This is a genomic window from Pseudomonas sp. Ps21-P2, assembly GCF_039672565.1.
Taxonomy (GTDB): domain Bacteria; phylum Pseudomonadota; class Gammaproteobacteria; order Pseudomonadales; family Pseudomonadaceae; genus Aquipseudomonas.
The window spans coordinates 172,247-286,485 of the sequence record NZ_JBDFPL010000009.1 but is presented as its reverse complement, the minus strand read 5'-3'; the positions used below and the strand labels follow the sequence as shown (position 1 = coordinate 286,485).

The following is a 114,239-nucleotide window of genomic DNA, read 5'->3' as shown; positions in this document are numbered from 1 at the left end:
CCGGGCGATCTGGTATGCGCCGGATCAGGACTACGGCGCCAAGCAGAGCATCTTCGTGCCGCTGTTCGGCATTCAGGCCGCCACCGTGCCGGCCACCAGCAAATTCGCCAAGCTCGGCCACGCGCTGGTCGTGCCGTTCACTCAGGAGCGTCTGGCCGATGGCAGTGGCTACAAGCTGGTGATCCATCCGCCTCTGAGCGATTTTCCGGGGGAGAGCGACGAGGCCGACTGCATTCGCATCAATCAATGGGTCGAGCGCGCCGTCACCGCATGCCCCGAGCAGTATCTGTGGGCGCACCGGCGTTTCAAGAGTCGGCCGCCGGGCGAGCCGAAGCTGTACAAGAAGCGTGGCTGAAACCAAGAGCTGAGACCCCATGACGACAAGCGCCACAGAACAACACGCGGTGCGCAACGCCTCAGCCTTGGCTCCCGGCGTCGAGCCAGTGACCGGGCTGATCCTGTCCGGCGGCGGCGCTCGTGCGGCGTATCAAGTGGGCGTGCTGGCGGGCATCGCCGACCTGCTGCCGGTCGGCGCCAAAAATCCTTTTCCGGTGATCGTCGGCACCTCCGCCGGGGCGATCAACGCGGTGAAGCTGGCCAGCGGCGCCGCGCAATTTCGTACGGCAATTCACGAACTCACTGAGTTTTGGCAGGGCTTTCGCAGCCATCAAGTGTTGCGCAGTGACTGGGCCGGCGTCGTTCGGCAGGCGGCGCGGTTCTTCGGTCGCAGCCTGCTGGGCATCGGTCGCCAACAGGTGCCGGTGGCGCTGCTCAACAGCTCACCGCTGAAGGATCTGCTGACCGCACGTCTCAACCTCGACGGCATTGACGAAGCCATCGAAGCAAAGCATCTGCGCGCAGTGGCGATCACCGCATTCGGTTACGAGTCGGGGCAGGCGGTTACGTTTTATCAGGGCAAGGGCACGATCGAATCCTGGCTGCGGCATCGCCGGATCGGCCTGCCGACGCGCTTGACCATTGACCATCTGCTGGCCAGCTCCGCAATTCCGTTGCTGTTCGCGCCGGTGAAACTGGGGCAGGAATATTTTGGTGACGGCGCGGTGCGGCAGTCGGCGCCGATCAGTCCGGCGCTGCACCTGGGGGCCAACCGCGTGCTGGTGGTGGGCGTCAGCGGCAACCCCCGTGGCCCCGGCGCGAACCCGCCCGTGCCGCGAGCGGTCCGTGGCGTGCAACCGAGTCTTGCGCAGATCGGCGGGCACATGCTCAACAGCACGTTCATTGACAGCCTCGAAAGCGACATTGAATTGCTGGAACGGCTGAATCTGGTCAGCCGCATGCTGCCCGGGCCCGACGTGCCCAGGCCGCAGTCGTCAGACTCGACGCCCATTCAGTCCCTGGCGCCGGTCGAAGTGCTGGTGATTTCGCCCAGCCAGCCCATCGATGAAATCGCCGCCCGTCATCGCCGCGAATTGCCCCCGGCGCTGCGCACGTTTCTGCGCGGCCCGGGTGCGACCAAGACCAGCGGGGCAGGGGTGCTCAGCTATCTGTTGTTCGAATCGGGTTATTGCAGTGAGCTCATCGAACTGGGCCGCCGCGACGCGATGGCCCAGAAGGATGAGTTGATGCGCTTCCTGCGTCCGGAGTAGTTGCCCTGCTGAATGCCGGGTCCAGGGCGGTCAAGCCGTGAGCTTGTCATCCCGAAAATCCCGCAGCGCCTGTTCGATTTCTTCCCGGCTGTTCATCACGAATGGCCCGTATTGCACGATCGGTTCGCCCAGTGGCTTGCCAGCGATCAGCAGCACGCGGGCACCCGTCTGAGTGCTCAGCTGAATCTCACCGCTTTCCGACAATCGCGCGAGACGGCTCGTACCCAGTTTCTGTGGTTGCCCTGCCATCTCGACTTCACCTTCGTACACGTACAGCAGCACCCGATGGCCCTCGGCGACGCGCGGGCTGGTGTGGCTGCCGGCGGGCATGTGGAAATCGAAATACTGTGGCTCGGTGTCCGGACGCTGCACGGCGCCTGCCTGGGACGCCTGGCCGTCGTCGAACTGACCTGCGATCACCACAACGTCGACGCCGCTTTGCGTGGTGATGCGCGGAATGCGCTCGGGTTGAATGTCGTCGTAACCGGCGTCGCCCATCTTCGATTTGGCCGGCAGGTTGAGCCACAGCTGGAAGCCGCGCATGGCGCCTTCTTCCTGCTCGGGCATCTCGCTGTGGATGACCCCGCGCGCAGCGGTCATCCATTGCACACCGCCGCCTTGCAGCAGGCCGACGTTGCCCATGTGGTCTTCATGGCGCATGCGGCCTTCGAGCATGTAGGTCACGGTCTCGAATCCGCGATGGGGGTGGGGCGGAAAGCCGGCGATGTACTCGTCGGGGTTCTCGGAGCCGAACTCGTCGAGCATCAGGAACGGGTCGAAGGCTTCGATGCCTGGCCCGCCGAACACACGGGTCAGCTTGACGCCAGCACCGTCGGACGTCGGTTGGCCGGCCTGGATCGACAGCACTTTACGAAATTGAGGCATGGGGCTCACTCCGGCAGAAGGGGAATGGCGCCTATGGTAGGCCTGTTGGGGCGATGGATGGGTGACGTTTTTGCGGGGGAATGATCAGGTTTGGCGATGGGTCTGGGCGAAGTGTGGGAGCGAGCTTGCTCGCGAATAGGTTTATAGCCGCCAGATCTCCAGCGGCCGTAATAACGTCTTCGCGAGCAAGCTCACTCCTACAATGAGGCGATTACTCGGACACCTGCAGCTTGCGGGCCTCGGTGTACACGTAACGCACTTTCTCGTACTCGAACGGCGAGTCCATCTGACCGTAGCGGAAGCTGGTCGTGTAGCGACGGTCGATGGCGCGCAGCAGGTACAGCTCAGGATGGTCTTCGCTGACCTGAGCGACGTTGAGGAAGTTGATCTGCGACTCTGCGGTGAAGTCGAAGACCAGACCGCCGGTGTCACGCAGGTTCGACGGGCCAAGGATCGGCAGCACCAGGTACGGGCCGGCCGGTACGCCATAGAAACCCAGGGTCTGACCGAAGTCTTCGCTCTGTTTCTTCAGGCCCATCAGGGTCGCCGGATCCCACAGCCCGGCAATGCCCAGGGTGGTGTTGACGATCAGGCGGCCGGTGGTTTCCATCGAACGCTTGCCCTTGAACTGCAGCAGGCTGTTCAGCAGGTTCGGCACATCGCCCAGGTTGCTGAAGAAGTTGCTGACGCCCGTGCGCACGAAGCTCGGTGTCACGTATTTGTAGCCGTTGACCACCGGCAGGAACACCCACTCATCGAAGCGATAGTTGAAGTGGTAAACCCGGCGGTTCCAGGATTCCAGAGGATCGTAGACATTCAGCGCGTTGAGGGACGAACGCTCGAACTCCTGAGCATCCAGACCCGGGTTGAATTTCAGCGACTTCAACGGCTCGGTGAACCCGTCCGGGTTGTCGATCCGCTGGACCGGGGCTGCCTGGGAAACGATCGGCGCGTCGGCCGCGTGGACGGCGCCAGCGCAGAGGAGGGCGGCGATAAGCAATAGACGTTTAGCCACGGAAAAACTCCAGCATGGCGTCGCTGTTGACGCGATAGTTCATGTTGCCGCAGTGACCGCCGTAAGGGTAAACGGTCAAGCGATCGCCAAAAGTCTTGCGCAGGAAACCGAGGTCGCCCGGGCCGAGGATCACGTCATCGGCGTTGTGCATCACGGCGATCTTCTTGCTGCTCGCCAGATAATCCTTCAGCGCGTACAGGCTGACCTGATCAACCAGTTGCAGCAGGCTGCCGCCGTCGGTACGAGCACGCCACATCGGAATGACCTGCTCGGTCACATAGCAATCGAAATCACACTGCAGCGCGCGCTTGAGGAACGGCGTCAGGCTGGTGCCTTCGCTGATCGGGGTCTTCGGCGGGGTAATCAGGCCGCGACGGTTGATCAGGTCGGAGGTGAAGGCGATGTCGGCAGCCGAGAAACGGAACGAGGTGCCGATCAGCATGGCCATCTGTTCATTGGACAGGTGCTGCTTGGACTGCTGGAAGTCATACAGCAGCGCATCGTTCAGGTCGATGTAGCCTTTTTCGCGGAAGTAGCGGGTCAGCTTCTGCAGCACCAGCTCATAGAAGGTGGTGCTGTTGGTGATGCCTTTAACGTCGGTCTGCACCATCTTGTCGAGGTTGGTGATCGACGTGTACAGGTTCACCGGCGGGTTGATCAGCAGCACTTTCTTGAAGTTGAAGCTGCGACGGGTTTCGTCGAGTTTGCTGACGAACGCCGCATCCAGTGCGCCTAGGCTGTAACCGGTCAGGTAATACTCGGTGACCTGCAGCTTGGACTGCTGGGCGCGAACGGCCTGCATGACGCGGTACAAGTCTTCGGCGTCTTCCTTGGTCACGCCCGGGGTGGCGAAACGTGAAGCGGCGCTCATGAAGTCGTAGCTGGTCGGCGACGAAAGCTGCACGACGTTGTAACCGGCGCCGTAGTACAGCTTCTTCAGGTATTCATTAAGGGTGCTGTTATAAGGCGCGCCGGTGCCGGCGATCAGGAAGATCAACGGCGCAGGGTGGTCTTGTTTGGCGAGGCGGTAACGCAGTTTTTTCACGGCCCAGAAGTTGTCCGGCAGTGTGAACTCACGCTCCGGACGCATCGTGAGGCTGTAATCGTCCTGATCGATGTCGGCGTCTTCAGGCACCTTGGCACGCAAATCCGGTGGGGTCGTGGCGATGGTCGCTTCGAACGGATTGGTCAAGGGGAAGCCATAGCTGGACGGATCGATATCGACCGCCATCACGGACGCACTCAAAAACAGGCCGCCTGATAAGGCGGCGAGGCGCAGAAAACGAAGCATGACTGAATCCCTTGGGAATGATGTGCTGTTGAAATACGCAGGCTATGACACGGGTGTAGTGCCAAAGTGCCGTGACGGCAAGTGACTCTCGCATGACCCTCCGCGACGATACAGGTTATGGCACTTCTGGCCTGTCTGCTCGTGCTTTTTATCGGCCGTATGGTTTTGCCCGGGCGGCTGCGGCTATGCTGCGCGCCGTTGGTTCTTTTCTGGAGTGTGTCGTGTCCCGTCGTCTGCCGTTGGTGGTGCTGTTTTTCGTTCTGGCGCTGTGGCTCGCCGTCAGTTACGGCTTGCGTTACGGCCTGATGGAAGACGTGCGATGGGTAGGAGTCTGCGCGGACGAGGCGTCGAAATGGCAGTGCCAGTTGCGCTCGAACCTGGGCCTGTGGATTCATTTCGGCGTGTTCGGGTGGGGCGCTTTGATCACATCGCTGATCGCGTTCTTTATTCCGCGTCAGGTTGGTCGAGCGCTTGCAGTGGCCGGCTTGCTGCTGGGGATATTGGCGCTGGTGCTGTACACGGCCAGTCTGGCGGTGTTCGCGGTGGTGATCGCCGGGTTGCGCCTGGTGCGTCATCAACGGGCCTGACTTCACAACGGGCTTGGCTTCAAACGCCAAACGCCAGACAGCATAAAGGGGAGCCGAGGCTCCCCTTTAAATCGTTGCACGTGCTCTTTCTTATTGTTGTAGGGCGGTCTGTTGTTGTTATTGGCAACCGGTCCCTCTACAGCGTCTTTCGGTGATCCCCATACGGGATACAAGAGCAAACGTATTTTTTTGAGCGCTGACCTGCTTTGATTCCTCTTCTGCGAGAGGTGATCCAACCCGTTCTGGCCGCTACCTGAGGGTAGTTTTATTATTCTCGGTCGGGCTGCGAGGCCTAAGCCTCGGTAAAGCGTTTCTACTCCAAAAAAATCTGTTGGCTGCGTCTCTGTGCCGTTGTTCTTGTTATGTCAGAGCCGATTCATCTTATTTTTATTGGGTTTTCACATTTTGTTCTTGTTATGCAGGAGATATAGCAGGGTGCGTGCCAACTTTTGTAAACCCTTGTGAATCAATGGTTTGCGAAATCCGATCGTTTGGCATCCCTGCCGTGTAACGGAATTCTGTTTCCGTGTTACCCGCCTGCGGGCTTTTCAGTCCTTCGGCGGTAACACAATGTATCCGTCGCCCTGCACACTCGGTTACACAGCGTCGGCCATCGCCTGCGCATTGCTCGTTGCCTTCACCCGAGCGCTGATCTGCACGCTGCGCCACAGTGCCAGCGCCATCAACACACTCACCACCGCCCACGCCCACGCCTGGGGATTGCTCAAGCCCTCGCGAAACAGTTGCGGCACGATGCCCGCGCCGACGATGAACATCAGCAGGCCGATCTCCCGACGTGGTGCCGCCACCGGGCGGATCAGGTAGACCAGAGCGGGCACCCACAGCGTCGCGGTCGCGAAACTGCGGTAGCGCGGATCAAACACCATCGCCAGCATCATCACCGCCGCCGCGAACCCGCTGGCGTACAACCACCATCCGCCACGAGCGTCCAGCCAGGCAAACGCACGCTCGCGCCACCCTGCGCGGGCCGACAACGCCAGCGCCGCATGGGCGAGCACCAGCAGATTCAGCGCCACCAGCGCCGTCGCCCACAGGTATTCGCCGGCAAAGCGGCTGGTCACCCGGGCCAGTTCACCCCAGGTGCCGATGCAGCACCCGGCGAACGCCGCCAGCAACGGAAGCATCAGCGCGCTGCGTGCATGACTGACCCGGCCAGCCCACGCCAGGGCCAGCAAGGCAATCGCGCCACTGACCGTCAGCCAGAATGGCCACAACGGCAGGTTCGACACCGGTCCGGCCAGCACGCCTTTGTCCTGGCGATCTGCATCGAACAGGCCCCAGTAACCGCCCACTGCGCCTTCGGACTGGCGCTTCCACGGCTGGTCGAACGCCTCGATCAGGTTGTAGTGCCAGCCGTGTTGCTCGGCCATCGCGACGAAACTGCGAATGAATTTGGCCTCGTTGACCCGGCTTGGCAGCGCGGTTTCACGCTGGCGGCCTTCGCTGGGCCAGCCGGTTTCGCCGATGAGAATGTCCTTGGGCGCGAATTTCCTGCCGAAGTCTTCACGGATCTGCGCGACGTGGGCCAGGGCCTCGTCGATGCCGGTGGGATCATCCTCCCAGTACGGCAGCAGATGGATCGTCAGGAAATCTACGGCAGGCGCGACTTCCGGGTATTGCAGCCAGTATTCCCAGACATCTGCATAGGTGACCGGCTGCTTGACCTGCGCTTTCACCTGACGAATCAGCGTGGCCAGTTGAGCGCCGGTGACTTCCTTGCGCAACAGGCTCTCGTTACCGACGATCACCGCGGTCACCACATCCGGGTGGGTGTTTGCCGCCGTCACCAGCGCCTTGATTTCCTTGGCCGTGTCGACCGGATTGCCGTTGACCCAGGCGCCGAGCATCAGCTTGAGGCCGTACTTGCGGGCGATGTCGGGCAGCGCCTCCATGCCGGTCATTGAATAGGTGCGCACACAGTCGAAGCGCGTCGCGAGGAGCGCCAGGTCAGCGTCCATCCGCGCGGGGCGCAGGGTGAAGGGCTGGTCGAACGGGGACTGGTCCTTGTCGAACGGCGTGTAGGACGCGCATTGCAGTTTGTGGGTCGGCGTGGCGGCGTCCGGCAGAATCACCGGCTTGCCCAGCCAGTACCAGTAGCCGCACAGGCCAAGCAGCGCAATCAAACAGGAGAACAGATAAAGGAGGACGACAGGCGAGCGGGACGGTGCGGACATGATGGGGCCGAAGTGAGGCGAAGGGCGGCATATTAGCAAGATGACGCGGCTACACACCTCATCCTGTCAGCGCTTTTGTAAACCATGCAATTTCCGGACGACCCGCTAGCCTCTTTACGACCTGTCTGTCGTTGATGGCGCGGTGACGTCGTTTACCGGGTGGCTGGGTGTCGCTGGCAGGAAAGGCACAAGGTGTGTGGGGGTCGATGATCAATCGTCCACGCAGCGATTGCGTCTGCGCAGGCACGTGGTGGAAGCGTGAAACGCGTGGCTTGCCCCGAACCAGGGCGCGAGTGCGACGTTATAAGAACGTTAACGATACCCGACCGCTGTCGGGTTCTGGACTACCGGGGAAGTGAAAATGACGATGCGAAAAATCCTGGGTGTCGGTGCCGCGCTGGCACTGGCCATCAGTTCCACGCTGGCCCATGCCGACGCCAAACCCGAGCTGAGCATCGGTTACGTCGATGGCTGGTCCGACAGTGTTGCAACCACCAACGTGGCTGCCGAGGTGATCAAGCAGAAACTGGGTTATCCGGTGAAGCTGCAGGCCGTTGCGGCCGGGATCATGTGGCAGGGCGTCGCGACCGGCAAACTGGACATGATGTTGTCTGCCTGGCTGCCCGTGACCCACGGCGAGTACTGGACCAAGAACAAGGACAAGGTCACCGACTACGGGCCTAACTTCAAGGACGCGAAAATCGGCCTGATCGTGCCTGAGTACGTGAAAGCCAACTCGGTGGCGGACCTCAAGACCGACGAATCCTTCAAGAAGAAAATCGTCGGCATCGACGCCGGTTCAGGCGTGATGATCAAGACTGATCAAGCGATCAAGGATTATGGCCTCGACGGTTACAAGCTGCAGGCCAGTTCCGGCGCCGGCATGATTGCCGAGCTGACCCGTGCCGAAAACAAGAAAGAATCGATCGCGGTGACCGGCTGGGTGCCGCACTGGATGTTCGCGAAGTGGAAACTGAAGTTCCTGGAAGACCCAAAGGGTGTTTACGGTGCGGCTGAAACCGTCGACAACATCGGCAGCCTGGATCTGGCGAAGAAGGCCCCGGACGTGGCGGATTTCCTGAAGAAATTCCAGTGGACCAGCAAGGATGAAATCGGCGAAGTCATGCTCGCCATCCAGGACGGCGCCAAGCCCGAAGCGGCGGCCAAGGACTGGGTCGCCAAGCACCCGGATCGCGTCAAGGAGTGGACCGGTAAGTAATCGGTCACAAAGATTTAACGTCTTACCGAACCGCCTGGCGAGCCATCGCCAGGCGGTTTTTTATGGCCGCAACCTTAAGTTGCGAACGGCCTCGGGCGAAAGAGGCAATTCTTCGAACATCAACTAATGTCGTTCTAATACTAAGGTCGTCTGGAGTGCATCGCAGAGCGGACTAAAGTGCAAACCGTGACATCCATCTGTGCTGCGAGGACAAAAACAATGAACGACAGCATTTACCTCTCGATTCAGAACAGCCCGCGCTTCAAGGAGCTGGTCTCGAAAAGGGAACGATTCGCCTGGATTCTCTCGGCAATCATGCTTGGGCTCTATGCCGCATTCATCCTTCTGATTGCGTATGGGCCTCAGATTCTCGGCGCTAAACTCAGCGCCACATCAACCATCACTTGGGGTATGCCAATCGGCGTCGGGCTGATTGTGTCCGCGTTCGTTCTGACCGCCATCTATGTTCGCCGCGCAAACGGTGAATTCGATGACCTGAACAACGCCATTCTGAAGGAGGCGCAGCAATGATCCGGCGCCTGCTTGCGGCCTTCGGCCTTGCCGCTTTCGCGCCGACACTCTGGGCAGCCGAAGCGCTGACCGGTGCGGTGCAGAAGCAACCGTTGAACGTGTCGGCGATCATCATGTTTGTGGTCTTCGTCGGGTTCACCCTCTACATCACTTACTGGGCGTCGAAAAAGAACAAGACAGCGTCGGACTATTACTCGGCAGGCGGCAAGATCACCGGTTTCCAGAACGGTCTGGCCATTGCCGGTGACTACATGTCGGCGGCGTCATTCCTGGGGATTTCCGCGCTGGTCTACACCTCCGGCTACGACGGTCTCATCTACTCCATCGGCTTCCTCGTCGGCTGGCCGATCATCCTGTTCCTGATCGCCGAACGCCTGCGCAACCTGGGCAAGTACACCTTCGCTGACGTGGCGTCCTACCGCCTGAAGCAGAAGGAAATCCGTACCTTGTCCGCCTGCGGTTCGCTGGTGGTTGTGGCGTTCTACCTGATCGCGCAGATGGTCGGCGCCGGCAAGCTGATCCAGCTGCTGTTCGGTCTGGACTACGCGGTGGCGGTGGTGCTCGTCGGCATCCTGATGTGCCTGTACGTGCTGTTCGGCGGCATGCTGGCGACCACGTGGGTTCAGATCATCAAGGCGGTGATGCTGCTCTCCGGTGCGTCGTTCATGGCGTTGATGGTGATGAAGCACGTCAACTTCGACTTCAACGTGCTGTTCTCCGAAGCCGTGAAGGTTCACCCGAAAGGCGAAGCGATCATGAGCCCGGGCGGTCTGGTTAAAGATCCGATCTCGGCGTTCTCGCTGGGTCTGGCGCTGATGTTCGGCACCGCGGGCCTGCCACACATTCTGATGCGCTTCTTCACTGTGAGTGATGCGAAGGAAGCCCGTAAGTCGGTGCTCTACGCGACCGGTTTCATCGGCTACTTCTACATCCTGACCTTCATCATCGGCTTTGGCGCGATCCTCTTGGTCAGCACCAATCCGGCGTTCAAGGACGCAGCGGGCGCCTTGCTCGGCGGTAATAACATGGCAGCGGTTCACCTGGCCGATGCGGTCGGTGGCAGTCTGTTCCTGGGCTTTATCTCGGCGGTGGCGTTCGCGACCATCCTGGCGGTGGTGGCGGGTCTGACATTGGCCGGTGCTTCTGCGGTGTCCCACGACTTGTATGCCAGTGTGATCAAGGCGGGCAAGGCCAACGAGAAAGACGAGATCCGTGTGTCGAAGTACACCACGGTGGCGTTGGCGGTCGTGGCGATTCTGTTGGGTATCGCGTTCGAGAGTCAGAACATCGCGTTCATGGTGGGCCTGGCGTTCTCGATTGCGGCGAGCTGTAATTTCCCGGTGTTGTTGCTTTCGATGTACTGGAAAAATCTGACGACGCGTGGCGCGATGATTGGTGGCTGGATGGGGCTGGTCAGTGCGGTGGTGTTGATGATTCTGGGCCCAACGATTTGGGTGCAGATTCTGCATCATGAGAAGGCGATTTTCCCGTACGAGTATCCGGCGTTGTTTTCGATTGCGATTGCGTTTGTCGGGATCTGGTTTTTCTCGATTACGGATAAGTCGAAGGCGGCGGAGGGTGAGCGTGCGTTGTTCTTCCCGCAGTTTGTGCGTTCGCAGACGGGCCTGGGGGCCAGTGGTGCGGTGTCGCATTGATTTGATGTAGTGTTGTTGTGGAAACGCCCCGATCTTCGGGGCGTTTTTGTTTTATAAGCGCTTAAGATCAAGATCAAGATCAAGGGCGTCTGCCTGGGGGCAGACGTTTCGCCTTCGGCGAGTTACTTGGAAAAGCACCCCAAGTAACCAAGGGTGCTTGCTCCTGGTTGGGCCCCTCCTGCGTCGGGGTTCCTTCACTCCGGTCTCGCTCCGTGGGCCCGCGCCGAACGGACATCCATGTCCTGACGGCGCTCTCGCCGCATCCATGCGGCTCGGCCCACTCCGCGAGACCTCCGTTCAGCCTGCACCCAAGTCGCGATTGGTGTCGTCTGAACTCTCTGCGTATGAAGATCAAGGTCACAAGCGCGTCCGGTGTAGGACCGGCTTTAGCCGGGAAGGGGCCAGTTCAGGCGCGGGTAAATCTGCGGCAGATGTCATTTTTGCGTTCGGTGGTTAAAAAGATTGAACCGCTTTCAAGCCGCTTCGCCTAATGATCAGCGTGTGGAGATTCCCACAGGCCTTGTGCTAATACCGGCACTCTTTGAGAGGTGGTTAACGTGGCTAAAGACGACAAGAAAACCAAAGGTGAAGCTTCGAAGGCCAGCAAGGATTTGAAGGACAAAAAGTCCTCTCCGGAAAAGAAATCAGCGGCAGCCTCGGCGCTTTCGAAGTCTTCCGACAAGAAAGGCGCGAAGAAAGACACCAAGAAAGCGGCTGAGCCAAAGAAAGCTGCAAAGAAAGCGGATAGCAAGCCAGAGAAGGCCAAGAAATCCGACAAGGCAGAAAAAGCCGACAAGCCTGCAAAAAAGAAAAAGTGATAACTGCACTCCGCTAGGGCTTTACGCCCTAGCTTCCTCAGAACGTCCTGTTCGATTGTTGTAAATCCTCTTTCCCTCTGTCCCCTAACATCCACTGGCAGTCGCCGACGGGTGAACGCACGTTTAAATTTTACGGTGTTCAAACCGGCCCCTTCCCGGCTAAAGCCGGTCCTACCAAAGCGCCGCGTACACCTCTCATCCCGCGTATCCCGCGTATACCCCGTAGGACCGGCTTCAGCCGGGAAGCTCTTGATCTGCTTTAAAGCGCCTTTGATCTTTGTACACAAAAGGCTCAAACACCGCCAATCGCGACCTGGGTGCAGGCTGAACGCAGGTCTCGTGGAGTGGGCCAGGCCGCATGGATGCGGCGAGAGCGCCGTCAGGACATGGATGCCCGTTCGGCGCGGGCCCACGGAGCGAGACCGGAGTGAGGGTACTCCGACGAAGGAGGAGCCCAGCCGAGAGCAGGCACTTTTGGTTAGTTTTAGTGCTTTTTAAAAGTAACTCGCCGAAGGCGAAACAGTTCTGCTCCAGCAGAACCGCTTCCATAAAAAAACCGCGCCTAAGCGCGGTTCTTTTTGATGCCAGCCTTAGCAGTTAAATCCTGCCCAGCAATACCAATATCAGCAGGATCACCAGGATCGTACCGATGATGCCCGACGGACCGTAGCCCCAGCTCCGGGAGTGTGGAAATACCGGAAGTCCACCGACCAACAGCAGGATAAGGATGATGATCAGAATTGTGCCGATGCCCATGACGAGTTCCTTCTAGTGTTCTTGGAAGATGGCTGTGCAGTTCAAGAGGTTGCCACGACGGCTAATCATTGTGCTGCTTGATTGATCCGACTGTCGGACCAATCAAAAGGTTCTCAGCTGCCGAAATAAAAAATAACATCTTCAGGAAAGGCCAGGAAAATCATAGGTCTGCGTCTTTAACAAAAGTATTTTCCGTATTCAAATGCTGATTGGAAAAGCGCAAAAAGTATCTCGCCTAGTGTGGAACCAAGCGGTAACTAACCGGTCACCAAGTTCGATGTAACGCGCTTCCCGTTAATCATCTCCCTGCCTAAATACATCCAAAAGAGTGCCCACCCATTCAAACCATCGGTTTGCCTCCCATATTCAGCGATCTGATGAAGGGTTTGTCGGACAATCTGTCTGTTTACACTCTAGTGACTTCTTAATAACCGACAAGGCGTCTGCTATGCACAATCGCATCATGATCACCGGCGCAGGGTCCGGGCTGGGACGCGAGATCGCGCTGCGCTGGGCGCGCGAGGGCTGGCAGCTGGCGCTGTCGGACGTCAGTGACAGCGGCCTTCAGGAAACCCTGCGCCTGGTGCGCGAAGTGGGAGGGAACGGTTTTGTTCAGCGCTGTGACGTCCGGGACTACAGCCAGCTCACCGCATTCGCCCAGGCGTGCGAACAGAAATTCGGCGGCATCGATGTGATCGTCAACAATGCCGGCGTCGCTTCAGGTGGGTTCTTCGGCGAACTGTCCCTCGAGGATTGGGACTGGCAGATCGCGATCAACCTGATGGGCGTCGTTAAAGGCTGCAAGGCGTTTTTGCCGCTGCTGGAACAGAGCAAGGGCAAGATCATCAACATCGCCTCGATGGCCGCGCTGATGCAGGGCCCGGCGATGAGCAACTACAACGTCGCCAAGGCGGGCGTCGTTGCGCTGTCGGAGAGCCTGCTGATCGAGCTGCGCCAGCAGGAAATCGGCGTGCATGTGGTGTGTCCGTCGTTCTTCCAGACCAACTTGCTGGATTCCTTTCGTGGCCCCACGCCGGCGATGAAAGCCCAGGTCGGCAAGCTGCTGGAAAGCTCGCCCATCAGCGCAAAGGACATCGCCGATTACATCTACCAGCAGGTCGCCAGCGGCGAATTCATGATCCTGCCCCATGAACAAGGGCGAATGGCGTGGCAGCTCAAGCAGAAAAATCCCCAGTTGCTGTACGACGAGATGGCCAACATGGCGGAGAAGATGCGCGCCAAGGCGAAGTCCGGGAGCTGAGTCAATCGTTCGCCACGGGTCTTTTCTGATAGGGTTGCGGCACTTTCCGGCTGACCTGGACGAGGCTCATCGTGCTCAATTACCTGTGGTTCTTCCTCGCTGCGCTGTTCGAGATCGCCGGGTGTTATGCCTTCTGGATGTGGCTGCGCCAAGGCAAGAGCGCACTGTGGGTGATTCCCGCGTTGATCAGCCTGACCCTGTTCGCCGTGCTGTTGACCCGGGTCGAAGCCACTTACGCCGGACGCGCCTACGCGGCGTACGGCGGCATCTACATCATCGCTTCCATTGCCTGGCTGGGCGTTATCGAACGTGTTCGCCCGTTGACGTCGGACTGGATCGGCGTCGGCCTCTGCGTCATCGGCGCCACCATCGTTCTGTTCGGCCCGCGCTGGTCTGCCGCGTGATCGTCGGTACGCGAGAAAGAACGGACGTCTGCAGGACCTTTCTCTGACGTGCAGGCCGGAAATGCCCGGGCACGTAGGAAGCGTCTGTCAGCCATGGTCTTGAAGGGTTGAAGGGCGTTACTGATTTTGCTCTGGCGCATTGAAGCGCCGGGACCTGAGCGTCAACCTGCTGCCTCGGTTACAGCCAAGGAGCAGGACGTATGCTGGTATTGACGCGAGAAATCGGCGACACCTTCAACATTGGCGATGACATCACCCTGAGGGTGCTGGGCATCTCCGGCAATGAGGTGCGCCTGGGAATTGATGCACCGCAAAGCGTCAGAATTCATCGGGCAGAAGTTATTCGACGAATCGCCTCACGACTGCAGAACCTGGCCAACCGGGGGCCGGGCAGGTAAGTCCACCTTAGTCGCCATCCAGACCCGGTTGTGGGCGCAGGGGCCTATTCCTCGAAAAATTCCTTGGGCACTTCGTGCTTGAGCATCAGCTGACATTGCTGGCTGTCCATGTCGAAGAAAATCACCGCCTGACCCTTGCTCAACGCATGGCGTACCCGCAACACGCGGGTTTCAAGGGGGGTGTCATCGCCATTGTCAGTGCCATCGCGGGTCACGAAGTCCTCGATCAGGCGCGTCAGGGTGTCGGCTTCGAGTTGGTCGTAAGGGATCAGCATAGATTTCTCGGCAATCACAAAAAGTACACGGGGCGGCGATGCTATCGCGCCCCGTGCGGGCAGGCTATCGCTGCCCCACCAATGTATCCACCGATGGCACGCGCGTGTCGCTTTCCATCTGCGCGTCGTGCTCCAGCTGATGGCTGAAATTCTCCAGCGATGCGTTGGACGGATGCGCGTCGCTGGCAAACACTGGCGGGCTCATGATGTAGGCGGTGAGCAGACGGCTCAGCGTGCTCAAGCTGTCGATGTGGGTGCGTTCGTAACCATGGGTCGCGTCGCAGCCGAACGCCAGCAGGGCGGTGCGCGTGTCGTAACCGGCAGTGATCGCCGAGTGCGCGTCGCTGTAGTAATAGCGGAACAGGTCGCGGCGTACGGACAGCTCGTTTTGCTCGCCCAGGCGCAGCAAATGGCGTGACAGGTGATAGTCGTAGGGGCCACCGGAATCCTGCATCGCCACGCTGACCGCGTGTTCGCTGGAGTGCTGGCCGGGGGCAACGGGGGCGATGTCGATACCGACGAACTCGCTGACGTCCCACGGCAGGCTGCCCGCAGCGCCGCTGCCGGTTTCTTCGGTAATGGTGAACAGCGGGTGGCAATCGATCAGGGGCTCGACGCCGCTGTCGACGATAGCTTTGAGCGCCGCGAGCAGAGCGGCGACGCCGGCCTTGTCGTCCAGATGGCGCGCGCTGATATGCCCGCTGTCGGTGAACTCGGGCAACGGGTCAAATGCCACGAAGTCGCCGATGTTGATGCCCACCGATTCACAATCCGCGCGGGTCGCGCTGTAGGCGTCCAGGCGCACTTCGACGTGGTCCCAACTGATGGGCATCGTGTCGACGGCCGTGTTGAACGCGTGCCCGGAGGCCATCAACGGCAGCACGCTGCCGCGAATCACGCCATTGTCGGTGAACACGCTGACGCGGCTGCCTTCGGCAAAGCGGCTGGACCAGCAACCGACCGGGGCCAGACCCAGCCGGCCGTTGTCTTTGACTTCGCGAACACTGGCACCGATGGTGTCCAGGTGCGCGGAAACGGCGCGGTCGGGACTGTTCTGTTTACCTTTCAACGTGGCGCGGATGGTGCCGCGGCGGGTCAGCTCGAACGGGATGCCCAGTTCTTCAAGGCGCTCCGCGACGTAGCGCACGATAGTGTCGGTAAAGCCGGTGGGGCTCGGGATCGCGAGCATTTCCAGCAGGACTTTCTGCAGGTAGTTCAGATCCGGTTCAAGGATGTTTGCAGTCGTCATAGGGACCTCAATGTGTGGCGCAGATTAAGCTGAGAGCGGACTCGCTCGCGGGACGGGTCTGGTGTCGACGAATTCGTCGCCCGACCAGACCTGTCGCCGGCAGGCTCAGGGCTACAGCGGTGGCGCCTTAGCCATGTGCAGGCTGGCTGTGGGGAAACAACAGATCGACGAAACGCTCGGCCGTCGGTTGTGGCTCGTGATTGGCCAGGCCGCAGCGCTCGTTCGCTTCGATAAACACATACTCCGGCTGATCGGCGGCGGGCACCATCAGGTCCAGACCCACCACCGGGATGTCGAGGGCGCGGGCGGCACGCACGGCGGCGTCTTTCAGCACCGGGTGAAGAATCGCGGTGACGTCTTCCAGGCAGCCGCCGGTGTGCAGGTTCGCGGTGCGGCGTACGGCCAGACGCTGATCAGCCGGTAACACGCTGTCGAAGCTGAAACCCGCGTCCTCTACGGTGCGGTGAGTTTCGTCGTCCACCGGAATCTTGCTCTCGCCGCCCGTGGCTGCAGAGCGACGGCGACTTTGCGCCTCGATCAGCTGACCCACGGTGTCACGGCCATCGCCGATGATCTCGGCAGGACGGCGGATGGCCGCAGCCACTACCTCAAAACCAATCACGACGATGCGCAAGTCGAGCCCTTCGTGGAAGCTTTCGAGCAGCACACGGCTGTCGAACTGGCGAGCACGCTCGACCGCCGCCTGGACATCTTCGATCGTACGAAGGTCCACGGCCACGCCCTGACCCTGTTCGCCATCGACCGGCTTGACCACGACGCGCTGGTGTTCCTCGAGAAACGCCAGGTTGTCGTCGCCGTTACCCGCCAGTTGCTGCACCGGCACTTCCAGCCCCGCCGCCTTCAGCGTCTTCTGGGTCATGCGCTTGTCCTGGCACAGCGTCATGCTGACGGCGGTGGTCAGGTCGCTCAACGACTCACGGCAGCGCACCCGGCGGCTGCCATGAATCAGCGTGAACAGTCCGGCCTCGGCGTCGTCCACCTGCACCTCAATACCGCGACGATGGGCTTCTTCGACGATGATCCGCGCGTACGGGTTGAAGTCCGCCTGTGGGCCGGGGCCGAGAAATAGCTTCTCGTTGATGCCGTTTTTACGCTTGATGGCGAAGGTCGGCAGATTGCGGAAGCCCAGCTTGGCGTACAGGCCTTTTGCTTGTTCGTTGTCGTGCAGCACCGACAGATCCAGGTACGCCAGACCCCGGCTCTGGAAGTGCTCGACCAGATGACGCACCAGCACTTCGCCGACGCCAGGCCGTGTGCATTGCGGATCAACCGCCAGGCACCACAGGCTGCTGCCGTTTTCGGGATCGTTGAACGCCTTTTGGTGATTCAGGCCCATGACGCTGCCGATCACGGCGTTGGTGGTCTCGTCTTCAGCAATCCAGTAGACCGGACCGCCCTGGTGCCGAGGCGTCAGCAGGGCAGGGTCAATGGGCAACATGCCGCGAGCGATGTACAGATTGTTGATCGAGTTCCAGTCGCCCTCGCTTTGTGCCCGACGAATCCGGAAACCACGAAATACGCGCTGGGCCGGGCGGTAATCGCTGAACCACAGGCGCAGCGTGTCTGACGGATCGAGAAACAACTGTTGCGGCGATTGCGCCAGCACCTGTTGCGGTGCGGCGACATACAGGGCGATGTCGCGCTCGCCCTGCTTTTCGTTGAGCAACTCTTGCGCGAGGGACGCCGGGTCGGGGTAAGTGTGGCCAATCAGCAGCCGTCCCCAGCCGCAATGCAGAGCCAGCGGTTCTGTCTCAGGCGTGCTGCCGTCTTCGGCAAGGCGAGCCTGCAAGCGCTCGTACGACGGCGCCTGGCCGCGCAACAAACGCTGGTTATGAATCGAAGCGTTGGCTTTCATCGGTCAGAGTCCTTGTTCGCTGAGCCACAGGTTCAGCGCTGCGAGCTGCCACAGCTTGGAGCCGCGCAGGGGCGTCAGTTGACCCTGTGGATCGGTGAGCAGTTTGTCGAGCATGACCGGGTTGAACAGGCCACGGTCCTGGCTTGGATCGAGCAGCAGATCACGGACCCAGTTCAGCGTGTCGCCCTCCAGATGCTTGAGGCCCGGCACCGGGAAATAACCTTTCTTGCGATCAATGACTTCGGACGGAATCACCAGTCGCGCCGCTTCCTTGAGTACTTGCTTGCCGCCGTCCGGCAACTTGAAGCGGCCAGGCACCCGTGCCGACAGCTCGACCAGTCGATAGTCGAGGAACGGGGTGCGTGCTTCGAGGCCCCAGGCCATGGTCATGTTGTCGACGCGTTTGACCGGGTCGTCCACCAGCATGACCGTGCTGTCCAGTCGCAGGGCTTTGTCCACGGCCGCATCAGCGCCCGGCATCGCGAAATGCTCGCGCACGAAATCACCTGCCGCGTCGTTCGCCGTCAGCCACTTTGGCGTAACGGTCTCGGCGTATTCGGCGTAACTGCGGTCGAAAAACGCATCGCGATAGGCGGCGTAGGGGTCGCTGGCGCCGTCCACTTGCGGGTACCAGTGATAACCGGCGAACAACTCGTCCGCGCCCTGACCGCTCTGAACCACCTTGCAGTGCTTGGCCACTTCGCGGGACAGCAGATAAAAGGCGATGCAGTCGTGGCTGACCATCGGCTCGCTCATCGCACGGAAGGCGGCGGGCAGTTGCTCGATGATTTCGCTTTCCTTGATGCGCAGTTGATGGTGGTTGGTGCCGTAGTGTTTGGCGATCAGGTCCGAATACTGGAACTCATCGCCGCGTTCGCCGCCGGCATCCTGAAAGCCGATGGAGAAAGTCGACAGATCTTTCACGCCCACTTCACGCAGCAGACCGACCAGCATGCTCGAGTCAACGCCGCCGGACAGCAGCACGCCAACGTCCACCGCAGCGCGTTGACGAATGGCAACGGCTTCACGCGTGCTGTCGAGCACACGGTCGCGCCAGTCTTCGAGGGTCAGATTCGCTTCGTCGGCACGCGGGCCATAGGGCAGGGTCCACCAGACTTTCTGCTCGACCTTGCCTTCGGCGCTCACGCGCATCCACGACGCTGGCGGCAGTTTTTCCACACCGGCCAGCAACGTGCGCGGCGCAGGCACCACGGCGTGGAAGTTCAGGTAATGATTGAGCGCGACCGGGTCGAGCATCGGGCTGATGTCGCCGCCTTTGAGCAACGCGGGCAGCGCGGACGCAAAACGCAGGCGCTTATCGGTGCGCGACAGGTACAGCGGCTTGACGCCGAGACGGTCGCGGGCGATGAACAGGCTTCTGTTGTCGCGCTCCCAGATGGCGAACGCGAACATGCCGTTGAGCTTGGGCAGCATGTCAGCGCCCCAGGCATGGTAGCCCTTGAGCAGCACTTCGGTGTCGCCGCCGGAGTGGAACTGGTAGCCAAGGCTTTCGAGCTCGGCACGCAGTTCCGGGAAGTTGTAAATCGCGCCGTTGAAGGCCAGGGACAGGCCCAGGTGGCTGTCGATCATCGGCTGCGCCGAGCCGTCCGACAGGTCCATGATTTTCAATCGACGGTGGCCGAGGGCAATCGGCCCCTGGCTGTGAAACCCCCACGCATCCGGGCCGCGAGCCGCGAGATGATGGGTAATACGTTCTACTGCGGCGAGATCCGCAGGTTGATTGTCAAAGCGTAGTTCGCCAGCTAATCCGCACATCTGTCCTAAACCCTTTATGTTTTCGGCGTGTTTGGCGTTACTGGGATTGCGCGGCGATAGATGCCGGGTTCATTCCGGGCATCAGGCGCATGATTGCGTACATATGGCGCGTGTCGTACATCCTGCGCTGTCTAATCCCGAGCCTGCGCAATGCACTCAGCCAGTAACGATTCGGCCCTGTCCCGGCGCGGATATACAGCCCTGACACGAGCCCGCTTCCTATCGGCGCGAACACGTCATCAGGGCGCGCTGCCGTCAGCGGCCTAGCTTTATCGAGTACCAGCAGGCGTGGATCGTTCAATAAAAAAACATTGCAAGGGAGGGGGGCGTGGCCGGGTTTTTAATCACCGACGACGTTTTTCGTGGGATGTCGACTCGCTCATAGGTGCAAGAGGCGCTGCCCACGTGATGCCTGGGAAGCGCATATCTCGCCCGAGTCAACGCGAGCGGTTGGCGATCCGTAAAGCCGCGGTTTTGATGTACCTCACCGAGTTGGCGAGGTTACCGGCATGACTTTCGAGGAGCATGAGGTCCTCTTGTCGACACACAACTTTTTGAGCCTTGAGGTAAATGGCATGGCCTTCGAGAAATTGCGACAGAGAGTCAAAGTAGGCAGCAGAATCTTCGAGGTCCAGCTGCATATCTTTCAAGCTTAGTGTAGACATCGAGGCTCCAGACGCTATTGAAGCAGGCGTCCTGGCCTGACGGGGTTGGGGTATTGGGTTCACTGTCCGATGCTTTGTTTATCGGCAGCCGTCAGGAAACTTTAGATGATTATTAGGGTCTGGCTCGGCGGCGTGTCAGTAGCCCGTCATCTCCAGATACCCCACACCCTCATGGCTACCGCTCAGGGTGACCGGCCCCTCCCAATAGGGAATCTGCAAATTCATCCAGGCTTGGGGGTTCAGCGCTTCGACAGCGATATCCACAGCCTTGGACGGTATTTTCACCGACCAGCGCGTGGGCATGTCGCGGCCGTCGACGTCAGTGGTGTCTTCCGGCGCCAGTTCTATGTCCTTCGCCGCCAGTTGTTCGGTGCTGCCATCGGCGTTGATCCATGTCCCAGTCAAGTACGGCTCGTCGTCCTTTTGCCGCATGCGATAGAGCATGACTTCGGTGCCATCACCCAAATGCAGCGAAAACCAGTCCCAGCCCGTCTGATTATCCGTGAGCGGCTGGCTGCTCCACTCCCGGTCCAGCCACGCGGGCCCGGACACCTGATAGGTTTTGCCGTCGATTTCGAGGCTGCCGTCCGCTTGAAAAAACGGCTGGCTGTAGTAGTACGACGCCTGACCCTGCTCGGACTTCTGGCTGAAGCCCTGTTTGCCTTGCAGCACCAACGGCTTCGTGGCTTTAAGGTGCAGGCGATAGTTGAACTGCGGACTGCTGGCCTGCAATTGCATGTCCGCCAGCGGGTCATCGGTGGCAGATTGGCTGGTGAAGGACCAGTCATCTATCCAGGCTGCGAACGGTGCCAGCGTCACCCCGGCCTGCTGCACGCCGCCTCGGGCGTAGCGTTCCGCTGCGAAATGATCGTCCTGGGACGTCACGGCGGCGTGGCCCATCCACAGATTGCGGTTATTCCAGCCAGACCCATCGCCTTGCAGCCCTTTCGCTCGGGGGAGGGCATTGCGAAACAGGGTCCACTGCACGCCAAACGACTGGCCGTCGGCATCCTTGAGATTGGCGGTGACGTACCACCACTCGATGCGGAAATCATCGTGGGGGCCATGATCGTCGGGAAACACGAAGCGCTTTTCCGGCGTCACCTGCGCGTAATTCGAGGCGTCGTCGGCAAGGCCTGCGAAGCCTTTTTCTTCCTCGGGTTTGTCGTCGCAGCCGCTCAGCAGGGTGACGAGCAACAGACCAACGAGCGGGATCAGGGCCTTAACCTTCATTGGCGAAAGTCCTCAACAAATCGGCGGGGCGGGTGCGGTACAAACGGTAGAGCGGCCATGCCGAGGCCAGCAGTGTGGCGAGCATCGCCAGCAGCGTGAGCCGCAACAGCTGCATCGGGAACACCTGCAGCGGCAGGCGCCAACCGAAGGCTTGCACGTTGATCACTGCGTCCAGACACCACGCCAGCAACAGCCCCAGCGGAATTGCCAGCACCAGCGTCAGCACCGCCAGGAGCCAGGTCTGCGCCAGATTGAGCAGCATCAATTGCCGCCGCGTTACGCCCAGCGCCCACAGCGGCGCCAGTTGCGCGAGGCGGCTCTGGCTCTGGGTGAGGAGACTGATGAACAGCGCGACGCCGGCCACCATCAAGGTCAGGCTGTTCAACGCGGCCGTGGCGGCGAAGGTGCGTTCGAAGACCTGCTGCGACCAGGCCTTGAGCTGAATCTGATCGACGATGCGGTTGTCGTCGATGGTGAATTTGTTGTGCAGCACCCTCAGCAGTTGCGGGATGGCGTGGGGATCGATGCGCAGATTGAAACGGTTGGGCGTCAGCTGCGGCCAGTGCTTGAGCAGGTGGTCGGCATTCACCAGCATGTGGCCCTTGGGATTGCCGTAATCGGCATAAATGCCAACGACCCGCAGCGGCCACGGCCCGTCCGGCGCCGGCAGTTTCACTTCATCGCCAACGCTGACATCTAGACGGCGGGCCAGTTGTTCGCTGAGCATCAGCGTGTCTTCCTGCGCCAGTTGCTTCCAGGCATCGCCGCTCGCCGATTCCAATAGTGGCCAGTGCTGGCGATAGTGCGGATGGTCGATGACGCCATACAGCTCGGCCGGCCAGCCATGCAGCTGCAGCGACACCTGCCAGTTGGGCAGCACCGCCGAGGTCAGCGGCTGCTGACTCAACCACTGCTGCAACGGCGCGGCTTGGGCGGGATTCTGCGGATTGATGTACAGCTCGGCGCTAAGGCGTTGCTCCAGCCAGTGGGTGAACGTCTGGCGGAACCCCGACGTCATGCTACCCGCGCCGATGTTTGCTGCCATCGCCAGAAGTAAGGCCATGAGCGCCAGGCTCAGGGCCGGCAATTGTTGTCGGCAGTCAGCGAGAAACCACTGACCCAGCACCGAACGGCTCCTGCCCAACAGTGCGTTGAGCAGCAGGTTGAGCAGCACCGGAAGGCCCAGGGCCGCACTCAATAACAGGCTGGCCATCAACACGAAGCCCAGCGCCAGGCTGTCGCCAAACAGCGCGGCCGATACTGCAATCAACGCCGAAATCTCGGCAACCCAGCCCTGGCGTCGCAGCCATTTGGCGTGGGTTTCGTGCCATGCCTGGGCATTGGCCAGCGCCAGCAAGGGCAGACGCGCCGCGCGCAGCAGGCTGCTGGCGCCCGCGAGAAACGCGCCGAGCAGACTGACGCCCAATCCACTCAGCCACCACCAGATGCTCAGGTTCAGGTGGCCCGCGACTTCAGCGCCGTACAGCCCGCGCAGACTCGCCGCGACATCGGGCAACAGCGCGCTCGCCAGCCAGTAACCACTGATGACGCCGGCGATGCCACCGAGCAAGGCCAGCACGCCGAGCTCGACCACCAGACTCACCATCAACCCGCGTGCGCTGACACCGCAGGCACGCAGATTGCGCAGGAGCCCGCGACGCTGTTCCAGCGCGAGACCAATGGCCGCATGCACGATGAACAGCCCGACTACGAACGAGAGAAAACCCAGCGCGTCGAGGTTCAGGTGGAAGCTCTCGGTGAGCCTGCCCAGGTCGTTGTCTTCGCCGCTTTTGCGCAGCATCAGCTCGCCGTTCAGCTCGGCCGGCAGGGGAGGAGCGTTTTCGGCAAAATCCTTGGGCAGCACCAGCCGCGAGATCTGATTGGGCTGGTTGAGCAGTTGCTGGGCGAAACCGATGTCCATGAGCAGTACACCCGGCGCCATGTCGGTTTTCCCACGCAGTGGCGGCAGCACCTTGCCGGAGTCGATGACCGGCTGCTGGCCTTCATGAAGACCGAGGGCCGCGAGGGTCTGCGGGGAAATCCAGGTAGTGCCGGGAGGGGTGAAGAAGTCGACGATCTGCTCGGTGTCCAGCGATTGCCCGGCCAGCGCGGTGTTCACCGGCAGTGAGACTGGCTCGATGCCGAGCACGGTCAGGCGCTGCTCCGGCGCTTCTTTCAGGGTGACGCGTCCGCGGAGTGCGGGGGAGACCGGCCATCCCGCGCGGCGCAAGGTCACGAACAGGTCCTGGGAAAAGTTGGCGCCGTTGGGCGAGACCAGGATCTTCTGCGGCTCGCCACCGATCATCTGACTGGCTTTGGCGTAGCTTTCACGGGCCTGACTGTTCAGCGCCTGCACGCCGGTCAGCAGGCTGGTCGCCAGCCACAGGCCGGTCAGCACGCTGAAAAACTGCACGGGATGGCGCCGCCAGTGGCTCAGCAGCGCCTTCAACGTCCAGTAGAAGACCGGCATCTCAGCGTTCGCCTTCGCTGACCAGCCGACCCAGATGCAACACGGCCTGACGCTGCAATCGTGCCGCCACCCTCGGGCTGTGGGTCACCATCAACAGGCTGGTCGTGCTGTCGCCGAGGAGGTCCAGCAACAGTTGCAGCACTTCATCGCTGGTGGCTTCGTCGAGGTTGCCAGTGGGTTCGTCAGCGAGCAGCAGGGCCGGGCGAGACGCGAGAGCCCGGCCAATCGCAACACGCTGCTGCTGGCCGCCGGAAAGTTGTTCGGGATAGCGCTTGAGCAGCGCGCCCAGGCCCAGCCGCTCGGTGAGTTCGGTCTGCCATTCGGGCTGGTAGCGCCCGGCCAGACGCGCCTGGAACGCCAGGTTGTCTTCGACTTTCAGGCTGCCGATCAGGTTGAATTGCTGGAACACCAGGCCGATTTCCGTACGCCGCCAGTTGGCCAGCTGCGCTTCGTTCATCTGGTCGAGACGCTGCCCGGCGACCTCGATGCTGCCCTTGTCCACGTGGTCCAGCCCGGCCACCAGATGCAGAAGCGTGCTCTTGCCGCTGCCAGACTCACCCATCAACGCCAGACTGCCGCCCTGATCCAATTGCAGGTCCGCGCCACGCAAAACGGCCAATGGGCCCTGGGCCGTGGCATAGCTTTTGAACACACCCTGGACTTGCAGCATCGACACGCACCTAAATGGAGGGATGGGCTGGAGGATAACGGTTTGGCCGGAGCCGATGTAGCTGGCGAAGCAGTGGATCTTCGGCAGGAGCAAGAAGTTGCGTCGGATAGCGGCGACGGGCGCCTGGACAGCCGATACCGCAGGCCTCTCTACTTACCGCGAATCAGCCCGCGCAGCGCGAATCGGTTGGGGTGACAGGCTTCGGCCACGCTTCGCGGCAGTGGCAGAGGTTCGTCATCCAGCCAGGCGGCAATCAGTTCGCCGGACAGCGGCGCAGTGATCAGACCGCGAGAGCCGTGACCGCTGTTGACGTACAGCCCGGCGAGCCATGGGCACTCGGTATCCGGCGTCTGGCGCGCATCCTTGCGCAGCACGGCGTACGCTTCAAGAAACGCCCCCCGATACGCCAGCGGCCCGACGATGGGCAGGTAATCCGGGCTGGTGCAGCGAAACGCGGCGCGACCTTGCAGATCCTCCGCTGGCAGCGCGGCGGCGTTCAGCCGCTCGGTCAGGTCCTCGGAGATCTCCCTTAGCAGTTCGAGATTGCCGAGATGTTCGGCCGTATTCGGCGTCAGGTCATCGCTGTTGAAGGCGAAGCTTGCCCCCAGCGTGTGTTCGCCGCCGCGCGCAGGCGCCACGTAACCCTCGGCGCACACGACAGTCGTCAACGCGCGGCTTTCGGGGGTTGCAGCCAGTCGGGTAATCTGCCCGCGAATACGCTTGAGGGGCAGGTCAGCGCTGGCCGGGAAGCGTTTGACTTCGGCTGCGCCCGCCAACACGACGACCGGAGCAGAAGCCAGCAGACGCTCGCCATCCCACGCCTGCCACAGCGCCCCGTCCCGCCGCAGCTCGATCACGTCATTGTGGGTCAGCAGCTTGATGTTGCTTGCGCTGGCCTGATCGCGACACAACGCCGGCGGATGCACCCAGCCACCTTGGGGGTAAAACAAACCGCCGCTCTTCAACACGACACCGGCCCGTGACTCGGCGTCAACCCGGTCCAGCACATGCAGCAGATCCTCGGGGAACGCCGCCGCCAGTTGCGCCTGCCGCGCTTGCTCTTTCTCGTCGAAGGCAAGCTGCAGCACGCCGCAATCGTCCCAGTCGATGCCCCGTTGCAGGCGTTCCAGCAAACGGCGGGTGTGACCAAATCCGCTCAAGATCAGCTGCGACAACGGGGTGCCGTGGGCCGACAGCTTCAGATAGAGCACGCCTTGCGGATTGCCCGATGCTTCTTGCGCCAAATCCCCGTGACGTTCCAGCAGACTGACGTGCCAACCGCGCGCGGCAAGACTTGACGCAGTGGCGCAGCCGGCCAGGCCTGCGCCGATTACCAACGCCGTGCGCGGGCCGTCCGGTGACGTCGGCCGGGCAAACCAGGGTTTGGCGCGCGGGGGCGTTGGCACGCTTTCTGGCCAGCCGATGAAGCGGCCTTTGAGCACTTCCCACTTATGCCCGATCCCCGGCACGCGCTTCATCTTGAAACCGGCTGCGTTCAATGCCCGGCGTACCCAGCCCGTGCTGGTAAAGGTGCCAATGGTCGAGCCCGCTGCCGCCAGCCGCGCCAGCTCTGCGAAGAGTTCGGGCGTCCACATTTCCGGGTTTTTCGCGGGGGCGAAACCGTCGAGAAACCAGGCGTCGATCTGTCCGTCCAGCTGCGGCAGCATGTCCAGCGCATCGCCAACCAGCAAGGTCAGGGTCACGCGGCCGCCCTCAAAGACCCAGCGCTGGAAGCCCTGATGCACCGCCACGTATTGATCCAGCAACTGATCCGCTTGCTCCTTGAGCTCGGGCCACAAATTCAGCGCGCGTTCCAGATCGGCACGGGTCAGCGGGTATTTTTCGACGCTGACGAAATGCAGGCGGGCGTCTGCCACTGCGCTGGCATTGAACAGCTGCCAGGCGCACAGGAAATTCAATCCAGTACCAAACCCGGTTTCGCCGATCACCAGCCGACCACCCGCCGGTAACGCAGCAAAGCGCTCGGGCAGCTCGTTCTGGGTCAGGAACACATGGCGGGTTTCATCCAGGCCCGATTGGGTCGAGAAATAAACGTCGGCGAACACCCGTGAATGCGGATTGCCGTGTTCGTCCCAGTCGATCTGGGCGTGGGCGATCTGGTCATCTGCGATCTGGGTGTGGTCAGTGGTGGTCATGTTCGGCTCGGGGCGGGCGAGGTGGCGATGTTACTCCAGCGTCCGGGGAGGCGTGCACTACATATGTATGCCACTTTGCGGGTGCGTTCCTGTTTATCTATGCGCCTTTGATCACACGCAGAAACAAGGACGTCACATGAACACCGCCAGTCAGGCTCTTACGACTTTATTCATCCAGGACACGCTGCCGCAATGGTTCATCCAGGCGACCCCGGCAATGCGCGATGCCCTGCGTCAGGACATGACCCTCGCGCAGGCCGCTCGGGAAAACCTCAAGCAGGTGTTCCAGCGCATTCAGGACCTGCCGTCATTTGCGCGGCCGTTGCTGACCCAGGCCCTGGACGCCGAATTCGGTCCGGGTCTCGATGTAGACCGCGACCGCTTCTTCCACGCCAGATTCCAGCGCGACTGGCTGACCGGTCGTGCTTCGCCTCAGGGTTCCAGCACACGTTCGCTGCTGGCCGCCGCCCTGCAAAATTTCGAAGCGGTCGAAGCGACGGACGCTGATCGTGAAAGCACCTCGGCAATCATTGGCGGCACGCCGGACACATCGGCGCGGCCGGAAGCCGTTCATCCATCAAGGGTTAGTCCCGGTCGCTTCATCGAACTGTGCCGCCGGCTTGACCTGGGCGGCCAGTATCAACGGCACTTGCATCATGTGTTGCACCCCGTCGCGAGGCCGGACGTCCCCGGGAGTCTGGACAGCAATGACATCAAGTCGCGCAATATCGAGCACGCCCGTCTGACCTTGCGGGTCGACTCCCACATCGCACGCCTCAAGGGCTCTATTGATGAGGCGCAGTACCAGAGGCTGCTGCAGCTCGACGCCTACGGCCCCGCGCATCAGGTGTCCACCCTGCAACTGCTGGGCTACAAATTGCGCGGCCCGCTGTTATTCAAATCCACCGAGCAGACGCGTTGCGTGGTGTACCTGCCTGGGGAAGCCAGTGGCGCAATCCAGTCCTACCCCTCGTTGGAACATTTCACACAGGCGCTGCGGACCAAACTGCGCTCCGAGGCGTATCAACGCTACTTCGATCGCTTCATTCCCGAGCGCAGCAAAGGCGCTTTCTTCAAACGCTTGCACGAGCGCCTGGCGCCCCATGTCCTGCACAGCGTCGCCCGTGGCAAAGGTTTTCACCGACAGCTGATCAGCGTTTCGGAAGTGGATCAGAATGCGTTCCTCGACCTGGAAGCCATCGATATGGGCGGCGCGCTGGGTGATGTTTTCTATCTTCATCAACTGCTGCGACTGAAGGATGACGCTCGCGTGCTCGCCGTCCCCACCGACGACGAGGACCAGAAAACCCGCGACCAGCGCCTCGCTGACTGGCTGAACTACGGCTTGGATGCACTGAATATCGCCGCGCTGTTCGTTCCCGGTCTGGGCGAAGTCATGATGGTTGTCGCGGGGGCGCAATTGCTCGACGAGACATTCGAAGGCATTGAAGCGTGGCGCCATGGCGACATGGATGAAGCGCTGGACCACTTGGGCAATGTCGCGGAAAACCTGGCATTCATGGGGGCGCTGGGTGTCGCAGGTGCCGTGACCGGCGCAATGGCGGCAGAGGCCGGTGGGTCGCAGCCACCATCGTTCATCAAACGTAGCGTTCCCGCCCGAAACGCTGCAGGTGGCCTACGCCTGACCGACGTGAGCGTGGCTTTGCGTCGTTTGCATCCGGAACTCGCGGACATCGACGACAACACCGTCGGCCGAATAATGGCAGTGAGCGGGGTAGATGAAGAGCATCTGGCCGCACTGCACATCGCCAATCAATCTGCACCCGCAGCGCTGCTCGATACCGCCAAGCGTTTTCGCCTGAGTCAGCAGGCGGCAGACTCAGCCGACGCCTTCAACGCGGCGTACCTCGCCAGCGAGCAGTCGAGCGATCCGCTGATCGTACTGCTCAGACGGGATTTCCCGTCCCTCACGTTGGCGGCAGGCCAGGAGCTGATCGCTGAAACCGCCAGCGAACAGAAACTGGCCATGCTGGACACTCAACGCATTCCGCTCGAAGCGGCCGGAAAGGTCCGTGGGCATCTGCGTCAGACCCGCATGAACCGAGCGCTGGAGGGTTTCTTTCTGACGCCCAGCACGGCCAACGCCGATCTCCAGCGCCTGACGGTGCGCAGCCTTGAAACATTCCCGGGATGGCCCGCTGACCTTCGCATCGAACTGAGGGAGGGCAGCACCACCGGGCCTTTGCTGGACAGCATTGGCGCCAAGAGTGCCTCGCAATGCCGTGTGTTGATCAAGGGCGACAAAGGCTTTCAGGTAGCGGGCACCGAGGAGTCGGAGAAAAGGGTCAGCCTGTTTGCCGCGATCTTGCGTGCGCTGCCAGAGAGCAGTCGTCAGACGATGGGGTTCAACAACCCGGAAACGGGCGCACGGGCCTTCAAGCGTCGCATTTTTAATTGGGTCCGGTCGCAGCCGGAGTGGGCGGCGGAGCAGTTGGGGCAATGGACGTTACCGACCGGGTTCAGGCCGCCGCAGCGTTTGCTTGACGGGCGCATCGGCTACCCACTCAGCGGGCGCGGTGTGCCTGTGGCTGACAGCGCGGTTCATCAGCAATTGCTCCAGGCAATGGCGCAGCTCTACCCGGAGAGTCTCGAGATGACGGAGCAGGTGCGTGGCATGGCCCGGCGGGGGCGATCACTGGAGCAACTGCTGCACGCGACGCGCGCTCGTGCTGTGGCCTATGACCAGTTGCACGTGAGCCTGATCGCCTGGGCGGAAGCCGACGATATCAGCGTGCTGCTCAATGACGGTGAACGTCTGGCGCGGCGTCGGGTGGCCAACGCGCTGGGTCGGGCCTGGCGCTACAGCCATGCTGATGCGCCACGGGGTACGCGCTGGCTGACGCTTGAGTTCCTGACAATGCCGGAATTGCCGCCCTTGCAAAGTTTCTATGGGGACATCACACAGATCGAGCTCAATAACGTGCAGTTTGATACCAACGCTGCCAATGCGTTTCTGGCGAACTTTCCGAACATGACCCACTTGAACGTGCGCGGAAGCTTCACCGAGCTCCCGAGTGTGTTACCGCAGTTTGAGTCCCTGCAGCACCTTTCGCTGGAGAACATGCAATGGCCCCTGGGCCAGCCTGCCATGGACACACTGATGGACATCCCCGCGCTGAATTCCCTGAGTCTGGCCGGCAGCCAGTTGGGTGAATTCACCGACACCAGCCGCCTGAGCCTGTCGACCTTGTGGATTAACAACACCGGCCTTACCCAGTGGCCTGAATGGACCGATTCGCTGGGCCTTGGCGAGCTGGACATCAGTGACAACCAGATCACCGACATCCCTTCCGACGTGATCGAAAACTCAAGGGATGATGGCCAGCACACGGTGATCTATGCCTACAACAACCCGTTCAACCGCCAGGACCTTGAGGATTACTGGCGCAACGACACCGGCTACGGTCATCGCTATCAGCTCGATTACGACTTTCCCGAAGACATCCGCGAGATCCACGTCGAAGGCGCGCCGATGGACACAGACTCTGAGCCATCTGATGACGAGTCCGCGTCTCATGGTCACCGCTCTGGTCCGAGCGCGGGTGCTGCCAGACCCTCGGCGCAGGTATGGTTGCGCACGGGGGAAGATGTGTTGAATCAGCGGTTGCTGGCAGCGTGGACGCAGGTCGAACAGGCCGCCGATGCGCCTCATCTGCTGGTGTTGTTGCAGCGTTTGAGGGAAACCCCGGACTTCCGCCAGTTCCATGCCGAGCTTGCCAGTGAAGTGCTCACTGTTCTGGAAACAGCTGCGCAGGATGCCGGGTTGCGCGGGCAGATCGAGGTCATGGCCAACGACCGCTTGTTCGGCGCCAACCAGACCTGTCAGGACGGGGCACGCCTGATCTTCAGCGACATCCAGGTCGCGGTTTACAGCCATGGTGCGCTGCGGGGCGTTGCAGAAAGCCAACGCACGGACGCCTTGCTGGGTGTCCTGCGTCAGCTTTTTCGCCTCAACGAAGTGCAGGCGATTGCGGATGCGGAGATTGCCCGGCGCGAAAGCCTGGGGATGGCGCTGGATCATGCCGAGGTGCGACTGGCCTACCGCGTCGGGCTCGCGGATGAACTCGGGCTGCCCGGTCAGCCTTACCGCATGGTCTGGGCGCGTCTGGCGGCGGTCGACCGTGGGGCATTGCTGGACGCTCGTCGCCAGGTGCTGGAAGCGGAACGCGGCCCGGCTTTCCTGCACTTTGCCGTCGGTGACCAGCAGTGGAACGCGCGGTTGCGCTCCGAGCATGCGCCCGCGCTGGCTTTGGCCACTGAATCAGTGCGCGCACGCATGGCCGCCCTGGAAGAGCATCCGCCAACCGATCCTGACGAGTACCACCGACAGGGCCTGGCCCTCATCGCCGAACGCGATGCGGCCGAGGCGCTGATGCTCACGCAGTTGACCGATCTGTACCGCGCGGGCTGGTAATTTGCTGAACAAGGTGGCACTCCCACGGTGCCGCCTCGTTACACCTGCAACCGAATGTTTCCCGCTGCAGTGATCCATCGCAGCGGTTGGCGGTCATAACCTGCATCGGCGCTGCCCGCCGCCTGCTAGTCTTGACCGATCCTGAAGGGAGCCTTGAATGTTCGAATCCGCTGAAATCGGCCACACCATCGACGACGAAACCTACGACGCTGAAGTCCCGGCGCTGCGCGAGGCGCTGCTGGAAGCTCAGTACGAACTGCATGAGCAAGGCAAGCGCCAGATTATCGTGCTGATCAATGGCATCGAGGGCGCAGGCAAGGGCGAGACCGTCAAGCTGCTCAACGACTGGATGGACCCGCGCTACATCGAAGTGCGCACTTTCGATCAGCAAACCGATGAAGAGCTGGCCCATCCGCCGGTCTGGCGTTACTGGCGCCAGTTGCCGCCGAAAGGCCGCATCGGCGTATTTTTCGGAAACTGGTACAGCCAGATGATCCAGGGCCGGGTGCACAAGCGCTTCAAGGACCCCGTGCTGGATCAGGCCATCAACGGCGCCGAGCGACTGGAAAAGATGCTGGTCGACGAAGGCGCGGTGATCTTCAAATTCTGGTTTCACCTGTCCAAGCGGCAGATGAAGCTGCGCCTCAAAACCCTCAAGGATGATCCCCTGCACAGCTGGCGGATCAGCCCGCTGGACTGGCAGCAATCGAAGACCTATGACCGCTTTGTGCGTTTTGGCGAGCGCGTGCTGCGCCGAACCAGTCGCGACTACGCGCCCTGGCACGTCATCGAAGGCGTCGACCCGAACTACCGCAGTCTCACCGTTGGCCGCTTGCTGCTCGAGGGTTTGCAAAATGCTCTGAAGACGCCTGAAGGGGCGACCCATCTAGTCGGACTCGGCCCTTTGCCCAACAACAGCAACGAGCTGAGCCTGCTCGACAACCTCGACATGACCCTGGCGCTGGAAAAAGACGACTACGACGAGCAGCTGATCACCGAGCAGGCGCGGCTTTCGGGGCTCATGCGCGACAAACGCATGCGCCGTCACTCATTGGTGGCGGTGTTCGAGGGCAACGATGCAGCGGGCAAGGGCGGCGCGATCAAACGTGTCGCCGGAGCCCTCGATCCGAGGCAATACCACATCGTGCCAATCGCCGCGCCCAGTCAGGACGAGCTGGCTCAGCCTTATCTGTGGCGGTTCTGGCGGCAGATTCCGGCGCGGGGGAAATTCACCGTGTTCGATCGGTCATGGTACGGGCGCGTGCTGGTCGAGCGAGTCGAAGGCTTCTGCTCCGAGGCGGACTGGTTGAGGGCTTACAGCGAGATCAACGACTTCGAAGAGCAGCTCACGGATTTCGGCGTGGTGGTGGTGAAGTTCTGGCTGGCGATCGACGACAAAACCCAGCTGGAGCGTTTTCAGGCGCGGGAGAAAGTGCCGTTCAAGCGCCACAAGATCACCGAGGATGACTGGCGTAACCGCAGCAAGTGGCCGCTTTACCGCGAGGCGGTGGGCGATATGGTGGACCGCACCAGCACTGAAATCGCCCCGTGGACGCTGGTGGAGGCTAACGACAAACGCTGGGCACGGGTAAAGGTACTGCGCACGATCAACGAAGCGATCGAGGCGGCATTCAAGAAGAGTGACAAAAAGCACAAGTAGCAGGGAGGGGGACGTACGAGCCGGAGTCGGCTCGTACGCTTCTCAATCGGTAACGGTGGGACGTTATTGTCGAGCTTAGTGGTGGCGCGGCTTGAGGATCGCCGGCTTTTCATCCGGGGCTTGAAGCAGCAGATACAGCGCGGTCAGCGCTTCCGGGATCTGCACGATCATGTCGTCCATCAGGTTGGCATCGGCGGCGATGTCGGCGAACTCTGGCTGTTCATCGAAGAGACCGGAACCGACCATGATCGGCAACAGCATCTCGCTGACTTCCTCTTCGTCGTTCTCGAACCAGGCGGATTCGCGCAGGAACACGCCTTCCATGAAACCGATGCACCAGCCACGCAGCTCGGAGTCGTCGGGGTCATCGCCCAGGTCGAGATCGCACGGCAATTCGAACTCTTCGTCCGACGCCAGCTGACGAGCGATGTGCGCCTTGAGCTGGATCAGCGTGGCTTCGATTTCCTCGTGCTGCGCCTTGTCGGCGTAGTGCGGGGGCTCAGCGAACAGTGCGTCGATCCACTCGCGATCCGGCACGGTTTCGGCGCAAATGGACAGCGCGGTCAGATAGCCGTGGGCGGCTACGTAGTCCAGCGCTTCGTCATGCAGCTCATCGGCATCGAGGAAGGCTTGCAGGCGGTGTAATTGCTCAGCGAAGGACATTGACAGACTACCTTGGGAATAAACGATGCTGAATTCTAGGCCCTGAGGGCGCCCGGCGCCAGCGGCGAGGCCACTGGAATCGGTATTCCGGTTAATTTCGACCGCCGGTGTCACCGCTGTCCAATCTGTCGGAGCGCTCCGGTATACTGCCGCGCTTTGCGATTTCCACAGCGATTCTCGACCGCTGTTGCGGCACCATCCGGGGTACTTATGCTCGACCAGGCTCAACGCGTACTTAAAGACATCTTCGGCTACGACAGCTTCCGTGGTCGCCAGGGTGCCATTATCGAGCGCGTGGCCAGTGGCGGTGATGCATTGGTGCTGATGCCCACCGGGGGCGGCAAATCCCTGTGTTTCCAGGTGCCGGGCCTGTTGCGCGACGGCCTCGCGGTGGTGGTTTCGCCGCTCATTGCGTTGATGGACGATCAGGTGGCGACGCTGGAAGAACTCGGTGTTTCAGCCGCCGCGCTGAATTCCACGCTCAGCGCCGAACAACAGCGCGACCTCGCCAACCGCATTCGCCTGGGCGAAATCAAGATGCTGTACCTGGCGCCGGAGCGTCTGGTCCAGCCGCGCATGCTGTCGTTTCTGCAGAACCTCAAAATCGCCCTGTTCGCCATCGACGAAGCCCACTGCGTGTCGCAGTGGGGGCATGATTTCCGTCCGGAATACCTGCAGCTGGGGCAACTGGCCGAGCTGTTCCCGGACGTGCCGCGCATTGCCCTGACCGCCACGGCCGACAAGCGCACCCGCGAAGAGATCGTCGAGCGTCTGCACCTGCAGAACGCCGAGCGCTTCCTGTCGAGTTTCGATCGCCCGAATATTTTTTACCGCATCGTGCCCAAGGAACAGCCGCGCAAGCAGTTGCTGGCGTTTCTGTCCGAGCGGCGCAGCGACGCCGGCATTGTTTATTGCCTGTCGCGCAAAAAGGTCGAAGAGACCGCGGCGTTCCTCAGCGACAACGGCTATCCGGCGCTGCCCTACCACGCCGGCTTGCCCATCGAGACCCGCTCCGGCAATCAACGGCGCTTCCTCAATGAGGAAGGGCTGATCATGGTTGCCACGATTGCATTCGGCATGGGCATCGACAAACCCAACGTGCGGTTCGTGGCGCACATGGATCTGCCCAAATCGCTGGAAGCCTACTACCAGGAGACGGGCCGGGCAGGGCGCGACGGTCTGCCGGCCGATGCGTGGATGGCATACGGTCTGCAAGACGTCCTGATGCTCAAGCAGATGCTGCAGAACTCCGAAGGCGACGAGCGCCACAAGCGCGTCGAGCAGCACAAGCTCGACGCGATGCTGGCGCTGTGTGAAGAAACACGCTGCCGGCGTCAGTCGCTGCTCGCCTACTTCGACGAAATCATGCCCAACCCCTGTGGGCATTGTGACAACTGCGTCGATGGTGTGCAGACCTGGGACGCCACCGAACCCGCGCGACAGGCGCTGTCAGCGATCTACCGAACCGGCCAGCGCTACGGTGTGGGCCATCTGGTCGATGTCTTGCTGGGCAAGGAAAACGACAAGGTCCAGAGCTTCGGTCATCAGAAGCTGGCGGTGTTCGGTGTCGGCAAAAGCCGCAGCGAAGGCGAGTGGCGTTCATTATTCCGACAGCTGGTGGCGCGCGGTCTGGCGGACATCGATCTGGAAGGCTACGGCGGCCTGCGCCTGAGCGACACATGCCGACCGCTGTTGCGTGGTGAAGTCACCTTGCAGTTACGCCGTGACCTGAAACCGCAGACCACCGCGAAAGCTTCCGGCAGCCCGGCGAGCCAGCTGGTGCGCGGCGAAGAGCGCGAACAGTGGGAAGCGCTGCGTACGTTGCGGCGCAAACTGGCGGAAGAACATGGCGTGCCGCCGTATGTCATCTTCCCGGATTCAACCTTGCTGGAAATGCTTCGCAGCCAGCCGGGCACCATGGCCGAAATGGGCCGGGTCAGCGGGGTGGGCGCGCGCAAGCTGGAGCGTTACGGCGAGGCCTTCCTCGAAGTGCTTGGCGGTGCTGCACCCGCGCCGCGTGTGGTCGCCGATGTGCGGCATGAACTCATCAGCCTCGCTCGCGCGGGCATGACGCCGATGCAGATCGCCGGGCAACTGCAGTGCTCGGAGAAGAACGTCTATACGATGCTCGCCGAAGCGATCGGCAAACAGCAGCTTTCGCTGGATCAGGCGCTGGACCTGCCCGAGGACCTGATGACCGAGATTCAGGACGCGTTCCTCGACGGCGAAGGCGAACTGCCCCCCGTTGCCGCCATTGCCGAGCTGTTCACCGGCCGTGTTCCCGAAGGGGTGCTGTATTGCGTGCGCGCGGCGTTGCAGTCGGAATTCGAGGTTTAACCCGGCTCCCACCGCGGCCGGCTGCAAACGTTCAAGCAGTTCAAGGCACTTCAAAGGCATACCCGCCGCATCCCGGCCTGTGCGACGAATCACCGCGTCCAGGCGCTTGCCTCATGCCGGGCTCCATGGTTAGCTGCCTATTAATTAGGAATCGCCTTTAACCATCGAGTTACCTATGCCGTTAACCGAAGAACACCGCTTTGGCATGCAGCTAGCCCATATGTCCCGGGGCTGGCGTGCCGAGCTGGATCGCCGGCTGGCTGACCTGGGATTGTCCCAGGCGCGCTGGCTGGTTTTACTGCATCTGGCCCGTTTCAAAACGCCGCCGACCCAGCGTGAACTGGCCCAGAGCGTGGGCGTTGAAGGGCCGACCCTGGCACGGTTGCTGGACAGTCTGGAAAATCAGGGGCTGGTTCTGCGGCAGGCAGTGCTCGAAGATCGTCGGGCGAAGAAGATCGTTCTCTGCGACACAGCGCGGCCGTTGATCGAGAAAATTGAAACCATCGCCACTGCGTTGCGCCACGAGTTGTTTGCCGGCATCGATGAAGAAGAACTGCTCATGTGCATGCGCGTTCATTCGAAAATCCTCGCCAATCTCGAAAAATCCTGAAAACCGCGCGAACGCCCGCGACAAATACATTGATGCGGGCGAAACATCCTGTTCTATTTGCACCCATACTGATGATGCCCGGATGACGTGTCCGGGCGTACCGAATGTGCAGGGAAGCCTGCCTCGTCTTCAAAAGGGTTCGCATGCGGAAGAGTTTTCAGGCCGGTAGTCGTCGCGAAGGAGATGCGCCCCTTCGCGTTCAGTCAGGTCTTCGTTCGGGTTTGCTCGCCATCGGTCTTGCTTCGGCCGCGTTGCTGCACAGCTCCGTGGCGGCTGCGCTGGGGCTGGGCGAGATCAGCCTGCATTCCGCCCTCGGGCAACCCTTCAATGCCGATATCGAATTGATCGAAGCGGGTGGGCTGAGTCCCGAGGAAATCGTCGTTGGGCTCGCGCCGCCCGAGGCCTTCACCAAGGCTGGCGTTGAACGCGTGTTCTTTCTCAACGACCTGCGTTTCACCCCGGTGATCCGTGGCAACCGCAGTGTGATTCACATCGAATCGCACAAGGCAGTCACCGAGCCTTATTTGAATTTCCTCGTCAGGCTGGTACGGCCTAACGGCGACCAGCTGCATGAATACACCGTGTTGCTCGACCCGCCGACATCGCCCACGGGACTCGCCGCGACGCGCAGCCGTACTCAATCGCCGGCGGCCAGCGCGAAGAATGATGAGTCGCGTCTGCCGGTTGCGCCGCCCCAGGCTCGACAAGGCAAGCATTACACGGTTGTGTCCGGCGACACCCTGGCGGGTATTGCCCGTCAGGTACAGGCGCCGGGCAGCAAGACCTCTTCTGCCGAGTTGATAAAAGGTGTGGTGGCGCTCAATCCGCAAGCGTTTCCCAATGGCGAGCGCAGCCAGTTAAAGGTCGGTCAGAGCCTTTTGCTGCCGGACAACGCCGTTGAACCGAAGACCGCCAGTGCGCCCGCCGCTGCAGGCAGCAACCCCTCGGCAGCAGCTTCCACCTCGACGTCTACCCCGGCGAACCAGAACGCGGTCGATCAGTTGTCGGCGACGGCACTGGAAAACCAGCAATTGAACAAAACGCTGGACGACCTCAAACAGCAAGTCCAGACGTCCACCGTCGAAGAGGCCGACAAGGACAAGCAGATCATCGAACTGCAGACCCAGCTCGCCGAACTCAAGGCGCAGTCGGCCAAACCTGCGCCCGCTGCTCCGACGGCAGGGGCGGTGACGACTGCGACTCCCGCTACAGCGCCAGCTCCGATAGCCACTCCCGCACCAGCGCCGACGCCGGTGCCGGTTGCCGCCGTGGACGATGACTTTCCCTGGACGTCGATTCTGGCGGCGCTTCTGGTGGTGTTGCTGCTCCTTGCGCTGGCCTGGTCGGTGCGCCGCAACCGGATCAAAAATCAGCGGGCCCTTGAGCCCGTGCCTGTCGAGCCAGTGGTCAGGCCTGCCGCGACGGTCACGCCGGTCTTCGAAGTGCCGGCTGTTACTGCGGCGCGTCCAGCCTCGGCAGCGCCTGCCGGCCAGCGCCTGGCGGGTGCCGCCACCGACGCGCTGGATGGTGCAAGCATCTACATCGCCTACGGTCGTTTCGCCGAAGCGCTGGCCATTCTGCGCGACGCGTTGGACAAACAGCCCGAGCGTACCGATGTCCGCCTGCGCATCCTTGAACTGCTCGGCGAGCAGGGCGACGTGGAAGGGTATGACGAAGAAGAAAAGGTTCTGCTGAGCCAGGGCGTCGATGGGCAGAAGCTCCAGGACATCCGCAGCCGCTATCCGAAACTGAAGCCCGAGCCCGTTGCTCCCGAACGGCCGTCCGCGCCAGTCGCCTCGCCTCCCATGACCTCGGCGGCAGCGCCTGCGGCGGCGCTGGGTGCAGCCGCGGTGCTGGCCAGTCAAACAGCCTCGGCCAGTCAAGCATCAGACGACCACCCAGAGCTCAGCCTGACAGAGCCCGCCCAGCTGGACGAAAATACGGCCGCATCGCTGAACCCGGTTGACCCTGCCGACGATTTCCAGCTCAACCTCGACGATCTCTCCATGGACGCCGACTGGGATCTGGTTGATCCGTTCGACAGCAAGCCCGCTCCCCGCAAGCCCGCGCCGGCGCCCGAGGCCGAACCTGAACTGGACACGTCGTTCTCGTCCGACCTGACGCAACTGCCTGAGGTTTTCGAGATGCCGGAAGAGCAGTTCCTCAGCGATTTTGCCGAAGAGGAAACGCCGCCGGAAATGGACGTCCAGTTCGAACCGGGTCCGGCAGCCGTCGTGCAGAGCAACAGCGATTTGCTGGACGACGCTTTTCTCGACAGCTTCATGATCGAGGAGGGCGGTTTCGATTTGCTGAGCCTGGACGAAGAACCGCTGAGCAAGATCAATGAGGCGCAGGTTCTGATTGATGAAGGCAACATCGACGGAGCCCGCCGGCTGTTGCAGGAAGTGATCGACGGCTCTGCCGACGGCCCCCAGCAAACGGCCCGTGATCTGCTGGCAGGGTTGGGCTGACCGATGTCCGCCAAGCCTGAAATCACCATCACCTACTGCACGCAATGCCAATGGCTGTTGCGTGCCGCCTGGCTGGCTCAGGAGTTGTTGAGCACCTTCACCGATGACCTCGGCAAGGTGTCGCTGATCCCGGGCACCGGCGGTGTGTTCCGCATCACCTGCGATGATGTGCAGATCTGGGAGCGCAAGGCCGACGGCGGGTTTCCCGAGGCCAAGGTACTCAAGCAGCGGGTGCGCGACCAGATTGATCCGGCCCGGGACCTGGGGCACAACGATCGTCACGCCGGCCTCGACACCTGAATGCGCATCGGCTGTCGCAAAGTGTTAATCCGTAGGCCGTGTCATCAAAGCTAAACACGGTCGTCATGTTCATATCACCGACCACGTCCACGCTTGGGAAAACCCAAGTGGAGGTGGTCCATGAGCATTGCCGAGAACGTGAAACCCAGCCGTAAGCAACGTGTCCGGACCTTGTGGATCTCCGATGTGCACCTGGGAACCCGTGACTGCCAGGCCGAACACCTCTCCGGATTTCTCAAGCAATACCATGCCGACAAGGTGTACCTGGTCGGCGACATCATCGACGGCTGGAAGATGCGCGGCGGCATGTACTGGCCGCAGGCCCACACCAACGTCATCCGCCGCCTGCTGACCATGAGCAAGCGTGGTACGGAAGTCATCTACGTCACCGGCAACCACGACGAATTCCTGCGCCGCTATTCAAAACTCATTCTGGGCAATATCCAGCTGGTCGATGAAGCCGTGCACCTGACCGCCGATGGTCGTCGGCTGCTGGTGATCCACGGTGACCAGTTCGACGTCATTACCCGCTACCATCGCTGGCTCGCCTTCCTTGGCGATTCGGCCTACGAATTCACCCTGACCCTCAATCGCTGGCTCAACCACTGGCGCGCCAAATACGGTTACGGCTATTGGTCGCTGTCGGCGTACTTGAAGCACAAGGTCAAGACGGCCGTGAGCTTCATCAGCGACTTCGAGGAAGCCATCGCCCATGAGTGCGTCAAGCGCGGGCTGGACGGGGTGGTGTGCGGACATATTCACCACGCCGAGATCCGTCAGGTGGGCGGCGTGGAATACCTCAACTGCGGCGACTGGGTGGAGTCCTGCACGGCCTTGATCGAACATTGGGATGGCACGATCGAGCTGTTCCGGCTGGCCGATGCACACGTCAAAGCCAAAAGCCCGCAAGCGCCTGAACCAGTGGGCGAAACGGTCTGAGCGCCAGCCGCTTTGTAGCTCAATCGGGGTGGCTGCAAGGCGTCATAAGTGATGCCGAGGGAGTGCCGATCAAAACGGCACTTTGCCCCTGAGCATGTCCTTGTACATCACGAAATCGCCGAGCAGGCTGTAGAACGGATGCTTGAACGTGGCCGGGCGGTTTTTCTCGAAAAAGAAATGGCCGACCCAGGCGAAGGTGTAGCCCGCCAGCGGCAAGACCCATAACAACGTCCAGCTAGCGCTGAGCACTGCGAATGTCAGGATCAGGATAACCAGGCTTGTACCGATGAAATGCAAACGGCGGCAGGTGCTGTCGCGGTGTTCCTGCAGGTAGTACGGATAGAAGTCTGCGAATCGGTCGAAACGCTTCATTGTTTCCACAAAACTGTGCTCCGAGGCAGGGTATTGGCTGAGCTTAGTCCAGCCTCCGCCGCTCGCCGCGAAATTTCTCACAGCTTCGCGAACCACATTGCCCGGCCCGCAGTGTTCTAGTGCCGCCAGAACGCCGGGATGCATAGCACCAGCACCGTGATGATTTCCAGCCGACCGAGCAGCATCCCCAATGAGAGAATCCACTTGGCGGCATCCGGCAGCGTCGAGAAATTGCCCGCCGGGCCGATGGTTTCACCCAGCCCTGGTCCTACGCCCGACACGGTGCTGGCGGCGCCGGTCAGCGCGGTCATCCAGTCCAGCCCCAGCAGCGACAGCATCAGCGCGATCAGGCAGATGGTGAAGGTGAAGAAAAACGAGAAGGTCAGGATCGAGCGCACGATCTCGTCGTCCAGCCGGTGACCGTTGTACTTCTGCTTGATCACCGCGCGTGGGTGAATCAACTGGTGCAGATTGGCGCGCAGCAGGATGTAAGCGACCTGAAAGCGGAAGACCTTCACGCCGCCGGCCGTTGACCCTGAACACCCGCCGATGAACCCCAGATAGAAAAACAGCATCAGGGCAAAGTTGCCCCACAGGCTGTAATCCCCCAGCGCGAAGCCGGTGGTCGTCACCACCGAGGTCACGTTCAGCGCCACGTGACGCAACGCGTCATACCACGGCAGATCGGTCGTCGCCCAATACCAGGCGCCCATCACCAGCCACGTCACCAGCAGCAGGACGAGGAAGCCCTGCACCTGCTGATCCTTGAGCAGCGCCCCGCGATTGCCCCGCAGCGTCGCGACATACAGGGTGAACGGCAGGGCGCCGAGGATCATCACCACGATCGCCACCCAATGCACGGCGGGTTGCGGCCATTTCGCCAGGGACTGATCCGAGGTGGAGAAGCCGCCGGTCGAAATCGCCGACATCGCGTGGTTGATCGCGTCGAACAGGCTCATGCCCGCCCACCAGAATGCCAGCGTGCCCAGCACGGTGATGCCGAGGTAAACCAGGACGATGAACTTGGCGACCATGTGGGAACGCGGCATGACTTTTTCGGAACGGTCCGACGACTCGGTCTGGAACAGGCGCATGCCGCCGATGCGCAACAGCGGAAGAATCGCCACCGCCATACCGATGAAGCCGATGCCGCCGAGCCAGTGCAGCAGCGAACGCCAGATCAAAATGCCGGGGGACATGGTGTCCAGCCCGCTGAGCACCGTGGAGCCGGTCGCGGTGATGCCGGACATGCTTTCGAAGAAGGAGTCGGTGTAGCTGATGTGTTGCGTGAGCAGAAACGGCAGCGCCGCGAAGACGCAGACGATGACCCAACTGCTGACCGTGAGCAGGTACATGTCCCGCGGGCGGAGGTGCACATGTTCAGGTCGGCCCTGACCCACCAGCGCCAGCCCGGACACGAAAGTGATCAGGCTCGACCACAGAAACGACGGCATGTCGGCGGTGCGGTGGAAGATCATCAGGGTGATCATCGGCACGACCATGGCGATGGCCAGGGTAATCAGGAAGATGCCGATAATGAAACCGATGATGCGGAGGGTCGGCAACGCCATGCAGTCGCTCTGATCAGGTAGTGAGAGGGCGGCCATTCTACTCGCGGGCCCGTTCGTGTAAACCGAGGCATTTCCGAGAGTGTTGTAAGTAAATGCCCTGGTTAATCGTTATTGAAGTTCAAGACTGCACCCAGGGCACTACAATGGCCCGTCATTTTTCCTGGAGACGACTTAATGGAAGCGCTCGACGTATTGCTTAATCGCGTGTCCGTGCCCCGCTTGATCGAACCCGCTCCAAACGCCGAGCAACGCGAGATCCTCTTTGGCGCCGCCCTGCGCGCGCCGGACCACGGTGTGTTGCGGCCCTATCGCTTTCTGACCGTCGAAGGCGACGCACGTAACCGCATGGGAGACTTGCTGGCCCAGGCATTGATCGACAAAGGCGGCGAGGTCGACGCCAAAGCGCTGGAAAAGGCTAGAAACGGGCCGTTGCGCGCGCCCTTGGTGGTCGTGGTCATCGCCAAGTTGACTGACCACTTCAAAGTGCCGAAAAAGGAACAAGTGATCACCGCAGGGTGCGCTGCCCATGGCATCCTCCTGGCCGCTTATGCGATGGGCATTGGCGCGGTCTGGCGCTCGGGGGATTTGTCCTACTCCCGCCATGTCGCCGAAGGGCTGGGGCTGACAGCAGACGAAGAAGTCGTCGGTTTTCTTTACCTGGGCACCCCGCAAAACCCGCCCCGCGAACCGGCAAAGCCGGACGTGGCCGAGTTTGTCAGCGCGTGGGAGGGTTAGTGGGACCGGCTTTAGCCGGGAAGGCATCAGGCGTTACGCCGCAAAACTGAGGGTGTGCATACCGGCCTCTTCCCGGCTGAAGCCAGTCCTACTGGGTACCGCACCCATTCAGCGGGAGTGGCTGCGACCGGTGAATCAGCCGTGCAGAGCGGTCAACTGGCGGGGCACCACGATGCTGGCCACGAATCCGCCCTGCGGGTGATTGCCCAGCACCAGCGTCCCGCCGTGCTTCTCGGCGGCGCGTTTGGCAATCGCCAGACCCAGACCGTAACCCGGTGCGGTCTGGTTTGGCGCGCGATAGAACGGCTCGCCCAGCTGCGCCAGATGCTCCGGATTGGCACCGGGCCCGTGATCCCGCACGCTGAGACGCAACTCATCCCCCGCAGTGCTCGCACTCAACTCGATCGGTTGCCCCTCCGGATTGAAACGCAGCGCGTTGCGCAGCAGATTGTCCAGTGCCCGTTCCAGCACGCTCGGCCAGCCCTGCAACTGCACGCCAGGTTCCACCGACACCGAAACCGTTTGCTCGCCGCCGCCCATTTCCGTCTCAGCCTGCAAATGATGCAGCAGCCCTGACACATCCACCGCCGTGGCGCTGCCCATGTCGGCATCCAGTCGCGCCAGTGCCAGAATTTCACTGATCAACTCTTCCAGGCGGTCGCACTCACGGGTCAGGCGCGGCCACAGCTTGTCGCGCTCCACCGGCTCGGCGCGTTCGGCCAGGGCCAGGGCGATCCGCAGCCGGGCCAAAGGAGAGCGCAACTCATGGGAAACGTCGCGCAGCAGCTGGCGCTGGCTGCTGATCTGACTTTGCAGGCGGGCGCCCATGCGGTTGAAGTCATTGGCCAGCACACCGAATTCATCGCGACGGTTGGCCAGTTGCGCCAGGCTGTTCTGCTGATACGTGGTTTGGCCGAGGTCATGCACCGCGCCGCGCAAACGGCTTAACGGGCGGGTGATCGACAACGTCACCATCAGGCTGAACAACGTCAGCACCACCAGCGCGATACCCAGCGCACTCAGCGGCCAGACCAGACTGTCGCGGTGCCACGCGTCCAGCTCCGGATGAGGGATGCGGTAAATCAGCAGGTAGGTTTCGCCGGTTTTTTCACTGGTGTATTCGGTGGTCAGGCGCCGCCAGGGCAGCGGGCGTGTGTCGTCATTCTGCCGCTCTTCAAAGGCCGCGGCGCGGGGCGGGAAGGTGCCGGGGATCACCGCTTCGCCGCTGTCGTTCAGCACCTGAACGTCGATGTGGTATTTGCGCTTGAGGTCTTGCAGATAGTCCTGGGCAGATTTCTCGCCTTGGCCTTCGTACAGCTCGACCCACTTCTGCGGCAAGTTGTGCAGACCAGGATGGCGACTGAGGATCCAGGCGTCCTGATTGAGCACATGCCCCATCAGAATCGACAGGCCCGCCACCAACGCGATCGCCAGCCAGAAGCTGGCCAGGATTCTCCAGAACAATGAACGCACGTGCTGCCCTCGACCCGGTTCGTCAAATAGAAAACCCGACACGCCGGGGAGCGTGTCGGGTTGGGGGAAGTGTAATGCCGCGCCAGCAGCCGGTTACTGAGTTTTTTGCGCTTTCTGCGCTTTCCAGGCTTCGAACTCGGCGCGGTCCGCACGGCGCTGGGCTTCATCCTTCTGGATCTGGTCGAAGGTCTTTTGTTGCTCCGGTGTTAGCAGTGCACGGATGTCGGATTGGGTTTTGGCCCGGGCAGCTTCCTGTTCATCCTTCATCGCTTTCTGGTCGGCAGCCGACAGCTTGGCCAGGTACTTCTGGGTGATCTCGTTGCGGCCGTGCCATTGAGCGCCCATCAACCTGTCGACTTGCTGACGTTGATCCGGGGTCAGGTTCAGCTGTTCCAGAGGACCTTTGCGGTGATGCATGCCAGGCCCATCAAAGCCTGGACCACCAGGGCCACCCATCGGGCCGCCTTCCGGAGGCATGGCCATTGCAACGGTAGGGAGGGCTGCGGCGAACATCAAAGCCATCAAAGTCTTGCGCATGGTGAATCTCCTTGTCTCGATTTCGGCTCTGTGCCGGTTGAGGCCAGTTTAGGGAGATCAAGGTCAAGGGAGGTCAGGCGTGGGTAAAGCTTGGGTAAAGGGGGCGCGCTGGCGTGTTGACGTAATGGGCCGGTTACCGAGTGCGCGCCCAGCTGTAAGCGGCAAGCCACAAGCTTCAAGCCAAAAGCAGTCCGGCTTCGCTGCCGATGCTGTTGCTTGTGCTGTCGCTGTTGCTTGCAGCTTGCAGCTTGCAGCTTGCAGCTTGCAGCTTGAGGCTTACGCTCCCAACTCCCTCGTCAGAGGCTGTAATAATACCCACGGCTGCGCAGGGCCACTATGCGCGGGCGGCCGTCGGCGTGGGGGCCGATCTTCTTGCGCAGGTTGCTGACGTGCATATCAAGGCTGCGGTCGTAGAGCGTCAGCTTGCGACCCAGGGCCAGTTGCGCCAGCTCCTGCTTCTCGAGCGGCTCGCCGGGCTGGCCGAGCAAAGCCTCAAGCAGACGCGCTTCGGACACGGTCAGGGTGAATTCCTGCTCATCAATCGTGACCACCCCGCGCGCCGGGCTGAAGCACAGGTCGCCCAGCTCGATCTGCGACGAGACCGCCGTCGGATGGCTGCGGCGCAATACCGCGCGCAGACGCGCTGTCAGTTCACGGGGATCGCAGGGCTTGGCCAGGTAATCGTCGGCACCCAGTTCCAGACCGAGGATGCGGTCCAGCGGTTCGCCGCGAGCGGACAGCATCAGCACGGGGAGGTCGGGGTGATCGGTGCGCAATTGTTTGAGCAGTTCCAGACCGCTGCCGTCGGGCAGCATCACGTCCAGCACCACCGCAGCGGGTGCGGATTCGGCGAGCGCCTTGCGCGCGCTCTGGCCATCGTGGCAGGCGCGCACGGCGAACCCTTCCTGACTCAACCAACTGCTCAGGAGCTCACACAGCTCCTGGTCATCATCAATAAGTAGCAGCTCGCTCATGACTCACTCAATTTAGCCGTTGCCGACGACGTCTACGCCGGCCGCTGGCAAAGATACCGCGCTGAAGGGCCACCCTTGTTGCGCGGCCCCTCGCGACAAACCGTTGTTGTTCGATCAATACCCGCAAAGGCATGACCGCCCGTGCCTCTTTGAGCCGCAGTCAAAGCTCTTGGTTCTAGCAACTTATCGGCAGGCCAGTGCGAAGGGTGAGCAATGTAAAGCGGGTTGAAGGCGGTCCGGCTCATGTACGGAGCCGGGCGCTGGTCAGGCCTATCAGGGCAGGACTTGCTTGAACGGTTTGACGACCACGCCGGCGTAGACACCGGCTGCAACGTACGGATCGGCATCAGCCCAGGCCTGGGCGTCCTTGAGGGACTCGAATTCCGCGACGATCAGGCTGCCGGTAAAACCTGCAGTGCCCGGGTCGATGCTGTCCACCGCTGGCATCGGACCGGCGAGAACGATGCGGCCTTCGGCCTTCATTGCGTTCAGGCGATCAAGGTGCGCAGGGCGCGCGGCCAGGCGTTTTTCCAGCGAGTTGGCGACGTCGGTTGCCACGATTGCGTAGAGCATGTCAGTCCTCTCTTTTCTTGTTTGAAGGCTGGGTGGACGGGTCGGCGTCATGGATGTGGCGAGCCAGGTAGATGCCTTGGCCCACCAGGAACAGCAGGGTCATGCCCAGGCTGCCGAACACCTTGAAGTCGACCCAGAATTCTTGATAGGTAAACGCCACATAGAGATTGGCCGCGCCGCAGAACAGGAAGAACACGATCCAGGCAATATTCAGCTTGGTCCAGACCGCCTGCGGCAGTGTGAGCGCGTGGCCCATGATGCGTTGAATCAACAGACGGTCGCCAATGAAGTGGCTGCCGGCAAAGATCAGCGCGAAGACCCAGTTGACCACCGGGGCTTTCCACTTCAGGAAGGTTTCGCTGTGGAAAGCCAGGGTCAGGCTACCGAAGACCAGACAGGCAATCAGCGTCAGCCACTGACTCTTTTCCAGTTTGCCCTGCCGGAAATAAAGGACGCCGTAGACCACCAGGGAACTGGCGATCAGCATCGCGGTGGCGCTGTAAATCCCGCCTACCATGAAGCTGTGGCCAAGGACATCGACGGCTTGCGGGCTGATTTTGTAAACGATGAAGAACAGGATGAGCGGGATGAAGTCGATGAATTGTTTCACAGTAAGAGCCAGAAGCTGGATGTGACGGCATAATAACAAACATCAATGACTGCGAAAGCGCCCCTATGAACGTCGATCTGCACTGCCACAGTACCGCTTCCGATGGCGCCCTTGCGCCCGCGGTACTCGTCGCGCGTGCCCATGAGCACGGCGTGAAAATCCTCGCGCTGACCGATCACGACACCCTCGAAGGCCTGGCTGAAGCCCGTACTGCGGCGGTTGCGCTGGGTATGCAGCTGATCGATGGCATCGAACTGTCCTGTACTTGGGGCGGTGCCACCATTCATGTGCTGGGCTATGCATTCGATGTGGATGCCCCGCAATTGCGTGAAGCCGTCGAGCAATTGCACACCGGACGCTGGTTGCGGGCCGAAGAAATAAGCCGCAAGTTGGCGATGAAAGGTATGCCCGGCGCGCTCGAAGGTGCGCGCGCAGTGCAGCAGGCACTGGGCGACAGCGGCAATGCGCCGGCCCGACCGCATTTTGCCGACTTTCTGGTTAATCAGGGGTTCGTCAAAGACCGCGCCGAAGCGTTCCGCAAATGGCTCGGTGCGGGCAAACTGGGCGACGTCAAGCAACACTGGCCGACCCTTGAGGAAACGGTGGCGACCCTGCGCGCCGCCGGAGCCTGGATCAGCCTTGCGCACCCTTCGCATTACGATTTCACCCGCAGCAAGCGTCGCAAGCTGGTCGCTGACTTCATCCAGGCCGGCGGCCACGCAATAGAAGTGGTCAACGGCCTGCAGCCTGCCGATCAGGTCGGCAGTCTGGCGATTCTGGCCCGTGAGTTCGGTCTGCTGGTCAGTGCCGGCAGTGATTTTCATGCCCCAGGCGCATGGTCTGAAATCGGCGTTTATCGCCCATTGCCCGAAGACCTGCCCCCCCTTTGGTGTCGGTTCAAACATGACCAGCCTACTGCCGTCTGAACAGGAAATTACCGTGAGTCAATTTTTCCAGGTCCACCCGGAGAATCCGCAAGCGCGCCTGATCAAGCAGGCCGTGGAAATCATCCGGGCGGGCGGTCTGGTGGTGTATCCCACCGATTCGTCCTACGCATTGGGTTGCCAGATGGGCGACAAGACCGCCGTCGAGCGCATCCGTCGCCTGCGTCAACTCGATGACAAACACAACTTCACGCTGATGTGCAGCGACCTTTCCCAGCTCGGGTTATTCGCCAAGGTCGACACGGCGGCGTTTCGCGTGCTCAAGGCGCACACGCCGGGGCCGTACACCTTCATCCTCGGCGCCACCCGTGACGTGCCGCGTCTGGTCCTGCACCCCAAGCGGCGGACCATTGGTTTGCGCGTGCCGGGTCATCCCATTGCGCAGGCGCTGTTGCAGGAACTGGGCGAGCCGCTGATGAGCGTCAGCTTGATCCTGCCCGGCGAGACCATTCCGATGAGTGACCCTTACGAGATGCGCGGGATTCTCGAGCATCAGGTGGACCTGATCATCGACGCAGGCGAGGGCGGCATTTCGGCCTCGACCGTGGTCAACCTGACCGATGGCGAGCCGCAGGTGGTGCGCGTGGGTTGCGGCGATCCGACGCCGTTCGGGGTCGAAGTCGAGTGACCCAGGCGCAAACGCTGGATGTTCAGACCGACGCTCACATCGACCCGCAGGCCGGCGCTCAGCAAGAGCTGCCGTTTGCCATGGTCTACGGTCAGGCCGTCACGCAGATGCCGGTCGATCTGTACATCCCGCCGGATGCGCTGGAAGTGTTCCTCGAAGCCTTCGAAGGCCCGCTGGACCTGCTGCTTTACCTGATTCGCAAGCAGAACATCAACATCCTCGACATCCCTGTGGCGGAAATCACCCGTCAGTACATGGGTTACGTCGAGCTGATGAAAACCGTGCGTCTGGAGCTCGCCGCCGAGTATCTGGTCATGGCGGCCATGCTTGCCGAGATCAAATCGCGTATGTTGCTGCCGCGCTCGGAAATGGCCGAGGAAGAAGAGGGTGACCCTCGCGCCGAGCTGATTCGCCGCTTGCAGCAATACGAGCGGTTCAAGGCGGCAGCTGAAGGCATCGACCAGCTGTCTCGCGTGGGCCGTGATGTCTTTATACCCAGGCTTGAGGCGCCCGAAGCGCGGGTGCGCAAGTTACTGCCGGATGTCGCCCTCGAAGAGCTGTTGATGTCGATGGCCGACGTGTTGCGTCGTGGCGACATGTTTGAAAGCCACCAGGTCAGCCGCGAGGCGCTGTCCACCCGCGAGCGCATGAGTGATGTGCTGGAGCGCTTGAAAGGCGCGGGGTTCGTGCCCTTTGCCGAGCTGTTTACGGCAGAAGAGGGGCGGCTGGGCGTGGTGGTGACGTTCATGGCCGTGCTGGAACTGGTCAAGGAGCAACTGGTGGAGCTGGTGCAAAACGAAGCCTTCGCCGTTATTCATGTGCGGGCGCGAGCCGAATAAAGAGCAAGAGCTGATCAATGAACCTGAATGAACCCCGCGATCTGGCGCCGTTGCTCGAAGCGTTTCTGCTTGCCTCCGGAAAACCGCAGTCCCTGGAGCGCCTCTATGAGCTGTTCGAAGAGGGAGAGCGGCCCGAACCTCCGGTCTTCAAGAAGGCCCTGACGCTGCTGGCCAAATCCTGCGATAACCGCGCCTTTGAGCTCAAAGAAGTTGCCACCGGCTATCGCTTGCAGATCCGCGAGAAGTTCGCGCCGTGGGTCGGGCGCTTGTGGGAAGAGCGGCCCCAGCGTTATTCGCGGGCCCTGCTGGAAACCATGGCGCTGATCGCGTATCGCCAGCCGATCACCCGTGGCGAGATCGAGGACGTGCGTGGCGTCGCGGTCAATACCAACATCGTCAAGACCTTGATGGAGCGCGAGTGGATCAGAATCGTCGGCTACCGTGACGTACCCGGCAAGCCGGCAATGTTCGCCACCACCAAAGCTTTTCTTGATCACTTCAACCTGAAAAACCTCGATGAACTGCCACCGCTGGCCGACCTGCGCGAGATGGAAACCGAGCCGGTGCTGGAATTCGACGACGCGCCGGTGCCCGCGCATTTGCAAGCGTTGGCCGACGCCAGTCTGTCGCTCGATGCTGACGCCGAGCCCGAAGCGCCCCGGGATGAGACCAGTTTCCGCAGCCTGCTGGCCGAGCTCGACACCATGGAGCAGGGCCTGAAAATCGACTTCGACGATTTATTGCTCGATGAGGCCGATAAAGAGTCTGAATTGGAAGAACCGCCGCAGGACGATGAAGATCCGCGGTGACGATGGCTGTGGCGGAAATGTCCGCAGCGCCCAATTCCTCACTCAGGCGAACCCATGAGCACCAAAAACCCCTGCATCAGCCTCTGCAAATTCGACGAAGAAATTTGCCTCGGCTGCGGTCGCAGCAAGCGCGAAATCAAGTCCTGGAAGAAGATGGAGAAGGACGAAAAGCGCTCGGTGCTCGCCGAGTCGGCTCTGCGGCTGATCAAACTCAAGGGCGCCAGTCGGCGGAAAAAGAAGTGAGCCTGAATTTTTCATCTACTCTCTGATGCGCAACGCGCGTCAGGCGCGTATGATTCGCGACCTTTTGGCGATCCACACGCGCCAGGGATTTCAGTTTTCTGCCCGTTCCGCTTCAGAGTTGTTCTGATCCGGAGCCGCTCTCGTCCAGAGAGCCGGGCCACAGGCCATGCCCACTCGCGCATGCCCTGATTCGACACACCGGGAGGTGCCCAGATGAGTGAACAAGACAAGCAAGACAAAGAGATCGGCCCAGCAGGCGAAAAACTGCAGAAGGTCCTGGCGCGCATTGGCGTCGGTTCCCGTCGCGACGTTGAAGCCTGGATCGGCGAAGGCCGCATCAAGGTCAACGGTGTTCAGGCCACGCTCGGTCAGCGCGTCGACCTGCACGACGCCATCACGGTCGACGGTCGCGTGATCCGCCGCGAAGAAGCCGCCGAGACCGTTCGCCGCGTCGTCATGTACAACAAGCCCGACGGTGAAATCTGCACCCGTGACGACCCTGAAGGCCGTCCGACTGTATTTGATCGCCTGCCGCGCCCGAAAGAAGGCCGCTGGATCAACATCGGTCGTCTGGACATCAACACCACCGGCCTGCTGATGTTCACCACCGACGGTGAACTGGCCAACCGCCTGATGCACCCCTCGTTCGAAATGGACCGCGAGTACGCCGTGCGCGTCCGTGGTGAAGTCGACGACGACATGCTGGCGCGCCTGAAGGCTGGCGTGGTGCTGGAAGACGGCCCGGCGCGTTTCACCGACATTCAGCAGGCGCCGGGTGGCGAAGGCTTCAACCACTGGTACCACTGCGTGGTCATGGAAGGCCGCAACCGTGAAGTTCGCCGGTTGTGGGAATCCCAGGGGTTGGTGGTCAGCCGCCTGAAGCGCGTGCGTTTCGGTCCGGTGTTCCTCAATTCCGATCTGCCGATGGGTCGCTGGCGCGAAATGAGTCAGCAGGAAGTGGACATCCTCAGCGCCGAGGTCGGCCTGACGCCGGTCGCGATGCCGCAGATGACCGCCAAGACCAAAGACAAGCTGGAACGTTTGCAGCGCCAGTCGTCCCGTCCGTTGGGCAAAGGCGAACGTGTGCGTCAGGTTCGTCCGGCCAAGGATGCGGTGTCCCCGGATCGCCCGGCCCGCGAGCCGCGTCTGGCTGATGGCGAGCGCCCGGCGCGCAAACCTGCCGAAAGCGGTCGTCCGGCGCGCACGCCGCGTCCGGCCATCGGTGGTCGTGGCGACACTGCCCGTGGCGGCAATCCACGTGGCGACAGCGCCCGCAGCGAAAGCGGTCGTGGCACGCCGGTGGCGGAACGTCCGAGCGACATGAACAAGCGTCCTGCCAAGCCGAAGCCTTCGCGTCCCGGCATCGGTCTGGTAGACGACAAGACCCCGTCCGGCAAACGCCGCGGCCCGCCAAGCGGCTCCGGTCAGCGTCCGGGCTTCGGTCGCCGCAAGCCTGAGTAATGCCGTTGTGAAACACTGACAGCGGTCTGCACTACGAAAAACGCCAGTCGAGAGACTGGCGTTTTTTTATGCCCGCTTGGGAGTCAGACGACGTAGGCGGTCCCGTCGAACACCACACGCTTGTCCACGGCCAGCGATCCGCTGTTGAAGATCAGGTCCACGTGATGGCTGCCCTTGGCGCCGCCACCCAGGCCCAGGTGCAGCCCGCAGTGGCGCTCTTCGAACCCTGCGTTGCGTGCGTACAGCTGACTGACGCCTTCGTTGGTGCCGATTCCCAATTCCTCGATGCGCCGGTTCGAGGGATTGGCGTCTAGGTATTTATTGAAGTCGTGCTCCAGCCCCGGTACGTCCGTGGCGATGCGGGTCACCACGGAGCTCTCGATCCAGAGTTCCAGTGGGGATTCGATGATGCCGTATTTGCGCGCGAAAGGGATGGTGCTGAGAAAGGTGCCGAGGAACCGCACATGACCGTTGATGGATTCGCTGTGGGTGGCGATCTCGCCGGGTGCCAGGTCGTAGTTGCCGACGCCGTTGATGTTGGTCCACTTCTTCAGCTCGCGCAGCGGGGCCTCGAAGTACGAACCGTGGTCGTCGCTGAAGCTGAGGGTCTCGCCTTGGTTCATGGTGTCGATCAGTGCCGCATTCAGCTGCGCGATGCGCTCGGGTTCAACGCTGAAAGCGTCATAGAAATAGTCGCCGTAATCTTTGAACAGCAGGGATTTCTTCCATTGGGCCGACATCACTTCCTGCAACTGGCGAATGAACGGTGGCCCCTCCGCGCGAGGATTGGGCAGCGTTGAGGAATCGTAGAACAGGACGAAGAGATCGGAATCGGTGATGGCTTCTGTCAGTTCGCTGATAGGAGACGTGTCCAGCGGCATAGTGCTGAACCGGAAGAAATCCCGCGCCGTAGCGCTTTCGATGATGCCATTGACGATGCTGCGGTATTCCGGGGTATGGGCCAGTAGTACTTGGGGAGTTTTCATGCCGGTGACGGCGGGGTGGCGTTGCAGGTAATACAGGAAATGTTCGATTGCGCTGCTGTTATCCATAGTGCGCTCCGCTCCGAATGCTTAAAACAAGAGGGCGAACGCGTTAGCCACGTTCGCCCTTCAGCTGTTTTAGAACGGCCACATCGCGGTGCCAAACGGCACGACGGCGTCAGCCTGCATCATTTCCACAGCGGCATCATGAGTCGGTGCTTCAAACCAATCGTCCAATTGCAGTTCTTCTTCCAGAGCCAGTTCAACTGTTTGCATAGGTGAATCTCCTGAGAATGACGTACTTGCCGAATGCAGCGAGGAAGAAAGGGCATCGCCTTAAGTCCTCGTCATGGAAGCACACTGACCTTCGTGGCCAGCAAGCACTGAAAAAACTAGTGCAATAGTCAGACTGTTGCAAAATAAAAATCGGGCGGTAAATGCTGGCATTTCGCCGGAATTCTGGAAACTTGCAGGGAAAACAACGTTAGGGAGCTTTCGATTTCGGTGAATTATTTTTGCGACAGAATTGTGTCGGCAGAGTGATTGAGAGCCCAGTCAATAAAAGATTCCCGGCTAAAGCCGGTCCTACTCTTCCGCGCAATCCGGTGTGAGCGGTGTACAATGCGCGCCCGTTTTTTCTGTGATCCACCGGCGTATGGACGCCAATCCCTTGGGGTTACCCACTCCGTTTCCCTCCGCCGCGTCATGAGCGCGTCGGGTTCGATTCCGTCACAGACAAGCGCGCCAAGGTGGTTTGCCAATGAGTAAAAACATGTCCCATTCGGGTGACTTGAAGCGTGGTCTGAAGAACCGTCACATCCAGCTGATCGCCCTCGGTGGCGCGATCGGCACGGGTCTGTTTCTGGGCTCGGCAGGGGTGCTGAAGTCCGCTGGCCCGTCGATGATCCTTGGCTACGCCGTCTGCGGCTTCATCGCCTTCATGATCATGCGCCAGCTCGGCGAAATGATCGTCGAAGAGCCGGTGGCCGGGTCGTTCAGCCATTTCGCCCACAGATACTGGGGCGGCTTTGCCGGTTTCCTGTCGGGCTGGAACTGCTGGGTCCTGTACATTCTGGTGGGCATGTCCGAGCTGACCGCCGTTGGCAAGTACATCCAGTACTGGTGGCCGGAAGTCCCGGCGTGGGCCTCGGCCGCGGTGTTCTTCGTGATGATCAACGTCATCAACCTGGCCAACGTAAAAGTCTTTGGCGAGGCCGAATTCTGGTTCGCGATCATCAAGGTCGTGGCGATTCTGGGGATGATTGCCCTGGGCAGTTATCTGCTGGTGAGCGGCGAGGGTGGCCCGCAAGCGTCGGTCAGCAACCTGTGGGATCGGGGCGGCTTCTTCCCCCATGGCGTAAGCGGGCTGGTCATGGCGCTGGCGTTCATTATGTTCTCGTTCGGTGGCCTGGAAATGCTCGGCTTCACCGCTGCGGAGGCGGACCAGCCGCGGACCATCATTCCCAAGGCGATCAATCAGGTTATCTACCGGATTCTGATTTTCTACATCGGCTCGCTGGTGGTGCTGCTGTCGCTGACGCCATGGGACGCCTTGCTGATTGACCTCAATGCCTCCGGCGATGCCTACAGCGGCAGCCCGTTCGTGCATGTGTTCTCGATGCTGGGCAGCACAACGGCGGCGCACATACTCAACTTCGTCGTACTGACGGCGGCGTTATCGGTCTACAACAGCGGCACCTATTGCAACGCGCGCATGCTGTTTGGCATGGCCGAGCAGGGCGACGCGCCGCAGTCACTGGCGCGGGTCGATGGTCGGGGTGTTCCGGTGCGAGCGATTCTGGTGTCGGCGGCGGTGACGCTGATTGCCGTGCTGCTCAACTACCTGATGCCGCAAAATGCCCTTGAGCTGCTGATGTCGCTGGTGGTCGCCACGCTGGTGATCAACTGGGCGATGATCAGCTACTCCCACTTCAAGTTCCGCCAGCACCTGACCCGGGTCGGCCAGCAGCCGCTGTTCAAGGCGCTATGGTACCCGTACGGCAACTACGTCTGTCTGGCGTTTGTGGTGCTGATTCTCGGGATCATGCTGATGATTCCCGGCATCCGGATTTCGGTCTACGCGATCCCGGTCTGGCTGGCGGCGATGTGGGTGTTCTACCTGATCAAGAACAAGCGTCGGGCCAGTAGCGAGTCAATGGCCCAGCGGACGTCGATCATCAAATAAGGCGAGAGCCGCCGGTGACGTCGCGGCGGCTTCGAACCAGGACACAGATTGCCATGCTGATCATTTCCAATAACATCCATCTGCCGGACAGCGACGTCGAGCTGACCGCCATCCGTGCCCAGGGTGCGGGTGGTCAGAACGTCAACAAGGTGTCCAGCGCCATGCACCTGCGCTTCGACATCAACGCCTCGTCGCTGCCGCCGTTCTACAAGGAACGCCTGCTGGCGCTGCGTGACAGCCGCATCACCAGCGACGGCGTGCTGGTCATCAAGGCGCAGCAATACCGGACGCAGGAACAGAACCGGGCCGATGCGCTGGAGCGTTTGAGTGAGCTGATCATCAGTGCGGGGAAGGTCGAGAAGAAGCGTCGGCCGACCAAACCGACCCTGGGCTCGAAGACCCGTCGGCTGGAGTCGAAGACCAGGCGCGGGTCGATCAAGGCAGGGCGGGGCAAGGTCGATTTTTAAACAGCGTTGACGGGATCAGCTGGCGACCGGCTTTTCCCGAGTCTTGTTCGCGTGTTTGTACAGATACACACTCAGCCCCAGCCCGCTCAGCGAAGCCAGCGCGGCGAACAGGAAGATCGACGCAAAGCCGAAACCTGCCGCCACGGCGCCCGCCACCGGCCCGGTAATCCCCAGCGACAGGTCGATGAACAGCGAATAAGCCCCGACTGCCGCACCGCGACTGGCGGGCGGCACCAGATTGACTGCTTCGACGCCGAGCGCCGGGAACACCAGCGAGAAGCCGAAGCCAGTCAGCGCCGCACCGGCCAGCGCCAGATTCGGGTTGGGCGCCAGCCACAGCAGCAGCAACCCCAACGTCTCCACTGACAGGCAGGCAATCGCCACGCGGAAGCCGCCGATGCGGTTGATCAGGTTGCCGAACAGCAGGCGGGCGCCGATGAAGCAGGCGCCGAACAGGCTCAGGCACAACACCGCATTCGGCCAGGTGTGGCTGGCGTAATACAGGGTGATGAAGGTCGCGATGGTGCCGAAGCCGATCGAACCCAGCGCCAGCCCGGTGCCGTGGGGCAGCACGCGGCCGAGCACGTGAAGGAAGGGCAAACGCTCCCCATGCACCAGCGGCGCCGGGGTTTTCTTCCAGGCCAGGGAAATACCCAGCGCTGCCAGCAGCATGATGCTGACGCCCATGCTCCACAGCCCCAGCGCGTTGACCAGCAACACACCCACCGGCGCGCCGATGGCCAGTGCGCCATAACTGGCGATGCCGTTCCATGAAATCACTTTGGCCGTATTGGCGGCGCCAACGCGGCCGATGCCCCAGCCGATCGAGCCTGAGCCAACCAGGCTCTCTGCGCTGCCGAGCACCAACCGGCCCACGAACAAGCTGATCAGGCTCACCATCGGCCAGGCGTCGAGCCAGTCGGCGAGGAGCATGAACACGCCGCTCAACCCGCAGCCGAACAGGCCGATGATCACCGCTTTCTTCGGGCCCCGGGTGTCGATGATGCGCCCGGCGTAGGGGCGGCTGAGCAGGGTTGCGAGGTATTGCACGCTGATCACCAGTCCGGCGGCGACCGCGCCGAAGCCAAGGTCGGTGTGCACATAACCGGGCAATACGGCCAGCGGGATACCGATGTTCAGGTAGCCGATGAAGGTGAACAGCACGATGGAAACAACCTGCAGCGTGACAGCCATAGGACGTTGAGGGGCAGCGCTCGAAGCGTCTGGCATGGGCATAGATCCACGGTTACGACGGAAGAAGAATAGCGAGGGGGCAATCGGGTTGAAGCGTAGACGCTTGAATCCGCGCGAGGGCACATGATAACGAGGCACGGCGGTTCATGGGAGTGGCGGATGGGTGGATCTGGGTCGGAGTGGAGCAGAGGTGAAGCTTGTCGCAAATGATTCAGCCCTTATGGAAATACACCTTGAAGACGCTCTTCCATAGGGGCTGGACAATTAGCCTTCAGCGCGGGCTTTGGGCTTTGCTGCTCTCGTTGCGTTTACCGCTGGCTTTCATCTCGATCGGCTGGCCGAGTTCCTGGCGGGCTGCTGCGCTTTGCTGGGTTTGGCTTGGGAAGGGGAAGTTCGGGATTTCATGCATATCGTCGCTCCTCACAAGTGTGTTGCGGCTGAATTGAACAGCGCGTCCTAAAACGCTCAGGGAGGATACAGCAGTACAAATGACAATCAGACTTTTAAATGCGGGCCGCCGGTCATGTAGTGAGGATGGGTTCCTGCAACATCCGCGCGGCCCGCTAAAAGCGTTGAATCGGTGATCGCCTCAGTCTTTGCAAACCGCTGCAAACGCCGCTGCCAGTTCATCCAGCCGCGTGGCATCAATCCCCGCAACGTTGGCTCGGCCCGCCGCCACCATGTACACGCTGTGCTCGTTGCGCAGACGCGCCACCTGATCGTCGTTCATGCCGGTGTAGGAAAACATGCCGCGCTGCACGGCGATGTGGGCGAAACGCTCACCCAGGCCCAGCGGTGTAAGCGCCTCCACCAGCCCGACGCGCAACTGCGCAATTCGGCTGCGCATCTCTTCCACTTCTTCAGCCCACAGGGCTTTCAACTCAGGATCGCCCAGGATCTCGGCCACGACGGCGGCACCATGATCCGGCGGGTTCGACCACAGATTGCGGGCGGTCGCCGACAGCTGACTGCGCACATCCATCAGCTTCTCGGGGGTGTCAGCGCAGACCAGCAAGGCGCCGGTGCGCTCGCGGTACAGGCCGAAGTTTTTCGAGCACGAACTGGTGATCAGCAGCTCAGGCAGTTCGCCGGCAAACAGACGAACCGCCCAGGCGTCTTCTTCAAGACCGTCGCCAAAACCCTGATACGCGAAGTCGATCAGCGGCAGCAGATTGCGTTGCTTGACGATTTCCAGCACCGCGTACCAGTCATCACGGGACAGGTCGAACCCGGTCGGGTTGTGACAGCACGCATGCAGCAGGACAACGTCGCCTTCCGGAATGGTCTTCAACGTCGCCAGCATGGCCTGCACGTTGAGCGTGTTGTCGCTGCCCACGTAGGGGTAGTGACTGACCTTCAGGCCTGCAGCGGCGTAGATGGTTTCGTGAATCGGCCAGGTCGGATCGCTCAGCCAGATGCCTTTGCCCGGCAGGCAGTTGGCAATGAAGTCGGCGCTCAACCGCAGCGCGCCCGTGCCGCCAGGGGTCTGGGTAGCGCCGACGCGTTTGCTGGCGATCAGCGGTGAATCGGCGCCCATGACCAGCTCACAGATCAGCGTGCCGAAACGCGGTTCGCCATGGCCACCGATGTAGCTCTTGGTGGGCTGGGAATCGACCAGCCGTTGCTCGGCGATTTTCACCGCGCGGGGAATGGTGGTCAGGCCCTGCGCATCTTTATAGACGCCCACGCCCAGGTCGAACTTGTTCGGATTCGGGTCTTTGGCGTAGGCCTGAATCAGGCCCAGGATGGGATCGTCCGGTACGCGCTGGATCTGTGAAAAATGCATTTACTTACGGCCCTCGGCGCTTTTGGCCACCTCGTCTGTGCGGGAGGCCATGATGAAATCGTTGCGGTGCAGCCCCTTGATGGAATGGCTCCACCAGGTCACGGTCACTTTGCCCCATTCGGTCAGCAGACCCGGGTGGTGACCTTCGGCCTCGGCAATTTCGCCGACAGCGTTGGTAAACGCCAGCGCAAATTTAAAATTCTTGAACAGAAAGACTTTTTCCAGCTGCATGACGCCGTCACGCACTTCGATGTTCCAGTCCGGGATCTGCTTGAGCAAATCCGGCAGCTCGGCGTCGCTGACCTGTGGGGCGTCGGCGCGGCAGGCTTCGCATTGGGATTGGTTGAGAGCGGTCATTGAAAGATTCCTTGATCGGGTTCGGGCTGCTTTTTTTGGGGCGGCTTTTGTTTTAAGCGGCTTTATTTTTCGGTGGAAATTTCGGCGCGTGCAGCCCCAGTTCAGCCGCCGTGCGGGCCATGCCCATGATGTCTTCATGGGCTAGGTCGAACAGGCGCTTGAGGTCCGGCAGCACAAAATACACCGGCTGCAGAATGTCGATGCGGTAGGGTGTGCGCATGGCCTCAATCGGGTCGAAGGGCTGATGTTCAGGGGTTGTTGACACGCTGTAAACGGCTTCCTTGGGCGAGGAGAGGATGCCGCCGCCGTAGATCTTGCGCCCCTGGGGCGTGTCGACCAGGCCGAACTCGATGGTCATCCAGTAGAGGCGGGCAAGATACACGCGCTGCTCTTTGCTGGCTGCCAGACCGAGCTTGCCGTAGGTGTGGGTAAATTCTGCAAACCAGGGGTTGGTCAGTAAGGGGCAGTGTCCGAAAACCTCGTGAAAGATGTCGGGCTCTTGCAGGTAGTCGAGCTCTTCTTCGCTGCGAATGAATGTGGCGACCGGAAATCGCTTGCTCGCCAGCAACTCGAAGAAGGTTTGAAAGGGGATCAGCGCCGGCACGCGCTCGACTTGCCACCCCGTGGTCGCGCCCAGCACGCGGTTGATTTCGCCAAGCTGCGGAATACGGTCCTGGGGCAGGGCGAGCTGCTCGATGCCATCCAGATACTCCTGACACGCACGACCTTCGATCACCTTGAGCTGGCGGGTGATGAGGGTGTTCCAGATTCTGTGCTCGGCTTCCGAGTAATCAATGAATCCGGTGGCGTCCGGCTCGCGGGCGACGTACTGCGTACTCATGGGGCTCTCCTGATGGTTTGTTCTTATATGGAGCAATGCGATTGGGGGTAAAACTGATGGGGCTATTGATAGCTGATTTGGCGACTCTCAACTGCAAGGCTCCAGCCCGAGTTGCTGAGTCCTGTCCGATAATTCGTAAAGAAATCGTGACGGTTGATCGGGTTCGCCTGAATACATTCACCCTACCGTCTCGTCTGGCCATTGCGCTGTAACGTATTCTTGACGATAAACTCGGGCCAACCCGAAATCGATGCCACCCCGCGAGCCCTCCATGCGTATCAAAGTCCATTGCCAGAACCGCGTCGGTATCCTGCGCGACATCCTCGAGCTACTGGTGGCCTACGGCGTCAACGTCTCCGGCGGAGAAGTCGGCGGTGAGCATGGCGACGCCATCTATCTGCGCTGCCCAAACCTGATCAATCTGCAGTTCCAGGCGCTGGTGCCGAAATTCGAGACCGTCGCCGGGGTATTTGGCGTCAAGCGTGTGGGATTAATGCCCAGCGAGCGTCGGCACATGGAGCTCAATGCATTGCTCGGCGCACTTGAATTCCCCGTGCTCTCCATCGACATGGGCGGCTCCATCGTCGCGGCCAACCGCGCCGCCGCGCAGTTGCTGGGCGTGCGGGTCGATGAAGTGCCGGGCATTCCGCTGTCCCGTTACGCTGAGGATTTCGACCTGCCGCAACTGGTGCGCGCTAACCGCTCACGCATCAACGGTCTGCGCGTGAAGGTCAAAGGCGACATCTTCCTGGCTGACATCGCGCCCCTGCAATCCGAGCACGAAGACAGCGAAGCCATGGCCGGCGCGGTGCTGACGCTGCACCGCGCCGACCGGGTCGGCGAGCACATCTATAACGTGCGCAAGCAGGAGTTGCGGGGGTTCGACAGCATCTTCCAAAGCTCGAAAGTGATGGCGGCTGTGGTCCGGGAGGCCCGGCGCATGGCGCCGCTGGATGCGCCGTTGCTGATCGAAGGCGAAACCGGAACGGGTAAAGAGCTGCTGGCGCGGGCCTGTCATCTGGCCAGCCCTCGCGGCCAGTCCCCGATGATGGCGCTCAACTGCGCGGGGTTCTCCGAATCCATGGCCGAGACCGAGCTGTTCGGCTACGGCCCCGGCGCGTTCGAAGGTGCCCGCGCCGAAGGCAAGTTGGGGCTGCTGGAGCTGACCTCGGGCGGCACGTTGTTTCTCGACGGCGTTGCGGAAATGAGTGCGCGGTTGCAGGCGAAACTGCTGCGTTATTTGCAGGAAGGCTGCTTTCGACGGGTAGGCAGCGACGAAGAGGTTTACCTGGACGTGCGCATCATCTGCGCGACGCAGGTGGATCTTTCCGAACTTTGCGCCCGGGGTGAATTCCGCCAGGACCTCTACCACCGGCTCAACGTGCTATCGCTGCACATTCCGCCCCTGCGCGACTGCCTGGATGGGCTCGCTCCGCTGGTTGAGCACTTTCTCGATCAGGCCAGCCGACAGATCGGCTGCACTTTGCCCCGGCTGGCGCCAGCGGCAATGGAGCGCCTCAGCCAATACGATTGGCCCGGCAATGTAAGGCAACTGGAAAATGTATTGTTCCAGGCTGTTTCGCTGTGCGACGGCAAATGGGTGAAAGCCGAACATATTCGCCTGCCGGATTACGGCGTGCGCCCACCCTTGGGCGACTTCTCTCTGGAAGGCGGGCTGGAAGATATTGTCGGGCGATTCGAGAAGGCAGTACTTGAGCAACTCTATGCGGCACACCCGAGCAGCCGCTTATTAGGCAAGCGATTGGGTGTTTCCCATACAACTGTCGCCAACAAGTTGAAGCACTATGGAATAGGCCAGAGTTGATAGTGGGTGATGACTGCAGAAGTGCGCTTGCCCGCGAATCGGTAATACTGCTGGCGGATATATAAACTCATGCACCGCAATACACGGGCAAGCACGCTCCTGCAAGTAAGCGGCGCGCTCAACTGATCAACAGAGCGTGCTGATCAACCGTTGCTGCACCCGTTACCCATGACCTGATACTCAAGCACGTGGCGTTTGCCCTGCGAGTCTTCGTAAGTCATGTGCTGCGGGACGACCTGGCAGACGTTAGGCACTTCGTCCACCGAAATGACTTTCGCGATATCCAGTTTAGTGGAATAGGTGTACTCCTCGACACGCTGTTGCTGAGCGGCCACTTTTGCGCCGGATTCTTCTGCCATTGCCATGGCGCTGAAACCACAAAGAGCCATTACAACCAGTGCAGCTTTCATTACTCATTTCCTCTAAGTTGCTTCATTCACACTGCGTCGCAAGAACTGCGGTCGACAGGGTGCACAAGACCTTTTTGGGGCTCTGCGTGAAGCGAATCATGACCGGGTAGGTTTAGTTGATTGACAGTCCAGTGTGGGGGGCTGTTGTTTATCAATCATTTGCCGTGTTGGCGGAACGGATTCTATGCCCCTGTTCTGAATTCATATAGAAACCATTTTGATAAAGTCTATTGAGCGAAACGGCAACAATCGCCGTTGTCGGGTTGCGGCCAGGCGTTCGATGGGTTCTTCAGTCGTAGCCGGGACATGAAGATTTGCCTGGAATCGGGCACTGGACCTGCTTTCGGCGCTATGCTCGGAGTCGGTAAGACCATCGTCGAATGGCCTTTACAGCCATCGGCGGATACAACAGGGTCATAAAACAACAACATTTCCACCGAGGTAAGAAAGATGAGTGCGGCTTCCCTGTACCCCGTCCGCCCTGAAGTGGCAGCCAACACGCTGACTGACGAGGCGACCTACAAGGCGATGTACCAGCAGTCGGTGGTCAATCCCGATGGCTTCTGGCGCGAACAAGCCCAGCGCCTTGACTGGATCAAGCCATTCACCACCGTCAAACAGACCTCCTTCGACGACCACCGCGTCGACATCAAGTGGTTCGCCGACGGCACCCTGAACGTTTCCTACAACTGCCTCGACCGCCATCTGGCCGAGCGCGGCGATTCGATCGCGATCATCTGGGAAGGCGACGATCCTTCCGAGAGCCGCAACATTACCTATCGCGAACTGCACGAAGAAGTCTGCAAGTTCGCCAACGCGCTGCGCGGGCAGGATGTCCATCGCGGCGACGTCGTCACCATCTATATGCCGATGATCCCGGAAGCCGTGGTTGCCATGCTGGCCTGCGCGCGCATCGGTGCGATTCATTCCGTGGTGTTCGGTGGTTTCTCGCCGGAAGCACTGGCCGGTCGCATCATCGACTGCAAATCGAAAGTGGTGATCACCGCTGACGAAGGGCTGCGTGGCGGCAAGAAGACCGCGATGAAAGCCAACGTCGACCGTGCGCTGACCAACCCGGAAACGGCGAGTGTGCAGAAGGTCATCGTGTGCAAACGCACCGGTGGCGACATCGAGTGGAACCGTCATCGCGACATCTGGTACCACTCGCTGCTGGACGTGGCATCGAGCACCTGCGCACCGAAAGAAATGGGCGCCGAAGAATCGCTGTTCATCCTTTACACCTCGGGCTCCACTGGCAAACCAAAGGGCGTGTTGCACACCACCGCAGGTTATCTGCTGTACGCCGCGCTGACCCACGAACGCGTATTCGATTACCGTCCGGGCGAAGTGTACTGGTGCACCGCGGACGTCGGCTGGGTCACCGGCCACAGCTACATCGTCTACGGCCCGCTGGCCAATGGCGCGACCACGCTGTTGTTCGAAGGGGTGCCGAATTACCCGGACATCACCCGCGTGTCGAAAATCGTCGACAAGCACAAGGTCAACATCCTTTACACCGCACCGACCGCCATCCGCGCCATGATGGCCGAGGGCACCAAGGCCGTAGAGGGCGCGGACGGTTCGAGCCTGCGTTTGTTGGGTTCGGTGGGCGAGCCGATCAATCCGGAAGCCTGGAACTGGTACTACAACACGGTCGGCAAGAAGAATTGCCCGATTGTCGACACCTGGTGGCAGACCGAAACCGGCGGCATTCTGATCAGCCCGCTGCCTGGCGCCATTGCCTTGAAGCCGGGTTCGGCGACGCGTCCGTTCTTCGGCGTGATTCCGGCCCTTGTGGATAACCTGGGCAACCTCATCGAAGGCGCAGCGGAGGGCAATCTGGTGATTCTCGACTCGTGGCCGGGTCAGTCGCGCAGCCTGTATGGCGATCATGACCGTTTCGTCGACACTTACTTCAAGACCTTCCGCGGCATGTACTTCACCGGTGACGGTGCCCGTCGTGACGAAGATGGTTACTACTGGATCACCGGCCGCGTCGACGACGTGCTCAACGTGTCCGGCCACCGCATGGGCACCGCCGAGATCGAGAGCGCGATGGTGGCTCACCCGAAAGTCGCCGAGGCGGCCGTCGTGGGTGTGCCTCACGATTTGAAGGGGCAGGGCATCTACGTCTACGTCACCCTTAATGGCGGTGAGGTTCCGGACGAAGCGTTGCGTATCGAATTGCGCAACTGGGTGCGCAAGGAGATCGGTCCTATTGCTTCGCCGGATGTGATTCAGTGGGCGCCGGGTCTGCCGAAGACCCGTTCCGGCAAGATCATGCGACGCATCCTGCGCAAGATCGCCACCGGGGAGTACGACGCGCTGGGCGATATCTCGACGCTGGCCGATCCGAGTGTGGTTGCGCATCTGGTGGAGACCCACAAGACCATGACTGCGGCCTGAAAGCCTTTAACGTCAAGAGCGTCTGCCTGGGGGCAGACGTTTCGCCTTCGGCGAGTTACTTTTAAAAAGCACTAAAAGTAACCAAAAGTGCTTGCTCTCGGTTGGGCCCGACTTCGTCGGGTTCCTTCACTCCGGTCCCGCTCCGTGGGCCCGCGCCGAACGGACATCCATGTCCTGACGGCGCTCTCGCGGCATCCATGCCGCTCGGCCCACTCCTCGAGACCTCCGTTCAGCCTGCACCCAAGTCGCGTTTTGCGGTGTCTGGGCTATCGCGTAGAAGATCAACAGCAAAAGCTTCCCGGCTGAAGCCGGTCCTACAGTCGGAGCCGGTCCTACTGACTGAACGCGCTGCTGTCAGTGGGACCGGCTTTAGCCGGGAAGAGGCCAGTCCAGGCGCCAACAATTTTGCCGATCACACCCCCTCCCTGTGAGCGAGCTTGCTCGCGAATGCTGTATTCCAAGCACCAGATATTCGATGGATGTACCAAACCCTTCGTGAGCAAGCTCACTCCCACAAGTCCATGGCGACTGATCCGCCCTCGATCCGCCCTCGATCTGCCCTCGATCTGCCTTTGATCTGCCTTTGATCTGCTCTTGATCTTCATACGCAAGAGGTTCTAACACCGCCAATCGCGACTTTGGTGCAGGCTGAACGCAGGTCTTGCGGAGTGGGTCGAGCCGCATGGATGCGGCGAGAGCGCCGTCAGGACATGGATGTCCGTTCGGCGCGGGCCCACGGAGCAAGGCCGGAGTGAAGGAACCCTGACGAAGGAAGGGCCTAACCGAGAGCAAGCACCTTTGGTTACTTGGGGTGCTTTTCCAAGTAACTCGCCGAAGGCGAAACAGTCCGCCCCCAGGCGGACGCTCTAGATCTTCACGTTTCTCAGACTCAGGATTCGGGAAATATCGATTTGTTACCCCACACCCGCCCCGGTAACCTCCCGCCCCGCTGTGGGGCGTTTCCACCCGAAAACAAAGCATTTCATCGCCCCGAATCAACCCGCTCCCACGCTGGACTTGCCGGATCATAAGGCTTTGCCAATAATGGGCGCGTTATTTGCTTCGTTGATAGGTTTGCCAACTCTGGCACTTGCATAAAGCTTTTTGGATGTCAATTGGCCTGATCACGATTTCATGTGCTTCTGTAACTAGTTGTCGCATTGAAGAAATATCGACTTCCAGCCTGCCGCTAAAATGCCGACCACTCGCCGAAGGCTTGTCGGGTCCAGAGACCCGCCGGCACCTCGCGTCGCAATTTCTGATTCCTCCTGTTCATTGAGCGTCTCGCTCACTGCCATTTGTCGCGTTATACCGATGGAGTTCCAAGAAATGAAAAAGCTCATGCTGCTGGGTGCGCTGGCACTGACCGTATTGGCACAGCCCGTATTCGCCGATGAAAAGCCCATGAAGATCGGCATCGAAGCGGCATACCCTCCGTTTGCCTCCAAGGCGCCGGACGGCAGCATCGTCGGTTTCGACTACGACATCGGCAACGCCCTGTGCGAAGAGATGAAGGTCAAGTGCGTATGGGTCGAGCAGGAATTCGACGGCCTGATCCCGGCGCTGAAAGTGCGCAAGATCGACGCCATCCTGTCTTCGATGTCCATCACCGAAGACCGCAAGAAGTCCGTCGACTTCACCAACAAGTACTACAACACCCCGGCCCGTCTGGTCATGAAGCAGGGCTCCGTCGTCAGCGACGCGCTGACCGAACTCAAGGGCAAGAACATCGGCGTGCAGCGTGGCTCGATCCACGAGCGTTTCGCCCGCGAAGTCCTGGCCCCGCTGGGTGCTGAAATCAAACCGTACAGCTCGCAGAACGAAGTCTATCTGGACATCGCCGCCGGTCGTCTCGATGGCACCGTGGCGGATGCCACCCTGCTGCAGGACGGCTTCCTGAATACCGAATCCGGCAAAGGCTACGCATTCGTCGGCCCGGCCTTCACCGACGTCAACTACTTCGGCGACGGCGTCGGCATTGCCGTGCGCAAGGGCGACAAGGCTGATCTGGACAAGCTCAACGCAGCCATCGCGGCCATTCGTGCCAACGGCAAATACAAAGCCATTCAAGACAAGTACTTCGACTTCGACATCTACGGCAAGTAACGTGGTTTGAAGCCGTCAATGGCGCAAGCAGCCGGTCACCGCACCGACTGATTGCGCCATTTTTCTATCCCGCGCTTGAGGGCCAAACAACATGTTGAAAGGTTACGGAGCCGTCATCCTCGACGGTGCATGGCTGACCTTGCAGCTCGCTCTGTGCTCCATGGCGCTGGCGATCGTGCTCGGCCTGATCGGCGTGGCATTGCGGCTGTCGCCGGTGCGCTGGCTGGCATGGCTGGGCGATCTGTATTCCACCGTGATCCGCGGCATTCCCGATCTGGTGCTGATTCTGCTGATTTTCTACGGCGGTCAGGACCTGCTCAACCGCATCGCGCCGCTGCTCGGTCACGACGACTACATCGACCTTAACCCGCTGGTGGCCGGCATCGGCACGCTGGGTTTCATCTTTGGCGCGTACCTGTCGGAAACCTTCCGCGGCGCGTTCATGGCCATTCCCAAAGGGCAGGCCGAAGCAGGCATGGCCTATGGCATGAGCAGTGGCCGGGTGTTCTTCCGCATTCTGGTGCCGCAGATGATTCGTCTGGCGATCCCCGGATTCACCAATAACTGGCTGGTACTGACCAAGGCCACCGCGCTGATTTCCGTGGTCGGTCTGCAGGACATGATGTTCAAGGCCAAGCAGGCGGCCGATGCTACTCGCGAACCCTTCACTTTCTTCCTCGCAGTCGCGGCCATGTACCTGGTGATCACCAGTGTCTCGCTGTTGGTACTGCGCTACATCGAAAAACGTTACTCGGCCGGCGTGAGGGTGGCAGACCTATGATTTTCGATTACAACGTCGTCTGGGAAAGCCTTCCGCTGTACTTCGGCGGCCTGCTGATCACCCTCAAACTGCTCGCGCTGTCGCTGTTTTTCGGCCTGCTCGCTGCCCTGCCGCTGGGCCTGATGCGCGTGTCGAAAATCGCCTGGGTCAATCTGCTGGCGTGGAGCTACACCTACGTCATCCGCGGCACGCCGATGCTGGTGCAGTTGTTCCTCATCTACTACGGGCTGGCGCAATTTGAAGCGGTGCGTGAAAGCATCCTGTGGCCGTGGCTGTCGAGTGCGACCTTCTGCGCGTGCCTGGCTTTCGCTATCAACACCAGCGCCTACACCGCTGAAATCATCGCCGGCAGCCTGAAATCCACGCCGCCGGGCGAGATCGAAGCAGCGCGGGCAATCGGCATGTCCAAAGCCAAGATGTACCGCCGGATTTTGCTGCCATCGGCCCTGCGCCGTGCGCTGCCGCAGTACAGCAACGAAGTGATCATGATGCTGCAGACCACCAGTCTGGCCTCGATTGTCACGCTGATGGATATCACCGGTGCGGCGCGCGCGGTCAACGCGCAGTTCTACCTGCCGTTCGAGGCCTACATCACGGCGGGCGTTTTCTACCTCTGCCTGACGTTCATTCTGGTGAAACTGTTCAAGCTGGCCGAGCGCCGCTGGCTCAGTTACCTCGCCCCGAGGAAGCACTGATATGCAGCGCATCGATCACGATCTACCGTGGGGCAATCTCGGCACCCAGCGCACCCTGAGTGTGTTCCGTTTCGGTCAGGGCGAGCGCAAGGCCTACATTCAGGCCAGCCTGCACGCCGACGAGCTGCCGGGCATGCGCACCGCCTGGGAATTGAAGAAACGCCTGACCCAGCTGGAAGAACAGGGCCTGCTCAAGGGCGTCATCGAGCTGGTGCCGGTCGCCAATCCGATCGGTCTGGGCCAGTTGCTGCAGGGCAACCACCAGGGCCGTTTCGAGTACGGCAGCGGCAAGAATTTCAATCGCGATTTCACCGAGCTGAGCGAGCCGGTCGCCCAGGCGCTGGCGGGCAAGCTCGGTGACGACCCCCACGCCAACGTCAAACTGATCCGTCAGGCCATGGCCCATATGCTCGAGCAATTGCCGCCGGCCGGCAGCGAACTGGCCGGGATGCAGCGCGTCTTGCTCAGTCATGCCTGCAACGCCGACGTGGTGCTGGACCTGCATTGCGACACCGACGCTTCGCTGCACATGTACGCCTTGCCGCAGCACTGGCCGCAGTGGCGTTCGCTGTCGGCGCATCTGGGGGTGACCGTCGCGCTGCTGGCCGAAGATTCCGGCGGCAGCTCGTTCGACGAAGCCTGTTCGCTGCCGTGGTTGCGCTTGTCCAAGCAGTTTCCGGACGCGCAGATACCGCTGGCCTGCCTGGCGACTACCCTCGAACTGGGCGGTCAGGCCAACACCGGCAAGGCCGAAGCCGAGGCCTACGCCGAAGGCATTCTGGCGTTTCTGGCCGAGCAGGGCCTGATCAGTGGCGAGTGGCCGCAACCTGGCCATGAAGCCTGCGAAGGCATGCCGTTCGAAGGCACCGAAATGATTTATGCGCCTCATCCCGGCGTGCTGACCTTCTTGCGTCCAGCGGGGGCCTGGGTCGAGCCCGGCGAGCCGCTGTTCGACGTCATCGACCCGTTGACCGATCGCGCCACCACCGTCTGTGCCGGTACCGCCGGGGTGCTGTTCGCCATCGAAAAACTGCGTTACGCCCAGCCGGGTTTCTGGATGGCCAAAGTGGCCGGCCGCACACCATTGCGCAGCGGCCGCCTGCTCAGTGACTGATTACTTGTGAGAACCGACATCATGAACAAACTGGAAGTCCAGGACCTGCACAAGTGCTATGGCAGTCACGAAGTGCTCAAAGGCGTTTCGCTGACTGCCAAGGCCGGCGATGTCATCAGCATCATCGGCTCCAGCGGATCGGGCAAGAGTACGTTTCTGCGCTGCATCAACTTGCTGGAGCAGCCGAAATCCGGCCGCATCCTGCTCAACAACGAAGAGCTCAAGCTGGTCTCCAACAAGGACGGCGGCCTGAAGGCGGCTGACCCGAAACAGCTGCAGCGCATGCGTTCGCGGCTGTCGATGGTGTTTCAGCACTTCAACCTGTGGTCGCACATGACGGCGATGGAAAACATCATCGAGGCGCCGGTGCATGTATTGGGCGTGCCGAAGAAAGAAGCGCTGGAAAAGGCTGAGCATTATCTGAACAAGGTCGGCGTCTATCACCGCAAGGACGCCTACCCAGGGCACATGTCCGGCGGCGAGCAGCAGCGCGTAGCGATTGCCCGGGCGCTGGCAGTGGAGCCGGAAGTTATGCTGTTCGACGAACCGACGTCCGCCCTGGACCCCGAGCTGGTCGGTGATGTGCTGAAAGTCATGCAGGCGCTGGCCCAGGAAGGCCGGACCATGGTGGTGGTCACTCACGAAATGGGCTTCGCCCGTGAAGTGTCGAATCAGCTGATCTTCCTGCACAAGGGCCTGGTCGAAGAAAGCGGCAACCCCCGTGAAGTGCTGGTCAATCCGAAATCCGAGCGTTTGCAGCAGTTCCTGTCAGGCAGTTTGAAGTAACCCGCCCCCCACGTGAGAGCGGTGCGTTTTGCTTCAGAACGGTTCATGCTGCGCGTCATTCAGGCCGCAGCCATTGACTGAAGGTTACAGAATCCCATCGCATGCCAGGCGTGCGACCCCTTTTAGCGACACGTTTCGGATTGCACGCCATGACTGCCCATCGAATCGGATTTCTCATCTGGCCCGGCACCAAAGCCTTGACCCTGGCGCTGGCGGAGGAAGCCCTGCGTGTTGCTCAGCGCGTTCACCCCGAAGTGGTGTACGAACTGTCGTTTCTGCAGGCCGAACCGCCGATTGATGGCAGCGGTTGGCAATTGCCGGGCGAGCCGTGGGTCGGTCGTCTGGAAGGGTTTCAGAAGCTGTTTCTGCTGGCCGACGAGCCACCGGCGCCGATGTCTTCGGCCCTCGGCGGCGCGCTCAAGCAACTGGTCCGCGCCGGTTGCGTGATCGGTGGGTTGTCGGCGGGTGTGTATCCGCTGGCGCAATTGGGTTTGCTCGACGGGTACCGTGCGGCGGTGCACTGGCGCTGGCAGGACGATTTCGCCGAGCGCTTCCCCAAGGTCATCGCCACCAGCCATTTGTTCGACTGGGATCGCGATCGCCTGACGGCCTGCGGCGGGATGTCGGTGCTGGATCTGTTGCTGGCGGTGCTGGCCCGTGACCACGGCGCCGAACTGGCCGGCGCGGTGTCGGAAGAACTGGTGGTGGAGCGCATCCGCGAAGGCGGCGAGCGTCAACGGATTCCACTGCAGAACCGTTTGGGTTCCAGTCACCCGAAGCTGACCCAGGCGGTGCTGTTAATGGAAGCCAACATCGAAGAGCCGCTGACCACCGACGAAATCGCCCAGCACGTGTGCGTGTCGCGGCGTCAGCTGGAGCGCATCTTCAAGCAGTACCTCAATCGGGTGCCGAGCCAGTATTACCTCGAACTGCGCCTGAACAAGGCGCGGCAGATGCTGATGCAGACGAGCAAATCGATCATTCAGATCGGCCTGTCCTGCGGTTTCTCTTCGGGGCCGCATTTCTCCAGCGCCTACCGTAACTTCTTCGGCGCCACCCCTCGCGAAGACCGCAATCAGCGTCGCAGCAGCAGCCCGTTCGAATTGTCATCGGTGCCCGCCGAGCGCGGTTGAAAATCCAGGCGGGTCGCCCTGAAGTCAACAGTGCCCCAACCGCACGCCAGTGTTTAAACTGCGCCTTTGTGACGCAATTTGTCGCATTGCCGAAAACCCCGTAAAAAGCCGGTTTGGCGCTATAAGAAGTTGTCGCTTGGCGGCAAGGCCCGGCCCGAATCAGTCCTTACAATCCTTCCATCGCTCGCCAGTTCCAGGCAGGCGTTCCTCTTCAGGAGACTCCGATGTCCGTTGAGCAAGTACCGGTGCAACGTGCCGATTTCGACCAGGTGATGGTCCCCAACTATGCCCCGGCAGCCTTCATCCCCGTGCGCGGTCAGGGTTCTCGCGTCTGGGATCAGTCGGGTCGCGAACTGGTTGATTTCTCCGGCGGCATCGCGGTCAACGTGCTGGGCCATGCGCACCCTGCGCTGGTCGGCGCGCTGTCCGAGCAGGCCAACAAGTTGTGGCATGTCTCCAACGTCTTCACCAACGAACCGGCGCTGCGTTTTGCCAAGAAGCTGGTTGACGCCACCTTCGCCGACCGCGTGTTCTTCTGTAACTCCGGCGCCGAAGCCAACGAAGCCGCGTTCAAACTGGCCCGTCGCGTGGCCCACGATCTGTACGGCCCGGACAAGTACGAAATCGTCGCGGCCCTGAACAGCTTCCACGGCCGCACCCTGTTCACCGTGAGCGTCGGCGGTCAGCCGAAATACTCCGACGGCTTCGGCCCGAAAATCACCGGCATCACCCACGTCCCCTTCAATGACCTGGACGCGCTGAAAGCCGCCGTCTCGGACAAGACCTGCGCGGTGGTGCTCGAGCCGATCCAGGGTGAGGGCGGCGTATTGCCGGCCGAACTTGAATACCTGCAAGGCGCGCGCAAATTGTGCGACGAGCACAACGCGCTGCTGGTCTTCGACGAAGTCCAGAGCGGCATGGGCCGCAGCGGTCACCTGTTTGCGTACATGCATTACGGCGTGACGCCGGACATTCTCTCCAGCGCGAAAAGCATCGGCGGCGGCTTCCCGATGGCGGCCATGCTGACCACTGAAAAACTTGCCAAGCACCTGGCTGTTGGCGTTCACGGCACCACCTACGGCGGCAACCCGCTGGCGTGCGCGGTGGGCGAGGCAGTCATTGACGTGGTCAACACCCCGCAAGTGCTGGCGGGGGTGAAGGCCAAGCACGAACTGTTCAAGGCCCGTCTGGAGAAGATCGGTCAGCAATACGGCGTGTTCAGCCAGGTGCGTGGCATGGGCCTGCTGATCGGCTGCGTGTTGACCGACGCCTGGAAAGGCAAGGCCAAAGACTTCTTCAACGCCGCCGAGCAGGAAGGCGTGATGGTGCTTCAGGCCGGTCCCGACGTGGTGCGTTTTGCGCCGAGCCTGGTGGTCGAAGACGCCGACATCGAAGAAGGCCTGAACCGCTTCGAACGTGCGGTTGCCAAGCTGGCCGGGGTGTAAGTCTTTCGGTCGACCGGGACACGCCCTTCGGCTGATTGGCGTACACATTCCCTGTAGGAGTGAGCTTGCTCGCGATCGCGGTGTGTCAGCGAAACGGTTGCATCTGACCTACCGCTATCGCGAGCAAGCTCACTCCTACAAGGTCGAACGCGCTTCATCTTTTTGTTTTTTCCTGCCGGACTACCGGCCCGATTTTTTTCTCAAGGAGTGACACCATGCTGGTGATGCGCCCCGCGCAAATGGCGGATCTGAGCGAGGTTCAACGACTCGCGGCAGACAGCCCGATTGGTGTCACGTCCCTGCCGGATGACGCTGGACGTCTGAGTGACAAGATTGCCGCGTCCGAAGCCTCGTTCGCGGCGGAAGTCAGTTTCAACGGCGAAGAGACCTACTTCTTTGTCCTCGAAGACACCGAATCCGGTCGTCTGGTGGGCTGCTCCGGGATCGTCGCCTCGGCGGGTTATTCCGAGCCGTTCTACAGTTTTCGCAACGAAACCTTCGTCCACGCCTCCCGTGAACTGAAGATCCACAACAAGATCCACGTGCTCTCGCAGTGCCACGACCTCACCGGCAACAGCCTGCTGACCAGCTTCTACGTGCTGCCTGAGCTGGTCGGCACGCTGTGGTCGGAACTCAATTCCCGTGGCCGTCTGCTGTTCGTCGCCAGCCACCCGGAGCGCTTCGCCGATTCGGTGGTGACCGAGATCGTCGGTTACAGCGACGACCACGGCGACTCACCCTTCTGGGACGCCATCGGCCGCAACTTCTTCGACATCAACTACGCCGAAGCCGAGCGCCTGTGCGGGCTGAAAAGCCGGACCTTCCTCGCCGAGCTGATGCCCCATTACCCGATCTACGTGCCGCTGCTGCCCGATGAAGCGCAGGAAGCCATGGGCCAGGTTCATCCGCGTGCCCAGATCACCTTCGACATCCTGATGCGTGAAGGCTTCGAGACCGATCATTACATCGACATCTTCGACGGCGGGCCGACCCTGCACGCGCGGGTGTCCGGCATTCGCTCCATCGCCCAGAGCCGCGTCGTGCCGGTCAAGGTCGACACGGTCAGTACCGGTGATGCGGTCAAGGGCGGGCGGCCTTATCTGGTTTCCAACGGCCAGCTGCAGGATTACCGCGCGGTGATGCTGGAACTGGACTGGGTGCCGGGCAAGCCAGTGGCCCTGAGCCTGGCCGCGGCCGAAGCGCTGGGTGTCGGCGAAGGCGCCAGCGTGCGCATTGTCGCGGTCTGAAAGCCGGGCTCGATGGATGAGATGAGTTGACGGTGATGGGCGCTGCAGTCGCAGGCCAACGCCGTAAAGCAGGTTAGCGAGTTCGCCGGCGGTTGCAGAACCACCGGCATGAGGAGAAAGCATGATCGTTCGTCCCGTACGCAGCAGTGACCTTCCGGCGCTGATCGAGCTGGCGCGCAGCACCGGCGCAGGCCTGACCACCTTGCCGGCCAATGAAGAGCGTCTGGCGCACCGGGTCGGCTGGGCCGAGAAAACCTTCCGTGGCGAGGCCGGGCGGGGCGACGCTGACTACCTGTTCGTGCTCGAAGATGACGACGAGAAAGTCGTGGGCATTTCCGCTGTCGCGGGCGCTGTGGGGCTGCGCGAGCCCTGGTACAACTACCGGGTCGGCCTGACGGTCAGCGCTTCTCAAGAGCTGAACATCTACCGGGAGATCCCGACGCTGTTCCTGGCCAACGACCTCACCGGCAACTCCGAGCTTTGCTCGCTGTTCCTCCACGCCGACTACCGCAATGGCCTCAATGGCCGGTTGCTGTCCAAAGCGCGGATGCTGTTCATCGCCGAATTCCCGGAGCTGTTCGGCACCAAGACCATCGCTGAAATGCGCGGCATCTCCGACGAACACGGCCATTCGCCGTTCTGGGAAAGCCTGGGCCGACACTTCTTCAAAATGGAATTCAGCCAGGCCGACTACCTCACCGGGGTCGGCAACCGCGCCTTCATCGCCGAGCTGATGCCGAAGTTTCCGCTGTACAGCTGCTTCCTCTCAGAGGCAGCGCGTGAGGTCATTGGCCGCGTACACGTCAGCACCGAACCGGCGCTGGCCATGCTCAAGGCCGAAGGTTTCAGCTATCAAGGTTACGTCGACATTTTCGACGCCGGCCCGGCCATCGAGTGCGAAACCAGCAAGATTCGCGCAGTCCGCGACAGCCAGGCGCTGGTGCTGGCCGTCGGCACACCGGGCGACGATGCGACGCCATTCCTTATCCACAACCGCAAGCGCGAAGACTGCCGCGTCACCGCCGCGCCTGCGCGCCTTGCCGCTGGCACATTGGTGGTCGATCCACAGACGGCCAAGCGCTTGCGCCTCAGCGCCGGTGATCAAGTCCGCGCCGTGCAACTGTCGCCCGCTAGGGAGAGTATTTGATGAACACTTTGTACATTGCCGGTGCCTGGCAGGACGGGCAGGGCGACGCATTCGATTCCCTTAACCCGGTGACTCAGCAGGTCATCTGGTCGGGCCAAAGCGCGACAGCTGAACAGGTCGACGCGGCGGTCAAATCCGCCCGTCAGGCGTTTCCGGCCTGGGCGACGCGCAGTCTGGACGAGCGCATTGCCGTGCTCGAAGCCTTCGCCGCTGCGCTGAAAAATCGCGCCGATGAAATCGCCCGTTGCATCGGTGAGGAAACCGGCAAGCCGCTGTGGGAATCGGCGACAGAAGTGACCAGCATGGCCAACAAGGTGGCGATTTCGATTCAGAGCTACCGCGAGCGGACCGGCGAGAAGAGCGGCCCACTGGGCGACGCCACCGCCGTGCTGCGACACAAGCCCCACGGTGTGGTGGCGGTGTTCGGTCCTTACAACTTCCCGGGCCACTTGCCTAACGGGCATATCGTGCCAGCGTTGCTGGCGGGCAACACTGTCGTGTTCAAGCCGAGCGAGCTGACCCCCAAAGTTGCCGAACTGACCGTGCAATGCTGGATCGAGGCCGGTCTGCCGGCGGGCGTGCTCAATCTGCTGCAAGGCGCGCGTGACAGCGGCATCTCGCTGGCCGGGCATTCAGGCATCGACGGGTTGTTCTTCACCGGTTCCAGCCGCACCGGCAATTCCCTGCATCAACAGTTCGCCGGTCGCCCGGACAAGATTCTTGCCCTGGAAATGGGTGGCAATAACCCGCTGGTGGTCGATCAGGTCGCGGACGTCGACGCCGCGGTCTACACCGTGATTCAGTCAGCCTTTATTTCTGCCGGCCAGCGCTGCACCTGTGCCCGCCGGCTGCTGGTGCCCCAAGGTGCCTGGGGCGATGCATTCCTGGCACGGCTGGTGGAAGTGACCTCGACCATTCAGGTCGGCGCCTTCGATCAACAGCCGGCGCCGTTCATGGGCTCGGTGATTTCCCTGGCCGCTGCGCAGGCACTGATCGATGCCCAGGAAGTGATGCTGGCCAACGGCGCAGTTGCCCTGCTCGAAATGACCCAGCCTGTCGCGCAATCAGCGCTGCTGACGCCGGGCATCATCGACGTCAGTGACGTGGCAGATCGTGAGGATGAGGAACTGTTCGGGCCGCTGTTGCAGGTGATTCGCTACGCTGATTTTGACGCAGCCATCGAAGAGGCCAATGCCACACAGTACGGGTTGGCGGCGGGGCTGTTGTCAGATTCCCAGGCGCGCTATCAGCAGTTCTGGCTGCAGAGCCGTGCAGGCATCGTCAACTGGAACAAGCAACTGACCGGCGCGGCGAGTACGGCACCGTTCGGCGGTGTCGGCGCCTCGGGCAACCATCGCGCCAGCGCCTACTACGCGGCGGATTATTGCGCGTACCCGGTGGCGTCGCTGGAGACCGAAACCCTGGCGCTGCCTGCCAGCCTGACGCCCGGCATCACCCTGAACTGACCGCGCTCCTTGATAGCGCAGCGCACGTCGAAGAATGTGCACATAAAAACAGATCCACGGAGCCTCACCGATGAAATCCTGTGAAGTCAACTTTGACGGTCTAGTGGGCCCGACCCACAACTACGGTGGGCTGTCCTACGGCAACGTCGCGTCCCAGAACAACTGCCAGCAATCCTCCAATCCGCGCGAGGCCGCTTTGCAGGGGCTGGCCAAGATGAAAGCGCTGATGGAGATGGGTTTTACCCAGGGCGTGCTGGCCCCGCAGGAGCGTCCCGACGTGGCCGGTCTGCGCAAGCTGGGCTTCAGCGGCAGCGACGCACAGGTCATTGAGCGCGCGGCCAAAGAGTCGATGCCGCTGCTGGCTGCCAGTTGCTCGGCGTCGAGCATGTGGGTGGCCAACGCCGCCACGGTCAGCCCCAGCGCCGACACCGCCGACGGCCGCGTGCATTTCACCGCCGCCAACCTCAACTGCAAATACCACCGCAGCATCGAGCACCCGACCACCAGCCGCGTGCTCGGCGCAATGTTCGCCGATCAACAGCATTTCGCCCACCACGCGGCGCTGCCTGCCGTTGCCCAGTTCGGCGACGAAGGCGCTGCCAACCACACGCGCTTCTGTCGCAGCTATGGGGAGCCCGGCGTCGAGTTTTTCGTCTTCGGCCGCGCCGCGTTCGACAGCCGTTTCCCCGCGCCGCAGAAATACCCGGCCCGCCAGACCCTCGAAGCGTCCCAGGCCGTTGCGCGTCTGCACGGCCTGAGCGCCGAGGGCGTCGTTTTCGCTCAGCAGAACCCGGCCGTGATCGATCAGGGCGTGTTTCATAACGACGTGATCTCGGTGGGCAATGGCGAGGTCCTGTTCTATCACGAGGACGCATTCCTCAATACCGAGCCCATGCTCGCCGAACTGCACAACAAACTCGGTCAACGTGGCGGTCGCTTCCAGGCCATTTGCGTGCCGCGCAGTGAAGTGGCCGTGGAAGACGCGGTGCGTTCGTACCTGTTCAACAGCCAGTTGCTGTCCCGCGCCGACGGTTCGATGCTGCTGGTCGTGCCGGAAGAGTGCCGCAGCAACGAGCGCGTTTGGCATTACCTGCAGCGCCTGCTGGCGGACGACAGCCCGATCAGTGAGGTCAAGGTATTCGATCTCAAGCAGAGCATGCAGAACGGCGGCGGCCCGGCATGCCTGCGTCTTCGCGTGGCCCTGAATGAAACCGAACTGGCGGCGGTCAATCCGGGCGTTATCATGACCGCGCCGCTGTACGACACGCTGACGCAGTGGGTCGACAAGCACTATCGCGACCGCATGAGCGACAGTGATCTGGCCGATCCCCAACTGCTGATTGAATGCCGTACGGCGCTGGACGAGCTGACGCAGCACCTGAAACTGGGCGCGGTCTATCCTTTCCAGATCAATTGATGCACCCCATCCGTTACGCCTGCGCCCAAGTGGCGTCAGGCGGCGATGTTTTTGCTTTTACAGAGAGAGTTTTGCCATGACCGACGCGCTGCGTTTGATCCTCGAAGACACCGACGGCACTCAGCTGGAAACGTCCTGCACCCGTCTTGCCGTTATCTGGCAGGGCAAAGAAGTCTGGATTCAACAGGACGGCCGTGGTCAGTTGCTGATCGGCGTTGACGTCGAAGAAGGCGATGCCGAATACGCCAACCTGCTGCTGCGTCCACTGGCGACCAATCTGGTCAGCCTGCAGCTGGAAATGGAACCGGCTGACATGAGCGGCGACGACGAAGAAGGCCACGTGCACGGCCCAGACTGCACCCACGACTAAGCCTGCGCAGGAAGCTTCCCATGCTCGCCCTCGGCAAACTGCTTGAACTGACCCTCGCGGGTCGCGAACCCGCGGAAAAGACTCAGCTGACCGTCGACGGCGTTCGCATGCGCTGGCTCGCCGAGGGAGCGCTGGAAGTCCGGCCTCCCGAAGCGCGTGACAATGGCACCGACCTGCTGCTGTCCGCCGGCATCCACGGCAATGAAACCGCGCCCATCGAGCTGCTCGACGCGCTGATTCACGCCATCGCCCGGGGCGAACTCAAGCCTCGCGCACGTATTCTGTTCCTGTTCGGCAATCCCGAAGCGATGCGCAGCGGCGGGCGTTACGTCGAGCAGGACGTCAACCGGCTGTTCAATGGCCGTCATGAGCACAGCGGCGGCAGCGAAGCCTTGCGCGCCTGCGAACTCGAGCGTCTGGCCGCCAGCTTCTTCAATATTCCGGGCCGTTACCGCCTGCATTACGACCTGCACACGGCGATTCGCGGTTCGAAGATCGAGCAGTTCGCGCTGTACCCATGGAAGGAGGGTCGCGCTCATTCCCGCCGCGAACTCGCCCGGCTGCGCACTGCCGGCATGGAAGCGGTGCTGCTGCAGAACAAGTCGTCGATCGTGTTCAGCGCCTACACCTACGACAAGCTCGACGCCGAAGCCTTCACCCTGGAATTGGGCAAGGCACGCCCGTTCGGGCAGAACCAGCAGGTCAATCTCGACAAGCTGAAGTCCTGCCTCGAACGCCTGATCACCGGCACCGAAGCCGATGAGCCAGGGGATCTGAACGGGTTGCAGCTGTTCAGCGTAGCCCGTGAGATCATCAAGCACAGCGACGCCTTCCGCCTGAACTTGCCAGCGGACATCGAGAACTTCACGGAGCTGGAAAAAGGCTACGTGCTGGCCGAAGACCTGGCCGACTCACGCTGGGTCATAGAAGAAGAGGGCGCCCGGATCATCTTCCCCAACCCGAACGTCAAGAACGGGCTGCGGGCGGGGATTCTGATCGTGCCAGCGACGGAAGAGACGTTGGCCTGAAGCGACCTGTTCAAATCGCAGTCGCTCAATGATTGCAGGAGCGCACTTGGTTGTGACGGCTCTGGTTGAGTCAGGCGGGGCATCGGTGATTTTCCCGCTAATGCGGACTTGTGGGAGCCGAGCTTGCTCGCGAAGGGGCCGGTACATCCGCTAAATTTGTAGCGGCTGAAATGCCGTCTTCGTGAGCAAGCTCACTCCCACATGACCGTGTTCACTACGCCACATTGCGGTGTTTTCAACGGCCCTATATATCTTGCCGTTGAAGTGCCGGTTTCAGTGGGCGCCTCGTGATCAACCCGCCGCTTTCTGCCCCTCACTCACCCGACGCACTGCACGCAGCTTTGTCAGCGTGTCCGCGCAGGTCTTGGCCGCTTCCTGACCCTTGTGTACGAAGTGATCGAAGAAGAACTTCTGGTGCTCTTCACCGGCGTGGAAGTGGTGCGGGGTCAGCACGACCGAGAACACCGGCACTTCGGTTTCCAGCTGAACCTGCATCAGTGCGCTGATCACCGATTGCGCGACGAACTCGTGACGGTAGATGCCGCCGTCGACCACCAGACCGGCCGCCACGACACCGCCGTAGCGACCTGACTTGGCCAGCAACTTGGCGTGAAGCGGGATTTCGAACGCGCCGCCGACTTCAAAGAAATCGATGTCGGTCTCGGCGTAACCGTGTTGCGCCATCTCGGCGACAAAGCCCTTGCGCGCCTGATCGACGATTTCCTTGTGCCAGCAGGCTTGAATGAAGGCGATGCGCTCGTGAGCGTGAATGGCGGTAGGTTGCATGTGTTCTTACTCCTGTTTAATGAAAAAAACAGGGCGTTTTGGATCGAATGGGATGCCAGGGTACGTGCGAAACCGTCCGCGACGCCAAGCGCCTGGATTGGTCTCGAAACGATCCTGTTGTGCCAGTCCCGTTCTCTCTTCATCCGGACTATACCGTCGGCCCCGGGATCACACCGGGTCTGCTGACCTTGCATTGAGGGTAAGCTCGCTGCAAGCGCTCGCGGGCTAAACGCATTGCGCGCCATTACCGCCGGTGGGGAATCGCACCCCGCCCTGAGAACGTTGCCAACGGCGTTTTCCGTCGGCGTGCAGTTTGTAACATAGATTTCCGGGATTCGCTTGGAGCCTTTTTGATGGTTTTCATCAGCTTTTCTTATAAGGCGTCTTGGCATTCCAGTCCCAAGCCTTGATTATCGATGCCCCGGGCCTCAGAACTGAGGCTCGACCCTAATGAACGGGAGCTTCATCGTGGCGGTTATCGATCTGCGCAGTGACACCGTGACTCAACCCTCGGCCGGCATGCGCGACGCCATGGCCAGCGCGCCCCTTGGCGATGACGTGTATGGCGAAGACCCGACGGTCAACCGGCTGGAATCGTGGCTGGCGGAGCGTCTCGGTTTTGCCGCCGCGCTGTTCGTGCCGACCGGCACCATGAGCAACCTGCTCGGCCTGATGGCTCACTGTGAGCGCGGCGACGAATACATCGTCGGCCAGCAGGCGCACACCTACAAATACGAAGGCGGCGGCGCGGCGGTGCTCGGCTCGATCCAGCCTCAACCCCTCGACAACCAGGCGGACGGATCGCTGGACCTGAATCAGGTCGCCGCCGCCATCAAGGCCGACGACTTTCATTTCGCCCGCACCCGCTTGCTGGCCCTGGAAAACACCATGCAGGGCAAGGTCTTGCCGATGGAATACCTCGCGGCGGCCCGGGCATTCACCCGGGAAAAAGGGCTGAATCTGCACCTCGACGGCGCTCGCCTGTACAACGCCTCCGTCAAACTGGGCGTGGACGCGCGTGAGATTGCCCGGCATTTCGATTCGGTTTCCGTGTGCTTGTCCAAAGGGCTCGGCGCGCCGGTCGGCTCAGTGCTGTGCGGCTCAAGTGAGTTCATCGCCAAGGCCCGGCGTCTGCGCAAGATGGTCGGCGGCGGCATGCGTCAGGCTGGCATCCTGGCAGCAGCGGGGTTGTACGCGCTGGAGCATCAGGTCGAGCGTCTGGCCGACGACCACGCCAATGCCACCGCCTTGGGCAAAGCGCTTGCGGACCTCGGTTTTGACGTAGAGCCGGTGCAGACCAACATGGTTTACGTACGGATCGGCGATCGCGCCCAGGCGCTCAACGCCCTGTGTGCCGAGCGCGGTATCGTGCTGAGTGCTGCGCCGCGGTTGCGCATGGTCACCCATCTGGATGTGACGGCTGCGCATCTGGACAAGGTGGTTGCGGCATTTGCCGAATTTGGCGTTCGCTGATCGGGTGATCAGCCCGATTGCCGGTTTCTATCGAATAACACGCTGTACCGAGCGTACAACGCCTATATAATGCGGCCCTTTGCCGTCGCTGCGTCGAACGACGCTATGCATGTGCCAGGCCGCAGTTTCCGTGGAAGAACCTATGAAAAGCGCAGAAATCCGTGAAGCCTTCCTTCGCTTCTTCGAAGAGCAAGGCCACACCCGAGTCGCCTCCAGCTCCCTGATCCCGGGCAACGACCCAACCCTGCTGTTCACCAACGCAGGCATGAACCAGTTCAAGGATTGCTTCCTCGGCCAGGAAAAACGGGCCTACACCCGCGCCGTGAGCAGCCAGAAGTGCGTGCGTGCCGGTGGCAAGCACAACGACCTGGAAAACGTCGGTTACACCGCGCGTCACCACACCTTCTTCGAGATGCTGGGCAACTTCAGCTTCGGCGACTACTTCAAGCGCGACGCAATCACCTACGCGTGGACCTTCCTCACCGGCGTGCTGAACCTGCCCAAGGAAAAACTCTGGGTCACGGTTTACGCCTCGGACGACGAAGCCTACGACATCTGGACCAAGGAAATCGGCGTGCCGGCCGAGCGCATGGTGCGCATCGGTGACAACAAGGGCGCGCCGTACGCCTCCGACAACTTCTGGACGATGGGCGACACCGGCCCGTGCGGCCCGTGCACCGAGATCTTCTACGACCACGGCGCCGACATCTGGGGTGGCCCGCCGGGTTCGCCGGAAGAAGACGGCGACCGCTACATCGAGATCTGGAACAACGTGTTCATGCAGTTCAACCGCACGGCCGACGGCGTTCTGCATCCGCTGCCAGCGCCATCGGTCGACACCGGCATGGGCCTCGAGCGCGTCAGCGCCGTGCTGCAACACGTCAATTCCAACTACGAAATCGACCTGTTCCAGAGCCTGCTGGCCGCTGCTGCAAAAGCCATCGGTTGCAGCAACGACAATCAGGCCTCTCTGAAAGTCGTCGCCGACCACATCCGTTCGTGCGGCTTCCTGATCGCCGACGGCGTGCTGCCGTCCAATGAAGGCCGTGGCTACGTGCTGCGCCGCATCATTCGTCGCGCTTGCCGTCACGGTAACAAGCTGGGCGCCAAGGGCAGCTTCTTCTACCAGATCGTCGCCGCACTCGTCGCCGAAATGGGCGAAGCCTTCCCTGAGCTGAAAAACCAGCAGGCGCACATCGAGCGCGTGCTCAAGGCCGAAGAAGAGCAGTTCGCCAAGACCCTGGAGCAGGGCTTGAAGATCCTCGAGCAGGATCTCGCCGACCTCAAGGGCACCATCGTCCCCGGCGACGTGGTGTTCAAGCTCTATGACACCTACGGTTTCCCGATGGATCTGACCGGCGACATCGCCCGCGAACGCAACCTGACCCTCGACGAGGCCGGTTTCGAACGTGAGATGGATGCCCAGCGTGAACGTGCGCGTTCCGCCAGTTCCTTCGGCATGGACTACAACAGCCTAGTCAAGGTTGACGTGGCCACGCAGTTCACCGGTTACAAAGCCACCGCAGGCGAGGCCAAGGTCGTCGCCCTGTACAAAGACGGCCTCGCGGTCGAGCAATTGAGTGAAGGCGAGGACGGCGTGGTCATCCTCGACCAGACCCCGTTCTACGCAGAGTCCGGCGGCCAGATTGGCGACAGCGGTTACCTGACCGCGGGCGATGCGCGCTTCGACGTGAGCGACACTACCAAGACCGGCGGCGCGTTCCTGCACCACGGCGTTCAAGTGTCGGGAAGCCTGAAAGTCGGCACCACCGTCAGCACCGAAGTGGCTGCCGAAGTGCGCCAGGCCACGTCGTTGAACCACTCCGCCACGCACTTGCTGCACGCGGCGTTGCGCCAGGTGTTGGGCGATCACGTTCAGCAGAAAGGCTCGCTGGTCGACAGTCAGCGCCTGCGTTTCGACTTCAGCCACTTCGAAGCCATCAAGCCCGAGCAGATCAAGGCGCTTGAAGACATTGTCAACGCCGAAGTCCGCAAGAATACGGCCGTCGAGACTGAAGAAACCGACATCGAGACCGCCAAGAAGAAAGGCGCCATGGCGTTGTTCGGCGAGAAGTATGGCGACAACGTCCGCGTGCTGAGCATGGGCGGCGGTTTCTCGGTCGAGCTGTGCGGTGGCATTCACGCCAACCGTACTGGCGACATCGCGCTGTTCAAGATCATCAGCGAAAGCGGTGTGGCCGCAGGCGTGCGCCGTATCGAAGCGGTCACCGGCGCCGTGGCGCTGGAGTACTTGAACGCGGCTGAAGAACAACTGAAGGAAGCCGCGAACCTGGTCAAAGGCAATCGCGACAACGTTCTGGACAAGCTGTCGGCGGTGCTGGAACGCAATCGTCTGCTGGAAAAACAACTGGAACAACTGCAGGCCAAGGCGGCCAGTGCTGCGGGCGACGATCTGTCGGGCTCGGCAGTGGACGTCAAAGGCGTCAAGGTTCTTGCTGCCCGTCTCGACGGTCAGGATGGCAAGGCGCTGCTGGCCCTGGTTGACCAATTGAAGAACAAGCTCGGCCGCGCAGTGATCCTGCTCGGCGGGGTGCATGAAGACAAGGTCGTGCTGGTGGCAGGCGTCACCAAAGACCTGACTGGCCAACTCAAAGCCGGTGATTTGATGAAGCAAGCGGCTGCCGCTGTAGGCGGTAAAGGCGGCGGTCGTCCTGACATGGCGCAAGGCGGCGGTGTTGATGCTGCCGGACTCGAAGCAGCGCTGGCACTGGCTGTTCCGTTCGCCGAACAAGGTATTTAAGTCGACCCACCCCGGGGCCCGTCGTTCGGGTCCCGGCGCTTCGCGGTTTGAATGATAACGGGCGCCCTTCATGGGCTGAGGCGGCTTTGAGATGGCTTTAATCGTACAAAAGTTTGGCGGCACCTCGGTGGGCTCGGTAGAGCGCATCGAACAGGTGGCCGACAAGGTTAAGAAATTCCGTGATGCAGGCGATGATCTGGTGGTCGTGCTTTCGGCCATGAGCGGCGAAACCAATCGCCTGATCGAACTGGCCCGGCAAATCAGCGACCAACCGGTGCCACGCGAGCTGGACGTCATCGTTTCCACCGGCGAGCAGGTCACTATTGCACTGCTGGCCATGGCGCTGATCAAGCGCGGCGTTCCGGCTGTGTCGTATACCGGCAATCAGGTTCGCATCCTCACCGACAGCGCCCATAACAAGGCGCGGATTCTGCAGATCGATGATCAGAAGATTCGCGCTGACCTGAAGGCCGGTCGTGTGGTGGTGGTCGCCGGTTTCCAGGGTGTCGATGAAGACGGCAACATCACTACCCTGGGTCGTGGCGGTTCCGACACCACCGGCGTGGCGCTGGCTGCGGCATTGAAAGCCGATGAATGCCAGATCTACACCGACGTCGATGGTGTCTATACGACTGACCCGCGTGTTGTGTCGCAGGCCCAGCGGCTGGACAAGATCACCTTCGAAGAAATGCTGGAGATGGCGAGCCTCGGTTCAAAGGTCCTGCAGATCCGCGCGGTCGAATTCGCCGGCAAGTACAACGTCCCGCTGCGCGTACTGCACAGCTTCAAGGAGGGTCCAGGCACCCTCATTACCATTGATGAAGAGGAATCCATGGAACAGCCGATCATTTCGGGCATCGCCTTCAACCGCGACGAAGCCAAGCTGACCATCCGTGGCGTGCCAGACACCCCGGGCGTTGCGTTCAAGATTCTCGGCCCGATCAGCGGCGCGAACATCGAAGTCGACATGATCGTGCAGAACGTTTCGCACGATAACACCACCGATTTCACCTTCACCGTTCACCGCAATGATTACCAGGCCGCGCTGCAGGTTCTGCAGAACACCGCCAACGAAATCGGCGCTCGCGAAGTCATTGGCGACACCAAGATCGCCAAGGTTTCCATCGTCGGTGTCGGCATGCGTTCCCATGCCGGGGTTGCCAGCCGCATGTTCGAAGCGCTGGCCAAGGAGAGCATCAACATTCAGATGATCTCGACGTCCGAAATCAAGGTCTCGGTGGTGATCGAGGAGAAGTACCTGGAGTTGGCCGTGCGCGCGCTGCACACTGCCTTCGAACTCGACGCACCGCGTCAGGGCGAGTAAGCCTTGAGCAGAGGGCGCGGTTTCTGCTGCGCCTTCTGCGAGTGGATGTGCGCAAGTCGCTATTCTTTTTCCGGCGCTGGTCGATACTGAGGCATGGACCTGCGGCCTCTGGCTCGGGATCATGCCGTTTGTCTGTGCAGACTGTAATCCCTTGAATGTAAGCCGTAAGGAGATAGGTATGCTGATTCTGACTCGCCGGTGCGCGGAAAGTCTGATCATTGGTGATGGTGAAATCACCGTGACCGTGCTCGGCGTAAAAGGCAATCAGGTGCGCATTGGGGTCAACGCGCCCAAGGAAGTGGCTGTTCACCGCGAAGAGATTTACCTGCGTATAAAGAAAGAGAAGGACGAAGAACCAAGCCATTAATTTTTATTGAATTTTTGGTTTGCAAACGGGGAAAAGGGTGGTTATTATACGCCCCGTGTTGCGGAGAGCTGGCCGAGTGGCCGAAGGCGCTCCCCTGCTAAGGGAGTACACCTCAAAAGGGTGTCGGGGGTTCGAATCCCCCGTTCTCCGCCATTATTTGCGTAGTACGTTGTAATCTGGCTTGATCTGTAAGTTGTTGAATTTACTAGAAAAAGTGCTTGACCAAGAGATTTGACGGCCTATAATGCGCGGCAACAAATGCACTCGTAGCTCAGCTGGATAGAGTACTCGGCTACGAACCGAGCGGTCACAGGTTCGAATCCTGTCGAGTGCACCATTTAAGCGTTGTTTGTAGTGATACGAATAACAGTCTTAAGTTAGAAAGAGCCTGGCTTCAACAGGTCTTCGGAAGCACCACTCACTTCCAGAAGTAAAATGCAATGCCCAGAGGTGAACTGGTTTAAAAAGCGCCATCTGCACTCGTAGCTCAGCTGGATAGAGTACTCGGCTACGAACCGAGCGGTCACAGGTTCGAATCCTGTCGAGTGCACCATAAAACGAAAAGCCCGCATGCAAATGCGGGCTTTTTGCTTTCTAGCGTTTGCCTTTTACACAGCCGTGTTCATCGAATGACACCTGTCTGCTGCGTCCCTTCTTCTCCTCATACACATAACGAACTTCAGCGTTACGGCTGATGATCTTGTCCGGTCGCCCCAGCAAGTTTTCCACGTCGCGTTTGCTCATTCCCGTTGGCGTCTGCTGATTGATAATCGCCTTGCGACGCTGCTCCGCGCTCAGGATATTTCCGCAACCATCATCGCGCTGACCCACGACCACCACTTCGTTACTTTTGCGCTTTTGCAGGGCGTCCGTTTTTGCAGGCGGAGGAGGGAGCGTGAAGGTCGTGCCTGAAGCCGGGTTGATACCCTGCGCCGCTGTCGTGTGCCCGCTGGGGCAAGCCAGTGTGGTGAACGTCACGTTGCCGCTCTGATCCTGGCAGCGATTGACGGTGGTTGCGCCTGCGCCGAGTGGCGAAAACAGCAGCAGGGTGATGAAGAGCTTTTCAGTGTTCAGCGGCATCGCGATGTCCTCCCTGACCAGTGTCCGGAAAGGGTAGCGATGAGGATTTCTCACGGCGAGCGGGTTTTGTTCACCGGATGTGACCGGGCGATCTCACTGACTCGGACAGCGATGAAGGTTGTGTTGCAACCGATTGTTTCACGTTGAATTTTTAGCCTCCCGCCACGGCAAGCGGTGTATGATTGCGCCCGTCAGCCCCGCCGGGGCTTGTGGACTACCTCCATGGACTTACCCAGTAGCAACTCAACACTAAGTTTCACCAATCAAGAATCGACTGATTGATCTTCTGGCGGGTTCCACTGCTGGGAGTGGAGTTCGCCTATGACCCAAATCGAAGTAAAAAAGACGCAGGAAAGCCTTCAGGATCGTCTCGCCCAAGTCATCGACTTGCTGCAACGTCAGCGTATCGTCGAAGACCTGACACACCGTCAGGAAGGCCAGCACCAGGATCGCGTCGAGAACCTCGTTCACCGGCAGAACCTCGTCGAGCTGCAGCGTAAGCTCGACGACCTGCACTCCGCCGACGTTGCCTATATCCTCGAAGCACTTCCCCTCGAAGACCGTCTGACGGTCTGGCAGCTGGTGAAGGCCGAGCGTGACGGCGACATCCTTCTCGAAGTGTCCGATTCCGTTCGGGAAACCCTGATCGCCGACATGGACGATCACGAGCTGCTGGCCGCCGCCAAGGAAATGGACGCCGACGAGCTCGCCGACCTTGCGCCAGAGCTGCCGCGCGATGTTGTCCATGAGCTGATGGAGGCGCTGGACAGCCAGCAGCGCGAGCGCGTGCGCTCCGCCCTGTCCTATGACGAGGAGCAGGTCGGCGCCCTGATGGACTTCGAGATGGTGACCATCCGCGAGGATGTCAGCCTGGAAGTCGTTCTGCGCTATCTGCGCCGTCTGAAAGAGCTGCCCGGTCACACTGACAAACTGTTCGTGGTTGACTCCGATGGCGTGCTCAAGGGCGTTCTGCCCATCAAGCGTCTGCTGGTCAACGACCCCGAGAAGCAAGTGTCAGAGGTCATGGCCAGTGATCCGGTGAGTTTCCATCCTGATGGCGATGCCTATGAAGCCGCCCAGGCGTTCGAACGTTACGACTTGATTTCCTCCCCGGTGGTCGACAAGAACGGCAAGCTGATCGGCCGTCTGACCATCGATGAGATGGTCGACCTCATCCGTGAGGAGAGCGAGACCGAAGTGCTCAACATGGCGGGTCTGCGGGAGGAGGAGGACATCTTCGCCTCCGTCTGGCGATCCCTGCGCAACCGCTGGTCCTGGCTGGCCGTCAACCTGATTACCGCCTTTCTCGCCTCGCGGGTGATCGGCCTGTTCGAAGGCTCCATCGAGAAGCTGGTGGCGCTTGCAGCATTGATGCCGATCGTGGCAGGGATTGGGGGTAACTCGGGCAATCAGACCATCACAATGATTGTTCGGGCCATGGCCCTCGATCAGGTCAACACCGGCAATACCTCACGCCTGATGCGCAAGGAGCTGGGCGTCGCGCTCATCAACGGCCTGGTGTGGGGCGGGGTGATAGGGATCGTCGCTTATCTGCTGTATCACAGCTGGTCCCTTGGGGTGGTGATGACCGTCGCCATGACATTGAATCTCCTGCTGGCGGCATTGATGGGTGTGTTGATCCCGATGACCCTCGCGCGGTTCGGTCGCGATCCGGCGATGGGCGCCAGTGTGATGATCACGGCCATGACCGACAGCGGCGGGTTCTTCATCTTTCTCGGGCTGGCGACATTATTTTTACTCTGACCCCCACGGTTCAAACAAAGCCGCCTTCAGGGCGGTTTTTTAATGGGCGCGAAACACCGGCGGCATTAATTTCAGGCACAAAAAAGCCAGCAGAGCGCTGGCTTTCAAGTCTCTGGTTTAAACGACTTATTTGTCGTCGTTTGCCAGGCTAGTGTCGTGTGCAATCAGGGAAACCAGTGCGTTCTGCTGGCGGTGAGCCAACTGACGGAAGCGCTGCAGCAGCTCGCGTTCGTGAAGCGAAAGCTCAGGGCTGTCCAGGCGCAGACTTGGCTCGTCACCCAGTGAACCTTCCTGAATCAGACTCTGCTCAAGACGCGCAATAATTTCCGAGTTCATGCTGCGATGATGATGTTTGGCAACGTCCGCAATACGCTCGCGCATGCCTTCCGGTAGACGAACTACGAACTTGTCAGCTGTGCGACTGGAATAATTGGCCTGTTTCATAGGGCTCATATATTTAACCGAATTAGTTCAAAGAGAGAGGCGGTTCTTGCATTAGGCCGCGAGATGTCATGCTCTGACTGTCTTTTAGCTGAAATGTTCAACCACCCGCATAAAGGACCGCCATCCTGCATCAATACGTCGGATCCTTGGCGTCAAATGTGTGACAAATATTGAACTAGATAAAGGCTTTTAGCCAGCACCAATTATCCGAAATGCGTTCTGGTTTGCAAAGTGGATAATGAACATCCCGACAGCGCTGGACGACGCCGTGATGGCTATCTGTCTCCAGCGTAGTGGGAGAGTGGGGATAATACGAGGGGCCAGTCAAGAAAGAGACGAAGGGTCGAATGCTTCGAGGCAGCTCACGCTTCAGGAGAGCCGCCGGAGAGATGGCGATTGCCTTGGCGCCAGATCAGCGAGCGCTCAGGGCTTGGCCTGACGTAATACCGGATCGAACTTGATACGGCGGCCCACGAACAGCGCTGCCACGAACAGGCTGGCGAAAATACCGGCAGCTGCTTTAGCCAAGGTGCTCAGGGTTTCCATTGACGGATCCATGAGCTGGTCTGCGGCGATAGCCATCAGGGCCAGGATCAGGAACGAAATTGCTGCTTTGGACATAGCTGCTCTCTAATGGGGTGCTCTCTGACAGAGGGCGGGTCGGAGCCGTTGGAATGACTGATAGTGACTGTTGATCAAAACACCCAGCGTTCCGAGCGGATAACCGGCACGGCTTCTTCATTGTCATGGGCCAGAATGGCTTCTGTGCCTTGGCTTGGCATGGCTGCGAACCGCGGGGTCTGTTGCAGGAGGTAATGAGGCTGAGCCTGGACGGCGACGGTCTCTGACTTCACCGCCTCTGACTGGCTGCCATCACCCTGAAAATGAAAAGCGACCAATGCGACAAGCGCGGCAGCGTTGAGCAGGGACAGTGTCATGTTCATCTCGGGTACCTTCGCTGGGACGGCGTTCAGAGGGGTGATTCGCGAAGGTAACTAGTGCAGTCTGCGTGCCAATCTCTATGGCGGATAAATCCCTTATAAACCAATAGCATAGATCGCATTTTAGGGATTGTAGGGTTGCGATTTGCAATATGGCCCATGGCCGCCCTTGCATTCTGCACGATAACCCTCTGATGTGACTGGCAGGCAGCATCCTACGGCCCCTGTTGATAATGACGACATGACAAGCCAGCGCCTTGTCGTTAAGATGCACGCCGTCTGTTTTGGTGTCCTCTTAGTTCAACGGATAGAACGAGCCCCTCCTAAGGGCTAGATGCAGGTTCGATTCCTGCAGGGGACATATCTGATCTACTCCTCCCGCTTCAGCACGTTATCTCTCACATAAAACCTCTCGGTCACCCGGCCATTCGAAACACTCCCTCGTTTATGCGCGCGCGCTCGCTTGAGTGTGCTGATCCGCGTACCACCGATTGCGACCATTATTTTTCGCGTAATAAAGATAGGCATCCGCTGCTTTGATCATGCCGGCAGGCGTCGTGTCTTCCATCGCAGGGAACCTGGCTGTGACGCCGGCACTTGCAGTGACAATCTGCTCGGGGTGATCGGCGTGCGCCAGCGCGAGCCCCCGAATGGCCTGCAGAATGTCCTCGGCGAGAAGGCCCGCGCCCTGAATGTCGGTGTCCGGAAGCAGCACGGTGAATTCCTCGCCACCGTAGCGAACGGCGAGGTCGGCAGGGCGTTTCAACACCCCGCTGATGGCCTGGGCGACCTGCTGGAGACAGTCGTCACCTGCCGCATGGCCGTAGCGGTCGTTGAAGCGTTTGAAGTAATCGATGTCGAGCATGATCAAGGCGAGCGGGTAACGCTGTCGTTTTGCGCGGCCGTTCTCGCTGTTGAGCGCCATGTCGAGTCGCCGCCGGTTGCCCAGTCGGGTCAGGCTGTCGGTCAGCGCCATGTCTTTGACCGCCTGATGGGCGAGGGGAATCTCGCTCTCCATGGCCATGCGACCGCGCAACTGCGTGAGGACGATGTAGGCAAATCCGATAAACCCGGCGATCAGGACCAACAGCACGAGTCCGGACTTGAGCAGGTCATGACGCCACGGCCCGACGAAGGATTCTCTCGACAGCCCGGCTGCGACCACCAGCGGATAACTCGACAGCGCACGAAAGCCGTACAACCGGTACGTGCCGTCCACCACCGCTTTGATCTCCACAGTCCCTTCATTGGCGGTCGGCAGGTAGCGTTTGAAGATCTCGCTGTCGGCCAGGCTTTGCCCCACCACGGAATCCATGAACGGACGCCTGACCAGGATCGTGCCGTCCCGCATCGCCAGCACCAGCGCGCCGCGATCATCAATCTTGAAGTCGCCGTAATAATCCATGAAGTAGCTGAGCTTGATAGTCCCCAGCAGCACGCCCGCGAACGAGCCATCAGGATTGTTCAGCCGGCGGGAGACGGGGATGATCAACTCGCCGGTGGAGCGGCTCTTGACCACGTTGCTGATGCGCACGCTTTGATCGGTATGGGTGCGGTGATAGTTGAAGTAGTCCCGGTCTGCGTTGTTTGCGGTGTCCGAGGTCACGTCTTTATCGGTCACGATCCATCGCCCGTCGGCGCCGTAGATGAACAACCCGTGAAGCTGAGGCATGAGTCTGGATTGCCGCATCATCAGGGCGTGGATACGTGGAACGTCGATATTGGCCAGTCCATCGCCCTCGACACGCTCACCGATGGCGTAGGTCAGGATGTAGACCTGCCTGATGGCGTCCTCCGCGTGCTGCGCCGTGGCACGGGCCAGGTTGGTGACCGAGTCCCGGGCGAAGTCGTAGGCGTGGTTGTAATCGCGCCACGCGCGCCACCCCTCAACCGAAACGAACGTCAGCAGCACCAGAATCATGAATGCGAGGGTGAGGCGAAAGACGGCCGTGTTGCGCCCCGGGCCCAGGTCCAATAGATCGAAGGCGCCTGACGGCGGTGGATGCTGTTCGCCTCCTGGCATGCTCACTGGTCTCCTTTGATAGTCAGCTGTGGACGCTGCCGACCGCTTTGATCAGCGCGTCTGCCATTTCTTCCGCGCTCAGTTGAGGGCTCAACACGGTTTTGCGCATCGTCTCGATCGGCATGCTGGGCACGGGCGCTTCCTCGGGACGCTGGACGAAACTCAACCCGCCGGCGTTCCTGACCTCTACCGCGCCATCCGCACCATCGGAATCGCCGCCTGACAGCACGAGGCAGATCACCCGCTCGCGAAATACGTCGGCAGCTGTGGCGAACAGGCGATCGGCGGCAGGACGTGCGAGGTGCAGCTTGGGGCCGTCGTCTAGATGAATGATCCCGGGGGAGACGATCTCCAGATGCCGGTCAGGAGGTGCCAGGTACACACGGCCAGGCAGTACCGGCTCGCCTTCTTTGCCGTAGCCGACAGGCAGCGTCGAGTAGCGACCGAGCACCGACGCCATGTAGTCCGGACCTGTCGGGTTCGTGTGAATCACGATGAGCAGGGCAGCGGGAAAATCTTTCGGTAGCTTGACGAGCAGGTGCCGCAGGGCTTCCGTGGCGCCTTGCGCACCACCGATCACGATGACATCCCTCATCACTTGCGTGTTTTTAGCGTCCATACCTTTCTTCCTGAATGGTTCCATAGGATGGACACAGCGCAAGCGCTTGCCGTTCATTTTCACGTCTTCAAGCGCTGATGAACGTCACAACGTGCGTCGGGCGGCCGTGGGCTGTTCACCAGGCAATAAAAAAGCCACGAGACGCGAGGTCTCGTGGCTTTCGTGAACAGCCGCATCAGGGTAGATGCAAACCGGTCAGGCGTTGTTACAGCGCCATGTCGCTGGCGGGCTTGCTTTCAGCAGGCTTGCCCGGCGCGGCAGTGCTGGTGCCGACGCTCTGATCGAGCACTGGCGGTTTGCCCAGTTGCAGCACTTCGGCGGTGTAGTTCCACTCTTGCTGAACAGCGGCTGGCGAGTCATTCAGCTTGGTGCCATAGCTCGGCACGATCTGATGGACCTTCGCTTGCCACTCAGGCGTCGCGAGCTGGGTCTTGAACAGCTTTTCCAGGACGTTGAGCATGATCGGTGCAGCGGTCGACGCGCCTGGCGATGCGCCCAGCAGGGCAGCGATAGTGCCGTCCTGGGAAGAAACGACTTCGGTGCCCAGTTTCAGCACGCCGCCCTTGTCGGCATCACGCTTGATGATCTGCACGCGCTGACCGGCTTGCCACAGGCGCCAGTCTTCTTTCTTGGCGTGCGGGAAGTATTCCTGCAGCGCTTTGAAGCGGTCGTCGTCGGACAGCATCAACTGACCGGCGAGGTACTCCACCAGCGGGTACTGCTCAACGCCCACTTTGGTCATTGGCCAGAAGTTGTGGGTGGTCATGCTGCTGAACAGGTCGAAGTACGAACCTTCTTTCAGGAACTTGGTGGAGAAGGTCGCGAACGGGCCAAACAGGATCACGCGCTTGCCGTCCAGCACGCGGGTGTCCAAGTGCGGAACCGACATGGGCGGCGCGCCGGTGGAGGCGATGCCGTAGGCCTTGGCCATGTGCTGCATGGCAACGGTTGGGTTCTCGGTCACCAGGAACGAACCACCAACCGGGAAGCCTGCGTAGTCCTGAGCTTCGGGAATGCCGGATTTCTGCAGGAGCTTCAATGCACCGCCGCCTGCACCGATGAACAGGAACTTGGCGTCGGTACCGGTGGTGGTGCCGTCTTTCAGGTTCTTGTACTCAACGTGCCACGAGCCGTCGTCGTTGCGGGTGATGTCGTTGACTTCGCTGGACAGCTTCAAATCGAAGTTCGGGCGGGTCTGCAGGTAAGACACGTACTGGCGGGTGACTTCACCCCAGTTGACGTCGGTGCCGATCGGTGTCCAGGTGGTCGCCAGCTTCTGCGAAGGATCACGGCCTTCCATCATCAGCGGGACCCACTTGGCGATCTGTGCCGGATCTTCGGAATACTGCATCGGGCGGAACAGCGGGCTGGCTTGCAGCGCGTCATAACGCTTTTTCAGGAATTTGATGTTGTCATCGCCCCACACGAAGCTCATGTGCGGTGTGGTGTTGATGAACGAAGGCGGGTTCTTCAGGACGTTCTGGCGGACCTGCCAGGACAGGAACTGACGGGTGACCTGGAAGGCTTCGTTGATCTCGATGGCTTTGGAGATGTTGACCTTGCCGTCTTTGTCTTCAGGCGTGTAGTTCAGCTCGGCGAGGCCGGAGTGACCGGTGCCGGCGTTGTTCCAGCCGTTGGAGCTTTCTTCGGCGACGGCGTCGAGGCGCTCGACCATTTCCATCGACCAGCTCGGCTCGAGTTCATTGAGCCAGACGCCCAGGGTCGAACTCATGATGCCGCCGCCGATCAGCAGTACATCGACTTTCTTGCTTTCTGCGGCATGGGCTTGCAGGAAGGTGGCCGAAATCGCGAGGCCCAGTAGAGCGGTGCTCGTTTTCTTGAACATCGAATCATCCAATAGATAGAAAGTTATCCGCCTGCAGCAATCGTCGCGCAACGTCCTGCGATGCCGGGCGCCAGTGTGCGGCGCGAACGTCAGACAGGCTTCGCTCTCGGAAAACGAGGAGGAAGGGTCAAAAGGCCAGTGAAAAGGTCGACCTCGTGTTCTATGTCCCTCGGTGCTGTGCTTTTTATTCGATCATTGGAATCAGCAGCTTGAGTAAACATCATCCACCGCAGGACCTGGTCATCAGGTCCATCCCCTGCGGCGGGCGGGGATTGTACCCGAAATGTCATTTTCGACAAATCGGGTGTCAAATTAGTCAATACGCCATTTTGTCTCAGGGTGGCGATTGGCTGGCCGGGCGCCGAAACACCAAGCCGTTTACAGGGTGAATTTGCCCACCATGGAGTGGAAGGAAACGGCCAGCCGCGACAACGCCTGACTCGACACGCTGGTCTGATTGGCGCCGGCTGCGGTCTGCGTCGACAGGTCCTGGATGTTCACCAGGTTGCGGTCCACTTCGCGGGCGACTTGCGCCTGCTCCTCCGCTGCGCTGGCGATCACCAGGTTGCGTTCGTTCATCTGGCTGACGCCTTCGCTGATGCGTTCCAGTGCGTGGCCGGCTTCGGTGGCCAGTGACTGGGTATGCACGGCGATCGCCTGGCTTTTGCCCATGGCCTGCACGGCTTCGTCGGCGCCATTGCGCACCTTGGTGATCATCGATTCGATTTCGCCGGTGGAGGTTTGAGTGCGGTGGGCGAGGGCACGTACTTCGTCCGCCACCACCGCAAAGCCACGGCCTTGCTCGCCGGCGCGGGCCGCCTCGATAGCGGCGTTGAGCGCCAGCAGGTTGGTCTGCTCGGCAATACCGCGGATCACGTCGAGGACTTTGGTGATGTCGCGGATCTGCCCGGCCAGCGCTTCGACGCGTTCGGTCGATTCGGTGATTTCCACGGTCATGGTGTTCATCGCGGTGACAGCCTGCTGCACTTGTTGCTGGCCCTTGATGGCATCTTCGGAGGTTTGCGCAGACACCTGCGAAGCGCTCGCGGCGTTGCGCGCCACTTCTTCCACCGCAGCGGTCATCTCGTTGACGGCCGTGGCGGCTTGCTGGATTTCATCGTTCTGACGCATCAGCCCGCGGGTGCTGTCGTCGGTCACCATGGTCAGTTCTTCAGCGGCGGACGCCAGTTGATCCGAAGCGGTGGCGATTTGCTGAACCGTGCCCTTCAGGCTGCCCTGCATGTTGGACAGCGCCTTGAGCAACTGGCCGGTTTCGTCCTGACCGCCGACCGCGATGGCCTGGCTCAGATCACCGCCCGCCACTCGGGTGGCGCTGGTCACGGATTGATAGATCGGCCGGGTGATCATGCGGGTGACGATCAGCCCCAACGCAATGGCGCACACCACCGCGATCAACGAACCGATGATCAGAATCCACGTCACCTGCTTGTCCGTTTCGATGCCTTGCTGGGCCTGTTCATTGGCTTGCCGCAGGTTGGATTCGATCATGATTTTCAGCTCGCCCATGGTCTTGCGATAGCTAGGCGTTACGCTGGTGGCGGCCAATTTGCTGGCTTGCTCAAGGTCGCCACTCTGCGCCACAGACAGCGCATTGAGGGCGGCGCTGATGTAAGCGGCCCAGTCGCGTTCGAAGTCATCGCCTGCGGCTTTTTCATGCGGATCAAGTGGCGTGGCGCGGTAGGTCTTGAAGTCGGTCTCGGCTTGGGCCTGGTTTTCCTTTAGGGACTGGATGGCTGCGTTGATGTCGTCCGGGTTGGCCTTGAGTGCGCTCAGTCCGATGGCTTTGAAAAAGTCGCGGTTGGTGGCGATGACGTTGGCCTTCACCGAATCGACCTTGGCGATCGACACCAGATTGTCGCTCACCGTGTTTTCAAACAGTTCATACAGCCGGGAAATACCGCTCTGCCCCAGCACACCCACCACCACGGTGATCAGCGCACACAAACAGAAAGCCGAAAGGAGCTTGGTCTTCAATTTCAGGTCGGTCAGCCAGGACATGGAGTGCACTCGAACGGGGATGGGGTTGCGGCTGGTTGGGTACGCGTTGCATGACTGGATATCGGCTGCACACCCAAGGACTTTACCCGTTGACCCACGCCTCCTTACGCATCGATGCCCTGTCAACACGGCGCGAACGCGTGATTTTTTCCCGCATGGCGTGCCTAAGCTTTGCCCTGCTGCCGCCGATAACTCGGACAAGTGGCGTCATGCCGCAACTTTATTGGCCCTCTCTGCCCATACCGGGAACGAGACCGCCGCCCTTGCAAGTGCCTCAGGGCCGACTATTTATCCGGTGACAGGAATCTCGATGCTGGCGTGGAACCAAAAAACCTTTCTGATCGTCGACGATTTTTCCGACTTCCGCAGTTCGGTCCGCTCGATGCTGCGCGAGTTGGGCGTCAAGGCGGTGGACACTGCCGACACCGGCGAGGAGGCGCTGAAGATGTGCGCGCAGAAGCGCTACGACTTCATCCTCCACGACTTCAATCTGGGTGACGGCAAGAAGAACGGCCAGCAGGTGCTCGAAGACCTGATGTCCGATCGACTGATCAGCCACGAAAGCGTGTTCGTCATGGTCACTGCCGAGAACAGCCAGGCGATGGTGATGAGCGCGCTGGAGTGGGAGCCGGATGCGTACCTGACCAAGCCGTTCAACCGTGCGAGCCTGGCTCAGCGTCTGGAGAAGATCGTCCAGCGCAAGACCCTGCTCAAGCCGATCCTGCAAGCGCTTGACCGTGGCAATCCGACCGAGGTGTTGACGGCCTGTGCTGCGCTGACCAAGCAGGACCCACGTTTTGCGCCGCTGTGCCTGCGCTACAAAGCCGATGCACTGCGTGACCTCAATCAGCACGAGCCGCTCGAGGCCTTTCTCAAGTCGATCCTCGCCGACCGCCCGCAACCCTGGGCGTATGTGGCGCTGGGCAAGCTGCTGTTCAAGCGCGGGCGCAACGCTGAAGCGCAGGGCGTGTACGAAGAAGCGATTCGCGCCTTCAATGCCATGCCGGTGCTGTACGACGGGCTGGCCGACGTGTTGGTGGCCAGCGGCGACAACAAGCGTGCGCAGAAGATGCTGGAAGAGGCGGTGCGGTTATCGCCGTATGCGGTGCGCCGTCAGCGTCTGCTGGGCAAGCTGGCGCTGGAAAACGAGGACTTCGATGGCGCTTCAAAGGCCTACCGTCAGGCCGTTTCCCAAGGCCAGTTCTCCCGCTTCAAGGACCCGGAAACCAACCTCGGTTTTGCTCAGGCACTGATCAGCCGTGGCGGCGAGCGCGGGCTGGATGCCCGCACCCGCATCGAGATCAACCAGACCCTCACCGAAGTCGCCAAGGAAAACGGCAACGACGCTGGCCTGCAAGTGCGCGCGCGTTTGATGAAGGCCACCAGCGTCGCATCCTCCGATCCGGAAATGGCCGCCAAGCTGACCGAGCAGGCGATGGAACGGCTTGAGGGCATGGAGCAGTTTCTCAGTGCCGATGCGGCGCTGGCGGTTGCTTCGCAGCTCAAGGCGCTCGGTCAGGAAGACGCTGGCGCGGGCATTCTGAAAAGCTGTGCCGAAATCTACGGCGACGATCCAGCGGTGATGCAGAACATCGCCAGGCAGACCGACGATCCCGAGATTCTCGGCGCCGGCAAAGCGGCCATCGATTTCAATATCCAGGGCATTCGCTGCTACCGCGCCGGCAAGCTCGGCGAGGCGCAGGACCTGTTCCGCCAGGGCCTGGCCCTGCAACCGAAGAACATCAGTATCGCCCTGAACATGGCGCAGTCATTGCTGCACATGGGCGTTCAGAATCTCGACGCGGCGAGCCTGGCGGAATGCCAGAGCAGTCTCAAGATGGTCGGCAAGATGCCGGAGACCGACCCGCGCTTCGAGCGTTTCCAGAAACTGCGACTCAGGGCTTTCGGCGAATGAAAGATCAGGATCTCGGGCTCGACTTCTCGATGGTGATTGCGTCCACCGTTCACGACATGAAGAACGCGCTGGGGTCGTTGATCCAGGCCCACGGCCAATGGGTCAAGCAGCTCCCGGAGGCCTGTCGGGGTACGCCGGATCAAGGCGTCATCGATTACGAGTTCGCCCACCTCAATGGCATGCTGGTGCAGTTGCTCGGGCTCTACAAACTGGGGGTGAACCAGCTGCCGATGCGCCCCGATTATCACGAGCTGGATGACTTCATTGAAGCGCAGCTGGCGTTCCATCAGGAAGTGCTCGTCAGTCGTGGCATCACGGCGCGCTATGCGGTAAACGACTTCGGTCTGCCGGGCTTCTTTGATCGCGAGCTGGTCGGTTCAGTGGTGTCCAACGTGGTCATCAACGCCATTCGCTTTGCGCGCAGTGAAGTGTTGATTACGGCAGGGCAGGTCGGCGAGCAACTGGTGATCAGCATCAACGACGACGGACCGGGGTTTCCGCTACGCATGATCGAGGAACAGACCGATTACGTGCTGGGCATCAACCAGAACAGCGGGAGCACTGGGTTGGGCTTGTATTTCGCGGCGAACATCGCCAGACAGCATCAGCGCAAAGGCGTCCATGGCCACATCGAAATCGCCAACGGCGGCGAGCTGGGCGGCGGGCTGTTCAGCATTTATCTGCCCTGAGACTGTGTGCAGTCAGTAGGACCGGCTTCAGCCGGGAAGCCTTTGATCTGCTGTCGAGCTCAGCAAGACGCCCTTATTCGTTTTCACGGGGCTACAACTTCACGCCTTGCCCCAGCACCACATTCAGCGCGTTGCGCGCATCGTCCAGTTGCACCAGCGTGGCGTGATGGGCGCCCAGCGCATCGCGATTTTCGATGGCGGTGAGGATCGCACGATGGCGGGGCAATGCCAGCTCGTGCAGGTTCGGGCGTTTGTTGGAATGCTTCAATGCCTCGCGCAAGGCCAGCGAGAGCATGTTGCACAAGTGCGCGAGCAAGTCGTTGTGGGTCGCGTCGGCGATGCGGCTGTGGAAATCGAGGTCCGGTTGCAGCACGTCTTCAACGGTCGGCGCGGCGGCCATGCGCTCGTAGGCCTCGCCGATGGCGGTGATGTCTTCGGGGGTGGCGTGTTGCGCGGCGAGGGCGGCGGCCGCCGGTTCGATGATGCTGCGCACGCTGGTGAGCAGGGCGAAAAACTCGTTCTGCGGCGAGCTTTGCATCAGCCAGTGCAGCACGTCCGGATCAAGGATGTGCCATTCGCGGCGCGGCTTGACCACCGTGCCCACCCGTGGCCGGGAATACACCAGCCCTTTGGCGACCAACACCCGCGTGGCTTCGCGCAGCACAGGACGACTGACGGCATATTCTTCGCAGAGCAGGGCTTCGGCGGGGAGTTTGTCATCGGGCTTGAAGCGGCCCGAGACAATCTGCATGCCGATGTCCTGGACAATGCGCGAGTGCATGCTTTTACGGTCGGAGGGCTTACGGTAATCCATGGGGCGCGGGGCAATCCTGAGCGGTGAATGCGGCGCATCATAGCATTGGCGGACAAAGAGACGCGCCGCTCGAAATGACCCGGATTGGTTGCGGCTGAACAAACTGGATTCCCGCGACTCACGCAGATCCTGTGGGAGCGAGCCTGCTCGCGAAAGCGTCAGTCCAGCCGCTGCATCTTTAATGGCGGAAAATCAGCATTCGCGAGCAAGGTGGTGCGCCACCCCGGTCGCTCCCACGAGACCGTGGCTGACTTGAGATTTCGAGCCATGCCGAGGACCTGTGGGAGTGAGCTTGCTCACGAAGACGCCAGTCCAGCCGCTGGACATCTAGCGGCTGGAAGTTAGTATTCGCGAGCAAGGTGGAGCGCCACCCCGGTCGCTCCTGCAGGTCCGGCGGCGTGGCGCATTCAATCAATGGCTCTCAATCAATGGGAATGCCGTGGCACTTCCGAGCCGCGCATGCCGACCAGGAAGTCGAAGTCGCAACCCTGATCCGCCTGCATCACATGATCGATGTACAGCTGACGGTATCCGCCAATCAGCAGCTGTGGCGGTGCCTGCCAATCGGCCAGACGCGCGGCCAGTTCCGCTTCCGGGATGTCCAGGTGCAAGCGGCCGGTCGCGCAATCCAGTTCGATGAAATCGCCTTCCTGCACCACCGCCAACGGACCACCCGCTGCTGCTTCGGGCGCCACGTGCAAAACCACAGTCCCATACGCCGTGCCGCTCATGCGCGCATCGGAAATCCGCACCATGTCGGTTACGCCCTGGGCCAGCAGCTTGGCCGGCAGACCCATGTTCCCAACTTCGGCCATGCCCGGATAACCCTTCGGCCCGCAGTTCTTCATCACCAGAATGCTGCTGGCATCCACGTCCAGATCCGGATCGTTGATGCGCGCCTTGTACATGTCGAAGTTCTCGAACACCACCGCGCGACCCCGATGCTTCATCAGCGCAGGCGTGGCAGCGGACGGCTTGAGCACCGCACCCAGCGGCGCTAGGTTGCCGCGCAGCACGCAGATACCGCCATCGGCCACCAGCGGATTGTCGATGGCGCGGATCACTTCGTCGTCGCCATAGATCGGCGAGTTCTGCACGTTTTCCCAGAGCGTCTTGCCGTTGGCGGTCAAGGCGTCGGGGTGGGGAATCAGGTTGTTCTCGCCCAGACGACGCAACACCGCAGGCAGGCCGCCAGCGTAGTAGAACTCTTCCATCAAGAAGCGCCCGGAAGGCTGCAGGTCCACCAGCGTCGGCGTGCCGCGACCGATGCGGGTCCAGTCGTCCAGTTCCAGGTCCACGCCGATGCGACCGGCGATGGCCTTGAGGTGGATAACAGCGTTGGTCGAACCACCGATGGCCGCGTTGACGCGAATGGCGTTTTCAAAGGCTTCGCGGGTCAGGATTTTCGACAGCCGCAGGTCTTCGTTGACCATTTGCACCGCGCGCATGCCGGACATGTGCGCCAGGACGTAACGGCGTGAATCGACGGCAGGAATCGCCGCGTTGTGCGGCAGCGACGTACCCAGCGCTTCGGCCATGCACGCCATGGTCGAAGCGGTGCCCATGGTGTTGCAGGTACCGGCCGAGCGCGACATGCCGGATTCGGCGGAGAGAAATTCGTCGAGGCTGATCTGCCCGGCTTTATAGGATTCGTGCATCTGCCAGACGATGGTGCCGGCGCCGATGTCCTTGCCCTTGTGCTTGCCGTTGAGCATCGGCCCGCCGGTGACGACGATGGCCGGGATGTCACAGCTGGCAGCGCCCATCAACAGGGCAGGGGTGGTCTTGTCGCAACCGGTCAGCAGCACCACGCCGTCGATGGGATTGCCGCGAATGGCCTCTTCAACGTCCATGCTCGCCAGGTTGCGGGTCAGCATGGCGGTCGGCCGCAGGTTCGATTCGCCGTTGGAGAAGACCGGAAATTCAACCGGGAAACCACCGGCTTCGATCACGCCGCGTTTGACATGTTCGGCGATGGTGCGGAAGTGGGCGTTGCAGGGGGTGAGTTCGGACCAGGTGTTGCAGATGCCGATGATCGGCTTGCCCTGGAACTGATGGTCGGCGATGCCCTGGTTCTTCATCCAGCTGCGGTACATGAAGCCGTTCTTGTCGGCGGTACCGAACCACTGGGCGGAGCGCAGCACGGGTTTCTTGGCGGAATCAGACATAAATCGGCACTCTTATTGTTAGGCTTTATTTGTAAGACTAAAGGCTGCAGGTGCTGACTAAAATAGGCCGAAAATGTCGCGAGTGGAAGAGTTGTAGTCTTAAATAGTAATACTATATAGTCGATCTCAACCGAGGGACGACCTTGCCGGCTTCATCCGCAGCAATGCGCACACGAAGGCAGAGGCGATCCCCGCAGGCTTCCATAACAAAAACAATGAGGACCGCATCCATGAGCCAGGAACTCAGGCTTATTCGTCGCATCACCCTGAAACTCATTCCCTTTCTGATCCTGCTCTACCTGATCGCTTATGTGGATCGCTCCGCCGTCGGCTTCGCCAAGCTGCACATGGGCGCGGACGTCGGTATCGGTGACGCGGCGTATGGCATGGGCGCCGGCCTGTTCTTCATTGGCTACTTCCTGTTGGAAATCCCCAGCAACCTGATGCTCGAACGCTTTGGCGCGCGGCGCTGGTTCGCGCGGATCATGCTCACCTGGGGCGCGATCACCATGGGCATGGCCTTCGTCCAGGGCCCGACCAGCTTCTATGTCATGCGCTTTCTGCTCGGCGCGGCCGAGGCGGGATTCTTCCCCGGCGTTCTGTACTACATCACCCAATGGTTTCCGGTCCGCCATCGCGGCAAGATCCTCGGCCTGTTCATCCTTTCCCAACCCATCGCGATGATGATCACCGGCCCGATTTCCGGCGGTTTGCTCGGCATGGAAGGCGTGGCCGGTCTGCACGGCTGGCAGTGGCTGTTCCTGTGCATCGGCGCGCCGGCGATTCTGCTCACCTTGCCGGTGTTGCGCTGGTTGCCTGATGGCCCGAAGGACGTGAAGTGGATGGATCCGGTCGAGAAACAATGGCTCGCCGGCGAGCTGAAAAAAGACCTGGAAGAATACGGCCAGACCCGCCACGGCAACCCCTTGCATGCGCTCAAAGACAAACGCGTTCTGCTGCTGGCGCTGTTTTATCTCCCCGTCACGCTGAGCATTTATGGCCTCGGCCTGTGGCTGCCGACGCTGATCAAACAGTTTGGCGGCAGTGACCTGACCACGGGCTTCATTTCTGCGGTGCCCTATATTTTCGGCATCGTCGGCCTGTTGATCGTCCCGCGCAGCTCCGATCGGCTCAATGACCGCTATGGTCATCTGGCGGTGCTGTATGTGATCGGCGCCATCGGTCTGTTTCTCAGCGCATACCTGACCGTGCCGGTGCTGCAACTGGCGGCGCTGTCGCTGGTGGCGTTCTCGCTGTTTTCCTGCACGGCGGTGTTCTGGACACTGCCCGGTCGTTTCTTCGCCGGCGCCAGTGCCGCGGCGGGCATTGCGCTGATCAACTCGGTGGGCAATCTGGGCGGCTACATCGGGCCCTTCGTCATCGGCTGGCTGAAAGAACTGACGGGCAATCTGGCCAGCGGCTTGTACTTCCTCTCGGGCGTGATGATCTGCGGCCTGATTCTGACCGGCGTGGTCTACCGTGTTCTGGAACGCAAGCACGCCTTGCCCGAATCGAAATTCGCCGCCAGCGCGCGCGGCTCTCGTTAACCTCAGGCCACTCTGTTGAGTGGCCGTGTAGACCCCAAACAGGAGAACCCCATGCATTTAGTACAGTTCGAACTGGGCAACGGCCAGCGTCGCGTCGGTCTGGTGGACGGCCCGCTGGTGCGCGAAATCCAGGGCGCGACCAGCACCCGTGATCTGGCCCTGGCGGCAATCGAAAAGAAGATCTCCCTCGCCGAGCAGGTCGACAGCCTGGGCCTGGGCGACAACCACGATTACTCGCAGCTGCGTGCCGATCTGATGATCCTGCCGCCGCTGGATCACCCGGATCCCGCGCACTTGCTGGTCAGCGGCACCGGCCTGACCCATTTGGGCAGCGCGTCGGCGCGGGACAAAATGCACCAGCAGGGCAATGACGAAGCGGGCATGACCGACACCATGCGCATCTTCAAGTGGGGCCTGGAAGGCGGCAAACCGGCGGCCGGTCAGCCGGGCGTGCAGCCGGAGTGGTTTTACAAGGGCGACGGCAGCATCGTCATCCGTCCGGGCGAGTCGTTCCCGCAGCCGCCCTTCTCCGAAGACGCCGGCGAAGAGCCTGAGCTGAGCGGCCTGTACGTGATCGGTCACGACGGCAAGCCTTACCGCCTGGGTTTCGCCATCGGCAACGAATTCTCCGATCACATCATGGAACGCAAGAACTACCTGTACCTGGCCCATTCCAAGCTGCGCGCCTGCTCCTTCGGCCCGGAGCTGCGGGTCGGCGATCTGCCGCAGAACCTCGCGGGCACCAGCCGCATCCATCGCGACGGGCAAGTGCTGTGGGAGAAGGAGTTCTTGAGCGGCGAGGCCAACATGTGCCACAGCCTGGAAAACCTCGAATACCACCACTTCAAATACGCCCAGTTCCTGCGGCCGGGGGATGTGCATGTGCATTTCTTCGGCACCGCGACGCTGTCGTTTGCCGATGGCATCAAGACCCAGCCGGGGGACAAGTTCGAGATCAGCCAGCATGAGTTTGGCGCGCCGTTGATCAACGGCATTGCGCCGGCCCAGGCGGTTTTCCAGCCGGGTGGCATCAAGCAGCTTTGATGTCCGGCCCTTGCGGAACGCTTGAATGGCCAGGACTGCATGCGTGGTGATTCGTCGCGCTGCAGAAATCCTGTAGGAGTGAGCGTGCCCGCGATGCGGTGATTCAGTCACTGAAAGGGTGACCGGACTTTCGCTATCGCGAGCAAGCTCACTCCTACAGTGGCTGGCTGCTGCGCTCGATACGACACCCATAAAAACAAAACGAGGTGCGACCCATGACCGTCACTGCCATCCCGCTGGAACGCCTCGATGCCGACGCCCTCGAGGACAGCATCTACCGCAAGGTGAGCTGGCGAATCGTGCCGTTGTTCATCGCCTGTTTCCTGTTTGCCTATCTCGACCGCGTCAACATCAGCTTCGCCAAGCTGCAGATGGCCAGCGACCTGGGTTTCAGCGAAACCGTCTACGGCTTGGGCGCGAGCCTGTTCTTCGTCGGGTACTTTTTGTTCGAAGTGCCAAGCAACGTGCTGCTGCACAAGATCGGCGCACGGATCTGGATCGCACGGATCATGGTCTCGTGGGGCATCGCCTCGGCCTGCATGATGTTCGTGCAGACCGAATTCTGGTTCTACACGCTGCGCTTTCTGATCGGCGTGATGGAGGCCGGGTTCGTCCCCGGCGTCCTGTATTTCTTCACCCAGTGGTATCCGGGCTCACGTCGGGCGCGGGTGAACTCCTACTTCAAAAGCTCAATTTGCCTGTGCGGGATCGTCGGCGGTCCGATTGCCGGGCTGATCCTCGGTCACTTCGACGGTGTCATGGGCCTGGCCGGCTGGCGCTGGCTGTTCCTGATCGAAGGCATCCCGTCCATCCTGCTCGGCGCCGTGGTGTTCTGGCTGGTCAAGGACCGTATCGAAGACGCCACCTGGCTCAGTGATCAGGAGAAACAGGTGGTGCTGGCGCGCATGGCGAAAGAGGCCCAGCCCGTCGTCAAGCAGACCGTCAAAGACATCTGGAAACACCCGACCACCTACGTCATGTCAGGCATTTACCTGTGCCTGGTCATGGCGCTGACCGGGCTGTTGTTCTGGATGCCGCAGCTGATCAAAACCGCTGGCGTGACCGACACCCTGAACATCGGCCTGCTGACAGTGATTCCGTATGTGGGCGCGGTGATCGGCAACCTGCTGATCGGCGCCAGCTCCGACCGCCACGGCGAGCGCCGCTGGCACATGGCGGGCTGCGCGACGCTGACCGCGGCGGGCTATCTGGTCTGTGCGTTGTTTCCCGGGCAACTGGTGCCGCTGATGATCGGCATGACCATGATCATGACTGGCATCATCGCCTGGATGCCGATCTTCTGGACCATCCCGCCGCGCTTCCTCACCGGTATCGCTGCCGCTGCGGGCATCGCGCTCATCAACTCCCTCGGGCAACTGGGCGGGATCATCGCGCCGTTCATGGTCGGCCGCATCAAGGACCTCACCGGCACGGCGACCCCGGCGCTGTTCGCGTTATTCGCCGTCAGCGTGCTGGCCATCGCGCTGATCGTCTGGGGTATCCCGTCGCGCTACTACGTGAAAGAAGCGGTTCAGGACTGACCCTGCGGTCGTCAGACGCCGAGGCCAGCGCTTCGGCGTCTTTTCACCTATCATTCGCGCTTTCACTGATGCGAACCACTGCCATGACCACCACACCGCAATCCCTGCGCACTGAGCTCCAGACCGCGCTGACCGCCCAGAGCATGATCGAAATCGACGGCCTGCACGCTTTCGAATTCACCCTCGATGAAATGCTCCAGATCGAAAGCATGGACGGCCGCGAGCGCAAGGTCTGGCGCTTCTCCCTGGCGCAGATCGATGCCGCCGAATTCGATGCCGCGCTCCAGAGCTGGGTCATCAACGACGGCAACGCCGACCATCGCATTGTCGTGCTGCAAGGGATTGCGGCGAGTGACGAGGATGACGATGAAGAGGGCGAGCAGGAATAACCGCGCACTATTGGACTGCAGTGAATATCGAGGTGACTGATTTATTTACAACGCTTCACCGTAAATCAATCTGTCCCCGGGCGCGCGACGCCCAACCATAAATCAATCCAGCCCCGCCAAGCGCCATGTCCCCGCAGTTTCACAGCACCCACTCGGCAACTACTCTACGCAATACGCTGTCATAGCCGGTGACCATCTGCGTGCACGGCGCGCCAACAACTCCAAAAAGAGAACAGCCCAATGACTCCCAGACTTCTGCCGTGGTTAGCGCTCGCCAGCAGCCTTTCCGCGCTCTCCGTTCAGGCCAAACCCATGACTGATTACGACGTACTGGTCGGTTCCTATACCGCCGGCGCCAGCGAAGGCATTTACCGCTTCGGCTTCAACACCCAGACCGGCCAGCTCGACGCCAAACCGCATCAGGTGATCAAGAGCGACAACCCGTCCTGGCTGACGCTCTCCAAAGACCAGCGTCATATGTTCGCGGTCAACGAGAACGGCCCGGGCCAGAAAGACGTCGTCGGCAAGGTCAGCAGCTACGCGATCGACCCCAAGACCCACGCGGTGTCGTTCCTCAATCAGATCGAAACCAAGGGCGAAGAGCCGACCCATTCCAGCCTGAGCCTGGACGGGCGTTTCCTCTTCGTCGCCAACTACGCCGTCCACCCGCAACCGGGTGGCGTGCTGGCGGTGGTGCCGGTCGGCAAGGACGGCAAACTGGCGCCTGTGGTGCAGACCACGACCCACGAAGCGAGCAAGGTCAATCCCGAACGTCAGGCTTCGTCCCACGTTCACGCGGCGGTACCCACGCCCGACGGCAAGTACCTGATCGCCATGGACCTGGGCGCTGACAAGATGTTTGTCTTCAACTATGACGCCAAACAGCCTCAGCCGCTGAAGCCGGCGAAAGTGCCTTCAGTCGACCTGCCACCGGGCAGCGGTCCGCGCCACCTGACCTTCAGCAAAGACGGCAAGCACGCCTGGCTGACGATGGAAATGAGCGCCCAGGTCGCGGTGTTTGATTATCACGACGGCGTGTTCAAGCAGACCCAACTGGTTGACCTCGCCAACAAGGAAGGTCAGCAAAACCGTGCCGCGGGTGGCCTGCACCCTTCGCCGGATGGCAAGTTCCTCTACGTTGCCAACCGTGGCGAAGTGAACGAGCTGCTGGTGTTCAGCATCGATGCCGCGAACGGCCAGCTCAAGGAAGTCCAGCGTCGCACCGTGGAAGGTAAGGAACCTCGCGAATTCGCCTTCGACCCGAGCGGCCACTTCGTGCTGATCGCCAACCAGAAAAGCAACCAGATCGTGACCGTCCGCGTTGACCCGAAAACCGGTCTGCTGGGCGACACCGTGCAGAAAGTCGACTTCGATTCGCCGTCCGACTTCCATTTCCTCACAGCACACTGACACCCCGTGACGCTTTGACGCAGGCCCATCCCTTGATTTTCAAGGGCTCTGGGCCTGTATCAATTCAGGTGATAAGGGCTAGTGCCAGAAAAGATTTTTTCCAGAACATCCTCGGGCGTAACTTTCATTCCACGGCCACGACGGTCAAGACTTGAAACGACACACCACAGCGAGGTACCCACCATGAACTTCAATATCTTCTCCATCATCGCCGCGTCCGCCATCTCCGCTACCGTTGCATTGCCTGCCAGTGCCAGTGTCGAAGCGACCGACAAAAAAGTCAGCTCGACCCAGAGTTACACCCCGAAGTACCTGCAACAAAGCGCCAACTTCTACGCCGCTCTGGATCACAAGATTCAACAATGAATAGAAATTCGAAGTGAATCCATTCCCCGTTAACGAACGTATCGTTGCCGGGGAATGGATTTGTAAGAACCTGATGTGAACTGCAACTTTTGATAATCGGAAAACGCTTTCGCGAGCAACTTCGTCTTCTACAGGTTGATGCGACCCACTGACCACTGCGTGTCAGGCCATGCATCAAGTGCCGGCGAGCTTGTTCGCGAAAGCGTTGAATTCCTCCCCTTTGATCCCCGTATGCTGGATAAGTGATGGGGATTTTTTTGTGCATTACATTCAAGGGGCGATGATGAACTTGTGGGAGCGAGCTTGCTCGCGAAGACTGCATTTCAGCCTCTGGAGATTTGGCGGATGTCCCAGCCTATTCGCGAGCAAGCTCGCTCCCACTTGGATTGATGTAATTAGGACCAATGCGTTGGTCTATCAGCCTGATTAATTTCCCAAATAATCAACCCCACCGATCTTTTGAATCGCCAGTCATCGTTTTTTAATAACAACAACTTCGAGCATTCTGGGCGCCTGAAACAGACACGTCCCGGAGCTTCAATCATGGCCACTGCCATCCTCAATTCAATCAAACACGGCGCTTATACCGCCATCGCGTTGTATGTGGTTTTCATCGCAGTGGTTACCGTCATCAGCACGAACCCACAACTCAATGCTGCGTCGCCAATATCGACGCAAACAGCGTCCGTTGAATTCAATCGTGCGGCTGTTCAGTCCCAGGGGCGTGCGTCGTGAAAGGCGCGAACTTCTGGGTGATTGTGTTCTTTGCAGTGATCAACAACGGCTGCTCATTGCTTGGCCATGGCGAAGGGTCGGTGGGCGGTGTGGCGCGCAGCATGGAGTTCAAGACCGAGGTCGCGGAAGCGGTCGAGATGCAGCGCTCGCAGAAGCTCAATACGGGTAATCCGCCGCCACGGCACAGCGAGATGATTTCACCGATCTTTCAGTTGGACGTGGTGTAGCGAAGTGGTGGGGCTATACAGCAACGCGCTGCAATCAGCGCTTGGCCATTGCATTGATGAACAGGTCCGAGGCGAGAAATCGCTGTAACCAGCGTTGCAGGTGGGGGTAGGGGCTTTGCCAGAACCAGTCCGCATCCACCGCGCAAAATTGCCGTATGAACGGCGCAATGGCGATGTCGGCCAGGGTCAGTCGATCGGCGACCAGAAAGTCCCGTGACGCCAGTAAATCGTTCAGCCTGCGCAGAAACCTCTCACCCCGCTGGCGGTATTCTTCCTGCGTGAATTCGGGATAACGCACGGCGTATTTGTAGTGATCCAGATCCTGTTTGAAGCTGCTGTCGTTTTCCGCGATCAGCGCGGCGATCTGTTGCTGACTTTCGACGTTGCGTGCGAGGGACCAATCGTCCGGGTCATGCTGCGCCAGCGCCCAGCCCATGATGTCCAGACTCTGCTCCAGCACCCGGTCTTCCAGCACCAGAACCGGCACAGTGCCCTTGGGTGATCGTTCGAGCATTTCAGCCGGTTTGGCCTTGAGGCTGACTTCCACGGTGTGCACCGGTACGCCGCAATACCCCAGCGCCATGCGAGCGCGCATGGCATAGGGGCAGCGGCGGAACGAGTAGAGCGTCGGCACCGTCGATTTAGCGTGAGGCGCCGACGTCATGCTCAGGCCTCGGTCAGTTCGCCGCAGTCGGCGATGACGACTTTCTTGCTGGTGCGGCCGGATTGCGAACCCAGCGCTTCGATGGCCTTGACCACGTCCATGCCTTCAACGACTTTGCCGAACACGACGTGTTTGCCGTCCAGCCATTCGGTGACGATGGTGGTGATGAAGAACTGGCTGCCGTTGGTGTTCGGGCCAGCGTTGGCCATCGACAGGTCACCTGGGGCGGTGTGCTTGAGGGTGAAGTTTTCGTCTTCGAACTTGTTGCCGTAGATCGACTTGCCGCCGGTGCCGTTGTGGTTGGTGAAATCACCGCCCTGCAGCATGAAGTTCTGGATCACGCGGTGGAAGGACGAACCCTTGTAGCTCAGGCCGTCGCCTTTTTCGCCGGTGCACAGCGCGCGAAAGTTTTCAGCGGTTTTCGGAACGACGTCGTTGTGCAGCTCCATGACGATGCGGCCCATTGGCTCGTCGTTGGCAGTGATGTCGAAGAATACTTTTGAGTTTGCCACGTGGTTTTACCTTCTTTCGAGTTTGGCGCGACTGTCGCGCAAGGGATACAGGGTTGCACAAAAACGCCATCAGGCGCGTCCGTGCGTCGTGAAAAAACGGATTAGCCGCTGCTGACCTCGACGGTGCTCAGGCCATTGCCCTGACGCCGCACCTGAATCTGCACGGGGATTCGCTCGTGCATTTCCTGCACGTGGGAGATCACCCCGACCTTGCGGCCCTGGGCCTGCAGCCCGTCGAGGGCGTCCATGGCCAGTTGCAGGGATTCGGGGTCAAGGCTGCCGAAGCCTTCGTCGATGAACAGCGATTCAATCTTCAGCGTGCTTGAAGCCATGGACGCCAGGCCCAGCGCCAGGGCGAGGGACACCAGGAAGGTTTCACCGCCCGAGAGCGAGTGAACCGAGCGCAGTTCGTCGCCCATTTCGGTGTCCATGACCAGCAGGCCGAGCATGCTGCCGCCGCGTTTCAGGCGATAGCGACGCACCAGCTGCTTGAGCTGCGCGTTGGCGTGGTGCACCAGCAGATCGAGGTTGTAGGCCTGGGCGATCTTGCGGAACGTATCGCCGGTGGCGGAGCCGATCAGCGCGTTGAGTCGGCCCCAGCGCAGATATTCAGCGTGTGCGTGGGCGATGCGCTCCTGCAGCTCGCTGCTGGCGTCGCGACGGCGGTTGTCTTCGCTGACCTGGGCGCGCAGGTCGGCGCACAGTTGATCTTGAACCACCGATTGCGCCTGCGCTTCGGTCAACGCGGCCAGTAACTGCTCGGCGTCGCCACTGTCGCTGTGCTGGGCCTGATGCTGCTGCAACTGCGCCGCGCGCTCTGCCACCAGAACCCGGGCTTGCTCCAGGGCTTTTTCGCTGGACTGCAATTGCTGACGCAACTCGCCAACGCTGTCGTCGCTCATCCCCAGCAACACCTCAAGCGCGGCATCGTCGAGCTCGCTGTGGCTGCTGCGCCACTCGGCGATCTGCCGTTCGAGTTCTCCCAGCTCCTGTTCAAGGGCCTGCAAGCGCTGTTGCTCACCCTCCAGCTCTGCGGTGAGCTTGATCAGTTCGGTGCGCGCCGCTTGCAGTTCATGGGCGATGGCGTTTTGCGCCTCCCGCGCCTGCTCGACCGCCTGCTCAAGGGCGTGCTGCCAGCGCTCGGGTGACGCGTGGTCGCCGAGGGTCTGCGCCAGTTGCTGTTGCACCGTCTGGTGTTGCTGCTGACCGGCATCGAGTTGAGCCTGCAACTTTTGATGTTCTGCCGCGCGACTTTGCTGGGCAACCTGCTCGCGCTCGAGTTTTTGCGCGCGCTCGCTGTGCTCCTGCTGCTCGGTCTTTTGCTGATCGAGCTGCTCGACACGGGCGGCAATGTCGTTGTCCAGCTGCATGAAGCTCTGGGTCGCCGACTCGCGCCACTGGCTCAGGCTTTCGGCAGGCAGCAGCGGCTCAAACTCCTGCAGCGCCGCTTCGAAGCCCTGATTGTCGAGGGCGATATGGCGTTGCTGATCGTCCAGCAGCTTCATCGCCTGCTGACTCGCCTCGCGCGCATCGAGCACCTGCTGCTGCAGGGACTCGGCGTCCCGCTGCACTTTCAGCAAACGGGTCTGGCGCTGTTCGGCGCTTTGAATGTCCTGGGCGAGCTGATGCAGGCGTTCGCTCAGCCAGTCGCCGCGCAGGTGCTCGGGTTGCTCCAGCAAACGCGGATAGACCGGGTGAGCTTCCAGTTCAGGCGCCAGTCTTTCCAGCTGTTCGGCCAGTTGGTCCTGCTGCGGTTTGGACTGCTTGAGCTGGTTATTGAGCTCGGCGACTTCGGCGCGCAGCTCGGCGAGCTTTTCACTGAGCTGCCCGACGGTCTGCCGGGCCCGCGCCTCTTCGCCATCGTCATGGCCCGACAGCGCTTCGAGCAGCGCCTCGGACTGGTGATAGGGATGCTCTTCGCTGCCGCACACCGGGCACGGTTGCTGATCGACCAATTGCTCGCGCAGTTGCTCGACACTGGCGCTGCGGGCCAGGCGCTGGCGTTGCAGCAGTTCAACGGTGACCTTCAGCGCCTGCTCGGCGGCTTCGTGTTCGGCCTTGAGTTTCAGGCCTTGGGCGATGCTTTGGGCGCGACGCTCGGTGGCCTGCTGCTGGCGGGTTTGCACGTCGAGCAAGCGGTCGGCGACGTCCTGATGCCGCTGCCACAGACGTTCAAGTGAGTCGCTGGCGCCGTGCTGCTGGCGGTTGTCCTGCAGCAGTTGCCCCAGCCGTTCGATTTCGTGGCTGACCGCGTCGGCCTTGACCTCGGCGTCGTCGTACAGCGCCTGCAACGCGCTGCGGCGTTCGCTTAGCGTCTGCTCGGCGAGGGTGGCGTTTTTCTCCAGCTGCGGCAGCTCGGCACGTCCCTGAATCAGGCGCGCGCTGAGCTGCACGGTTTGCTGAAGACGCGGCCGGTAGGCGCTCCACGACTGACTCAACGTAGTCAGCGACGCGCTCTGCTCCAGCTGCTCGGCGATCGACTGCAAACGCGCTTCGACCTGGCGCTGCTGCTCGGCCAGTTGATCGAGGGTCGACTGACCTTCGGTGCTGGCCTGCTGCGCGGCACGCGTCTGCTCGCCGAGTTGTTGCAGCTCCTGATTCAGATGGTTGAGCTGGGCCTGCTGCTCGAACGCTTCACTCAGGACAGGCCGCGCATTGAGCAGTTGTTCCTGCGCTTGCTGCAACGCGCCGTCGGCGCTGATGCGTTTGCTGTCCAGGTCGGCGATGCGCCCATCAAGCCCGGTTTGCTTGAGCTGATGGGCCTGAATCGCGGCGGTCAGCGGCGCGAGCTGAGCTTGAAGCCTGGACCGCTGGCCGAACAGATGCCGCTGCGGCGCCAGACGCTCCAATAACGCGAGCTGCTGACGATCGGCACTGTGCGCGTCCCACTTCTGCTGGGCGCTGGCGAGCTGTTCGTTGGCCGCCTGATGGCTGTCGCGCAGGCGATTCAACTCCTTGAACCACTGCTGCTTGAGCTCCAGCTGGCGCAGGTGCGCCTGTTGCAGTTTCAGTTGCTGCTGGGCGTCGTTGAAGCGCTGCTCAAGCTCGGCGCGCTGCTCAGGCTCCATCGGCGTCAGCGTGCCGGCCTGGGCCTGAAGGGTTTTCAGCGCTTCTTCGGCTTCCTTGCTTTTGCTGTAGGCGCGGCGGCCCAACTGGCTGTAGATCGCCGTGTCGGTGAGCTTCTCCAGCAGTTCGCTGCGGTCTTTGTCGTCGGCCTTGAGGAAGGCGCTGAACTCGCTTTGCGCCAACATCACCGCCCGGGTGAACTGCTCGAAGTTCAGCCCCAGTCGCGCTTCGAGCAGGGTCTTGTACTCGGTCTTGTTCTGCGTGCTGAGAATCTGCTCGCTGTCCAGGTCGATCAGTGTCTGGCGGCTGGCCTGGAGTTTTTTCGTGGCGTTGTCGCGGG

General features: G+C 60.9%; 100 protein-coding genes, 4 tRNA genes and 1 riboswitch (2 of these 105 running past the window's edge). Of the genes, 60 read left to right on the top strand and 44 right to left on the bottom strand.

Translation table 11 applies throughout. The features are described from left to right. Both ABEH28_RS22755 and ABEH28_RS22750 read left to right on the top strand, forming a co-directional pair. A protein-coding gene (locus tag ABEH28_RS22755; RefSeq protein WP_192170952.1) for a lipid A biosynthesis lauroyl acyltransferase crosses the window boundary here: on the top strand, nt 1-355 show its 3' end. Its footprint begins 578 nt before the window's first position; 355 of the gene's 933 nt are visible here — the last part of the coding sequence; the start codon falls outside the window, past its left edge; it ends in the stop codon at nt 353-355. A 19-nt stretch (nt 356-374) separates the two neighbouring features. Further along, nucleotides 375-1,607, top strand: a complete 1,233-nt coding sequence (locus ABEH28_RS22750; protein WP_346631130.1) for a patatin-like phospholipase family protein — start codon at nt 375-377, stop codon at nt 1,605-1,607. Nucleotides 1,608-1,637: 30 nt separating this feature from the next. Here the strand turns inward: ABEH28_RS22750 and ABEH28_RS22745 are convergent, their stop codons facing one another. The 3 genes from ABEH28_RS22745 to ABEH28_RS22735 all read right to left on the bottom strand — a co-directional run bounded on the left by ABEH28_RS22745 (nt 1,638) and on the right by ABEH28_RS22735 (nt 4,798). Further along, nucleotides 1,638-2,492, bottom strand: coding sequence for a pirin family protein (locus ABEH28_RS22745; protein ID WP_346631129.1), 855 nt, complete (start codon nt 2,490-2,492; stop codon nt 1,638-1,640). A 211-nt stretch (nt 2,493-2,703) separates the two neighbouring features. After that, nucleotides 2,704-3,507 carry a VacJ family lipoprotein gene (locus ABEH28_RS22740; RefSeq protein ID WP_192170954.1) on the bottom strand — a complete coding sequence of 268 codons (804 nt, stop codon included), beginning with the start codon at nt 3,505-3,507 and terminating at the stop codon, nt 2,704-2,706. Continuing rightward, nucleotides 3,500-4,798 carry a serine/threonine protein kinase gene (locus ABEH28_RS22735; protein WP_065986875.1) on the bottom strand — a complete coding sequence of 433 codons (1,299 nt, stop codon included), beginning with the start codon at nt 4,796-4,798 and terminating at the stop codon, nt 3,500-3,502. Before ABEH28_RS22735 ends, ABEH28_RS22740 begins: the two co-directional genes overlap by 8 nt. 221 nt (nt 4,799-5,019) lie before the next feature. Here ABEH28_RS22735 and ABEH28_RS22730 point away from each other — a divergent pair, with 221 nt between their 5' ends. Further along, nucleotides 5,020-5,385: a hypothetical protein gene (locus ABEH28_RS22730; RefSeq protein WP_346631128.1), complete on the top strand. Its 366-nt coding sequence runs from the start codon at nt 5,020-5,022 to the stop codon at nt 5,383-5,385. A gap of 596 nt (nt 5,386-5,981) precedes the next feature. Here the strand turns inward: ABEH28_RS22730 and ABEH28_RS22725 are convergent. Continuing rightward, nucleotides 5,982-7,580 (bottom strand): glycosyl hydrolase family 17 protein, encoded by a 1,599-nt coding sequence (locus ABEH28_RS22725; protein WP_346631127.1) that lies wholly within the window; start codon nt 7,578-7,580, stop codon nt 5,982-5,984. Between the two features lie 361 nt (nt 7,581-7,941). On the opposite strand from ABEH28_RS22725, the gene ABEH28_RS22720 reads away from it, so the two are divergent. The 4 genes from ABEH28_RS22720 to ABEH28_RS22705 all read left to right on the top strand — a co-directional run bounded on the left by ABEH28_RS22720 (nt 7,942) and on the right by ABEH28_RS22705 (nt 11,803). After that, the gene (locus ABEH28_RS22720; protein ID WP_192170957.1) at nt 7,942-8,799 is read left to right on the top strand and encodes a glycine betaine ABC transporter substrate-binding protein; all 858 of its coding nucleotides are present in this window, start codon (nt 7,942-7,944) and stop codon (nt 8,797-8,799) included. Nucleotides 8,800-9,018: 219 nt separating this feature from the next. Further along, on the top strand, nt 9,019-9,330 hold the full coding sequence (locus tag ABEH28_RS22715; RefSeq protein WP_108122019.1) for a DUF485 domain-containing protein: 312 nt from the start codon (nt 9,019-9,021) through the stop codon (nt 9,328-9,330). Beyond that, nucleotides 9,327-10,985 (top strand): cation acetate symporter, encoded by a 1,659-nt coding sequence (locus tag ABEH28_RS22710; RefSeq protein ID WP_346631126.1) that lies wholly within the window; start codon nt 9,327-9,329, stop codon nt 10,983-10,985. Before ABEH28_RS22715 ends, ABEH28_RS22710 begins: the two co-directional genes overlap by 4 nt. Before the next feature lie 548 nt (nt 10,986-11,533). Beyond that, on the top strand, nt 11,534-11,803 hold the full coding sequence (locus ABEH28_RS22705; RefSeq protein ID WP_346631125.1) for a hypothetical protein: 270 nt from the start codon (nt 11,534-11,536) through the stop codon (nt 11,801-11,803). A gap of 597 nt (nt 11,804-12,400) precedes the next feature. Here the strand turns inward: ABEH28_RS22705 and ABEH28_RS22700 are convergent. Then, nucleotides 12,401-12,559, bottom strand: coding sequence for a DUF3309 family protein (locus ABEH28_RS22700; protein ID WP_020290439.1), 159 nt, complete (start codon nt 12,557-12,559; stop codon nt 12,401-12,403). Nucleotides 12,560-13,007: 448 nt separating this feature from the next. Between ABEH28_RS22700 and ABEH28_RS22695 the strand changes: the two genes are divergently transcribed. The 3 genes from ABEH28_RS22695 to csrA (ABEH28_RS22685) all read left to right on the top strand — a co-directional run bounded on the left by ABEH28_RS22695 (nt 13,008) and on the right by csrA (ABEH28_RS22685) (nt 14,622). Continuing rightward, nucleotides 13,008-13,820 carry an SDR family oxidoreductase gene (locus ABEH28_RS22695; protein ID WP_346631124.1) on the top strand — a complete coding sequence of 271 codons (813 nt, stop codon included), beginning with the start codon at nt 13,008-13,010 and terminating at the stop codon, nt 13,818-13,820. 71 nt (nt 13,821-13,891) lie between these two features. Then, nucleotides 13,892-14,224 carry a YnfA family protein gene (locus ABEH28_RS22690; RefSeq protein WP_192170961.1) on the top strand — a complete coding sequence of 111 codons (333 nt, stop codon included), beginning with the start codon at nt 13,892-13,894 and terminating at the stop codon, nt 14,222-14,224. A 200-nt stretch (nt 14,225-14,424) separates the two neighbouring features. Further along, entirely contained in the window at nt 14,425-14,622 is a 198-nt protein-coding gene (gene csrA / locus ABEH28_RS22685; protein ID WP_192170962.1) for a carbon storage regulator CsrA, read from the top strand. Between the two features lie 44 nt (nt 14,623-14,666). On the opposite strand, the gene ABEH28_RS22680 is transcribed toward csrA (ABEH28_RS22685), so the two are convergent. The 9 genes from ABEH28_RS22680 to mnmC form a co-directional block, all read right to left on the bottom strand. Continuing rightward, nucleotides 14,667-14,897, bottom strand: coding sequence for a YheU family protein (locus tag ABEH28_RS22680; protein ID WP_346631123.1), 231 nt, complete (start codon nt 14,895-14,897; stop codon nt 14,667-14,669). A 64-nt stretch (nt 14,898-14,961) separates the two neighbouring features. After that, complete coding sequence (locus ABEH28_RS22675; protein ID WP_282371034.1) at nt 14,962-16,146, bottom strand: osmoprotectant NAGGN system M42 family peptidase; 1,185 nt, start codon at nt 16,144-16,146, stop codon at nt 14,962-14,964. A 127-nt stretch (nt 16,147-16,273) separates the two neighbouring features. Continuing rightward, entirely contained in the window at nt 16,274-18,022 is a 1,749-nt protein-coding gene (gene ngg / locus ABEH28_RS22670; RefSeq protein WP_346631122.1) for an N-acetylglutaminylglutamine synthetase, read from the bottom strand. Nucleotides 18,023-18,025: 3 nt separating this feature from the next. Further along, nucleotides 18,026-19,798 (bottom strand): N-acetylglutaminylglutamine amidotransferase, encoded by a 1,773-nt coding sequence (locus tag ABEH28_RS22665; RefSeq protein ID WP_192170965.1) that lies wholly within the window; start codon nt 19,796-19,798, stop codon nt 18,026-18,028. Nucleotides 19,799-20,235: 437 nt separating this feature from the next. After that, complete coding sequence (locus ABEH28_RS22660) at nt 20,236-20,463, bottom strand: hypothetical protein (RefSeq protein WP_172611188.1); 228 nt, start codon at nt 20,461-20,463, stop codon at nt 20,236-20,238. Between the two features lie 135 nt (nt 20,464-20,598). Further along, nucleotides 20,599-21,696, bottom strand: coding sequence for a lipocalin-like domain-containing protein (locus ABEH28_RS22655; RefSeq protein ID WP_346631121.1), 1,098 nt, complete (start codon nt 21,694-21,696; stop codon nt 20,599-20,601). Further along, a complete protein-coding gene (locus tag ABEH28_RS22650) occupies nt 21,686-24,166 on the bottom strand; it encodes an FtsX-like permease family protein (protein WP_346631120.1) in 2,481 nt (826 codons plus the stop codon). The genes ABEH28_RS22655 and ABEH28_RS22650 overlap by 11 nt, the downstream gene beginning before the upstream one ends. Nucleotide 24,167: 1 nt before the next feature. Then, nucleotides 24,168-24,836 carry an ABC transporter ATP-binding protein gene (locus ABEH28_RS22645; protein WP_346625448.1) on the bottom strand — a complete coding sequence of 223 codons (669 nt, stop codon included), beginning with the start codon at nt 24,834-24,836 and terminating at the stop codon, nt 24,168-24,170. A gap of 149 nt (nt 24,837-24,985) precedes the next feature. Then, on the bottom strand, nt 24,986-26,992 hold the full coding sequence (gene mnmC / locus ABEH28_RS22640) for a bifunctional tRNA (5-methylaminomethyl-2-thiouridine)(34)-methyltransferase MnmD/FAD-dependent 5-carboxymethylaminomethyl-2-thiouridine(34) oxidoreductase MnmC (RefSeq protein WP_346631119.1): 2,007 nt from the start codon (nt 26,990-26,992) through the stop codon (nt 24,986-24,988). Between the two features lie 136 nt (nt 26,993-27,128). On the opposite strand from mnmC, the gene ABEH28_RS22635 reads away from it, so the two are divergent. Together ABEH28_RS22635 and pap are read left to right on the top strand one after the other, a co-directional pair. Further along, nucleotides 27,129-31,427 (top strand): DUF6543 domain-containing protein, encoded by a 4,299-nt coding sequence (locus ABEH28_RS22635; protein ID WP_346631118.1) that lies wholly within the window; start codon nt 27,129-27,131, stop codon nt 31,425-31,427. A gap of 157 nt (nt 31,428-31,584) precedes the next feature. Then, nucleotides 31,585-33,087 carry a polyphosphate:AMP phosphotransferase gene (gene pap, locus ABEH28_RS22630; RefSeq protein ID WP_192170972.1) on the top strand — a complete coding sequence of 501 codons (1,503 nt, stop codon included), beginning with the start codon at nt 31,585-31,587 and terminating at the stop codon, nt 33,085-33,087. Nucleotides 33,088-33,162: 75 nt separating this feature from the next. Here pap and ABEH28_RS22625 read toward each other — a convergent pair whose 3' ends face one another. Next, nucleotides 33,163-33,750, bottom strand: coding sequence for a YecA family protein (locus ABEH28_RS22625; protein ID WP_192170973.1), 588 nt, complete (start codon nt 33,748-33,750; stop codon nt 33,163-33,165). 210 nt (nt 33,751-33,960) lie between these two features. On the opposite strand from ABEH28_RS22625, the gene recQ reads away from it, so the two are divergent. From recQ to ABEH28_RS22600, 5 genes are all read left to right on the top strand, one after another. Then, the gene (recQ, locus tag ABEH28_RS22620; RefSeq protein WP_192170974.1) at nt 33,961-36,087 is read left to right on the top strand and encodes a DNA helicase RecQ; all 2,127 of its coding nucleotides are present in this window, start codon (nt 33,961-33,963) and stop codon (nt 36,085-36,087) included. A 175-nt stretch (nt 36,088-36,262) separates the two neighbouring features. After that, nucleotides 36,263-36,697, top strand: coding sequence for a MarR family transcriptional regulator (locus ABEH28_RS22615; protein WP_065986915.1), 435 nt, complete (start codon nt 36,263-36,265; stop codon nt 36,695-36,697). Nucleotides 36,698-36,840: 143 nt separating this feature from the next. Further along, nucleotides 36,841-39,168, top strand: a complete 2,328-nt coding sequence (locus ABEH28_RS22610) for a FimV/HubP family polar landmark protein (RefSeq protein WP_192170975.1) — start codon at nt 36,841-36,843, stop codon at nt 39,166-39,168. 3 nt (nt 39,169-39,171) lie between these two features. Next, the gene (locus ABEH28_RS22605) at nt 39,172-39,468 is read left to right on the top strand and encodes a SelT/SelW/SelH family protein (RefSeq protein ID WP_065986919.1); all 297 of its coding nucleotides are present in this window, start codon (nt 39,172-39,174) and stop codon (nt 39,466-39,468) included. A gap of 120 nt (nt 39,469-39,588) precedes the next feature. Further along, nucleotides 39,589-40,407 (top strand): UDP-2,3-diacylglucosamine diphosphatase, encoded by an 819-nt coding sequence (locus tag ABEH28_RS22600; RefSeq protein WP_192170976.1) that lies wholly within the window; start codon nt 39,589-39,591, stop codon nt 40,405-40,407. Nucleotides 40,408-40,476: 69 nt separating this feature from the next. Here the strand turns inward: ABEH28_RS22600 and ABEH28_RS22595 are convergent, their stop codons facing one another. Together ABEH28_RS22595 and ABEH28_RS22590 are read right to left on the bottom strand one after the other, a co-directional pair. After that, nucleotides 40,477-40,788 (bottom strand): Mpo1-like protein, encoded by a 312-nt coding sequence (locus ABEH28_RS22595; RefSeq protein WP_192171058.1) that lies wholly within the window; start codon nt 40,786-40,788, stop codon nt 40,477-40,479. Nucleotides 40,789-40,895: 107 nt separating this feature from the next. Continuing rightward, nucleotides 40,896-42,350, bottom strand: a complete 1,455-nt coding sequence (locus ABEH28_RS22590) for a TrkH family potassium uptake protein (RefSeq protein WP_346631157.1) — start codon at nt 42,348-42,350, stop codon at nt 40,896-40,898. Between the two features lie 174 nt (nt 42,351-42,524). Between ABEH28_RS22590 and ABEH28_RS22585 the strand changes: the two genes are divergently transcribed. Then, nucleotides 42,525-43,085, top strand: coding sequence for an NAD(P)H nitroreductase (locus ABEH28_RS22585; RefSeq protein ID WP_192170978.1), 561 nt, complete (start codon nt 42,525-42,527; stop codon nt 43,083-43,085). 135 nt (nt 43,086-43,220) lie between these two features. On the opposite strand, the gene ABEH28_RS22580 is transcribed toward ABEH28_RS22585, so the two are convergent. The 5 genes from ABEH28_RS22580 to ABEH28_RS22560 all read right to left on the bottom strand — a co-directional run bounded on the left by ABEH28_RS22580 (nt 43,221) and on the right by ABEH28_RS22560 (nt 47,252). Further along, the gene (locus ABEH28_RS22580) at nt 43,221-44,558 is read right to left on the bottom strand and encodes an ATP-binding protein (protein WP_192170979.1); all 1,338 of its coding nucleotides are present in this window, start codon (nt 44,556-44,558) and stop codon (nt 43,221-43,223) included. 93 nt (nt 44,559-44,651) lie between these two features. Then, the gene (locus tag ABEH28_RS22575) at nt 44,652-45,095 is read right to left on the bottom strand and encodes a Spy/CpxP family protein refolding chaperone (protein ID WP_192170980.1); all 444 of its coding nucleotides are present in this window, start codon (nt 45,093-45,095) and stop codon (nt 44,652-44,654) included. A 296-nt stretch (nt 45,096-45,391) separates the two neighbouring features. Then, the gene (locus ABEH28_RS22570; RefSeq protein ID WP_074890298.1) at nt 45,392-46,069 is read right to left on the bottom strand and encodes a response regulator transcription factor; all 678 of its coding nucleotides are present in this window, start codon (nt 46,067-46,069) and stop codon (nt 45,392-45,394) included. A gap of 273 nt (nt 46,070-46,342) precedes the next feature. Further along, nucleotides 46,343-46,642 (bottom strand): YciI family protein, encoded by a 300-nt coding sequence (locus ABEH28_RS22565; RefSeq protein ID WP_192170981.1) that lies wholly within the window; start codon nt 46,640-46,642, stop codon nt 46,343-46,345. A 1-nt stretch (nt 46,643) separates the two neighbouring features. After that, the gene (locus tag ABEH28_RS22560) at nt 46,644-47,252 is read right to left on the bottom strand and encodes a septation protein A (protein ID WP_192170982.1); all 609 of its coding nucleotides are present in this window, start codon (nt 47,250-47,252) and stop codon (nt 46,644-46,646) included. 65 nt (nt 47,253-47,317) lie between these two features. On the opposite strand from ABEH28_RS22560, the gene ABEH28_RS22555 reads away from it, so the two are divergent. The 6 genes from ABEH28_RS22555 to rluB all read left to right on the top strand — a co-directional run bounded on the left by ABEH28_RS22555 (nt 47,318) and on the right by rluB (nt 52,176). Continuing rightward, nucleotides 47,318-48,178 carry a PHP domain-containing protein gene (locus tag ABEH28_RS22555; protein ID WP_346631117.1) on the top strand — a complete coding sequence of 287 codons (861 nt, stop codon included), beginning with the start codon at nt 47,318-47,320 and terminating at the stop codon, nt 48,176-48,178. Between the two features lie 13 nt (nt 48,179-48,191). After that, nucleotides 48,192-48,824, top strand: a complete 633-nt coding sequence (locus ABEH28_RS22550) for an L-threonylcarbamoyladenylate synthase (protein WP_192170984.1) — start codon at nt 48,192-48,194, stop codon at nt 48,822-48,824. 140 nt (nt 48,825-48,964) lie between these two features. After that, nucleotides 48,965-49,663: a ScpA family protein gene (locus ABEH28_RS22545; RefSeq protein WP_192171059.1), complete on the top strand. Its 699-nt coding sequence runs from the start codon at nt 48,965-48,967 to the stop codon at nt 49,661-49,663. Nucleotides 49,664-49,680: 17 nt separating this feature from the next. Continuing rightward, complete coding sequence (gene scpB / locus ABEH28_RS22540; protein ID WP_282371077.1) at nt 49,681-50,472, top strand: SMC-Scp complex subunit ScpB; 792 nt, start codon at nt 49,681-49,683, stop codon at nt 50,470-50,472. Nucleotides 50,473-50,526: 54 nt separating this feature from the next. Next, a complete protein-coding gene (locus ABEH28_RS22535) occupies nt 50,527-50,715 on the top strand; it encodes a DUF1289 domain-containing protein (RefSeq protein WP_163022138.1) in 189 nt (62 codons plus the stop codon). Nucleotides 50,716-50,928: 213 nt separating this feature from the next. Then, a complete protein-coding gene (rluB, locus tag ABEH28_RS22530; RefSeq protein WP_192170986.1) occupies nt 50,929-52,176 on the top strand; it encodes a 23S rRNA pseudouridine(2605) synthase RluB in 1,248 nt (415 codons plus the stop codon). An 83-nt stretch (nt 52,177-52,259) separates the two neighbouring features. Here the strand turns inward: rluB and ABEH28_RS22525 are convergent, their stop codons facing one another. Further along, on the bottom strand, nt 52,260-53,228 hold the full coding sequence (locus ABEH28_RS22525) for a leucyl aminopeptidase (RefSeq protein ID WP_346631116.1): 969 nt from the start codon (nt 53,226-53,228) through the stop codon (nt 52,260-52,262). Nucleotides 53,229-53,297: 69 nt separating this feature from the next. After that, nucleotides 53,298-53,435: a hypothetical protein gene (locus tag ABEH28_RS22520; RefSeq protein ID WP_163022139.1), complete on the bottom strand. Its 138-nt coding sequence runs from the start codon at nt 53,433-53,435 to the stop codon at nt 53,298-53,300. A 484-nt stretch (nt 53,436-53,919) separates the two neighbouring features. Here ABEH28_RS22520 and ABEH28_RS22515 point away from each other — a divergent pair, with 484 nt between their 5' ends. Together ABEH28_RS22515 and arfB are read left to right on the top strand one after the other, a co-directional pair. Next, complete coding sequence (locus ABEH28_RS22515) at nt 53,920-55,344, top strand: amino acid permease (RefSeq protein WP_346631115.1); 1,425 nt, start codon at nt 53,920-53,922, stop codon at nt 55,342-55,344. A gap of 53 nt (nt 55,345-55,397) precedes the next feature. Further along, nucleotides 55,398-55,811 carry an alternative ribosome rescue aminoacyl-tRNA hydrolase ArfB gene (gene arfB / locus ABEH28_RS22510; protein WP_346631114.1) on the top strand — a complete coding sequence of 138 codons (414 nt, stop codon included), beginning with the start codon at nt 55,398-55,400 and terminating at the stop codon, nt 55,809-55,811. 15 nt (nt 55,812-55,826) lie between these two features. On the opposite strand, the gene ABEH28_RS22505 is transcribed toward arfB, so the two are convergent. From ABEH28_RS22505 to phhA, 5 genes are all read right to left on the bottom strand, one after another. Continuing rightward, the gene (locus ABEH28_RS22505) at nt 55,827-57,041 is read right to left on the bottom strand and encodes an MFS transporter (RefSeq protein WP_282371096.1); all 1,215 of its coding nucleotides are present in this window, start codon (nt 57,039-57,041) and stop codon (nt 55,827-55,829) included. A gap of 235 nt (nt 57,042-57,276) precedes the next feature. Next, nucleotides 57,277-57,414, bottom strand: a complete 138-nt coding sequence (locus ABEH28_RS22500; RefSeq protein ID WP_192170990.1) for a hypothetical protein — start codon at nt 57,412-57,414, stop codon at nt 57,277-57,279. Between the two features lie 180 nt (nt 57,415-57,594). Next, complete coding sequence (locus ABEH28_RS22495; protein WP_346631113.1) at nt 57,595-58,791, bottom strand: amino acid aminotransferase; 1,197 nt, start codon at nt 58,789-58,791, stop codon at nt 57,595-57,597. After that, nucleotides 58,792-59,148: a 4a-hydroxytetrahydrobiopterin dehydratase gene (locus ABEH28_RS22490; RefSeq protein ID WP_074890313.1), complete on the bottom strand. Its 357-nt coding sequence runs from the start codon at nt 59,146-59,148 to the stop codon at nt 58,792-58,794. It lies immediately after the preceding gene. Nucleotides 59,149-59,200: 52 nt separating this feature from the next. Further along, nucleotides 59,201-59,989 (bottom strand): phenylalanine 4-monooxygenase, encoded by a 789-nt coding sequence (gene phhA / locus ABEH28_RS22485; RefSeq protein ID WP_346631112.1) that lies wholly within the window; start codon nt 59,987-59,989, stop codon nt 59,201-59,203. A 271-nt stretch (nt 59,990-60,260) separates the two neighbouring features. Between phhA and ABEH28_RS22480 the strand changes: the two genes are divergently transcribed. Next, entirely contained in the window at nt 60,261-61,814 is a 1,554-nt protein-coding gene (locus ABEH28_RS22480; RefSeq protein ID WP_346631111.1) for a sigma-54-dependent transcriptional regulator, read from the top strand. A gap of 143 nt (nt 61,815-61,957) precedes the next feature. Here the strand turns inward: ABEH28_RS22480 and ABEH28_RS22475 are convergent, their stop codons facing one another. Continuing rightward, nucleotides 61,958-62,224 carry a DUF2790 domain-containing protein gene (locus ABEH28_RS22475; protein WP_133773333.1) on the bottom strand — a complete coding sequence of 89 codons (267 nt, stop codon included), beginning with the start codon at nt 62,222-62,224 and terminating at the stop codon, nt 61,958-61,960. 450 nt (nt 62,225-62,674) lie between these two features. Here ABEH28_RS22475 and acs point away from each other — a divergent pair, with 450 nt between their 5' ends. The 14 genes from acs to astE all read left to right on the top strand — a co-directional run bounded on the left by acs (nt 62,675) and on the right by astE (nt 79,365). After that, nucleotides 62,675-64,630 (top strand): acetate--CoA ligase, encoded by a 1,956-nt coding sequence (acs, locus tag ABEH28_RS22470; protein WP_122624629.1) that lies wholly within the window; start codon nt 62,675-62,677, stop codon nt 64,628-64,630. Between the two features lie 1,329 nt (nt 64,631-65,959). Continuing rightward, a complete protein-coding gene (locus ABEH28_RS22465; RefSeq protein ID WP_192170996.1) occupies nt 65,960-66,736 on the top strand; it encodes an ABC transporter substrate-binding protein in 777 nt (258 codons plus the stop codon). Nucleotides 66,737-66,827: 91 nt separating this feature from the next. After that, nucleotides 66,828-67,517 carry an ABC transporter permease gene (locus tag ABEH28_RS22460; protein ID WP_065986205.1) on the top strand — a complete coding sequence of 230 codons (690 nt, stop codon included), beginning with the start codon at nt 66,828-66,830 and terminating at the stop codon, nt 67,515-67,517. Then, nucleotides 67,514-68,212 carry an ABC transporter permease gene (locus tag ABEH28_RS22455; RefSeq protein WP_133773343.1) on the top strand — a complete coding sequence of 233 codons (699 nt, stop codon included), beginning with the start codon at nt 67,514-67,516 and terminating at the stop codon, nt 68,210-68,212. Before ABEH28_RS22460 ends, ABEH28_RS22455 begins: the two co-directional genes overlap by 4 nt. 1 nt (nt 68,213) lies before the next feature. After that, the gene (locus ABEH28_RS22450) at nt 68,214-69,326 is read left to right on the top strand and encodes a succinylglutamate desuccinylase/aspartoacylase family protein (RefSeq protein WP_346631110.1); all 1,113 of its coding nucleotides are present in this window, start codon (nt 68,214-68,216) and stop codon (nt 69,324-69,326) included. A 21-nt stretch (nt 69,327-69,347) separates the two neighbouring features. Next, entirely contained in the window at nt 69,348-70,112 is a 765-nt protein-coding gene (locus tag ABEH28_RS22445) for an ATP-binding cassette domain-containing protein (RefSeq protein ID WP_192170999.1), read from the top strand. 149 nt (nt 70,113-70,261) lie between these two features. Continuing rightward, complete coding sequence (argR, locus tag ABEH28_RS22440; RefSeq protein ID WP_192171000.1) at nt 70,262-71,245, top strand: transcriptional regulator ArgR; 984 nt, start codon at nt 70,262-70,264, stop codon at nt 71,243-71,245. 224 nt (nt 71,246-71,469) lie between these two features. Beyond that, nucleotides 71,470-72,690 (top strand): aspartate aminotransferase family protein, encoded by a 1,221-nt coding sequence (locus ABEH28_RS22435; RefSeq protein ID WP_346625430.1) that lies wholly within the window; start codon nt 71,470-71,472, stop codon nt 72,688-72,690. Nucleotides 72,691-72,905: 215 nt separating this feature from the next. Then, a complete protein-coding gene (aruF, locus tag ABEH28_RS22430; RefSeq protein WP_192171002.1) occupies nt 72,906-73,937 on the top strand; it encodes an arginine/ornithine succinyltransferase subunit alpha in 1,032 nt (343 codons plus the stop codon). 121 nt (nt 73,938-74,058) lie between these two features. Beyond that, nucleotides 74,059-75,084, top strand: a complete 1,026-nt coding sequence (astA, locus tag ABEH28_RS22425) for an arginine N-succinyltransferase (protein WP_282372439.1) — start codon at nt 74,059-74,061, stop codon at nt 75,082-75,084. Further along, a complete protein-coding gene (gene astD / locus ABEH28_RS22420) occupies nt 75,081-76,550 on the top strand; it encodes a succinylglutamate-semialdehyde dehydrogenase (protein ID WP_346625429.1) in 1,470 nt (489 codons plus the stop codon). The genes astA and astD overlap by 4 nt, the downstream gene beginning before the upstream one ends. Nucleotides 76,551-76,620: 70 nt before the next feature. Next, entirely contained in the window at nt 76,621-77,967 is a 1,347-nt protein-coding gene (astB, locus tag ABEH28_RS22415) for an N-succinylarginine dihydrolase (protein ID WP_346631109.1), read from the top strand. Between the two features lie 76 nt (nt 77,968-78,043). Beyond that, nucleotides 78,044-78,337 carry a topoisomerase II gene (locus tag ABEH28_RS22410; RefSeq protein WP_065986195.1) on the top strand — a complete coding sequence of 98 codons (294 nt, stop codon included), beginning with the start codon at nt 78,044-78,046 and terminating at the stop codon, nt 78,335-78,337. A 20-nt stretch (nt 78,338-78,357) separates the two neighbouring features. Continuing rightward, nucleotides 78,358-79,365 (top strand): succinylglutamate desuccinylase, encoded by a 1,008-nt coding sequence (gene astE / locus ABEH28_RS22405; RefSeq protein WP_346631108.1) that lies wholly within the window; start codon nt 78,358-78,360, stop codon nt 79,363-79,365. Between the two features lie 291 nt (nt 79,366-79,656). On the opposite strand, the gene ABEH28_RS22400 is transcribed toward astE, so the two are convergent. Continuing rightward, nucleotides 79,657-80,151 (bottom strand): 6,7-dimethyl-8-ribityllumazine synthase, encoded by a 495-nt coding sequence (locus ABEH28_RS22400; protein ID WP_192171006.1) that lies wholly within the window; start codon nt 80,149-80,151, stop codon nt 79,657-79,659. Nucleotides 80,152-80,277: 126 nt separating this feature from the next. Then, nucleotides 80,278-80,436: riboswitch (FMN riboswitch) on the bottom strand. A gap of 183 nt (nt 80,437-80,619) precedes the next feature. On the opposite strand from ABEH28_RS22400, the gene ltaE reads away from it, so the two are divergent. The 7 genes from ltaE (at nt 80,620) to ABEH28_RS22365 (ending at nt 86,629) form a co-directional block, all read left to right on the top strand. Then, nucleotides 80,620-81,624: a low-specificity L-threonine aldolase gene (ltaE, locus tag ABEH28_RS22395; protein WP_192171007.1), complete on the top strand. Its 1,005-nt coding sequence runs from the start codon at nt 80,620-80,622 to the stop codon at nt 81,622-81,624. Nucleotides 81,625-81,766: 142 nt separating this feature from the next. Then, a complete protein-coding gene (alaS, locus tag ABEH28_RS22390) occupies nt 81,767-84,385 on the top strand; it encodes an alanine--tRNA ligase (protein WP_346631107.1) in 2,619 nt (872 codons plus the stop codon). A gap of 91 nt (nt 84,386-84,476) precedes the next feature. Next, nucleotides 84,477-85,709 (top strand): aspartate kinase, encoded by a 1,233-nt coding sequence (locus ABEH28_RS22385; RefSeq protein WP_065986190.1) that lies wholly within the window; start codon nt 84,477-84,479, stop codon nt 85,707-85,709. A 178-nt stretch (nt 85,710-85,887) separates the two neighbouring features. After that, the gene (csrA, locus tag ABEH28_RS22380) at nt 85,888-86,076 is read left to right on the top strand and encodes a carbon storage regulator CsrA (protein ID WP_002554426.1); all 189 of its coding nucleotides are present in this window, start codon (nt 85,888-85,890) and stop codon (nt 86,074-86,076) included. A gap of 62 nt (nt 86,077-86,138) precedes the next feature. Then, nucleotides 86,139-86,229 (top strand) — tRNA-Ser (locus ABEH28_RS22375). A gap of 107 nt (nt 86,230-86,336) precedes the next feature. Continuing rightward, nucleotides 86,337-86,413 (top strand) — tRNA-Arg (locus tag ABEH28_RS22370). Nucleotides 86,414-86,552: 139 nt separating this feature from the next. Then, nucleotides 86,553-86,629, top strand: a tRNA-Arg gene (locus tag ABEH28_RS22365). Nucleotides 86,630-86,670: 41 nt separating this feature from the next. On the opposite strand, the gene ABEH28_RS22360 is transcribed toward ABEH28_RS22365, so the two are convergent. Continuing rightward, on the bottom strand, nt 86,671-87,156 hold the full coding sequence (locus ABEH28_RS22360) for a DUF4124 domain-containing protein (RefSeq protein ID WP_282372441.1): 486 nt from the start codon (nt 87,154-87,156) through the stop codon (nt 86,671-86,673). A 321-nt stretch (nt 87,157-87,477) separates the two neighbouring features. Between ABEH28_RS22360 and mgtE the strand changes: the two genes are divergently transcribed. Then, on the top strand, nt 87,478-88,920 hold the full coding sequence (mgtE, locus tag ABEH28_RS22355) for a magnesium transporter (RefSeq protein ID WP_192171009.1): 1,443 nt from the start codon (nt 87,478-87,480) through the stop codon (nt 88,918-88,920). A 126-nt stretch (nt 88,921-89,046) separates the two neighbouring features. On the opposite strand, the gene ABEH28_RS22350 is transcribed toward mgtE, so the two are convergent. The 3 genes from ABEH28_RS22350 to ABEH28_RS22340 all read right to left on the bottom strand — a co-directional run bounded on the left by ABEH28_RS22350 (nt 89,047) and on the right by ABEH28_RS22340 (nt 90,308). Next, entirely contained in the window at nt 89,047-89,373 is a 327-nt protein-coding gene (locus ABEH28_RS22350) for an Arc family DNA-binding protein (RefSeq protein ID WP_192171010.1), read from the bottom strand. Between the two features lie 414 nt (nt 89,374-89,787). Next, nucleotides 89,788-89,985, bottom strand: a complete 198-nt coding sequence (locus ABEH28_RS22345) for a PA3371 family protein (RefSeq protein ID WP_192171011.1) — start codon at nt 89,983-89,985, stop codon at nt 89,788-89,790. Between the two features lie 74 nt (nt 89,986-90,059). Next, a complete protein-coding gene (locus ABEH28_RS22340) occupies nt 90,060-90,308 on the bottom strand; it encodes a hypothetical protein (protein ID WP_282372432.1) in 249 nt (82 codons plus the stop codon). Nucleotides 90,309-90,594: 286 nt separating this feature from the next. On the opposite strand from ABEH28_RS22340, the gene ABEH28_RS22335 reads away from it, so the two are divergent. Next, nucleotides 90,595-90,666, top strand: a tRNA-Arg gene (locus ABEH28_RS22335). Nucleotides 90,667-90,750: 84 nt separating this feature from the next. Here ABEH28_RS22335 and ABEH28_RS22330 read toward each other — a convergent pair. The 4 genes from ABEH28_RS22330 to ABEH28_RS22315 form a co-directional block, all read right to left on the bottom strand. Continuing rightward, on the bottom strand, nt 90,751-92,226 hold the full coding sequence (locus ABEH28_RS22330; RefSeq protein WP_346631156.1) for a sensor domain-containing diguanylate cyclase: 1,476 nt from the start codon (nt 92,224-92,226) through the stop codon (nt 90,751-90,753). Between the two features lie 124 nt (nt 92,227-92,350). Then, nucleotides 92,351-92,947 carry a chemotaxis protein CheB gene (locus ABEH28_RS22325; RefSeq protein ID WP_192171014.1) on the bottom strand — a complete coding sequence of 199 codons (597 nt, stop codon included), beginning with the start codon at nt 92,945-92,947 and terminating at the stop codon, nt 92,351-92,353. Nucleotides 92,948-93,152: 205 nt separating this feature from the next. Beyond that, entirely contained in the window at nt 93,153-94,793 is a 1,641-nt protein-coding gene (mqo, locus tag ABEH28_RS22320) for a malate dehydrogenase (quinone) (protein WP_192171015.1), read from the bottom strand. A 378-nt stretch (nt 94,794-95,171) separates the two neighbouring features. Then, nucleotides 95,172-96,812 carry a methyl-accepting chemotaxis protein gene (locus ABEH28_RS22315; protein ID WP_346631106.1) on the bottom strand — a complete coding sequence of 547 codons (1,641 nt, stop codon included), beginning with the start codon at nt 96,810-96,812 and terminating at the stop codon, nt 95,172-95,174. A 310-nt stretch (nt 96,813-97,122) separates the two neighbouring features. Between ABEH28_RS22315 and ABEH28_RS22310 the strand changes: the two genes are divergently transcribed. Continuing rightward, on the top strand, nt 97,123-98,727 hold the full coding sequence (locus ABEH28_RS22310) for a response regulator (protein ID WP_346631105.1): 1,605 nt from the start codon (nt 97,123-97,125) through the stop codon (nt 98,725-98,727). Beyond that, on the top strand, nt 98,724-99,416 hold the full coding sequence (locus ABEH28_RS22305) for an ATP-binding protein (protein WP_282372427.1): 693 nt from the start codon (nt 98,724-98,726) through the stop codon (nt 99,414-99,416). The genes ABEH28_RS22310 and ABEH28_RS22305 overlap by 4 nt, the downstream gene beginning before the upstream one ends. A 91-nt stretch (nt 99,417-99,507) precedes the next feature. On the opposite strand, the gene ABEH28_RS22300 is transcribed toward ABEH28_RS22305, so the two are convergent. Together ABEH28_RS22300 and ABEH28_RS22295 are read right to left on the bottom strand one after the other, a co-directional pair. Further along, nucleotides 99,508-100,230, bottom strand: coding sequence for a FadR/GntR family transcriptional regulator (locus ABEH28_RS22300; protein ID WP_133773389.1), 723 nt, complete (start codon nt 100,228-100,230; stop codon nt 99,508-99,510). 425 nt (nt 100,231-100,655) lie between these two features. Next, a complete protein-coding gene (locus tag ABEH28_RS22295; RefSeq protein WP_346625420.1) occupies nt 100,656-102,398 on the bottom strand; it encodes an IlvD/Edd family dehydratase in 1,743 nt (580 codons plus the stop codon). 230 nt (nt 102,399-102,628) lie between these two features. Here ABEH28_RS22295 and ABEH28_RS22290 point away from each other — a divergent pair, with 230 nt between their 5' ends. From ABEH28_RS22290 to ABEH28_RS22255, 8 genes are all read left to right on the top strand, one after another. Then, on the top strand, nt 102,629-103,945 hold the full coding sequence (locus ABEH28_RS22290) for an MFS transporter (RefSeq protein WP_192171020.1): 1,317 nt from the start codon (nt 102,629-102,631) through the stop codon (nt 103,943-103,945). Between the two features lie 51 nt (nt 103,946-103,996). Further along, nucleotides 103,997-104,989, top strand: coding sequence for an AraD1 family protein (gene araD1 / locus ABEH28_RS22285; RefSeq protein WP_346631104.1), 993 nt, complete (start codon nt 103,997-103,999; stop codon nt 104,987-104,989). Between the two features lie 215 nt (nt 104,990-105,204). Next, entirely contained in the window at nt 105,205-106,530 is a 1,326-nt protein-coding gene (locus tag ABEH28_RS22280; RefSeq protein ID WP_346631103.1) for an MFS transporter, read from the top strand. Between the two features lie 83 nt (nt 106,531-106,613). Continuing rightward, nucleotides 106,614-106,919 (top strand): DUF5629 family protein, encoded by a 306-nt coding sequence (locus tag ABEH28_RS22275; RefSeq protein WP_282372188.1) that lies wholly within the window; start codon nt 106,614-106,616, stop codon nt 106,917-106,919. 240 nt (nt 106,920-107,159) lie between these two features. Next, complete coding sequence (locus ABEH28_RS22270; protein ID WP_346631102.1) at nt 107,160-108,329, top strand: lactonase family protein; 1,170 nt, start codon at nt 107,160-107,162, stop codon at nt 108,327-108,329. 183 nt (nt 108,330-108,512) lie between these two features. Further along, nucleotides 108,513-108,695, top strand: a complete 183-nt coding sequence (locus ABEH28_RS22265) for a hypothetical protein (RefSeq protein WP_074890378.1) — start codon at nt 108,513-108,515, stop codon at nt 108,693-108,695. Between the two features lie 543 nt (nt 108,696-109,238). Continuing rightward, complete coding sequence (locus tag ABEH28_RS22260) at nt 109,239-109,430, top strand: hypothetical protein (protein WP_346625416.1); 192 nt, start codon at nt 109,239-109,241, stop codon at nt 109,428-109,430. After that, a complete protein-coding gene (locus ABEH28_RS22255; RefSeq protein WP_346631101.1) occupies nt 109,427-109,657 on the top strand; it encodes a hypothetical protein in 231 nt (76 codons plus the stop codon). The genes ABEH28_RS22260 and ABEH28_RS22255 overlap by 4 nt, the downstream gene beginning before the upstream one ends. A gap of 34 nt (nt 109,658-109,691) precedes the next feature. Here the strand turns inward: ABEH28_RS22255 and ABEH28_RS22250 are convergent, their stop codons facing one another. The 3 genes from ABEH28_RS22250 to ABEH28_RS22240 all read right to left on the bottom strand — a co-directional run. Further along, complete coding sequence (locus tag ABEH28_RS22250) at nt 109,692-110,321, bottom strand: glutathione S-transferase (protein WP_346631100.1); 630 nt, start codon at nt 110,319-110,321, stop codon at nt 109,692-109,694. A gap of 2 nt (nt 110,322-110,323) precedes the next feature. Continuing rightward, nucleotides 110,324-110,833, bottom strand: coding sequence for a peptidylprolyl isomerase (locus ABEH28_RS22245; protein ID WP_074892129.1), 510 nt, complete (start codon nt 110,831-110,833; stop codon nt 110,324-110,326). A 101-nt stretch (nt 110,834-110,934) separates the two neighbouring features. Then, nucleotides 110,935-114,239 carry the 3' portion of an AAA family ATPase gene (locus ABEH28_RS22240; protein ID WP_346631099.1) on the bottom strand. The gene runs 343 nt beyond the window's last position, so the window shows 3,305 of its 3,648 coding nt (coding positions 344-3,648); its start codon lies off the right edge, out of view; the stop codon is at nt 110,935-110,937.

Excerpts from the sequence above, each read along its gene's own strand:
- ngg (WP_346631122.1), bottom strand. The coding sequence starts at position 18,022 with ATGAAAGCCAACGCTTCGATTCATAACCAGCGTTTGTTGCGCGGCCAG.
- ABEH28_RS22720 (WP_192170957.1), top strand. The coding sequence starts at position 7,942 with ATGACGATGCGAAAAATCCTGGGTGTCGGTGCCGCGCTGGCACTGGCC.
- ABEH28_RS22305 (WP_282372427.1), top strand. The coding sequence starts at position 98,724 with ATGAAAGATCAGGATCTCGGGCTCGACTTCTCGATGGTGATTGCGTCC.
- ABEH28_RS22635 (WP_346631118.1), top strand. The coding sequence starts at position 27,129 with ATGAACACCGCCAGTCAGGCTCTTACGACTTTATTCATCCAGGACACG.
- ABEH28_RS22750 (WP_346631130.1), top strand. The coding sequence starts at position 375 with ATGACGACAAGCGCCACAGAACAACACGCGGTGCGCAACGCCTCAGCC.
- ABEH28_RS22455 (WP_133773343.1), top strand. The coding sequence starts at position 67,514 with ATGATTTTCGATTACAACGTCGTCTGGGAAAGCCTTCCGCTGTACTTC.
- scpB (WP_282371077.1), top strand. The coding sequence starts at position 49,681 with ATGAACCTGAATGAACCCCGCGATCTGGCGCCGTTGCTCGAAGCGTTT.
- arfB (WP_346631114.1), top strand. The coding sequence starts at position 55,398 with ATGCTGATCATTTCCAATAACATCCATCTGCCGGACAGCGACGTCGAG.
- ABEH28_RS22665 (WP_192170965.1), bottom strand. The coding sequence starts at position 19,798 with ATGTGCGGATTAGCTGGCGAACTACGCTTTGACAATCAACCTGCGGAT.
- ABEH28_RS22345 (WP_192171011.1), bottom strand. The coding sequence starts at position 89,985 with ATGTCCAAAGCAGCAATTTCGTTCCTGATCCTGGCCCTGATGGCTATC.
- ABEH28_RS22565 (WP_192170981.1), bottom strand. The coding sequence starts at position 46,642 with ATGCTCTACGCAATCGTGGCAACCGACGTCGCCAACTCGCTGGAAAAA.
- astA (WP_282372439.1), top strand. The coding sequence starts at position 74,059 with ATGATCGTTCGTCCCGTACGCAGCAGTGACCTTCCGGCGCTGATCGAG.
- ABEH28_RS22250 (WP_346631100.1), bottom strand. The coding sequence starts at position 110,321 with ATGACGTCGGCGCCTCACGCTAAATCGACGGTGCCGACGCTCTACTCG.
- ABEH28_RS22735 (WP_065986875.1), bottom strand. The coding sequence starts at position 4,798 with ATGCTTCGTTTTCTGCGCCTCGCCGCCTTATCAGGCGGCCTGTTTTTG.
- ABEH28_RS22315 (WP_346631106.1), bottom strand. The coding sequence starts at position 96,812 with ATGTCCTGGCTGACCGACCTGAAATTGAAGACCAAGCTCCTTTCGGCT.
- ABEH28_RS22480 (WP_346631111.1), top strand. The coding sequence starts at position 60,261 with ATGCGTATCAAAGTCCATTGCCAGAACCGCGTCGGTATCCTGCGCGAC.
- ABEH28_RS22400 (WP_192171006.1), bottom strand. The coding sequence starts at position 80,151 with ATGCAACCTACCGCCATTCACGCTCACGAGCGCATCGCCTTCATTCAA.
- ABEH28_RS22265 (WP_074890378.1), top strand. The coding sequence starts at position 108,513 with ATGAACTTCAATATCTTCTCCATCATCGCCGCGTCCGCCATCTCCGCT.
- ABEH28_RS22350 (WP_192171010.1), bottom strand. The coding sequence starts at position 89,373 with ATGAGCCCTATGAAACAGGCCAATTATTCCAGTCGCACAGCTGACAAG.
- ABEH28_RS22505 (WP_282371096.1), bottom strand. The coding sequence starts at position 57,041 with ATGCCAGACGCTTCGAGCGCTGCCCCTCAACGTCCTATGGCTGTCACG.
- ABEH28_RS22745 (WP_346631129.1), bottom strand. The coding sequence starts at position 2,492 with ATGCCTCAATTTCGTAAAGTGCTGTCGATCCAGGCCGGCCAACCGACG.
- ABEH28_RS22495 (WP_346631113.1), bottom strand. The coding sequence starts at position 58,791 with ATGCATTTTTCACAGATCCAGCGCGTACCGGACGATCCCATCCTGGGC.
- astB (WP_346631109.1), top strand. The coding sequence starts at position 76,621 with ATGAAATCCTGTGAAGTCAACTTTGACGGTCTAGTGGGCCCGACCCAC.
- ABEH28_RS22585 (WP_192170978.1), top strand. The coding sequence starts at position 42,525 with ATGGAAGCGCTCGACGTATTGCTTAATCGCGTGTCCGTGCCCCGCTTG.
- mgtE (WP_192171009.1), top strand. The coding sequence starts at position 87,478 with ATGACCCAAATCGAAGTAAAAAAGACGCAGGAAAGCCTTCAGGATCGT.
- pap (WP_192170972.1), top strand. The coding sequence starts at position 31,585 with ATGTTCGAATCCGCTGAAATCGGCCACACCATCGACGACGAAACCTAC.
- alaS (WP_346631107.1), top strand. The coding sequence starts at position 81,767 with ATGAAAAGCGCAGAAATCCGTGAAGCCTTCCTTCGCTTCTTCGAAGAG.
- rluB (WP_192170986.1), top strand. The coding sequence starts at position 50,929 with ATGAGTGAACAAGACAAGCAAGACAAAGAGATCGGCCCAGCAGGCGAA.
- ABEH28_RS22300 (WP_133773389.1), bottom strand. The coding sequence starts at position 100,230 with ATGGATTACCGTAAGCCCTCCGACCGTAAAAGCATGCACTCGCGCATT.
- ABEH28_RS22600 (WP_192170976.1), top strand. The coding sequence starts at position 39,589 with ATGAGCATTGCCGAGAACGTGAAACCCAGCCGTAAGCAACGTGTCCGG.
- ABEH28_RS22715 (WP_108122019.1), top strand. The coding sequence starts at position 9,019 with ATGAACGACAGCATTTACCTCTCGATTCAGAACAGCCCGCGCTTCAAG.
- ABEH28_RS22260 (WP_346625416.1), top strand. The coding sequence starts at position 109,239 with ATGGCCACTGCCATCCTCAATTCAATCAAACACGGCGCTTATACCGCC.
- ABEH28_RS22660 (WP_172611188.1), bottom strand. The coding sequence starts at position 20,463 with ATGTCTACACTAAGCTTGAAAGATATGCAGCTGGACCTCGAAGATTCT.
- ABEH28_RS22710 (WP_346631126.1), top strand. The coding sequence starts at position 9,327 with ATGATCCGGCGCCTGCTTGCGGCCTTCGGCCTTGCCGCTTTCGCGCCG.
- ABEH28_RS22475 (WP_133773333.1), bottom strand. The coding sequence starts at position 62,224 with ATGAAAGCTGCACTGGTTGTAATGGCTCTTTGTGGTTTCAGCGCCATG.
- ABEH28_RS22515 (WP_346631115.1), top strand. The coding sequence starts at position 53,920 with ATGAGTAAAAACATGTCCCATTCGGGTGACTTGAAGCGTGGTCTGAAG.
- ABEH28_RS22280 (WP_346631103.1), top strand. The coding sequence starts at position 105,205 with ATGACCGTCACTGCCATCCCGCTGGAACGCCTCGATGCCGACGCCCTC.
- ABEH28_RS22295 (WP_346625420.1), bottom strand. The coding sequence starts at position 102,398 with ATGTCTGATTCCGCCAAGAAACCCGTGCTGCGCTCCGCCCAGTGGTTC.
- astE (WP_346631108.1), top strand. The coding sequence starts at position 78,358 with ATGCTCGCCCTCGGCAAACTGCTTGAACTGACCCTCGCGGGTCGCGAA.
- ABEH28_RS22465 (WP_192170996.1), top strand. The coding sequence starts at position 65,960 with ATGAAAAAGCTCATGCTGCTGGGTGCGCTGGCACTGACCGTATTGGCA.
- ABEH28_RS22435 (WP_346625430.1), top strand. The coding sequence starts at position 71,470 with ATGTCCGTTGAGCAAGTACCGGTGCAACGTGCCGATTTCGACCAGGTG.
- ABEH28_RS22340 (WP_282372432.1), bottom strand. The coding sequence starts at position 90,308 with ATGAACATGACACTGTCCCTGCTCAACGCTGCCGCGCTTGTCGCATTG.
- ABEH28_RS22675 (WP_282371034.1), bottom strand. The coding sequence starts at position 16,146 with ATGACGACTGCAAACATCCTTGAACCGGATCTGAACTACCTGCAGAAA.
- ABEH28_RS22570 (WP_074890298.1), bottom strand. The coding sequence starts at position 46,069 with ATGAGCGAGCTGCTACTTATTGATGATGACCAGGAGCTGTGTGAGCTC.
- ABEH28_RS22535 (WP_163022138.1), top strand. The coding sequence starts at position 50,527 with ATGAGCACCAAAAACCCCTGCATCAGCCTCTGCAAATTCGACGAAGAA.
- phhA (WP_346631112.1), bottom strand. The coding sequence starts at position 59,989 with ATGAGTACGCAGTACGTCGCCCGCGAGCCGGACGCCACCGGATTCATT.
- ABEH28_RS22275 (WP_282372188.1), top strand. The coding sequence starts at position 106,614 with ATGACCACCACACCGCAATCCCTGCGCACTGAGCTCCAGACCGCGCTG.
- ABEH28_RS22605 (WP_065986919.1), top strand. The coding sequence starts at position 39,172 with ATGTCCGCCAAGCCTGAAATCACCATCACCTACTGCACGCAATGCCAA.
- ABEH28_RS22385 (WP_065986190.1), top strand. The coding sequence starts at position 84,477 with ATGGCTTTAATCGTACAAAAGTTTGGCGGCACCTCGGTGGGCTCGGTA.
- ABEH28_RS22500 (WP_192170990.1), bottom strand. The coding sequence starts at position 57,414 with ATGCATGAAATCCCGAACTTCCCCTTCCCAAGCCAAACCCAGCAAAGC.
- csrA (WP_002554426.1), top strand. The coding sequence starts at position 85,888 with ATGCTGATTCTGACTCGCCGGTGCGCGGAAAGTCTGATCATTGGTGAT.
- argR (WP_192171000.1), top strand. The coding sequence starts at position 70,262 with ATGACTGCCCATCGAATCGGATTTCTCATCTGGCCCGGCACCAAAGCC.
- ABEH28_RS22645 (WP_346625448.1), bottom strand. The coding sequence starts at position 24,836 with ATGCTGCAAGTCCAGGGTGTGTTCAAAAGCTATGCCACGGCCCAGGGC.
- ABEH28_RS22290 (WP_192171020.1), top strand. The coding sequence starts at position 102,629 with ATGAGCCAGGAACTCAGGCTTATTCGTCGCATCACCCTGAAACTCATT.
- ABEH28_RS22325 (WP_192171014.1), bottom strand. The coding sequence starts at position 92,947 with ATGGACGCTAAAAACACGCAAGTGATGAGGGATGTCATCGTGATCGGT.
- ABEH28_RS22460 (WP_065986205.1), top strand. The coding sequence starts at position 66,828 with ATGTTGAAAGGTTACGGAGCCGTCATCCTCGACGGTGCATGGCTGACC.
- ABEH28_RS22650 (WP_346631120.1), bottom strand. The coding sequence starts at position 24,166 with ATGCCGGTCTTCTACTGGACGTTGAAGGCGCTGCTGAGCCACTGGCGG.
- araD1 (WP_346631104.1), top strand. The coding sequence starts at position 103,997 with ATGCATTTAGTACAGTTCGAACTGGGCAACGGCCAGCGTCGCGTCGGT.
- ABEH28_RS22520 (WP_163022139.1), bottom strand. The coding sequence starts at position 53,435 with ATGCAAACAGTTGAACTGGCTCTGGAAGAAGAACTGCAATTGGACGAT.
- ABEH28_RS22410 (WP_065986195.1), top strand. The coding sequence starts at position 78,044 with ATGACCGACGCGCTGCGTTTGATCCTCGAAGACACCGACGGCACTCAG.
- ABEH28_RS22270 (WP_346631102.1), top strand. The coding sequence starts at position 107,160 with ATGACTCCCAGACTTCTGCCGTGGTTAGCGCTCGCCAGCAGCCTTTCC.
- recQ (WP_192170974.1), top strand. The coding sequence starts at position 33,961 with ATGCTCGACCAGGCTCAACGCGTACTTAAAGACATCTTCGGCTACGAC.
- ABEH28_RS22700 (WP_020290439.1), bottom strand. The coding sequence starts at position 12,559 with ATGGGCATCGGCACAATTCTGATCATCATCCTTATCCTGCTGTTGGTC.
- aruF (WP_192171002.1), top strand. The coding sequence starts at position 72,906 with ATGCTGGTGATGCGCCCCGCGCAAATGGCGGATCTGAGCGAGGTTCAA.
- ABEH28_RS22590 (WP_346631157.1), bottom strand. The coding sequence starts at position 42,350 with ATGGCGTTGCCGACCCTCCGCATCATCGGTTTCATTATCGGCATCTTC.
- ABEH28_RS22615 (WP_065986915.1), top strand. The coding sequence starts at position 36,263 with ATGCCGTTAACCGAAGAACACCGCTTTGGCATGCAGCTAGCCCATATG.
- acs (WP_122624629.1), top strand. The coding sequence starts at position 62,675 with ATGAGTGCGGCTTCCCTGTACCCCGTCCGCCCTGAAGTGGCAGCCAAC.
- ABEH28_RS22490 (WP_074890313.1), bottom strand. The coding sequence starts at position 59,148 with ATGACCGCTCTCAACCAATCCCAATGCGAAGCCTGCCGCGCCGACGCC.
- ABEH28_RS22525 (WP_346631116.1), bottom strand. The coding sequence starts at position 53,228 with ATGGATAACAGCAGCGCAATCGAACATTTCCTGTATTACCTGCAACGC.
- ABEH28_RS22695 (WP_346631124.1), top strand. The coding sequence starts at position 13,008 with ATGCACAATCGCATCATGATCACCGGCGCAGGGTCCGGGCTGGGACGC.
- ABEH28_RS22555 (WP_346631117.1), top strand. The coding sequence starts at position 47,318 with ATGAACGTCGATCTGCACTGCCACAGTACCGCTTCCGATGGCGCCCTT.
- ABEH28_RS22625 (WP_192170973.1), bottom strand. The coding sequence starts at position 33,750 with ATGTCCTTCGCTGAGCAATTACACCGCCTGCAAGCCTTCCTCGATGCC.
- ABEH28_RS22610 (WP_192170975.1), top strand. The coding sequence starts at position 36,841 with ATGCGGAAGAGTTTTCAGGCCGGTAGTCGTCGCGAAGGAGATGCGCCC.
- ABEH28_RS22655 (WP_346631121.1), bottom strand. The coding sequence starts at position 21,696 with ATGAAGGTTAAGGCCCTGATCCCGCTCGTTGGTCTGTTGCTCGTCACC.
- csrA (WP_192170962.1), top strand. The coding sequence starts at position 14,425 with ATGCTGGTATTGACGCGAGAAATCGGCGACACCTTCAACATTGGCGAT.
- ABEH28_RS22360 (WP_282372441.1), bottom strand. The coding sequence starts at position 87,156 with ATGCCGCTGAACACTGAAAAGCTCTTCATCACCCTGCTGCTGTTTTCG.
- ABEH28_RS22680 (WP_346631123.1), bottom strand. The coding sequence starts at position 14,897 with ATGCTGATCCCTTACGACCAACTCGAAGCCGACACCCTGACGCGCCTG.
- mnmC (WP_346631119.1), bottom strand. The coding sequence starts at position 26,992 with ATGACCACCACTGACCACACCCAGATCGCAGATGACCAGATCGCCCAC.
- ABEH28_RS22450 (WP_346631110.1), top strand. The coding sequence starts at position 68,214 with ATGCAGCGCATCGATCACGATCTACCGTGGGGCAATCTCGGCACCCAG.
- ABEH28_RS22725 (WP_346631127.1), bottom strand. The coding sequence starts at position 7,580 with ATGTCCGCACCGTCCCGCTCGCCTGTCGTCCTCCTTTATCTGTTCTCC.
- ABEH28_RS22310 (WP_346631105.1), top strand. The coding sequence starts at position 97,123 with ATGCTGGCGTGGAACCAAAAAACCTTTCTGATCGTCGACGATTTTTCC.
- ABEH28_RS22575 (WP_192170980.1), bottom strand. The coding sequence starts at position 45,095 with ATGCGCAAGACTTTGATGGCTTTGATGTTCGCCGCAGCCCTCCCTACC.
- mqo (WP_192171015.1), bottom strand. The coding sequence starts at position 94,793 with ATGTTCAAGAAAACGAGCACCGCTCTACTGGGCCTCGCGATTTCGGCC.
- ABEH28_RS22445 (WP_192170999.1), top strand. The coding sequence starts at position 69,348 with ATGAACAAACTGGAAGTCCAGGACCTGCACAAGTGCTATGGCAGTCAC.
- ABEH28_RS22330 (WP_346631156.1), bottom strand. The coding sequence starts at position 92,226 with ATGATTCTGGTGCTGCTGACGTTCGTTTCGGTTGAGGGGTGGCGCGCG.